Annotated in this window: 107 protein-coding genes and 2 tRNA genes (2 of these 109 only partly in view); 59 read left to right on the forward strand and 50 right to left on the reverse strand. The window is 70.2% G+C overall.

Translation table 11 applies throughout. The features are described from left to right. Together ACFO60_RS05575 and ACFO60_RS05580 are read left to right on the forward strand one after the other, a co-directional pair. On the forward strand, positions 1-695 hold the 3' portion of the coding sequence (locus tag ACFO60_RS05575) for a MurT ligase domain-containing protein (RefSeq protein WP_380837785.1). The gene continues 535 nt to the left of window position 1, outside the view; the window shows 695 of its 1230 coding nt (coding positions 536-1230); its start codon lies beyond the left edge, outside the window; its stop codon occupies positions 693-695. Then, a complete protein-coding gene (locus ACFO60_RS05580) occupies positions 685-1398 on the forward strand; it encodes a type 1 glutamine amidotransferase (RefSeq protein ID WP_380837787.1) in 714 nt (237 codons plus the stop codon). The genes ACFO60_RS05575 and ACFO60_RS05580 overlap by 11 nt, the downstream gene beginning before the upstream one ends. Before the next feature lie 31 nt (positions 1399-1429). On the opposite strand, the gene ACFO60_RS05585 is transcribed toward ACFO60_RS05580, so the two are convergent. Then, on the reverse strand, positions 1430-1792 hold the full coding sequence (locus ACFO60_RS05585) for a DsrE family protein (RefSeq protein ID WP_380837789.1): 363 nt from the start codon (positions 1790-1792) through the stop codon (positions 1430-1432). 100 nt (positions 1793-1892) lie between these two features. On the opposite strand from ACFO60_RS05585, the gene ACFO60_RS05590 reads away from it, so the two are divergent. From ACFO60_RS05590 to ygfZ, 3 genes are all read left to right on the forward strand, one after another. Further along, positions 1893-2381, forward strand: coding sequence for a heme-binding beta-barrel domain-containing protein (locus ACFO60_RS05590; RefSeq protein WP_380837791.1), 489 nt, complete (start codon positions 1893-1895; stop codon positions 2379-2381). A 415-nt stretch (positions 2382-2796) separates the two neighbouring features. Further along, on the forward strand, positions 2797-3210 hold the full coding sequence (locus ACFO60_RS05595) for a Fur family transcriptional regulator (RefSeq protein WP_380837794.1): 414 nt from the start codon (positions 2797-2799) through the stop codon (positions 3208-3210). 38 nt (positions 3211-3248) lie between these two features. Continuing rightward, on the forward strand, positions 3249-4307 hold the full coding sequence (ygfZ, locus tag ACFO60_RS05600; RefSeq protein ID WP_380837797.1) for a CAF17-like 4Fe-4S cluster assembly/insertion protein YgfZ: 1059 nt from the start codon (positions 3249-3251) through the stop codon (positions 4305-4307). A gap of 17 nt (positions 4308-4324) precedes the next feature. On the opposite strand, the gene dtd is transcribed toward ygfZ, so the two are convergent. After that, complete coding sequence (dtd, locus tag ACFO60_RS05605; RefSeq protein ID WP_380837800.1) at positions 4325-4750, reverse strand: D-aminoacyl-tRNA deacylase; 426 nt, start codon at positions 4748-4750, stop codon at positions 4325-4327. A 234-nt stretch (positions 4751-4984) separates the two neighbouring features. Here dtd and ACFO60_RS05610 point away from each other — a divergent pair, with 234 nt between their 5' ends. Beyond that, positions 4985-5941 carry an asparaginase gene (locus tag ACFO60_RS05610; RefSeq protein ID WP_380837803.1) on the forward strand — a complete coding sequence of 319 codons (957 nt, stop codon included), beginning with the start codon at positions 4985-4987 and terminating at the stop codon, positions 5939-5941. 130 nt (positions 5942-6071) lie between these two features. Here ACFO60_RS05610 and ACFO60_RS05615 read toward each other — a convergent pair whose 3' ends face one another. The 7 genes from ACFO60_RS05615 to ACFO60_RS05645 form a co-directional block, all read right to left on the reverse strand. Next, complete coding sequence (locus ACFO60_RS05615; RefSeq protein WP_380837806.1) at positions 6072-7736, reverse strand: DUF2207 domain-containing protein; 1665 nt, start codon at positions 7734-7736, stop codon at positions 6072-6074. A gap of 102 nt (positions 7737-7838) precedes the next feature. Then, positions 7839-8180 carry a DUF2516 family protein gene (locus ACFO60_RS05620; RefSeq protein ID WP_380837809.1) on the reverse strand — a complete coding sequence of 114 codons (342 nt, stop codon included), beginning with the start codon at positions 8178-8180 and terminating at the stop codon, positions 7839-7841. A gap of 305 nt (positions 8181-8485) precedes the next feature. Further along, entirely contained in the window at positions 8486-8929 is a 444-nt protein-coding gene (locus ACFO60_RS05625) for a hypothetical protein (RefSeq protein WP_380837811.1), read from the reverse strand. 3 nt (positions 8930-8932) lie between these two features. Next, positions 8933-9415, reverse strand: coding sequence for a helix-turn-helix domain-containing protein (locus ACFO60_RS05630; RefSeq protein WP_380837813.1), 483 nt, complete (start codon positions 9413-9415; stop codon positions 8933-8935). A 70-nt stretch (positions 9416-9485) separates the two neighbouring features. After that, entirely contained in the window at positions 9486-10415 is a 930-nt protein-coding gene (locus tag ACFO60_RS05635; protein ID WP_380837816.1) for a M56 family metallopeptidase, read from the reverse strand. Continuing rightward, positions 10412-10771 carry a BlaI/MecI/CopY family transcriptional regulator gene (locus ACFO60_RS05640; protein WP_380837818.1) on the reverse strand — a complete coding sequence of 120 codons (360 nt, stop codon included), beginning with the start codon at positions 10769-10771 and terminating at the stop codon, positions 10412-10414. Before ACFO60_RS05640 ends, ACFO60_RS05635 begins: the two co-directional genes overlap by 4 nt. A gap of 113 nt (positions 10772-10884) precedes the next feature. Then, complete coding sequence (locus ACFO60_RS05645; RefSeq protein WP_380837820.1) at positions 10885-13098, reverse strand: transglycosylase domain-containing protein; 2214 nt, start codon at positions 13096-13098, stop codon at positions 10885-10887. Between the two features lie 211 nt (positions 13099-13309). On the opposite strand from ACFO60_RS05645, the gene ACFO60_RS05650 reads away from it, so the two are divergent. Both ACFO60_RS05650 and ACFO60_RS05655 read left to right on the forward strand, forming a co-directional pair. Beyond that, the gene (locus tag ACFO60_RS05650; RefSeq protein ID WP_380837823.1) at positions 13310-13912 is read left to right on the forward strand and encodes a TetR/AcrR family transcriptional regulator; all 603 of its coding nucleotides are present in this window, start codon (positions 13310-13312) and stop codon (positions 13910-13912) included. A gap of 14 nt (positions 13913-13926) precedes the next feature. Then, on the forward strand, positions 13927-14445 hold the full coding sequence (locus ACFO60_RS05655; RefSeq protein ID WP_380837826.1) for an O-acetyl-ADP-ribose deacetylase: 519 nt from the start codon (positions 13927-13929) through the stop codon (positions 14443-14445). Positions 14446-14457: 12 nt separating this feature from the next. Here ACFO60_RS05655 and ACFO60_RS05660 read toward each other — a convergent pair whose 3' ends face one another. Then, a complete protein-coding gene (locus ACFO60_RS05660; RefSeq protein WP_380837829.1) occupies positions 14458-15375 on the reverse strand; it encodes a class I SAM-dependent methyltransferase in 918 nt (305 codons plus the stop codon). Positions 15376-15687: 312 nt separating this feature from the next. Next, positions 15688-16428 carry an SDR family oxidoreductase gene (locus ACFO60_RS05665; protein ID WP_380837832.1) on the reverse strand — a complete coding sequence of 247 codons (741 nt, stop codon included), beginning with the start codon at positions 16426-16428 and terminating at the stop codon, positions 15688-15690. Between the two features lie 204 nt (positions 16429-16632). Here ACFO60_RS05665 and mshA point away from each other — a divergent pair, with 204 nt between their 5' ends. From mshA to ACFO60_RS05680, 3 genes are all read left to right on the forward strand, one after another. After that, positions 16633-17922 carry a D-inositol-3-phosphate glycosyltransferase gene (mshA, locus tag ACFO60_RS05670; RefSeq protein WP_380837835.1) on the forward strand — a complete coding sequence of 430 codons (1290 nt, stop codon included), beginning with the start codon at positions 16633-16635 and terminating at the stop codon, positions 17920-17922. Between the two features lie 148 nt (positions 17923-18070). Then, positions 18071-18664, forward strand: coding sequence for a type III secretion system chaperone family protein (locus ACFO60_RS05675; protein ID WP_380837838.1), 594 nt, complete (start codon positions 18071-18073; stop codon positions 18662-18664). Positions 18665-18752: 88 nt separating this feature from the next. Further along, positions 18753-19502, forward strand: coding sequence for a phosphoglyceromutase (locus ACFO60_RS05680; protein ID WP_380837841.1), 750 nt, complete (start codon positions 18753-18755; stop codon positions 19500-19502). A gap of 122 nt (positions 19503-19624) precedes the next feature. On the opposite strand, the gene phoU is transcribed toward ACFO60_RS05680, so the two are convergent. After that, positions 19625-20284, reverse strand: a complete 660-nt coding sequence (gene phoU / locus ACFO60_RS05685; protein ID WP_380837844.1) for a phosphate signaling complex protein PhoU — start codon at positions 20282-20284, stop codon at positions 19625-19627. A gap of 175 nt (positions 20285-20459) precedes the next feature. Between phoU and ACFO60_RS05690 the strand changes: the two genes are divergently transcribed. Both ACFO60_RS05690 and ACFO60_RS05695 read left to right on the forward strand, forming a co-directional pair. Then, positions 20460-21572 carry a sensor histidine kinase gene (locus ACFO60_RS05690; protein WP_380838096.1) on the forward strand — a complete coding sequence of 371 codons (1113 nt, stop codon included), beginning with the start codon at positions 20460-20462 and terminating at the stop codon, positions 21570-21572. Then, complete coding sequence (locus ACFO60_RS05695) at positions 21569-22258, forward strand: response regulator (RefSeq protein ID WP_380837847.1); 690 nt, start codon at positions 21569-21571, stop codon at positions 22256-22258. Before ACFO60_RS05690 ends, ACFO60_RS05695 begins: the two co-directional genes overlap by 4 nt. A 122-nt stretch (positions 22259-22380) precedes the next feature. Here ACFO60_RS05695 and ACFO60_RS05700 read toward each other — a convergent pair whose 3' ends face one another. Continuing rightward, complete coding sequence (locus tag ACFO60_RS05700; RefSeq protein ID WP_380837850.1) at positions 22381-22995, reverse strand: copper chaperone PCu(A)C domain-containing protein; 615 nt, start codon at positions 22993-22995, stop codon at positions 22381-22383. Between the two features lie 263 nt (positions 22996-23258). On the opposite strand from ACFO60_RS05700, the gene ACFO60_RS05705 reads away from it, so the two are divergent. From ACFO60_RS05705 to ACFO60_RS05715, 3 genes are all read left to right on the forward strand, one after another. Beyond that, positions 23259-23741, forward strand: a complete 483-nt coding sequence (locus tag ACFO60_RS05705) for a CarD family transcriptional regulator (RefSeq protein WP_184978896.1) — start codon at positions 23259-23261, stop codon at positions 23739-23741. Between the two features lie 17 nt (positions 23742-23758). Then, positions 23759-24244: a 2-C-methyl-D-erythritol 2,4-cyclodiphosphate synthase gene (ispF, locus tag ACFO60_RS05710; protein WP_380837853.1), complete on the forward strand. Its 486-nt coding sequence runs from the start codon at positions 23759-23761 to the stop codon at positions 24242-24244. 183 nt (positions 24245-24427) lie between these two features. Further along, positions 24428-24697 (forward strand): GlsB/YeaQ/YmgE family stress response membrane protein, encoded by a 270-nt coding sequence (locus tag ACFO60_RS05715; protein ID WP_380837855.1) that lies wholly within the window; start codon positions 24428-24430, stop codon positions 24695-24697. A gap of 304 nt (positions 24698-25001) precedes the next feature. On the opposite strand, the gene ACFO60_RS05720 is transcribed toward ACFO60_RS05715, so the two are convergent. Beyond that, positions 25002-26552 carry a DUF2637 domain-containing protein gene (locus ACFO60_RS05720; protein WP_380837858.1) on the reverse strand — a complete coding sequence of 517 codons (1551 nt, stop codon included), beginning with the start codon at positions 26550-26552 and terminating at the stop codon, positions 25002-25004. A 365-nt stretch (positions 26553-26917) separates the two neighbouring features. Here ACFO60_RS05720 and cysS point away from each other — a divergent pair, with 365 nt between their 5' ends. The 3 genes from cysS to ACFO60_RS05735 all read left to right on the forward strand — a co-directional run bounded on the left by cysS (position 26918) and on the right by ACFO60_RS05735 (position 29565). Beyond that, on the forward strand, positions 26918-28315 hold the full coding sequence (gene cysS, locus ACFO60_RS05725; RefSeq protein WP_380837861.1) for a cysteine--tRNA ligase: 1398 nt from the start codon (positions 26918-26920) through the stop codon (positions 28313-28315). A gap of 21 nt (positions 28316-28336) precedes the next feature. Beyond that, entirely contained in the window at positions 28337-29308 is a 972-nt protein-coding gene (gene rlmB / locus ACFO60_RS05730; protein ID WP_380837863.1) for a 23S rRNA (guanosine(2251)-2'-O)-methyltransferase RlmB, read from the forward strand. Between the two features lie 184 nt (positions 29309-29492). Then, positions 29493-29565: transfer RNA gene (locus ACFO60_RS05735), tRNA-Thr, on the forward strand. A gap of 65 nt (positions 29566-29630) precedes the next feature. Here ACFO60_RS05735 and ACFO60_RS05740 read toward each other — a convergent pair. The 11 genes from ACFO60_RS05740 to ACFO60_RS05790 all read right to left on the reverse strand — a co-directional run bounded on the left by ACFO60_RS05740 (position 29631) and on the right by ACFO60_RS05790 (position 37312). Next, positions 29631-30887: a tyrosine-type recombinase/integrase gene (locus ACFO60_RS05740; protein WP_380837866.1), complete on the reverse strand. Its 1257-nt coding sequence runs from the start codon at positions 30885-30887 to the stop codon at positions 29631-29633. Then, positions 30884-31069, reverse strand: coding sequence for a helix-turn-helix domain-containing protein (locus tag ACFO60_RS05745; RefSeq protein ID WP_380837869.1), 186 nt, complete (start codon positions 31067-31069; stop codon positions 30884-30886). Before ACFO60_RS05745 ends, ACFO60_RS05740 begins: the two co-directional genes overlap by 4 nt. Beyond that, positions 31051-32448, reverse strand: a complete 1398-nt coding sequence (locus ACFO60_RS05750) for a replication initiator (RefSeq protein ID WP_380838098.1) — start codon at positions 32446-32448, stop codon at positions 31051-31053. The genes ACFO60_RS05745 and ACFO60_RS05750 overlap by 19 nt, the downstream gene beginning before the upstream one ends. 101 nt (positions 32449-32549) lie before the next feature. Then, complete coding sequence (locus tag ACFO60_RS05755) at positions 32550-32735, reverse strand: hypothetical protein (protein ID WP_380837872.1); 186 nt, start codon at positions 32733-32735, stop codon at positions 32550-32552. Between the two features lie 16 nt (positions 32736-32751). After that, entirely contained in the window at positions 32752-33108 is a 357-nt protein-coding gene (locus tag ACFO60_RS05760; RefSeq protein ID WP_380837875.1) for a hypothetical protein, read from the reverse strand. Positions 33109-33122: 14 nt separating this feature from the next. Next, positions 33123-33770, reverse strand: a complete 648-nt coding sequence (locus ACFO60_RS05765) for a DUF2637 domain-containing protein (protein WP_380837878.1) — start codon at positions 33768-33770, stop codon at positions 33123-33125. Between the two features lie 5 nt (positions 33771-33775). Next, positions 33776-34900, reverse strand: coding sequence for an FtsK/SpoIIIE domain-containing protein (locus tag ACFO60_RS05770; protein WP_380837881.1), 1125 nt, complete (start codon positions 34898-34900; stop codon positions 33776-33778). Positions 34901-34935: 35 nt separating this feature from the next. Further along, entirely contained in the window at positions 34936-35148 is a 213-nt protein-coding gene (locus ACFO60_RS05775) for a hypothetical protein (protein WP_380837884.1), read from the reverse strand. Beyond that, a complete protein-coding gene (locus ACFO60_RS05780; protein WP_380837887.1) occupies positions 35141-35479 on the reverse strand; it encodes an SCO3933 family regulatory protein in 339 nt (112 codons plus the stop codon). Before ACFO60_RS05780 ends, ACFO60_RS05775 begins: the two co-directional genes overlap by 8 nt. A gap of 325 nt (positions 35480-35804) precedes the next feature. Next, positions 35805-37007, reverse strand: a complete 1203-nt coding sequence (locus ACFO60_RS05785) for a helix-turn-helix domain-containing protein (protein ID WP_380837890.1) — start codon at positions 37005-37007, stop codon at positions 35805-35807. Continuing rightward, positions 37004-37312 (reverse strand): putative quinol monooxygenase, encoded by a 309-nt coding sequence (locus tag ACFO60_RS05790; RefSeq protein WP_380837893.1) that lies wholly within the window; start codon positions 37310-37312, stop codon positions 37004-37006. Before ACFO60_RS05790 ends, ACFO60_RS05785 begins: the two co-directional genes overlap by 4 nt. A gap of 153 nt (positions 37313-37465) precedes the next feature. On the opposite strand from ACFO60_RS05790, the gene ACFO60_RS05795 reads away from it, so the two are divergent. Then, positions 37466-37870: an ATP-binding protein gene (locus tag ACFO60_RS05795; protein ID WP_380837896.1), complete on the forward strand. Its 405-nt coding sequence runs from the start codon at positions 37466-37468 to the stop codon at positions 37868-37870. A gap of 731 nt (positions 37871-38601) precedes the next feature. On the opposite strand, the gene ACFO60_RS05800 is transcribed toward ACFO60_RS05795, so the two are convergent. After that, on the reverse strand, positions 38602-41961 hold the full coding sequence (locus ACFO60_RS05800; RefSeq protein WP_380837899.1) for a tetratricopeptide repeat protein: 3360 nt from the start codon (positions 41959-41961) through the stop codon (positions 38602-38604). A gap of 1113 nt (positions 41962-43074) precedes the next feature. Between ACFO60_RS05800 and ACFO60_RS05805 the strand changes: the two genes are divergently transcribed. The 7 genes from ACFO60_RS05805 to ACFO60_RS05835 all read left to right on the forward strand — a co-directional run bounded on the left by ACFO60_RS05805 (position 43075) and on the right by ACFO60_RS05835 (position 51605). Continuing rightward, positions 43075-45792, forward strand: coding sequence for an RICIN domain-containing protein (locus ACFO60_RS05805; protein ID WP_380837902.1), 2718 nt, complete (start codon positions 43075-43077; stop codon positions 45790-45792). A gap of 384 nt (positions 45793-46176) precedes the next feature. Beyond that, a tRNA-Ser gene (locus ACFO60_RS05810) sits at positions 46177-46254 on the forward strand. Positions 46255-46496: 242 nt separating this feature from the next. Beyond that, a complete protein-coding gene (locus ACFO60_RS05815) occupies positions 46497-47030 on the forward strand; it encodes a hypothetical protein (RefSeq protein WP_380837905.1) in 534 nt (177 codons plus the stop codon). Between the two features lie 26 nt (positions 47031-47056). Next, positions 47057-48073: a hypothetical protein gene (locus tag ACFO60_RS05820; protein WP_380837908.1), complete on the forward strand. Its 1017-nt coding sequence runs from the start codon at positions 47057-47059 to the stop codon at positions 48071-48073. A gap of 19 nt (positions 48074-48092) precedes the next feature. Next, positions 48093-49430 carry a Dyp-type peroxidase gene (locus tag ACFO60_RS05825; RefSeq protein ID WP_380837911.1) on the forward strand — a complete coding sequence of 446 codons (1338 nt, stop codon included), beginning with the start codon at positions 48093-48095 and terminating at the stop codon, positions 49428-49430. Between the two features lie 198 nt (positions 49431-49628). Next, positions 49629-50225, forward strand: a complete 597-nt coding sequence (locus ACFO60_RS05830) for a DUF3592 domain-containing protein (RefSeq protein ID WP_380837913.1) — start codon at positions 49629-49631, stop codon at positions 50223-50225. 345 nt (positions 50226-50570) lie between these two features. Continuing rightward, on the forward strand, positions 50571-51605 hold the full coding sequence (locus tag ACFO60_RS05835) for a cellulose binding domain-containing protein (protein ID WP_380837916.1): 1035 nt from the start codon (positions 50571-50573) through the stop codon (positions 51603-51605). A gap of 157 nt (positions 51606-51762) precedes the next feature. On the opposite strand, the gene ACFO60_RS05840 is transcribed toward ACFO60_RS05835, so the two are convergent. From ACFO60_RS05840 to ACFO60_RS05860, 5 genes are all read right to left on the reverse strand, one after another. Next, positions 51763-52752, reverse strand: a complete 990-nt coding sequence (locus tag ACFO60_RS05840; protein WP_380837919.1) for a S66 peptidase family protein — start codon at positions 52750-52752, stop codon at positions 51763-51765. A gap of 37 nt (positions 52753-52789) precedes the next feature. Further along, positions 52790-53701, reverse strand: coding sequence for a hypothetical protein (locus ACFO60_RS05845; protein ID WP_380837922.1), 912 nt, complete (start codon positions 53699-53701; stop codon positions 52790-52792). A gap of 67 nt (positions 53702-53768) precedes the next feature. Further along, entirely contained in the window at positions 53769-56501 is a 2733-nt protein-coding gene (locus tag ACFO60_RS05850; RefSeq protein ID WP_380837925.1) for a hypothetical protein, read from the reverse strand. Continuing rightward, complete coding sequence (locus ACFO60_RS05855; protein WP_380837928.1) at positions 56498-57478, reverse strand: hypothetical protein; 981 nt, start codon at positions 57476-57478, stop codon at positions 56498-56500. The genes ACFO60_RS05850 and ACFO60_RS05855 overlap by 4 nt, the downstream gene beginning before the upstream one ends. 2 nt (positions 57479-57480) lie before the next feature. Continuing rightward, positions 57481-58773: a KAP family P-loop NTPase fold protein gene (locus ACFO60_RS05860; RefSeq protein WP_380837930.1), complete on the reverse strand. Its 1293-nt coding sequence runs from the start codon at positions 58771-58773 to the stop codon at positions 57481-57483. A gap of 331 nt (positions 58774-59104) precedes the next feature. Between ACFO60_RS05860 and ACFO60_RS05865 the strand changes: the two genes are divergently transcribed. Both ACFO60_RS05865 and ACFO60_RS05870 read left to right on the forward strand, forming a co-directional pair. Next, positions 59105-60490, forward strand: a complete 1386-nt coding sequence (locus tag ACFO60_RS05865) for a DUF4407 domain-containing protein (RefSeq protein WP_380837933.1) — start codon at positions 59105-59107, stop codon at positions 60488-60490. A gap of 86 nt (positions 60491-60576) precedes the next feature. Then, entirely contained in the window at positions 60577-61368 is a 792-nt protein-coding gene (locus ACFO60_RS05870) for a maleylpyruvate isomerase family mycothiol-dependent enzyme (protein WP_380837935.1), read from the forward strand. A 4-nt stretch (positions 61369-61372) separates the two neighbouring features. On the opposite strand, the gene ACFO60_RS05875 is transcribed toward ACFO60_RS05870, so the two are convergent. Next, positions 61373-61747, reverse strand: coding sequence for an STAS domain-containing protein (locus ACFO60_RS05875; RefSeq protein ID WP_380837937.1), 375 nt, complete (start codon positions 61745-61747; stop codon positions 61373-61375). A 140-nt stretch (positions 61748-61887) separates the two neighbouring features. Between ACFO60_RS05875 and ACFO60_RS05880 the strand changes: the two genes are divergently transcribed. The 9 genes from ACFO60_RS05880 to ACFO60_RS05920 all read left to right on the forward strand — a co-directional run bounded on the left by ACFO60_RS05880 (position 61888) and on the right by ACFO60_RS05920 (position 70005). Further along, on the forward strand, positions 61888-63828 hold the full coding sequence (locus ACFO60_RS05880) for a glycosyltransferase family 2 protein (RefSeq protein WP_380837940.1): 1941 nt from the start codon (positions 61888-61890) through the stop codon (positions 63826-63828). 238 nt (positions 63829-64066) lie between these two features. Continuing rightward, positions 64067-65119, forward strand: coding sequence for an energy-coupling factor ABC transporter permease (locus ACFO60_RS05885; RefSeq protein WP_380837943.1), 1053 nt, complete (start codon positions 64067-64069; stop codon positions 65117-65119). Beyond that, positions 65120-65884 (forward strand): cobalt ECF transporter T component CbiQ, encoded by a 765-nt coding sequence (gene cbiQ / locus ACFO60_RS05890; RefSeq protein ID WP_380837946.1) that lies wholly within the window; start codon positions 65120-65122, stop codon positions 65882-65884. Positions 65885-65886: 2 nt separating this feature from the next. Then, positions 65887-66633: an energy-coupling factor ABC transporter ATP-binding protein gene (locus tag ACFO60_RS05895; RefSeq protein WP_380838099.1), complete on the forward strand. Its 747-nt coding sequence runs from the start codon at positions 65887-65889 to the stop codon at positions 66631-66633. 50 nt (positions 66634-66683) lie between these two features. Then, positions 66684-67025 carry an anti-sigma factor antagonist gene (locus ACFO60_RS05900; protein WP_380837950.1) on the forward strand — a complete coding sequence of 114 codons (342 nt, stop codon included), beginning with the start codon at positions 66684-66686 and terminating at the stop codon, positions 67023-67025. A gap of 48 nt (positions 67026-67073) precedes the next feature. Then, positions 67074-67847 carry an SDR family NAD(P)-dependent oxidoreductase gene (locus tag ACFO60_RS05905; protein WP_380837953.1) on the forward strand — a complete coding sequence of 258 codons (774 nt, stop codon included), beginning with the start codon at positions 67074-67076 and terminating at the stop codon, positions 67845-67847. A gap of 31 nt (positions 67848-67878) precedes the next feature. Beyond that, positions 67879-68643, forward strand: coding sequence for a crotonase/enoyl-CoA hydratase family protein (locus ACFO60_RS05910; RefSeq protein ID WP_380837956.1), 765 nt, complete (start codon positions 67879-67881; stop codon positions 68641-68643). A 187-nt stretch (positions 68644-68830) separates the two neighbouring features. Further along, positions 68831-69475 carry a rhomboid family intramembrane serine protease gene (locus tag ACFO60_RS05915; RefSeq protein WP_380837959.1) on the forward strand — a complete coding sequence of 215 codons (645 nt, stop codon included), beginning with the start codon at positions 68831-68833 and terminating at the stop codon, positions 69473-69475. A 137-nt stretch (positions 69476-69612) separates the two neighbouring features. Beyond that, positions 69613-70005 carry a BlaI/MecI/CopY family transcriptional regulator gene (locus ACFO60_RS05920; RefSeq protein ID WP_380837962.1) on the forward strand — a complete coding sequence of 131 codons (393 nt, stop codon included), beginning with the start codon at positions 69613-69615 and terminating at the stop codon, positions 70003-70005. Positions 70006-70236: 231 nt separating this feature from the next. On the opposite strand, the gene serC is transcribed toward ACFO60_RS05920, so the two are convergent. Next, complete coding sequence (gene serC, locus ACFO60_RS05925; protein ID WP_380837965.1) at positions 70237-71349, reverse strand: phosphoserine transaminase; 1113 nt, start codon at positions 71347-71349, stop codon at positions 70237-70239. 275 nt (positions 71350-71624) lie between these two features. Further along, positions 71625-72731 (reverse strand): citrate synthase 2, encoded by a 1107-nt coding sequence (locus tag ACFO60_RS05930; RefSeq protein ID WP_380837968.1) that lies wholly within the window; start codon positions 72729-72731, stop codon positions 71625-71627. 171 nt (positions 72732-72902) lie between these two features. On the opposite strand from ACFO60_RS05930, the gene pdxH reads away from it, so the two are divergent. The 4 genes from pdxH to ACFO60_RS05950 all read left to right on the forward strand — a co-directional run bounded on the left by pdxH (position 72903) and on the right by ACFO60_RS05950 (position 78368). Continuing rightward, the gene (pdxH, locus tag ACFO60_RS05935; RefSeq protein ID WP_380837970.1) at positions 72903-73559 is read left to right on the forward strand and encodes a pyridoxamine 5'-phosphate oxidase; all 657 of its coding nucleotides are present in this window, start codon (positions 72903-72905) and stop codon (positions 73557-73559) included. A 202-nt stretch (positions 73560-73761) separates the two neighbouring features. Then, positions 73762-75003, forward strand: coding sequence for an MFS transporter (locus ACFO60_RS05940; RefSeq protein ID WP_380837973.1), 1242 nt, complete (start codon positions 73762-73764; stop codon positions 75001-75003). A gap of 263 nt (positions 75004-75266) precedes the next feature. Continuing rightward, complete coding sequence (locus tag ACFO60_RS05945) at positions 75267-75971, forward strand: metal-dependent transcriptional regulator (RefSeq protein ID WP_380837975.1); 705 nt, start codon at positions 75267-75269, stop codon at positions 75969-75971. Positions 75972-76139: 168 nt separating this feature from the next. Beyond that, positions 76140-78368, forward strand: a complete 2229-nt coding sequence (locus ACFO60_RS05950; protein WP_380837978.1) for an ATP-binding SpoIIE family protein phosphatase — start codon at positions 76140-76142, stop codon at positions 78366-78368. A gap of 126 nt (positions 78369-78494) precedes the next feature. On the opposite strand, the gene ACFO60_RS05955 is transcribed toward ACFO60_RS05950, so the two are convergent. From ACFO60_RS05955 to ACFO60_RS05965, 3 genes are all read right to left on the reverse strand, one after another. Next, positions 78495-79391 carry a class I SAM-dependent methyltransferase gene (locus tag ACFO60_RS05955; protein WP_380837981.1) on the reverse strand — a complete coding sequence of 299 codons (897 nt, stop codon included), beginning with the start codon at positions 79389-79391 and terminating at the stop codon, positions 78495-78497. A gap of 192 nt (positions 79392-79583) precedes the next feature. Then, entirely contained in the window at positions 79584-80894 is a 1311-nt protein-coding gene (locus ACFO60_RS05960) for a mannosyltransferase family protein (protein WP_380837984.1), read from the reverse strand. Positions 80895-81410: 516 nt separating this feature from the next. Next, entirely contained in the window at positions 81411-82070 is a 660-nt protein-coding gene (locus tag ACFO60_RS05965; RefSeq protein ID WP_380837987.1) for a TMEM175 family protein, read from the reverse strand. A gap of 110 nt (positions 82071-82180) precedes the next feature. Here ACFO60_RS05965 and ACFO60_RS05970 point away from each other — a divergent pair, with 110 nt between their 5' ends. Beyond that, complete coding sequence (locus ACFO60_RS05970) at positions 82181-82411, forward strand: hypothetical protein (RefSeq protein ID WP_380837990.1); 231 nt, start codon at positions 82181-82183, stop codon at positions 82409-82411. A gap of 33 nt (positions 82412-82444) precedes the next feature. Here the strand turns inward: ACFO60_RS05970 and ACFO60_RS05975 are convergent, their stop codons facing one another. From ACFO60_RS05975 to ACFO60_RS05985, 3 genes are all read right to left on the reverse strand, one after another. Then, positions 82445-83113 (reverse strand): response regulator, encoded by a 669-nt coding sequence (locus ACFO60_RS05975; RefSeq protein ID WP_380837993.1) that lies wholly within the window; start codon positions 83111-83113, stop codon positions 82445-82447. Between the two features lie 118 nt (positions 83114-83231). Next, positions 83232-85838, reverse strand: a complete 2607-nt coding sequence (locus ACFO60_RS05980) for a sensor histidine kinase (protein WP_380837995.1) — start codon at positions 85836-85838, stop codon at positions 83232-83234. A 142-nt stretch (positions 85839-85980) separates the two neighbouring features. Then, entirely contained in the window at positions 85981-87126 is a 1146-nt protein-coding gene (locus ACFO60_RS05985; RefSeq protein WP_380837997.1) for an acyl-CoA dehydrogenase family protein, read from the reverse strand. A gap of 381 nt (positions 87127-87507) precedes the next feature. On the opposite strand from ACFO60_RS05985, the gene ACFO60_RS05990 reads away from it, so the two are divergent. After that, positions 87508-88713: a hypothetical protein gene (locus tag ACFO60_RS05990; protein WP_380837999.1), complete on the forward strand. Its 1206-nt coding sequence runs from the start codon at positions 87508-87510 to the stop codon at positions 88711-88713. Continuing rightward, on the forward strand, positions 88710-89633 hold the full coding sequence (locus tag ACFO60_RS05995) for a class F sortase (RefSeq protein ID WP_380838001.1): 924 nt from the start codon (positions 88710-88712) through the stop codon (positions 89631-89633). The genes ACFO60_RS05990 and ACFO60_RS05995 overlap by 4 nt, the downstream gene beginning before the upstream one ends. A gap of 44 nt (positions 89634-89677) precedes the next feature. On the opposite strand, the gene ACFO60_RS06000 is transcribed toward ACFO60_RS05995, so the two are convergent. Next, positions 89678-90052, reverse strand: coding sequence for a hypothetical protein (locus tag ACFO60_RS06000; protein ID WP_380838003.1), 375 nt, complete (start codon positions 90050-90052; stop codon positions 89678-89680). A 653-nt stretch (positions 90053-90705) separates the two neighbouring features. Between ACFO60_RS06000 and ACFO60_RS06005 the strand changes: the two genes are divergently transcribed. Both ACFO60_RS06005 and ACFO60_RS06010 read left to right on the forward strand, forming a co-directional pair. Beyond that, entirely contained in the window at positions 90706-91641 is a 936-nt protein-coding gene (locus ACFO60_RS06005) for a DUF4142 domain-containing protein (RefSeq protein ID WP_380838101.1), read from the forward strand. 84 nt (positions 91642-91725) lie between these two features. Then, positions 91726-92700, forward strand: a complete 975-nt coding sequence (locus ACFO60_RS06010) for an SDR family NAD(P)-dependent oxidoreductase (protein ID WP_380838005.1) — start codon at positions 91726-91728, stop codon at positions 92698-92700. A gap of 21 nt (positions 92701-92721) precedes the next feature. Here the strand turns inward: ACFO60_RS06010 and ACFO60_RS06015 are convergent, their stop codons facing one another. Next, entirely contained in the window at positions 92722-93648 is a 927-nt protein-coding gene (locus ACFO60_RS06015) for an alpha/beta fold hydrolase (protein WP_380838007.1), read from the reverse strand. 83 nt (positions 93649-93731) lie between these two features. On the opposite strand from ACFO60_RS06015, the gene ACFO60_RS06020 reads away from it, so the two are divergent. Then, positions 93732-94364, forward strand: coding sequence for a TetR/AcrR family transcriptional regulator (locus ACFO60_RS06020; protein WP_380838009.1), 633 nt, complete (start codon positions 93732-93734; stop codon positions 94362-94364). Between the two features lie 149 nt (positions 94365-94513). Here the strand turns inward: ACFO60_RS06020 and ACFO60_RS06025 are convergent, their stop codons facing one another. Further along, positions 94514-95002, reverse strand: a complete 489-nt coding sequence (locus ACFO60_RS06025) for a CAP family protein (RefSeq protein WP_380838011.1) — start codon at positions 95000-95002, stop codon at positions 94514-94516. 483 nt (positions 95003-95485) lie between these two features. Continuing rightward, complete coding sequence (locus ACFO60_RS06030) at positions 95486-95953, reverse strand: ATP-binding protein (RefSeq protein WP_380838013.1); 468 nt, start codon at positions 95951-95953, stop codon at positions 95486-95488. Positions 95954-96086: 133 nt separating this feature from the next. Here ACFO60_RS06030 and ACFO60_RS06035 point away from each other — a divergent pair, with 133 nt between their 5' ends. The 7 genes from ACFO60_RS06035 (at position 96087) to ACFO60_RS06065 (ending at position 104625) form a co-directional block, all read left to right on the forward strand. Further along, the gene (locus ACFO60_RS06035; protein ID WP_380838015.1) at positions 96087-96869 is read left to right on the forward strand and encodes a helix-turn-helix domain-containing protein; all 783 of its coding nucleotides are present in this window, start codon (positions 96087-96089) and stop codon (positions 96867-96869) included. Beyond that, complete coding sequence (locus ACFO60_RS06040) at positions 96860-97117, forward strand: DUF397 domain-containing protein (protein WP_380838017.1); 258 nt, start codon at positions 96860-96862, stop codon at positions 97115-97117. Before ACFO60_RS06035 ends, ACFO60_RS06040 begins: the two co-directional genes overlap by 10 nt. Positions 97118-98150: 1033 nt before the next feature. Next, positions 98151-98345: a hypothetical protein gene (locus ACFO60_RS06045; RefSeq protein WP_380838019.1), complete on the forward strand. Its 195-nt coding sequence runs from the start codon at positions 98151-98153 to the stop codon at positions 98343-98345. A gap of 21 nt (positions 98346-98366) precedes the next feature. Then, entirely contained in the window at positions 98367-99230 is an 864-nt protein-coding gene (locus ACFO60_RS06050) for a class F sortase (RefSeq protein ID WP_380838103.1), read from the forward strand. 146 nt (positions 99231-99376) lie between these two features. After that, positions 99377-100522 (forward strand): acetyl-CoA C-acetyltransferase, encoded by a 1146-nt coding sequence (locus ACFO60_RS06055; protein ID WP_380838021.1) that lies wholly within the window; start codon positions 99377-99379, stop codon positions 100520-100522. Positions 100523-100750: 228 nt separating this feature from the next. Then, entirely contained in the window at positions 100751-101077 is a 327-nt protein-coding gene (locus ACFO60_RS06060; protein ID WP_380838023.1) for a hypothetical protein, read from the forward strand. Further along, complete coding sequence (locus tag ACFO60_RS06065; RefSeq protein ID WP_380838025.1) at positions 101074-104625, forward strand: CHAT domain-containing protein; 3552 nt, start codon at positions 101074-101076, stop codon at positions 104623-104625. Before ACFO60_RS06060 ends, ACFO60_RS06065 begins: the two co-directional genes overlap by 4 nt. A gap of 171 nt (positions 104626-104796) precedes the next feature. Here the strand turns inward: ACFO60_RS06065 and ACFO60_RS06070 are convergent, their stop codons facing one another. From ACFO60_RS06070 to ACFO60_RS06090, 5 genes are all read right to left on the reverse strand, one after another. Further along, positions 104797-105120, reverse strand: coding sequence for a hypothetical protein (locus ACFO60_RS06070; protein ID WP_380838027.1), 324 nt, complete (start codon positions 105118-105120; stop codon positions 104797-104799). A 298-nt stretch (positions 105121-105418) separates the two neighbouring features. Beyond that, positions 105419-106825 carry a sensor histidine kinase gene (locus ACFO60_RS06075; protein ID WP_380838029.1) on the reverse strand — a complete coding sequence of 469 codons (1407 nt, stop codon included), beginning with the start codon at positions 106823-106825 and terminating at the stop codon, positions 105419-105421. A gap of 19 nt (positions 106826-106844) precedes the next feature. Beyond that, the gene (locus ACFO60_RS06080; protein WP_380838031.1) at positions 106845-107573 is read right to left on the reverse strand and encodes a response regulator transcription factor; all 729 of its coding nucleotides are present in this window, start codon (positions 107571-107573) and stop codon (positions 106845-106847) included. 11 nt (positions 107574-107584) lie between these two features. Beyond that, a complete protein-coding gene (locus tag ACFO60_RS06085) occupies positions 107585-108109 on the reverse strand; it encodes a hypothetical protein (protein WP_380838033.1) in 525 nt (174 codons plus the stop codon). A gap of 183 nt (positions 108110-108292) precedes the next feature. Then, complete coding sequence (locus ACFO60_RS06090) at positions 108293-109009, reverse strand: class I SAM-dependent methyltransferase (protein WP_380838035.1); 717 nt, start codon at positions 109007-109009, stop codon at positions 108293-108295. 292 nt (positions 109010-109301) lie between these two features. On the opposite strand from ACFO60_RS06090, the gene ACFO60_RS06095 reads away from it, so the two are divergent. Together ACFO60_RS06095 and ACFO60_RS06100 are read left to right on the forward strand one after the other, a co-directional pair. Next, complete coding sequence (locus ACFO60_RS06095) at positions 109302-109784, forward strand: RNA polymerase sigma factor (protein ID WP_380838037.1); 483 nt, start codon at positions 109302-109304, stop codon at positions 109782-109784. After that, positions 109771-110754: a hypothetical protein gene (locus tag ACFO60_RS06100; protein WP_380838039.1), complete on the forward strand. Its 984-nt coding sequence runs from the start codon at positions 109771-109773 to the stop codon at positions 110752-110754. The genes ACFO60_RS06095 and ACFO60_RS06100 overlap by 14 nt, the downstream gene beginning before the upstream one ends. A gap of 216 nt (positions 110755-110970) precedes the next feature. Here ACFO60_RS06100 and ACFO60_RS06105 read toward each other — a convergent pair whose 3' ends face one another. After that, positions 110971-111504, reverse strand: a complete 534-nt coding sequence (locus tag ACFO60_RS06105; protein ID WP_380838041.1) for a hypothetical protein — start codon at positions 111502-111504, stop codon at positions 110971-110973. 339 nt (positions 111505-111843) lie between these two features. Between ACFO60_RS06105 and ACFO60_RS06110 the strand changes: the two genes are divergently transcribed. After that, on the forward strand, positions 111844-113526 hold the full coding sequence (locus ACFO60_RS06110; RefSeq protein WP_380838043.1) for an RNA polymerase sigma factor: 1683 nt from the start codon (positions 111844-111846) through the stop codon (positions 113524-113526). 26 nt (positions 113527-113552) lie between these two features. After that, positions 113553-113717, forward strand: the 5' portion of a protein-coding gene (locus tag ACFO60_RS06115; protein WP_380838044.1) for a hypothetical protein. It continues 1527 nt past the right edge of the window; 165 of the gene's 1692 nt are visible here — the first part of the coding sequence; the start codon lies at positions 113553-113555; its stop codon lies off the right edge, out of view.

Below are 113717 nucleotides of genomic sequence, written 5' to 3' on the forward strand. Positions count from 1 at the left end.
CCCGGGTCACCTGGGTGTCGTGCGGGCAGCCATGGAAGGAAGACTCCTGGTGCTGCCCCGAATGCGGCGGCCCGCTCGACCGCAAGGGCGACGACTGGGCCTGCCGCGAGTGCACCTTCCGCCGCCCCGAGCCGACGTGGGTGCTCGACGACGACGCGGTGATCGACCCGCGCCGTCAGCGCTGGGTGCTCGACCTGCGGCTGCCGGGCCGGGCCAACCGCGCGAACGCCGCCGTCGCCCTGGCGGTCGCCGGGCTGTTCGGCCTGCCGGTCGAGCGCGCCCTGCCGAGACTGCGCGAGGTCACCTCGGTCGCCGGGCGCTACACCATGGTCGAGAAGGACGGGCGCTCGCTGCGGCTGCTGCTGGCCAAGAACCCCGCCGGCTGGCTGGAGGCCTTCGAGGTCTCCGACCCGGCTCTGCCGATCATCCTGTCGGTGAACGCCCAGGGCCCCGACGGCCGCGACACCTCGTGGCTGTGGGACGTGGACTACCGCATCCTGGTCGGCCGGCCGGTGTACGTGACCGGTGAGCGGCGGCTCGACCTGGCGCTCCGCCTGGACGTGGCGGGGGTGCCGTTCCAGCTCTGCGAGACCTTCGGCGACGCCGTGGCCGGGCAGGCGCCCGGCCGCGTCGACGTGATCGCCAACTACACAGCCTTCCAGCAGATTCGAGCGGAGTTCGGCCGTGCCGTCTGACAGCGCCCTGCGCATCGTGTGGATCTACCCCGACCTGCTGAGCACCTACGGAGACCAGGGCAACGTCCTGATCCTCGAGCAGCGGGCCCGCAAGCGGGGCATCCCCGTCGAGACCGTGTACGTCCGCTCCGCCGATCCCGTGCCCGACTCCGGGGACATCTACCTGATCGGCGGCGGGGAGGACCGGCCGCAGATCCTGGCGGCCGAGCGGCTGCGCAAGGACGACGGCCTCAAGCGGGCCGTCGACCGGGGCGCGTCCCTGCTGGCGGTCTGCGCCGGGTATCAGATCATGGGGTCGGTGTTCGGCGGCGAGGAAGGCCAGCCGGTGGCGGGCATCGGGCTGCTCGACATCGAGAGCTCCCGCGGCCCGGCCCGCGCCGTGGGCGAGCTGGCCGCCGAGGTGGACACCGGGCTCGGCGGTCACATGCTGACCGGCTTCGAGAACCACATGGGCGTCACCCGGCTCGGCCCGGGGGTGCGGCCGCTGTCGCGCACGGTCGTCGGCGTCGGCAACGGGGACGGCACCGAGGGCTGCCACGCCGGCAAGATCGTGGGCACCTACCTCCACGGTCCCGCGCTGGCGCGCAACCCCTGGCTCGCCGACGTGTTCCTGAGCTGGATGGCCGGTCCTCTGGCGCCGATCGACGACACCTGGTACGACCGCCTGCGGCAGGAGCGCCTCTCGACCGTGCTGCCCCGGTAGGCGCCTCGCTCAGTACCGGCAGGCGCCTCGCTCAGTAGACGAGCGCCTGGACGCCCTCGCCGAGGACCTCCTCCACGAAGGTCGACGCGCCCGCGATGCGGACGCCGGCGATCAGGTCCTCGGCGCCGATGTCCCGGCGTGCCGCGCACTGCGTGCAGACGGTGACCGTGCCGCCGGCCAGCACGACGTCGAGCAGGTCGGCCAGGGGCGTCGCGTGCGGCAGGACGAACTCCTTGGCCCGGCCCGGCAGTCCGTACCAGGCGGACTCCCCGGTCAGCCAGAGGGACACGGGCACTCCGCTCGCCACGGCCGCGGCCGCGACGGTGAACGCCTGATTGCACCTCTCGGGGGCATCTGGGCCAGCCGTCACCTTTATCACCATTGATCGTGCCATGATGCTGAGCCTATTCGCGGACGACGGCGCACCACCAGGCGATTCCCGCTTCCGGTGTCATGGCGCCGCTCCGGCGGGCGGGCATTTAGGCTCATGTGCCATGGACTCCCAGTCAATTCATCCCGCCCTCGAGCCGATCGCCTTCCTGCTGGGCAGGTGGGAGGGCGCCGGGGTGGGCGGCTATCCGACGATCGAGAGCTTCCGGTTCGGCCAGGAAATCGTCTTCGAGCACAACGGCAAGCCGTTCCTGAGCTACCAGAGCAAGACCTGGCTGCTGGACGACGAGGGCACCATCGTCCGGCCCCTCGCCACCGAGTCGGGCTACTGGCGCTCGCTGCCCGAGCGGCAGCTGGAGGTCGTGCTCTCCCACCCGACGGGCATCGTCGAGATCTACGTCGGCGAGGTCGTCTTCCACAAGATCGAGCTGCAGACGGACGTCGTCGCGCGCACGGCCACCGCCAAGGAGTACACCGCGGGGCAGCGCCTGTACGGCCTGGTCAACGGCAACCTGATGTACGCCTACGACATGGCCGCCGAAGGACAGCCGCTGACCTCGCACCTGTCGGCGGAGCTGAAGAAGGTCGGCTGAGCCCGCCGGACGCTCGCGAGCGGGCCGTGCGCCGGGCGCGGCGAACCGGGGAAGGCGGCGAAAAAAGAGAACCCCGGGCGCGCTCCGTCCCCATTGGGGTGACGGGCCGGCTGGACCAAGGGAGGAGCTTCTCCTCCCGCCGGCTGCCCGGGGTTCCGGTGTCTGCCTGGATTTCGCCGGACGTCGCCGGTGCCCTGGAGGGCACGACACATCTGGACGAAGGTCCCGATGGGCGATGTCCTAGCGGACAGCCACCTCGCTAGCCCAATAATGACTAACCATTGTTCGGACCACCTCCCTTCTGCGTGCTACGTACGGTATGCGAGCCCCTCTCGGCGGGGCAAGAGAATATTCGCGGCGGGCCGTGACCGGCCTGACCGGCCTTCCGTCCCCCCGCTGCTCGTAGACTCGTTCCATGACCGGGACATGGCACGAGGAGTTGCGCGCTCGCGGTTACCGGGTGACTCCGCAACGGCAACTGGTGCTGGAGGCGGTGACCCGGCTCGGCCACGCGACGCCCGAGGACATCTGCGGGCAGGTGCAAGAGACGGCCAGGGGAGTCAACATCTCCACCGTCTACCGCACGCTGGAGCTTCTCGAAGAGCTCGGCATGGTCACCCACACCCATCTGGGGCACGGCGCCCCCACCTACCACCTGGCGAGCAAGGCCGACCACGTCCACCTGGTCTGCCGCGGCTGCAGCCAGATCACCGAGGTCCGCCCCGAGATGGTCGACGGCCTGGTCACCACGCTGGAGGAGCAGCTCGGGTTCGAGACCGACGTCCACCATCTGACCGTCTTCGGCCGCTGCCGCGACTGCCGGTCATGACGTCATCGCGACCTCCCGCGGAGCAATAGCCTTGGGCCATGCGTAGCCTTCTGCTTGACATGCCAGGAGCGGTGGCCGCCGGGGCGCCCGACCACGCCGTTGCCGCCCACTACGGCGAGCCGTACGCCGAGCAACGCGCGCTGGTCGAGGGGCAGGCCCTCGTCGACCGGAGCAACCGCGAGGTCGTCCGCGTCTCCGGCCCCGATCGGCTCGGCTGGATCAACAGCCTCAGCTCGCAGAAACTCGACACGCTCACCCCCGGCACGCCGGCCCAGACGCTGTTGCTCGATCCGCAGGGCAGGCTGGAGCACCACCTGACCCTCGTCGACGACGGCGAGTCGCTCTGGGCCCACGTCGAGCCCGGCACCTCCACCGCGCTGATCGCCTTCCTTTCGAAGATGCGCTTCATGCTGCGCGTCGAGGTCACCGACATGACCTCCTCGTACGCCGTGGTCACCGTGCGGGCTCCGGGCGCGGCCGACGGCGACGTCTCCGCGCCAGAAGGGGCGATCGCCATCGGCGGCGACCTGCTGGTCCCCCGCGAGCGGCTGGCGGGGCTCCCCGCCGAGCTGGGCCTGCGGCCGGCCGGCCTGTGGGCGTACGAGGCGCTGCGCATCGAGGCCTACCTTCCCCGCGAGGGCTTCGAGACCGACCACAAGACGATCCCGCACGAGGTCGGATGGATCGGCTCGGCCGTCCACCTGTCCAAGGGGTGCTACCGGGGTCAGGAGACCGTCGCCCGCGTGCACAACCTCGGCCACCCGCCGCGCCGCCTGGTCTTCCTCCACCTCGACGGCAGCGCCGACACCCTCCCGCCGCACGGCGCGCCGGTGACGCTGGGCGTCGGCTCGCCGCGCGAGGCCGACCCGGAGGCCGCCTCCGAGGGCGCCGCCGAGCCGGGCCAGGTGGGCTTCGTCGGCACCTCCGCCCGCCACCACGAGCTCGGCCCGATCGCGCTGGCCGTGGTCAAGCGCACCGTGCCGGTGGACATCGAGCTGCTGGCCGGGGGAGTCGCCGCCACCCAGGAGGTCATCGTGCCGCCGGACGCCGGACGCAACGTGACCATCGACCCCGCGCTGCGCCGCCGCATCCGCTGACACCCGCGGCGGAGGCGTCAGATGTCGATGACGAGGGTGATGGGGCCGTCGTTGACGAGCGCGACCTTCATGTCGGCCCCGAACACGCCGGTCTCGACGCGGGCGCCCAGCGCGCGCAGCTCGGCCACCACGGCGTCGACGAGCGGTTCGGCCACCGGCCCCGGCGCCGCCGCCTGCCAGGTCGGACGGCGGCCCTTGCGCGCGTCTCCGTAGAGGGTGAACTGGCTGACCACCAGCAACGGCGCGCCGATGTCCGAGCAGGACTTCTCGCCGGACAGGATGCGCAGGCCCCACAGCTTGGCGGCCAGCTTGGCCGCCTGCGCCGGGCCGTCGTCGTGGGTCACGCCGGCCAGCACCAGCAGGCCCGGCTCGTCGATGGCCCCCACGACGCGTCCGTCGACGACCACGGACGCGGAACTCACCCTCTGGACGACCGCGCGCATGGCGCCGATTCTTCCACCGCCTGTGGACGCCCGCGAACGGCGCGCGCGAAGGCCCGCGAGAAACGGCGCCCGCACGAGCGCCGTTTCGCGGCGCACAGGCGGGGGAGTGATGGCGCGGACCTGCCGCCGTGCGCCGCCGTCGACCGGTGGTCGTCGTACGGCTCCGCGTCATCGGCCCGGGGCATGAACGGCGCTGATCGTCTGTCCGTAAACTCAGGTGCGAAGGGAGATGAAGTGTCCGTTGCGCCACTGATCGTGGAAGTAGTTCGTTCCGGGTTCGTCGAGTCGGTCCATCGCGCCTGGGTCTTCGCCATGGATGCCGAGGGCAAGCCCGCCGTGGTCCACGGCGACGTCGCCGCGGCGGCGTCGCCGCGTTCGTCCATGAAGCCCATCCAGGCGCTCGGCATGCTGCGCGCCGGCCTCGCGCTGGACGGCGAGCTGCTCGCACTCGCCTGCGCCAGCCATTCGGGCGAGCAGTTCCACCTGGAAGGGGTCGCGAAGATCCTGGCGGTCGCCGGGCTGGACGAGACCGCCCTCCAGTGTCCCGAGGACCTCCCGCTCGACGTCGCCACGGCCCACCGCGTGCTGCGTTCCGGCGGCGGCCCCGCACGCGTCACCATGAACTGCTCGGGCAAGCACGCCGCGATGTTGTCCACCTGCGTCGTCAACGGGTGGCAGACCTCCGGCTACCTCCAGCCCGCGCACCCGTTGCAGCGCGCCATCCGCGCCACGGCCGAGGAGCTGACCGGTGAGCGCGTCGCGGCCACCGGTGTGGACGGCTGCGGCGCGCCCCTGTTCTTCTCCTCCATGGCCGGCATCGCGCGGGCCTTCCGCACCTTGGCGCTGGCCGAGCCGGGCAGCCACGAACGGCGCGTCGCCGACGCGATGCGCGCCCACCCCGAGTGGACCTCGGGCACCACCCGGCCGGAGGCCACGCTGATGCGGGCCGTCCCCGGGCTCATGGTCAAGTCGGGCGCCGAGGGGTTCGACGCGTTCGCCTTCGAGGACGGCCACGCCGGCACCATCAAGATCGAGGACGGCAATCCGCGTGCCCGCGTGCCGGTGACGATCGCCACGCTGCGCGCGCTCGGCCTCGGCCTGGAGGCCGCCGAGCTGACCACGCTGGCCACCCCGCCGCAGTTCGGCGGCGGGCGCCCGGTGGGAGAGCTCCGCGTCCGCGGCCCGGTGTGACCGTACGACCGGCGGGCGCGGCGGGCGCGGCGCGACCGTCCCGGCGGACGGAACGGTGTGCCCGTCCCGGCGGCGGGTGTGCCACCGTCCCCGGCGGGGCTCACAAGGCGCGGCGGAACCGGCGGGGGCCTCAGAAGGCGCGGCGGAACTGGCGGGAGGTCGAGATCGCGCCCGAGGTGGTCAGCGTGAACGTGCGCATGGAGTCGGCGAACTTGGACAGGTCCCACTCGGCCGGGCCGTGGTACCAGTACAGGTGGTCGGCCTGCGCGCCGTTGCCGTTCATCGAGGCGACCACGCGCGCCCAGCGGTCGACGTTGTCGAAGACCACGGCGTAGGGAAGGTAGCGGGAGAACAGCTCGATGCGCTGGGCGGGGGGAACCTCGCCGATCTCGCCTGAGGCGAGGTAGTCGCGAAAGCCCAGGGTGTGGGCGAGGGCGGAGGAGCCGCGCGAGGTCTTGGCCGGCATGTACTGCCCGCCCACCGACAGGGCGGCTCCGGCGATGATCAACGCCAGGCCGAGCAGGCCGTAGGGGGTGAACCAGGCGAGCAGCACCGTGGCCAGCACGCCCAGCCCGGTGGTGATCACCCCTATGGTGGTCCAGCGGGTGCGCACAGAGTCGGGGCGCCGGGCGAACCAGCCCTGGGCGACGACGTCGCGGTAGAGCGCGTCGCGCACCTTGCCGAGCCTGGCGGCGAAGGAGCCGTGCAGCTCTGACAGCAGCACCGACTCGCGCCCGTCGAAGATCGCCATGTGCAGCGCCCGCTCGTAGTCGAGCAGGTCGTCCATGGGGGCGCCGGGCACCTTGACCAGCCGCCAGTCGGGGGCGTCGTAGGCGCCGCGGGGCTGCTCTTCGATGTGGACGTAACCGCGGACGGCGAGGTCGACGATGGTGGCCGTGACGTCGATCACGTCGGCCTGCTCGTCGATCAGCGTGCCGATCTGGCCGGGACGCACCCCGTCGGGCGGGGAGAAGTGGCCGTCGCGCAGCGTGGTGACCGGGGCGCCGGCCTCGTGGTCGATGACGCGGGCGTCCCTGCCGCGGGTCCAGTAGAGGAGCGCGACGCCGCCGAGCAGCAGCACCAGCAGCCCGGCGAGCGCTCCGCCGGTGACGGGGCTGAGGGTGAAGGCGTTGGAGAGCTCGAACCGCCGCTCGAGGATCGGCCTGCCGCCGCTGGTGCCCGGCGGGAAGCCGGCCACCACGGTGAGCGCCTGCCCGGGGCCGAGCCCTTGCTGCTCGAACTCGGCGCGCGTGCCGCTCTCGTCCATGGAGGCCGCGGTGCAGCCGGTCGCCGAGGTGAGGTCGCCGGCGAAGCACGAGAGATTCTGCAGGGGGGTGGGGCCGCTCAGCCTGACCAGGGCCTGCTGGACGGGCGCCGACCAGCCGTTGACGGCGTACCAGCGCAGTTCCTCGCCGCCGCCGACGGGGGTGACGGCGCCTGCCACGTCGTACTCGATGGTGGCCGTGCCCTTGCCGCCGAACGTGATGGTGTCATCGGCCAGGGTGGCGTCGCCCTTGAAGCCCGAGACGCGGTAGACGCGGTCGCTCGCGTCGTCGTACCGGGTGCGGGTGAGCAGCGTGCGCCGGACCTGACCGGTGTAGGTGATCTGCTCCTTGACGTGCAGGACGCCGCCGGGCCGCAGCTCGACGGTGATGTCGGCCTTGCTCACCCCGTCCGCCGCCTCGGCGTGGGCGGCCGGTGTGGCGAGGAGCGCGACCGGCGCGGCGGCGAGCGCGGCCAGCGCCGCCAGCGCGACCGCGACCGCGAGCGCGCGTCGACGAACGAGATCCACCATGGGGCGTCAGCCTAGCGGTCGGCGCCGACAGCCGTAGCGGGAACACCCATGCCTCATCAAGCCCCAACAAACCGGGACAAGCCTGGTGGGCGGGAGGGTGGTCTACCAGGGGCCGTACGGGCCGTTGTTCCCGCCGCGACCGCCGCGGCCGATCTCGCCGACGGCCGGCTTGACGTCCGCCAGATAGACGCCCGACGCGACGACCGAGATGATCGTGAAGAAGCTGATGGCCGTCAGCCCGGCGTACCCGACCACGGCGGCGAAGGTGAACAGGGTCGCGAGGCTCAGGAACAGCAGCCAGAGCTTCTTGCTGAGCTTCTGGGCCATGGCGAACGCGCGGGCCGGGGTCCTGATCGCGTGGAAGAGGGCCCACGCGCACATGCCGAAGGCCGCGACGGCGAGTACAAAGAAAATGAGATCCAAGAAGCTGTGAATCTCGAACATCGCCTCTCCCAGGGGTCATATTGACGGCCGGCTTCAGCCTAGCCCGATCGGGGGCCTGGCGGGCCCCGCGGCGGGCGCCGCCGGCCACCCTGCCGCCGGTCGACCGGACGGCGCCGCGAACGGCGGAGATGATCGGCGGACGGCGGGCAGCGGAGGAACGGCCGGCGGGTCGGCCGAGACGCCGGCCCGCACCTCCAACGCGCGAGGCCCGTCCCGGAGTTCCGGGACGGGCCAACGGCGTTCGGGCGTTGCGGGGCCGGGTGTGCGGCCCATCGCCCGCGCCGCGCGGAGCGGCGGCGGGTGGCTCAGGCCTTGCTGCCGGTGGTGCGGGTGCTCTTGCGCGGAGCGGTCGTCGTGCGGGAGGCGATCGCCGGCTCGGCGGAGGTCGAGACGTCCTCCAGCTCGAGGGCGGCCTCGCCGGTCACCCGGCTGACGACCTTGCGGCCGCGGTTGGCGAACTCGTCGTACAGCAGCGCGGCCCTGGCGCCGATGGTGTCGGCGTACTCCTTGGCCTTCTCGGGCAGGTCCTTGGCCACGGACTCGGCCTTGACCTGCACGTTGGCGGCGTACTTCTTGGCCAGCGTGGGCAGGTCGCGCGCGGCGGCGCCGACCTCGTCCCGGCGCGACTGCAGGCGGTGGAGCTGCTCGGGCAGCTCGCGGAGCTTCTCGACCGCGAAATCGCCGGCTCCGGCGACGGCGTAGAACGGCTTGGACTCGGCGAGCTTCTTGACCTCGTCGTTGAGAGGCATGGGTTAACCTTCCTTGGGTTCCGGTTGAATGCGGCCGTTCGGCGAGGAGGTGGCAGCCTCCTCGGCGGGAACCGCGTCGACCCCTTGGGGCTCCGGCTCGTACCGGGCGTTCTCGGCGGTCTGCTCGGCGCCGAGCGGAGCCTCGACTCGGTTCTCCTTGCGGAACGACTCGTATATGTCGATCAGCACCTGGCGTTGCCGCTCGGTGAGGGTGCGGTCGGCCACGATGGCGGCGAGCACGTCGCTGTCCGGTTCGCGGTCTTCGATGAGACCCGCCTGCACATAAAGCGCCTGCGAAGAGATGCGCAGGCCCTTGGCGATCTGGTTCAGGATCTCCGCGCTCGGCTTGCGCAGCCCGCGCTCGATCTGGCTCAGGTAGGGGTTGGACACCCCGGCCTGAGTGGCGAGCTGGCGCAGAGAGATCTTCGCCTGCTTCCGCTGATCGCGGATGTACTCGCCGATCGAGCCGACCTTCGGTAGTTCCATGACTCCAGTATGCGCCGCGGTGCTTGCAAATGCAAACACAAAGGCTAACGTCAGCTAGCGCTTGGCGGGGTCACCCCGGATACAGCCACAGCAGCGGCGCGGAGATCGTCAGCAGCACCGAGAAGGTCACCAGGCTGTAGCGGAACCGGCGCGGCAGCGCGGCGCCCGGCTTGACCAGGCGGTTCACCCGGGCCATCACGTGGTCGCTGCTGCCCGCGCCGAGCGCGCCGTCGGGCGCCGGCACCGCTCCGGCCGTGCCGAAACGCAGCAGCGCCGTGGCCAGGCGGCGCGGCGAGCAGTAGCGGCGGGCGCGGTCGTCGGCGGCCATCTCGACCAGCAGGGCGACCGACGAGTGCGCGTTGCGCACCACGCCCAGCCACGGCAGCGCCCAGCTGAGCGCGGTGAACGGCAGCAGCACCAGATCGTGCCGTTCGCGGACGTGGGCGGCCTCGTGGGCCAGCACCGCGGTGAGCTCGTCGTGGCTGAGCAGCGACAGCGTGCCCGCGCTGACCACGACCTCCGACCGCAGGCCCGGCAGGCAGTACGCGGCGGCGCCCGGATGGTCGAGGATGCGGACCCCGGGCACCCCGGGGTCGTCGTGGGCGATCAGGCACAGCAGCGCGCGGTGGCGCCGGCGGGCCCGCAGCGTCTGTGTGCCGGCCGCGAGCAGCACCACGACGAGCACGGCCAGCAGGGTCAGCCCGGCGGTGAGGGCGGCCACGCGCGGCAGGTCGTACGGGCCGAGCAGGCCGTGGCCAAGGCCTAAGGAGATCACGGAGTCGAGGAAGGTGTGCAGCCCGTACACCACGCCGCCGCCGTACGGCGCGAGCGCGTACGCCAGCAGAGCGCCGACGCTCGCCAGCCCCCACGTGACGCCGAGCGACTGCCAGAGCAGGATGGCCGACCGGGGGGCCCGCCACGGCCACCGGGCGAACGCCAGCCGCCATGCCCCGAGCGCGCACGCCGTGGCGAGCGCGGCAAGGACGGCGGCGGCGATCACTCTTCCTCTTCCAGCTCCGTTAGTGCTCTGCGGAGGATGTCGGCCTCGGACCCCGAGACCGTCTGGGCGAAGCGCGTGAGCGCCGCCGAGCGGTCACCGGTCATCTCGAGTGCTTCCAGCATAAGCTCAGCGATGTAGGCGTCGCGGCCGGCCGCCGGTGCGTAGCGCCAGGCGCGCCCGTCGCGGGTGCGGTTGAGGAAGCCTTTGCGGGTGAGCCGGTCGAGGACGGTCATCACCGTCGTGGGGGCGAGGTCGCGGTCGGCGATCAGACGGCCGACCTCCCTGGCGGTCAACGGGGCGTCGTGAGCCCACAGGATGTCCATGATGCTGCGTTCAAGCTCGCCCAGACCCTTCACGTGAGCAAGCCTACCTCGGGTAGTACTACGTCGTGTAGAGGCCAGACGGGGCGAGCCCCGCGGTCGCGGCGTGCCATCGGCTCGGATCCCGTGAGGCCGGGCGCGTCCATGGCTCAGCGGCGCTCGGTGACGCCGGGCGTGACGACCACGGCGTCGCCTCCGGGCTCGTCCTCCTGGTCCCCGGCGGGACGGTCGGGGACGCACGCGGCGCCGCAGCCGCCGAAGCGCGCGGTGTCGAGCGGCGGGAAGGGCGTCGGCTCCACGTTCTTCAGCGCGGCCAGGAAGGTGTCCTTCCAGATCGGGCCGGGGATGGTGGCCCCGAAGACCTGGCCGTAGTACCTGCCGCCGATCGTCACGCCGTTGAGCTTGTGCGCCACCGCGCCGCGGGGGTCGCCGAGGCTGACCGCGCCGGCGAGGTCGGGGGTGAAGCCGGCGAACCACGCGGTCGCCTGGTCGTCGGTGGTGCCGGTCTTGCCTGCGGCGTCGCGGCCGATGCCGCCCACGGCCCGCATCGTCCCCTTGGTCAGCACGCCCGACAGGATGTGCGCGGTGGCGTCGGCGACGCCGGGGTCCAGCGCCTGGCGGCACCGCGGCGAGTAGTCGGTCACCTTGCCGTTCTGGCCGGTGATCCGCGTGATCACCATGGGCGCGCAGTACTTCCCGCTCGCGGCGATGGCGGCGTAGGCGTTGGCGACGGTGACCGGGTCCATCTCGTTGATGCCGAGGGTGAAGGTCTCGTACTCCTGCAGCGGTGCGCCGTCGGCGCGCTTGACGCCGAGCGACCTGGCGGTCTGGACGGTGGGGCACAGGCCGACGCGGCGCTCCAGTTCGAGGAAGAAGGTGTTGACCGAGTGCCAGGTGCCCGTCTGCAGCGTCTGGAACCCGCCCTCGCCCTCGTCGTTGGTGATGGTGTGGGTCGGGTCGCCGATGCGCCCGCCCGCGCAGTTCTTGAAGTCGCCGTATCCCGCGGCGCGGTAGCCGTTGCCGACGGTGAAGCCGTCATTGATCTTCATGCCCTGCTTCAGCGCCGTGATCAGCGTGAAGGTCTTGAAGGTGGAGCCCGCCTGGAAGCCGCCGATGCCGCCGTGCGCCTTGTCGGCCACGATGTTGTACGACATCTCGCCCTGCCGCGCGGAGGTGCCGTACGGCCGGCTGGCCGCCATCGCCTTGATCGCTCCGGTGCCCGGCTGGATCAGCGCCTCCGAGGCGACCGGTGCGTCCGTGGCGTGCACGTGGTTCTCGATGGCCTTCTCGGCGGCCTTCTGCGTGCGGGGATCCAGGGTCGACCTGATCGTCAGGCCGCCGCGGTAGAGGAGCCGGGCGCGCTCCTCCTCGGTCTTGCCGAAGGCGGGGTTGCGCAGGAACTCCTCGCGCAGGTACACGCAGAAGTACGGGTAAGGGCTGGCCGTGCAGTTGCCGGGCAGCGGGGTGCCCTTGTACCCCAGTTTCCTGGCCTTGGCCTCCGCGGCCTGCTCTTTTGTGATCTTGCCGAGCTGGGCCATGCGGTCGAGGACGGTGTCGCGCCGATCGAGCAGGCGCCGGCGGTTCTTCTTGCCGCCCTCGGGGTCGGTGGCGGTGGGCAGCTGGACGGCGCCGGCCAGGGTCGCCGCCTGCCACAGGTTGAGCTGGGAGGCGTGTACGCCGAAGAACCGTTTGGCCGCGGCCTCGACGCCGTTGGCGCCTGCCCCGAAATAGGCGATGTTCAGGTACTTCTCGAGGATCTGGTCCTTGGTGTACTTCTGCTCGACGGCCATCGCGAAACGCAGCTCGTTCAGCTTGCGCGCGTAGCTCGCCTCCAGCGCCCGCTTCTTCTCCTTCTCTGTGACGGCCGCGTTGAGCAGGACCTGCTTGACGTACTGCTGGGTGATGCTGGAGCCGCCCTGGCTCACCCCGCCGGACTGCAGGTTGCGGGCCAGCGCCCGGGCCGTGCCCTCGAGGTCGATCGCGCCGTGCTCGTAGAAGCGGAAGTCCTCGATGGAGATGATCGCGGTCTTCATCACGTCGGAGACCTGGGTGAGCGGCACGACCTCGCGGTAGACGTCCCAGAACTGGGCGATCTGGCGGCCGTTGGCGTCCAGTACGGTTGTCTTCTCCGCCAGCGGCGGCTCCACCAGGTCGGCCGGCTTGAGGTTCAGCTCGTCCGACGCCTCCATCACGGCGGCGCCCCCGCCGCCCACGACGGGCAGCGCCAGGCCCGCCACCAGCACGCCCGCGGCCACCGCGGCGGTGGCCAGGCGCGCGATGTTCGACAGGGCGCGCCGCGCGGGCGGGCCGTCGTAACGCTCGCCGAGCTCGTGGTCCGGGCCCTGCTCCCCGAGGCTGAACATCAAACCCTCCCCTATTGACATTAGGGTTTAACCTAAACCTTATAGGAAAGAATGAGTGCTCACGGTCCCGGCCGTCCATTCGAAGATCATCGCCGGCGTTCGGCGCGGCCCTGCGACGGTGAGCGGCGACGTTCACCGGGCCGCATGGGGGGAAACGACAGTCTCAGAGGCGGCGAGAATGCCCGTGGAGCCGGTAGGCGAGGGAACGACGATGCGCAAGAGGCTCACCCGGCAGGCGATCATCGAGGCCGCCACCGCCTACGCCGACCAGCACGGCCTTGACGCTCTGACCCTGAGCGCGCTGGCCCGCCACCTCGACGTGGCCGCCCCGAGCCTGTACGTCCACCTGCCCGGCGGCCTGCGCGAACTGCGCGCCTCGCTGTGCGTCAGGGGCCATCGGGACATCGCCGAGCGCTGCCGCCGCGCCGCCACCGGCCGCTCAGGGGCCGAGGCCCTGCACGCCCTCGCCCACGCCCAGCGCCGGTACGCCCACGAGCATCCAGGCCTCTACGCCGCCACGAGCCTCGTCGTGGACGGTTACCGGGACGACGAGGTCCGCCGCGCCGCCGACGAGGCCGCGGCCGTCGTCGCCGACGTTCTGGCCGCCGGCCCGGACGGCGGCGAGGCGCTGGTGCACGCCGTGCGCGGCCTCCGCAGCGCCGTCCAGGGCTTCTGCGCCCTGGAGGCCTCCGGGGTGTTCGCGCTGGACGTCTCCGCCGACGAGAGTTTCGCCTGGCTGGTCGAGGCGGTGGTGGCCCGCGTCGTGCGGGCGTGGCAGGCGGCGCCGGAGTCCACCGGCGGCCCCCGATCATGAAAGGTGGGAGATCCATGGAGGTGACCCTTGTCCAGGGCGACATCACCGAGCAGCGCGTGGACGCGGTCGTGAACGCCGCGAACTCCTCGCTGCTCGGCGGGGGAGGAGTGGACGGAGCCATCCACCGGCGCGGCGGCCCCGACATCCTTCGCGAGTGCCGCGCCCTGCGGGCGTCCCGTTACGGGAAGGGGCTGCCCACGGGCCAGGCCGTCGCCACCACGGCCGGCCGGCTGCCGGCCCGATGGGTGATCCACACGGTCGGGCCCGTGTACGCCAAGTCGCAGGACCGCTCTCACCTGCTCGCCTCCTGCTACGTCGAGTCCCTGCGGGTCGCCGACGAGCTGGAGGCGAAGGTCGTCGCCTTTCCCGCCGTGTCGGCGGGCATCTACGGCTGGCCGATGGACGACGCCGCCCACATCGCCCTGTCCACGGTGCTGAAGGCCTCCACCGAGGTGGTGGAGGCCCGGTTCGTGCTGTTCGGGGCCGAGGCGCACACGGCGTTCGAGGCGGCTCTCGCGCGCCTTCGGGCGTAGGCGGCCCCGGTTTCAGCCGGGCGGAGGGGCGCCGGGGGCCAGGGCCGACCAGGGGAGGGTCACCTCGCCGAGGCGCCAGCGGCGCCGGCCGCCGAGCGGCGGTGTGGTGGCGACCGGCCACGTGGCGGCCAGCCGCTCGACGGCGGCCGTCCACCGCGGGCGCGCGCCGTAGGCGCCGTACGGCGCTGAGAGCGCCCAGGCATGGTCGAAGTCGCGCAGGAAGGCGTGGACGCGCTCGCCGGGCACGTTGCGGTGGATGAGCGCCTTGGGCAGCCGTTCGGCCAGATCTGACGGGTGTTCGAAGCCCGCGAGTCGGGCCGAGAGCGTGACCGTCCGGGGCCCCTGCGCGTCGAGCGCCACCCAGGCGGCCCGGTGGCCGATCTCCGAGCAGGTGCCCTCGACGATCACCCCGCCGGCGGCCAGGCGGGAGCGCAGCAGGTCCCACGCCTCCCACGCCTGGGCCTCCCCGTACTGCCTGAGCACGTTGAACGCGCGGACGATCAGCGGCCGGCGGCCCACGGGCAGTTCGAACCCGCCCCGGACGAAGCTCAGCCCCGGCCGCTCGTACGGCTTGGCGGCGGCGACGCGCGCCGGGTCGATCTCGACGCCCACGACCTCCACGTCGGGGCGGACGCGGCGCAGGCGGTCGAACAGCTCGGAGGTGGTGACGTGCGACGCCCCGTACCCGAGGTCGACCACGAGAGGGCGATCGGCGGACACCAGCAGCCGGCCGTAGACGGCGGCGGTCCAGCGGTCGGCCCGGCGCAGGCGGTTGTGCCCCGTCGTGCCCCGGGTGATCTCGCCGACCGGCCTGCCCGGCACCGGCCTGCCCTGCGTCGACCTGCCCGGCATCGGTCTGCCCGGCGTGGACCTGCCCGGCGTGGACCCGTCCGGCACCGGCCCGCCGCCGCGCGGACGGCCGGCGTTCACCGGGCGCCCTCCGAGCGCGGGAAGGCGCTGAGCAGCGGGTGAGCCGGACGCGGCGACGCCGAGAAGAGGGACGATATCGGCACGATGGGCGCCCCGCCCACCATGGAAATCGTGATGAGCCCGAGCAGTGCGGATCTTAACGACATCATGGACAAGACGGGCGAGCTAGACGTTGTGCACGACACAGGCACAATAGGGAGCGCGGGGACGCCGGCGGGCGTCCCTGAGAAGGAACGCCCCCGCATCTGGACATGTCCATACACGGCAGGCCGCGCGCGACCGGATGCCGCCATGCTCAGCGGATCGTCACGTTCAGGAGACCCGGTGCACCTTGTGCTGCGCGGCCTGCGCGCGCGGACGGATGACCAGCCGGTCGACGTTGACGTGCGCGGGCCTGGTGACGCACCACGCGATCGCGTCGGCCACGTCGTCCGCCGTCAGAGGGTCGGGCACCCCCTGGTAGACCTTCTGGGCACGCTCGGCGTCGCCGCGGAAGCGGGTGAGCGCGAACTCCTCGGTCTGGACCATGCCGGGGGCGACCTCGACGACGCGCACCGGCTCGCCGCACAGCTCCAGGCGGAGCGTCTCGGTCATGGAGGTCTGGCCGTGCTTGGCCGCGGTGTAGCCGCCGCCGCCCTCGTAGGAGGTGAAGCCGGCCGTCGAGGTCAGCATCAGCAGGACTCCGTCGCCCGACTCGATCAGCTTGGGAAGCAGCGCCTTGGTCACGCGCAGCGAACCGAGCACGTTCACCTCGTACATCTGGCGCCAGTCGTCGACCAGCCCTCCGGAGACCGGCTCGAGGCCGACGGCCCCGCCGGCGTTGTTGACCAGCACGTCGCAGCGGTCAAGCGAGGCGGCGAGCTCGGCCACCGACTCGTCGGAGGTCACGTCCAGCGTCGCCGGCCGGATGGCGGGGATCTCCGCCGCCAGCTTGTCCAGCCGCTCACGGCGCCGGGCGGCCGCCACGACGTCGTAGCCCTCGGCCGCGAGCCGGCGCGCGGTCGCCTCACCGATGCCGCTGCTCGCCCCCGTCACCACAGCAGTTCGCCTCATGTGCAGTCCTCAAGGTCGGATTCGGTATTTCCTCGCCCGGCGCTCCCAGCGCTCCCGGCGGGCCCGCGCGCCGCCTGCTGGTTCTCGCGCGCCCCCCGACCGTCATTTTGCCAGCGCACATCGGTCCGGACGCGCGCGGGACCGGCAGCTGCCGGGAATCTCAGGAAGTTTCCGACAGTTATTAACCCTCTGGAGGTGGTATCGGTGCCGCGAGTGCCGGTCGCACGCCGGATCAACCGGATCGCGACGATCAGCATGCACACGTCCCCGCTCGACCAGCCGGGCACCGGCGACGCGGGAGGGATGAACGTCTACATCGTCGAAGTCGCCAAGCGGCTCGCGGCCCGGGGAGTCGAGGTCGAGATCTTCACGCGCCAGACGGCCCGGGACCTGCCCCCCGCCGTCGAGCTCGTGCCGGGCGTGACGGTGCGTCACGTGACCGCCGGGCCCTACCAGGAACTGGACAAGTCCGACCTCCCCGGTCAGCTCTGCTCCTTCCTGTCCGGTGTCCTGCGCACCGAGGCGACGTTCGAGCCGGGGCACTACGACGTCATCCACTCCCACTACTGGCTGTCCGGCCAGGTCGGCTGGCTGGCCAAGGAACGCTGGGGCGTGCCCCTGGTGCACACCATGCACACCATGGCCAAGGTCAAGAACCTCCTGCTCGCCGACGGCGACAAGCCCGAGCCCGTGGCGCGCGTGCTCGGCGAGGAGCAGGTCGTGGAGATCGCCGACCGCCTGATCGCCAACACCGACGCCGAGGCGCGGGAGCTGATGGACCTGTACCAGGCGCCCAGGGACCGTGTGGCGGTGGTGAACCCCGGCGTCAACCTCCAGGTGTTCAGGCCCGCCTCCAAGGAAGCGGCGCGAGGCCGGCTCGGCCTGCCGCGAGACGCCCACATCATGCTCTTCGTCGGCCGCATCCAGCCGCTCAAGGCCCCCGACGTCCTGCTCAGGGCCGCCGCCCGGATGCTCGCCGATGATCCCTCCCTGCGCTCGCGGCTGGTCGTCGCCTGCGTCGGCGGTCCGAGCGGCAACGGGCTCGCCCGCCCCTCCTACCTCACCGAACTGGCGGCGGAGCTCGGCATCTCCGACGTCGTGCGGCTCGCGCCGCCCGCGCCGCAGCAGGAATTGGCCGACTGGTACCGCGCCGCCGACGTCACCGTCGTCCCCTCCCACAACGAGTCGTTCGGCCTGGTCGCGCTGGAGTCGCAGGCATGCGGCACGCCGGTCGCCGCCGCGTCGGTGGGCGGCCTGCGCACGGCCGTGCGTGACGGGGTGTCCGGGCTGCTGATCGACGGGCACGACGCGCACGCCTGGGCCAAGGCGCTGCGCAGTTTCGTCGAACGCCCGCTGTGGCGCGACACGCTGGGCGCCGGCGCCAGAGATCACGCGGCCGCCTTCGGCTGGTCGGCCACGGCCTCGCACCTGCTGGACGTGTACTCGGGCGCGATGGCCCGGCTGCGCCGCACGCCCGTGGGCGTTCACCTTTAGATCATCCCCTGCCAGATGGGCCGATGTCGTCGCGCCCCGGGGCCGCGGTGTCATGTCCGCGCGGTGACGGGGCAGTACTGTCGACGCCGGCCGTGACCGGCCGGTGAGGCCGGCGCCCGGCACGACGAACGCGGGAGTGTGCACTGTGATGGATCACGAGGCGGTCGTCGAGTCCGCGCTCAAGGCGGCGGAGATCTCCTACGAGCGGCCGCAGCCCGGGGCCTTCCTGGTGCGCCTGCCAGGGCAGCACAAACTGGCGACGATGACCTGGCTCACCATCTCCGACCAGGCCCTGCACGTCGAGGCCTTCTTCTGCCGCCGCCCCGACGAGAACCACCTGGAGTTCTACCGCTGGCTGCTCACCAAGAACGGCTCCATGTACGGGGTGCACTTCGCCCTGGACCAGATCGGGGACGTCCACCTCGTCGGGCGGGTGCCGCTCGACGCGGTGTCGGACCAGGAGATCGACCGCCTGCTCGGCTGCGTGCTCACCTACGCCGACGAGTGGTTCGACCGCGCCCTTGAGCTGGGGTTCGCCTCCTCCATCCGCCGTGAGTGGGACTGGCGGGTCAGGCGCGGCGAGTCGCTCGCCAACCTGCGGGCCTTCGAGGGCATCGTCGAGCGCGGCCGCCGCCAGGACGGGCCGGGCCCGGCCGGGGAGAGCCGCCCGCCGGAGACCGGGGGGAGCCGCCCACAGGAGGCCGGTGAGGGCCGTCCGCCGGAGGCCGGTGAGGGCCGCTGATCACGGGCAGCCGGAGGAGGTCGCCCGGGGGAGGTCACCTGGGGTGGCGCGGCTCTGGGTAAAGCGGTCACGGCCTAAGCTTGGGCCCATGGCTACTTTGGTGCTATTGCGGCATGGCGAGAGCGAGTGGAACGCGAAGGGCCTGTTCACGGGCTGGGTCGACGTCACGCTCTCGCCCGTGGGCGAGGAAGAGGCGCGGCGCGGCGGCAGGCTGCTGGTCGAGGCGCAGGTGCGTCCCGACGTGGTGCACACCTCGGTGCTGACCCGGGCCATCCACACCGCCAACCTCGCGCTCGGCGCGGCCGACCTGCTCTGGCTGCCGGTCACGCGCTCGTGGAGGCTCAACGAGCGGCACTACGGCGCGCTGCAGGGCAAGAACAAGGCGCAGACCCGCGAGGAGTTCGGCGACGAGCAGTTCATGCTCTGGCGCCGCTCCTACGATGTGCCGCCGCCGCCCATCGCCGACGACGACGAGTACTCTCAGGCCGGCGACGCGCGGTACGGCACGCTGCCCTCTGAGCTGCTGCCGCGCACCGAGTGCCTGAAGGACGTCGTCCACCGCATGCTGCCCTACTGGTACGACAACATCGTGCCCGACCTGGCGGCCGGGCGCACCACCCTCGTGGTCGCCCACGGCAACTCGCTGCGCGCCCTGGTCAAGCACCTCGACGGCGTCGGCGACGACGAGATCGCCGGCCTCAACATCCCGACCGGCATCCCGCTGCGCTACGAGCTGGACGACGACTTCCGGCCGATCAAGCCCGGCGGCGAGTACCTCGACCCCGAGGCCGCCAAGGCCGCCATCGAGGCCGTCGCCAACCAGGGCAAGTCCAAGTAGTCCCCGCCGGGGCGCGCCCGCGCGGCCGTCCGGTCCCCATCCATGGTCAAGCCCCGGACCCTTCAAGGGCCCGGGGCTTTCTCATCGTGCTCAAAAGGACGCGGCGCCCGTGCGTCGCGCGCTCAGGAGGCCGAGGAGCTCTCCGGCCGTGAACCGGTCACCAGGTACACCACGTCCCGGGCCACGCGCACGGCGTGGTCGGCGTACCGCTCGTAATAGCGGCCGGTGAGCGTGATGTCGATCGCCGGCTCGATGCCGTGCGCCCAATCCTTGGACAGCAGCACGCGGAACAGGCGGCGGTGCAGCCGGTCCATCGCGTCATCGTCGTCGTCCAGCTCCTTGGCCATCTCGACGTCCTGGTTGGCGATGCAGCTGCCGGTCTTGGTGATCAGGCGCTCGGCGATCTGACCCATCTCGAGGATGGTGTCGCGCACCTCCACGGGGATCGCCGACTCGGGGTGGCGCATGCGCGCGATCTTCGCCACGTGCTCGGCCAGGTCGCCCATGCGCTCCAGGTCGCCGCCCATGCGCAGGGCCGTGATGGCCATGCGCAGGTCCACGGCCACCGGCTGCTGGGTGGCCATCAGCTCGAAGATGGAGGTCTCGATCTCTTTGTGAAGGCGGTTGACCTCGGCATCCTGGGAGATGACGCTCTCGGCCAGCTGCAGGTCGGCGTCCAGCAACGCCGTGGTGGCCCGCGAGATGGCCGAGCGGACCAGATGGGTCATCTGCACCAGACGGTCGGTGAGAGCGTTGAGTTCTTGATGGAAGGCGTCGCGCATGCGGCTCACGCTACGCGCGCGACCGTGAACGAACCTCGTCCAAAAGATGAACTCTCCAGGAAACAGGGCCAATAGGGTGCCTGGCCAGCGATGGGAGCCGCCTACCATCGGAGGCGTGAGTGAGATCGTGGCAAGCCTGGCCGCTCTGGCGGGTTTTGTCGTCGGGGCGATCGCGATGGTGGCGGTGCGTCCCCGGGACAAGAAACGCCCTGATCCTGTTGAGAACCCCGACACCGTCCTGCCGCAGGGGGTGGCGTCAGTGCTGGCCGTGCTGCCGTCCTCCGCCGTCGTGCTCGGCCGGGACGATCGGGTCCTGCGCGCCAGCTCGGCCGCACGGGCCTTCGGACTGGTCAAGGGCGATCACCTCATGGCCGCCGAACTGCTCGCCCTCGCACGGCAGGTGCGCAGGGACGGCGAGATCCGTGAGAGCGAGTTCGAGGTGGCCCGGCACAAGTTCGGCATGGAGGTCACCACCTTCGCCGTGCGGGTCGCTCCGCTCGGCACCCACGGCCAGGTGCTGGTGCTCGCCGAGGACCAGACCGAGCGGCGGCGCGTCGAGGCCGTGCGCCGCGACTTCGTCGCCAACGTCAGCCACGAGCTCAAGACCCCCGTGGGCGCGCTCAGCCTGCTGGCCGAGACCATCCAGGACGCCTCGGACGACCCCGTCGCGGTCGACCGCTTCGCCGGGCGCATGCAGCACGAGGCGGCCCGGCTCACCTACCTCGTCCAAGATCTCATCACCCTCTCGCGCATCCAGGGCGGGGAGCCGATCCCCACCCCCGGCTGCGTCCCGGTCGACGAGGTCCTCCACGAGGCCATGGACCGCTGCAACACCAAGGCCTCGGCCAAGGACATCGCCCTGGTCATGGGGGGCACCGAGGGCCTGCGCGTCTGGGGCGACGACGAGCTTCTCGTCACCGCCCTGCGCAACCTGATCGACAACGCCGTCGCCTACAGCCCTGAGAACACCCGTGTCGTCGTCAGCGCCCGGCCGGCCGGCGACACGGTCGAGGTCAGCGTCAGCGACCAGGGCATCGGCATCCCCGAAAGCTCCCAAGAGCGCATCTTCGAGAGGTTCTTCCGCGTCGACCCCGCCCGGTCGCGGGCGACCGGCGGCACCGGACTCGGCCTGGCCATCGTCAAACACGTCGCCGTCGCGCACGGCGGCGAGGTGACGGTATGGAGCAAAGAAGGCTCGGGCTCCACGTTCACGCTTCGTCTGCCGGCCTTCGGCGGCACGGCGATAGCCGTACCAAGCACATCGAACTCTCTGGAGGCCGCGAAGTGACCCGCGTGCTCGTCGTCGAGGACGAGGAGTCGTTCTCCGACGCCCTGTCCTACATGCTGCGCAAGGAAGGGTTCGAGGTCGCGGTGGCGGCCACCGGCCCGGAGGCGCTCGACGCTTTCGACCGGAACGGCGCCGACCTGGTGCTGCTCGACCTCATGCTCCCAGGCCTGCCGGGCACCGAGGTGTGCCGCTCGCTGCGCCAGCGCTCCAAGGTGCCGGTGATCATGCTCACGGCCAAGGACAGCGAGATCGACAAGGTGGTGGGCCTGGAACTCGGGGCCGACGACTACGTCACCAAGCCGTTCTCCTCGCGCGAGCTGGTCGCGCGCATCCGCGCCGTGCTGCGCAGGCAGGGCGACACCGAAGAGATCGAGCAGGCCGTCCTGGCCGCCGGGCCGGTGCGCATGGACGTCGACCGCCACATCGTCGCGGTACGAGGCCGGCAGGTCCAGCTCCCGCTGAAGGAGTTCGAGCTGCTGGAGGTGCTGCTGCGCAACGCCGGCCGGGTGCTGACCCGCGGGCAGCTGATCGACCGGGTGTGGGGCGCCGACTACGTGGGCGACACCAAGACCCTCGACGTGCACGTCAAGCGCCTGCGGGCGAAGGTCGAGGCCGACCCCTCCGACCCGCGCTGCATCCTCACCGTCCGCGGCCTGGGCTACAAGTTCGACCCCGCCGAGGGGTGAGACGCGAGAAGGCCCGGTCGCAGGCGTTCCTGCGACCGGGCCTTCGGCGTGTCCTACCGCGTGCGTTCCGCGGGGCTTCCGTGGCCGTCAGCCGTCAGCCGTCAGCCGTCAGCCGTCAGCCGTCAGCTGTCGGCCGACGGGTCCGGCGCCGGGGTGGCGCTCTCGGACGTCGTGGGGGCCGGCGTGGCGGAGGCCGCCGGCGCGGCCGGCAGGGTGCTGTACTCGCGGCTGTGCGTGACCACAGGGACGTTCATCTGGATGTCGCCCGCCTTGGCGAACTTGAGGGTCAGCCGGAGGCTCTCGCCGCCGTACAGGGGCTTCTTGGTGCCTTCCAGGATGACCTGCGAGGGCCGGCCGGTGTTGACCAGCTGGCCGGGGGGCACGGAGATGGCTCCGGACGCCTTGACCGACGTGGCCACCTCGGGGGACACGGCGACGCCTTCGAGCTGGTCGGCCGCCGTGCCGTAGTTCACCATCGACAGGTAGAGCGGGACCGAGCCGCCCGCCGCGATCTGGGCGCCGGACGCGGGGCCGAGCAGGAACGCCTGGGCGACCTTGATGCCGTTACGGCCGTAGATCTTGGCGGAGCCGCCGCCGTCGATGAGCACGTTCGCCTCGGTGGGCGCGTAGGCATCGCTGGTGTTGGCATCGACGCCCGCGCCACACGCGGCCAGCGCCGGAGCGGCTGCGAGCAGCGCGGTGATCATCATCACCCTGCGACGGCTGGTGCTGGTCACAGTTCGAGGTCTCCTTGGTACACATGGACAGGGCCAGTCGCAACCTTATCCGTGCTCAGCGGCCCTCGCTCAGGGGGGCCGGTGACGGCGCGGAGGCGGCCAGCATCGCAGGTCACCGGGCATGTCAGGACGACAAATTCACACCGTGGAAAGGTTGTCAAGTCCCAAATCGAGGCTTTGACCTGCAGTTATGTTGATTTCACTGTTCCGGGAGGGGACTGACGCGTGGTATCCTGGAGTACAGCGGAAGGGGTACTTGTCACATGACTTTCCAGGTCGGCGACACTGTCGTCTACCCCCACCACGGGGCTGCTCGGATCGAAGCCATCACGACCCGCACGATTAAGGGCGAGGACAGAACCTATCTGGTGCTGAAGGTCGACAAGGGCGACCTTACCGTACAGGTGCCGGCGGACAACGCCGAGCTCGTCGGTGTGCGTGACGTCGTGGGCCAAGAGGGCCTAGAGCGCGTTTTCGACGTCCTGCGCATGCCACACACCGAAGAGCCCACCAACTGGTCCCGTCGTTACAAGGCGAACCTTGAGAAGCTGGCATCCGGCGACGTCAACAAGGTTGCCGAGGTGGTACGAGACCTTTGGCGGCGCGACAAGGAGCGCGGTCTGTCCGCGGGTGAGAAGCGCATGCTCGCCAAGGCCAGGCAGATACTGGTCAGCGAACTCGCACTCGCCGAGAAGACCAACGAGGACAAGGCCGAGGCGCTTCTCGACGAGGTTCTCAACTCCTGAACACGACACAGCCAAGGGTGGGCGTCGGAGTCGACGTCCACCCTTTCGCATCCGGCCGCGAGTTGCATCTGGCGGGCCTCCACTGGCCCGGCGAGACCGGGCTCGCGGGTCATTCCGACGGTGACGCCGCCGCGCACGCCTGCTGCGACGCGTTGCTGTCCGCCGCGGGCCTGGGCGATCTCGGCGGCCTGTTCGGCACCTCAGACCCGCGCTGGGCGGGCGCGTCCGGCGTGACCCTCCTCCAGGAGGCCGCACGCCACCTGCGGGCGTCCGGGTTCGAGATCGGCAACATCGCGGTGCAGGTCATCGGCAACCGTCCCAAGCTGGCGCCGCGCCGCGCCGAAGCCGAGAAGGTCCTCGGAGACGTCGTGTCGGCGCCGGTCAGCGTCAGCGCCACCACGACCGACGGCCTCGGCCTCACCGGCCGCGGTGAAGGCATAGCCGCCATCGCCACCGCCCTGGTCTTCGCCTCCATCACCTCCACCACCCCCATCACTTCCTGACCGTCCGCCACCTCCTGACCGTCCACCGGCCCCCCGCACGGGGCCTCCCAGCGGTACGGGAAGAGTCTCATTGCCTCTATGTGGCGCTCCGACCAGGCTTTTCTTACTTTCTAGGATTAGCGGCCCATGTGGGGGTAGCCACCTTGTCAGCGTGAAGGTGCGACCCTCAATGGGAGGCTCAATATGTCCATTCAGACCATCCTCGGCGCGATCGTCATCGGTGCGATCATCGGCGCGCTCGGTCGGCTCGTGCTTCCGGGCCGGCAGCCCATCGGGTGGATCCTGACCATCATCGTCGGCATCGTCGCCGCGCTGATCGGTACGGCCATCGCCCAGTACGTCGGTGTCGCGACCACTGACGGCATCGACTGGATCGAACTGGTCCTCCAGGTGGTCGTCGCGGTGATCGGTGTCGCCGCCGTCGCCGCGATCCGCGGCCGGGAAAGGGTTTGATCTGAGGCGGAGTTCGCCACCTCCGGTGACCTTCGCCTGATCTACGCCGACGCTCCGATCGTCGGCGGCGGACTCTCGGCCTTCGGGCCATAGGGGCGCCGCGGTTCCGGACAACGGTGTCGCGACTCCGCCGGCACCTTCGAGATCCGCCTGGTCCACCACGGACCAGGCGGATCTTTGCCGTTCAACAGCACATTCCCCCGCACCCGCCCACCCCGTAGCCCGCACCGCCGCTCGCCCGCCCACTCAGCCGGCCGCGTCCCTGTGACCGCACACCCTTGTGACCGTGTGGCTGTTCGCCGGATTACTCCTCGGGGGGCAAGGGCGTGCTGCGCATCCGCCCGGACGGCGGCGCCGGGGCCTCGGAGACAGGCGGCTGCCGCCGGCCGTGGGAGGCTGCCTCCTCCTCGTCGGCGCTGCCGGCGTCGTGCGCCGGGTCCGGCCCCGGATCAACTGCGTCGTGGACCGCGTGCTTCCCCAGAGGCGCGTCCTGCGGCGCCTCGTAGACCCCCGGCCCCCCATCGGCGGCGGAGGCTGCATGCGCGGCCGAGGACTCCCTGGGCGCCGGCGGCGCGGCGGAGGGCAGCGGGCTGGCCTCCTCGCGCAGATGGGGGTAGGGCTGGGTGTCAGGCTCGGCCGCTTCGTCGGCGGCGCCGGCGGATGCCTGCTCGGGCGCGCGGTCGCTGACGCTCGGGTACGGCTGGGTGTCGCCCTGCTCGCGTTGCCGCCCGGGCTTGGGCAGCGGGTGGACCAGCACGTCACCGGCGCTGGGGCGCACAAGGTCGCCCCAGCGGAGCGGCCGGTCCGCATCTCTCTGCGGCCGGTCGGGAGCCGTTTCCGCCCGCGCTGCCGCGGAAGCCTGCTCGCGCGGCTTGGGCACCAGCCGCTGCTCGACCTCTGGCGCGGGCACGTGGTGCTCGGGCGTCGTGTGCTCGGCCTCCGGTACGGCGTGCTCCGCCCGGGGCGGCGCGGCGGCGGCCGCCTCGGCCTCGCCGGTCACCGCGTGCGCGGTCGTGTCAGGCGCGCCGTCCCGGGAAGCGGCGGCCGGGATGGCCTCACCCTTGTGGGCAGGCCGGGAGATCGTCTCGGTGCGCAGCGGAGGGGGCGTCTCGCTCCGCAGCGGCGGCAGTTCGTCCACGGTGGGCGTCTCGGGCGCCGGAGTGGGCGGCACCACCCGGACCACGTCGGGCTCCAGGTCGTCCGGTGAGCCGAGGTGGGGGACGATCTCGTGGTCGTGGACGGTCGCGTGGACGGCGGTCTCCAGCGGGGGAGCAAGGCCGGGGTCGCGCTCTTCCCGTCCGAACGGGACGAGGTCGGACCCTGTCCCCCCTCCGACGGGGCTCTCGGCGAGCTCGTCATCGGAGGCCTCGCCCTGCGGGCGCCCGGCCGGCAGCAGGAACAGCCACAGGCCGATCAGGAGCATCACCCAGGGCGCCACGGCGATGCCCACCGCGAGCTGCGGGCCTCCAACAGTGGCGTGCGTCGTGGCCATGACGTTCGCGGCGCCCGCGGCGACGATGAGAACGGCCAGGATCACCCAGGCCTGGAGCAGCACGAGCAGCCGGGCGGACCGCAGCAGCAGTACGGCGATCAGGGCGATGAGCAGCAGCGCGTCGAAGCCCGCCGGGTAGAGATAGGCGAGGTCGGCGCGCGCACCGCCGGCGAGGGCGATGGCGCGGATCGCGTCGAAGGACAGCACGCAGGCGACGCCGACCAGCGCCACCACGGCCAGACCTGCGACGGCGGTCGCGAGGCGGCGGAGCACCAGTGCCGCGCGGGACGGGCGAGGGCGAGCGGGCGGGGAACCGGGCCGGCGGGAGGACTGACCTGCCGCCAAGGGGGGTGTGACGTCCATGGCGCCTCGAGCCTACAGAATCGGCGTTGCCGTGACGGGGATGGAGCACGACGCCACGCGGACCCGTCCGCCTGCCCGGCCGGAGCCGAGGCCGTCCGGTCAGGCCGCGGTGACCGGTCACCCGCCATCGGTCTCATCGCCGATCCTCAGCATCGGGATACGCGGGCCGTCTTCCAAGACAGGAGATTCGACCACAAGTCAGGTCCTACCGGACAAACCGCCAGGGACAAGTAGCTACAAATTGGAAGGAGCCGGTCAAGCGTGTGTCGAGAGAGGAAAGGCCATCGGATTCACATTGCTTTTGCCGACGTGTGAGGTCGGGCATCCAGTCCTGCCACGGCCTGCGAGGCATTAGCCTTGCGTTCGTGAGTCTGCGCCTATATGACACCAGCACCCGTGCGGTCCGCGACTTCGTCCCCGTCCAGCCGGGCCGGGTCTCGATTTACCTGTGCGGGGCCACTGTGCAGGCTCCGCCGCATATCGGGCACATCCGGTCGGGCGTCAACTTCGACGTCATGCGCCGCTGGCTGACCCGGTCGGGGTACGAGGTGTCGTTCTGCCGCAACGTCACCGATCTCGACGACAAGATCATCCGTGTCGCCGCCGAAGAGGGCGTGCCCTGGTTCGTGATCGCCGAGCGCAACCAGCGCGCGTTCACGTGGGCCTATGACGCCCTCGGCTGCATTCCGCCCACCGTCGAGCCGAGGGCGATGGGCCACATCCCCGAGATGATCGAGCTGATCCAGCGGCTGATCGACAAGGGCCACGCCTACGCCGCGGGCGGCGACGTCTATTTCGACGTCATGTCCTACGCCGAGCGTTACGGCAGGCTCTCCAACCAGCGTCCCGAGAACATGCGGGCGGCCGGTGACACCGACACCGACTCCGCCAAGCACGACGGGCGCGACTTCGCCCTGTGGAAGGGCGCGAAGCCCGGCGAGCCGACCTGGCAGACCCCGTGGGGGCCCGGCCGTCCCGGCTGGCATCTCGAATGCTCCGCGATGGCCACCAAATACCTCGGCGAGACGTTCGACATCCACGGCGGCGGCGTCGACCTGATCTTCCCGCACCACGAGAACGAGGTGGCGCAGTCGCAGGCGGCCGGCGACGGGTTCGCCCGCTACTGGCTGCACAACGGCATGCTCAAGATCGGCGCCGAGAAGATGAGCAAGTCGCTCGGCAACTCCCTTCTGGTCCCGTCCATGCTGACCAAGGTGCGCGCCGTCGAACTGCGCTACTACCTGGTCGCGGCGCATTACCGTTCGGCGATCGACTACTCCGAGGAGGCCCTCGCCGAGGCCGCCGTCGGTTACCAGCGCATCGAGGGCTTCGTCACCCGCGCGGCCGAGGTCATCCACGACGTCGACGCGGCGGCGCCGCTGCCGCAGGCCTTCGTGGAAGCCATGGACGACGACCTCGGCGTCCCCCAGGCTCTCGCCGTGGTCCACGAGGTCGTCCGCGAGGGCAACGTCGCGCTCGCCAACGGCAACAAAGAGCAGGTCGCACGCCTTCTCGCCGAGACGCAGAACATGCTCGACGTGCTCGGCCTCGACCCCCGCTCGCCGCAGTGGCGCGAGTCCGGCGCCGAGAGCGGCCTGCACGACACGGTGGACGCTCTGGTCAAGGTCGCCCTCGAGCAGCGCCAGGCCGCCCGCGCCCGCAAGGACTACGCCGCCGCCGACGCCATCCGCGACCAGCTCGCCGCGGCCGGCGTAGTGGTCGAGGACACCCCAAAGGGCCCTCGATGGGAACTGGCCCGCTGATCGCGCCGGTAGGCTGGCAGCATGGCAGGTGGGGGTAAAGGGTCGGGCAGGCCCGCGAAGCGTAAGGGCGCCACGCGTGGCACCGGTGGCCAGGGCCGCAAGACCCTTCAGGGCAAGGGCGCGACTCCGCCCGCCCACGAGCGGCACTGGTACAAGGACAAGCAGCGGGCCTCCGCCGCCTCCGCCCCGGCGGGCGCCACGCCGAGGTCCGCGGAGCAGCCGGCCAGGCCGGCTCGCGGCGGCAGGCGCGAGGACGGGCCTGAGTACATCGGCGGGCGCAACCCGGTGGTCGAGGCGCTGCGCGCCGAGGTGCCCGCCAACGCGCTCTACGTGGCTCAGCGCATCGAGAACGACGACCGCGTCCGCGAGGCCATCAAGATCGCCTCCAACCGCGGCATCGCCCTGCTCGAGGCCGGCCGCGACAAGCTCGACAGGCTGACCGAGGGCGCGGTCCACCAGGGCCTCGTCCTCCAGCTCCCGCCCTACGAGTACGCCCACCCCGAAGACCTGGTCGAGCGGGCCAACGACGCGGCCGAGATCCCGCTGATCGTCGCTCTCGACGGGGTGACCGACCCGCGCAACCTTGGCGCCATCGCGCGCTCCGCCACGGCCTTCGGCGCCCACGGCATCCTGGTGCCCTCGCGCCGTTCCGCGGGCGTGACGGCCGGCGCGTGGAAGACCTCGGCGGGCACCCTGGCCCACCTGCGCGTCGCCCGCGCGGCCAACCTCACCAGCACCCTGCGCGAATACCGCGAGCAGGGCCTGTTCGTGATCGGCCTGGACGGCGAGTCCTCCACCGACATCGGCGACGTCGAGCTGTCCACCGAGCCCCTGGTCGTCGTGGTCGGCTCAGAGGGCAAGGGCCTGTCACGGCTGGTCCGCGAGTCGTGCGACGTGGTGGCCCGCATCCCCATGAACGCCGCCGCCGAGTCCCTCAACGCCGGCGTGGCCGCGGGCATAGCCCTCTACGAGATCTCCCGCCACCGCCGCTGACCTCTTCCACCTCCCCCGGCCGCCCTCCCCACACCCACGGCCACCCTCTCCGCGTCCCCGGTCACCGGCCGGCGGTCGGGCCGCCGAGAGACCCCCGCCTCCCGCGTGCGGACGACGTCCCACGCGTTCCAACATCGGTGACGGTGCCCGCGCCATACGACTAAACTCGTAGGGCGCAGCACGCGCCGACGTAGCTCAATCGGCAGAGCAACGGTCTTGTAAACCGTAGGTCAGGGGTTCGATTCCCCTCGTCGGCTCCCACGTCAAAGGCCCCTTGCGATCACCACAAGGGGCCTTTTGCTAACACCTTTGCTAACAGCAGCTATGCGGCGGCGTCCTTGACGGCGCTCGCGAAGACGTCGGCCGCCATCGCCATCTGCTCATTGATCACATGTGCGTACACCCGCAGAGTGATCGCGGGGTCGGCGTGGCCGAGCCGAGCGGCAACCACATGGACCGGCACGCCGGCCAGCAGGAGCGTCGTCGCGTGGATGTGCCGGAGGTCATGGAGCCTCGCGTGGGGGAGCGGCTTCTTCGGTCGAGGGCGGTCCTTGGGCGCGTTGTAGGCGGCGATGAGCTTCGGGACCAACGAGGTAACGGTGTCCGGGTAGATCGGCTCACCCCAACCGGTCGTGAACACGTAGTCGTCCGTGCCCTTCCATTCCTCGCCGGCCACCAGCTTCTCGCCGGCTTGCCGGGCGCGGTGCTCCCGGAGGATCTGCGCCGTCTCCTCGTCCAGGCTCACCACGCGCGACCGGCCGCTCTTGGTGGTGCCTTCCACCCGCTTGCCGTCGATCACGGACGAGCTTCCCTTGATCCGGACCTCCGGTGTGTCGAGGTCGATGTCTCGCCATCGCAGGTTGAGCAGCTCTCCGCGCCGGGCACCGGTGTACGCGGCGAGCCGGTAGAACGCGAACAGCCGATGCTCTTCGGCGACCTTGAGGAACTCCCGGAGCTGCGTCGGAGTCCAGACGGTTCCGGGTTCGGCACGTTGGTTGCGCGGCAGCTTGGCGCGTTCGGCGGGGTTGTTCGGCAAGATCTCGTCAATGGCCACCGCATCCCGCAGCGCTTTGCGGACCACGGTGTGGACGTGCGCGATCGTCGTAGGCGACAGCGGCTTGCCGTTCCTCCCGCCGCCATTCAGCAAGTCCCGGTACAGCTTCGTGATCGTCGCGGGCCGAACCGCTTGGAGCCGGAGATTCCCGATCCGGGGCACGATATAAAGCCTGATCAGCATTCGGTAGCCGTGGAGCGTCTTGGGCTTGATCTCCACCGAGTGAGCTTCGATCCACTCTTCCAGGTAGTCACCCACGGTGATCGCGTTGCGGTTGACGTACTCGCCCCGCCGGGCGGCCACACGCGCCTCGTCCCGGGCGGCCTTGGCGTCGTCTTCGGTCGTGAAGCCACCGACCCATTTGGGCTTGCTGACCCCGGTTTCCGGGTCGGTGACCCGGATAACGTACGACCAGGTTGTGCCGCGCTTCATCACGCCGTCACGCAGCTTCGGACTGTTCCTCTTGGATGCATGCTTGCGGTTCGAGTCGTCCGGCTCCGGAGTCGCCACGAGAGTGTTCGTCACGCTGCGATCTCCTTCGCCAGTAGTTCGGCGATGTAGGTCTCAAGAGCCGAGAGCGGGATGCGTCGGGACCGGCCGATGTGGAGGTAGGGGATCGCGCCGGAGTCCATGAGGCGGTACAGCTGCGCGCGGGAGATCGACAGCGCGTTCACCGCTTCCGGCACGGTCAGCAGGAGCTTGGCCACGTGCTCACCTCCTCCGCCAGGACGAAGGGTCTGCCGGTGATGGCTGAGGCGATGATCTGTTCACCGGCGGACAGGCCCTTACCGGCGTACTCCCAGTGCGCGACGACAAGGACGGTGTCCTCGTCGAACAGGGGCAGGCGTCCGGTGCTGATCTCCTCGTCGCGCATGTGGTCGACGCGAGCGGCGCGGAGGGCGCCCAGGGTGGTGGAGTAGTGCCGTGACTTGGTGGAGAAGTGGCCGCGGAAGCCGAGCATGTGAGCCCATTGGGCAAGGCGTAGTTCGTTGAGCCGGTCGAGTTGAGCCAGGCGGAAGCACTCGGCGATGAGCCGCCGGGGGTGCTCACGCAGGCCCAGGCCGGTGACCTCGTCGGGGGTGTTGATGCGCCGGTCGATGGTGCCGACGCATTCGGCGGCTTTGGTGGCGTACTTGGCGATGTAGCCGGCGACCGCCTGCTCTGTCAGTTCTCCGTCGATGGTGATGGGCCGGACGTCGAGCTGTGCGCCCCAGCGCAGGACGCGGGCAGGCTCACCGGTCAGCGTGGGAGCGGGGACGCTGACCGCGCCGGCCGCATGGTGGACGGCTTGCGCCAGGGTGTCACGTTCGGCCCAGGCCGGAGGAGAAGCGTCAGGCCCGCCGGGTCCGTCGAGGCGGATGACCGCGTGGAAGTGGACGACGCCGCGGCGTTGGTACTCGGCGACTTTGGCGAAGGAGATGACCAGGTGTTCGCCCAGTTCCTTGACCGTCAGTCCGTGCAGTTTGGCGAGGTTGCGGCGTAGGGCGAGGGTGAAGCGGCGCCACAGTTCGGGGGCCAGGGCGTTGAACAGCACGCTTGAGCCGTAGTCGTAGCAGTCCGGGCACAGCGGTTCGCCAAGGCGTTCCTCGTCGGTGCCGTGTCGGGCAGTGCAGGACAGCGGACGCCCGTGCGGGCAGATTCCGGCATCGCGCCGGGGGTGGCAGGGCAGGACCTTGCCGTCGTGCTCGCGCCGGGTGTGAACCGCGCCGAACGAGGGGGCGGTGAGGGTCACGAACAGCGCCGGGTGAGCGGTGACCGTGTCGGGGACGCCCTTGCCGCCGGCCAGGCCCGCGCGGATGAGCTGGTAAGTATCAGCCCGGTAGATCTCGGCGCAGGCCGGGCAGCGCGAGGCGCGCCGGGTCTTGCACTGGACGCGCAGCACGCCGCCGGGTTCCCGGTTGGTGTTGTAGGCGTGCAGGACGTGACCGGTCGCGGCATCGATGTGCCGCACGCGCCCGCGTAGGTGGATCGGCTGGCGGCATCCGCCGGTCGCGCGGATCTGCGCGGCCCAGCGGTCGTATTGGGGGTCGTGGAGTCGGGCGATGATGCCGGTTACCGCGTGCTGAGCGCGGGGGTTGGGGATGATGGGGCGTGTCCCTTCCGGGTCTTTGCGGGTTCGGGTGGGGATGGCCCCCGACGTGGCGCGGAACTTGGCGGTTGTGTGGCCACGCCGGGGGCGCCGAGGCGTTAAGCCCCGTGGTTGTCTGCTCCGGTGCCGTCGCAGTCGCGGCAGGTGTCGGCCATGCTGTCGACGCCGGTCCCGCCGCAGGTCGCGCAGCGGTAGCGGACCACCGGAAGCGGTTCGGTCGTCGTCCGTTCTTGGGTCTGCTGAGCCGGGGCGTGCTGTGGGTGGTCGTCGAGATGGGCGCCCATGGTGGTGGTCCCTTGATCAGGCGGTGGAGACGGCCGTGTGGTCGGGGATGACGCAGCCGTGGTAGCTGCTGAATGCTTCGTGCCTGGCGCGGGCGTCGGCGAGGATCGCGAAGGCCTCGTAGCGGACCGGCCCGAAGTGCAGAGCGGTCATGTAGTGGTCGTGAGTCAGGGCGGCGAGGTTGATCTTCGTGCCGCACAACGCGGCGATCCGGTCGATCTCAGCGCACATCTCCGCATCGGCCGTGCGCTCCGCGCAGTAGCCGATGGTGGTGGAGTACCTGGGCACGGGGACTTCGGGATTGGCCTCCAGGAAGGTGGCCAGCCGTCGTAGTCCGGTGATGAAGGCCGTCCGGTGGTCGGGGTCGACAGACATGGATGGTGCTCCCTTCACGGTGTTTCCGGTGCGGTGCGCAGGTGGTGGAGTAGGTCGGTGGCGAGTTGGCTCGATACGCCTAGCCGGGCGCGCAGCAGGTCGGGGGTGATGGGCTTGCCGTGTTTGGCGCTGTGCTCTTCGACCACGCGCCGGGCGTAGTCGAGGAGTGCGGGAGAGGGTTCGGTGGCGTCGCCCTGGGCGCGGTCGGCGGCGGGTAGGAGGGTGGGGAGCACGGTGGCCGGCGTGGCGACGGCCGAGGTCGGGGAGGGTTCGGGGCGGGGGCCGGTCGCGCGTCGTTCCAGCATCGAGACGGCGACGAGGAATGCTGCCGCGGGTGTTGCTGCGGTCAGCCAGCCCCACACCGAGGGTTCGGCCTGGTGGAGGTTGGCGGCGAGGGACAGGATGATTCCGGCGACCAGGACGCAGGTGGGCCAGGAGAGCGGGCCGGTCCGGTGGCGGCCGGTCTTCTTGTCGCGTTGCCGTTCGCGGGCGGCCATGACGCAGGTCAGGTCGACGCACACGGCCACCGCCCAGGCCATCGGGCCCGTCTGCCCGTGCTCCACCGCTGTCTGTCGTACGTGGGAGAAGGAGCCAGCACCGGCGATAAGTGCCAGGACTATGACGGGGCCGGAGTCCAGCAGCCAGGAGGCGAGGCGTCGCATGCCGGTCAGCCCTCCAGGACGGCGGTTTCAGGGGCGAGGAACTCGGCGAGGTCGGCATCGCTCAACTCGGCGCAATGGGTACCGGCCATGACCTCGGCCCAGGAGGGGGTGAGACTGGCGTAGGTGCGGGTGGCGGCTTCGGCGGCTTGCTCGGAGACGTAGAAGGAGCGCGCCCGGTACCACTGGCCGTCTTGGCCGGCGACGATCGCGACGCCGGGGGTTTCGGAGGCGATGGCCCGTGCGGAGACCAGGGCCGCGGGGTCGAGGTCGCCGAGGGTCATGGTCGCGGTTTCGGGGTCGTTGACGCGATGGCAGATCCGCCCGGAGCACTGGGCACGCAGCGCGGTCACTCCGGGGCCGAGGTCGGAGCCGATGCGCTGGCCGCAGCAGAACAGGTAGATCCCGAACGCCCGTCCGAGCTGGGCGACCCGCAGCAGCGCTGTCGAGGTCTTGGCGATCTCGTCTTTCTCGGACTTGTCGGCCATCAGGTACAGCTCTGCCAGCTCATCGACCAGGACCACCACGGGGACCGGCCGCCGAGGGCCGGACAGTTGCCAGATGTTGCGTGCTCCGGCCGTGCGGCAGGCGGCCATCCGGTCCACCATCAGCGAGACCAGGTCATCGAGGAGCTGCACGCATTCGGCGCGGGAGGTGGCCAGGGCCGACAGGCGGGGTTCGTATGGCGTGAACTCCACGCCGCCTTTGAGGTCGAAGCCGACCATTGCCACCGGTTGCGGGGACAGTCCGATGATCAGGGCGTTGGCGAGGTTGGACTTGCCGGATTGGGTGGCGCCGGCGTTGAGCCAGTGCGGGACGGTGCGGAAGTCGATGACCCAGGGGGAGCCGGTCTCCAACCGGCCGACGGTGACCTTGAGCAGTTCGGTGGAGACGGGGAGCTGGTCGATTCTGACCAGCGGATCGCGGATGGTCGCGGCCAGGGTGACGCGACCGCGTTTGGTGGAGGAGACGCGTACGGCGTGGACGCGCCAGGAGTGCGCGAGCCGTTCGGCGACCTGGGCGTAGTCCTCCGGGATCTGACCTTCCAGGAGGCGGATGGTGACGCGCCAGCCGTGACGGGTCGGCATGGGCAGCCACATCCACGGCTTGGTGTCGACCGCGACCCGTTGCAACCGCCGTTTGACGCGGACCAGGCCGGTCGAGGAGATCAGCCCGGGACGGTGGTGAACCAGAAGCGCTGCCGCTTCTTGGTCAGGCCGCAGCCGAGGGCGACCTTGCGCCAGGTGAGGCGGACCGTGATGGCGGTCAGCGGGTAGCGCAGGCACAGCCAGAAGGACCGGTAGTGCCAGCGGCTCCAGGCCCAGAGCCCGGCCGCCGAGGCGGCCAGGACTCCGAGGGCGAGCAGCAGATGGTCAGACACCGCGAGCCTCCGCGGTGACGGTGGCCAGGAGTGAGGTGGCGCGGTAGGCGATGCCCCAGCGTCCCGACAGTTCCCATACGTAGCCGACCAGGCCGACAGGCTTGACCTCGTTGCCGGGGACGACCGAGGGCTCTCCGACGACGCCGATCTTGACCAGCTCGATCTTGCCGAAGGCGTCCTCCACGGAGAACAGCACCTCGTAGACGGTCTGGCCGGTGGTCTTGTCGGTCTTGAGTTCGCCGGTCTCCTTGTTCATGATGCGCGGGCACGGAGCCTTCACGCAGATGAACTGGAGCCGGGAGACGTCGACCGGGATGGGGATGTTGCGCATGCTGAACACACCTCTCGTCTGCCTGCTGAGCAGGCGTGGGGGACGAGGGAGATCACGCGCCGTCAGAATCCGGAGGCGATAGCATCGAAGCGCCAACTAGGGTGCTGACCGCATCCGGCCTGGGCGGGTCTCCCGCTCAGGCCACTTCCATGTGTGGCCTGTACCGCTCCGGGGTGAGCGGTCGTTCTGTTTCGGCCCTGAAACGCAGAAGAGCGTTTGTGTTGGGCTGTCACCTCCTGTCCAGGAGAGCTTCAGCGACAACACAAACGCTACCTCGCACCGCGAGTATCTGCTAGTACTTTTAGTATTAGTGCACGTACTTTTTCTACACGCCGATCCGGTCCGCGAGTTCCCGCAGCTCAGGAGAGGGCGGGTCTTGCATGGTCAGCAAATCGGACACCAACTGATAGGTAATCCGGTGGTTCCGAATCTGCTCCGGAGTGATCGTCTCGGCCTCCAGCAGCGCGGACACGGCCTCCTCGACCTGACGGCGCTGCGCATGAGCGCGAGCCAGGTCGACATGAAGCCGGGCACGCCGCTCAGGAGACAACACCGAAGTGTCCACCGCCGTCCCGACCCGAAGCGCGTGACCGGCATCGCCCAGCTCGACCCCCACGGCCACCTCATGCAGCGTGACATTGGCCGGCCCGAACTCGGTGTTGTAGTCGTTGCGCCCCTCTCCCAGCCGCTCCGCGACCTCACGAGCCCGCGCCAGATGCTGATAAGCGGTATCGGCCTCGTTCAACCGGGACGCGGCCACGGCCCGTTGCAGAGTAAGACCACCCCACAACGACATGGCCTCGGGCTTGCCCTCGTCGACCAGGAACCACAACGCCTCGGAAGCCGTTCGCGCGGTCTCCTCCACCTGGTCGAAGTGACGCGCGCCCAAGAAGACGAAACCGAGCCGGAACGCGCCGGCCGCCATCATCAGCGGGTCACCCGCTCGTTCCGCCGCCACGATCGCCCGGTCGGCGGCGATCCACGCCGCCTCGGGTTCACCGAGCTTGGCCAGCGCCGCCGAGCACGCCTGATAGGTCACCGCCAGCAGTTGGAACAGCTCCGCCCGCCGCTCCTCGGGAGCCGAGCGGGCGGCCGTCTCCAGCGCGGGCACCAGGCCCCGGAGCAGGTCGGCCAGCTCGACATATCGGCTCTCGTGCGTCAGCTCCCAAGCACGGTCGACTCGCGGCTTGATCTCCGATGTGGGCGGGACGGGCACCGAGTGCAGCATGGCCCGTAGCGAATGGGCCCCCGAGAGCACCAGACGCAGACTCGCCGTTCCCGGGATCTCTTCGGCGGAGGCCGCGACCACCGGCGCCTCCGCCGCCAGCTCCGACAACGGGATGTCCAGAGCTTCGGCGACCTTCTCCAGGACCGACATGCGGTCGACCTTGCGAACACCACGCTCCACCTGGGAGATCCACGCCACCGACCGGTCGACCAGCCGCGCCAGCTCAGGTTGCGACAGACCCCGCCGTTTGCGTTCCTGGGCGATCCGCCGGCCTAGTGCTCGTTGGTATTCGGTGCTCACCCTGCCGTTCCCTTACCCGTCTGGAGCGACAGCCAGTCGACCTCGACCGAGGCCAGCAGCTCATCCCGCGCCCCGAGGAACCGTCGAGTGTGCTCCTGCTCCTCGTGGGTGTCGAAGGCCGCCCGGTCCCGGTACAGCTCATAGAAGATCCGCTGGAGCGGCTGGCCCTCCACCAGGTGGGACGCGTACACCAGCGTCCCGGGCTCTTCCGCGCGGATCTTCTCGATGGTCTCGGCGACCAGTTGATCGAACGCCGCCGCGCTCGCCTCGTCCTTACAGGTGAATCGGACCACCAGACCGAACATGAACTCCTCCTTCGTCGCAGCCTCTACCAGAGCAGTACTTATTGTGCGTGGCAAGTACTGCAAGTGGCTTGCACTCTAAGTACTGTACTCGTACTTTAAGTATCAGGCATAGATGGAGTGCCCCTGACCTGCTTGATCGCGAGGTGAGCCCACGTGACCGCACCCACAAACAGCCGCAAAGGCACCGGAGAATGGCAACAAACCTTCCTCGGACGAGTGGAGCAGGTGCGCGCGGTCCGCCGCTTCGTCAAGACCCACCTCCCCGACCACGCCGACGCCGATCTCATCGCCAGCGAACTCGCCACCAACGCCGTCGAGCACACCCACACCGGACAACCCGGCGGAACCCTCACCGCCACCGTCAAGCACCACCCCGACGGCACCGCCTACATCGAGATCGCCGACCAAGGCGGCCCCATCGCCTTCGGCGCCCGCACCCCCACCCGCGAAGGCGGACGAGGACTCCACCTCGTCACCGCCCTCACCACAACCTGGGGAGTCAAAGGCGACGCCGGCGGCCGCATCGTCTGGGCCGAGCTACCCCCGCCCACCCCATGAACGACACGCCATCGGCCTTAAGCGCCCTCCGCGAACGCTTCCCCCACTGGGCTTTCCTCTACAACCCCTTCGCCTACCGCTGGTACGCCCTCCACGGCCGCACCACCACCCTCACCGCCGACACCCCACAAGAACTCGCCGAACGCATCGTCCGCCACCAAGTACGCCAACGCCTGACCAGACCTCCCAGACGACCGACATCGATCACCCAGAAACGCAGGTCAGCCGAAGAGGTGTAAAGCATCAGCCGGAGGCACACCGTCAAGCATCAACCGAAGTAGGACAAAAGCCTGCGTTCTTCCGGATGAGGACTTTCTCTACGTCTTTAAAGGCGGACCGCTACGCGGCCCGCCGCGCGCCTGGCGGTCGCCGACCGCGCTGCGGCTCTTCGGCCGGTCGCGGCCGGCACCGCCCAGCGCGCAATCGACCACGAGGCGAGCGCCTTCACCACGAAAGTCCGTTCAAATCGCTCAACTCAGCCGCGCTTGCAGCGTCACGGCCTCCGTCTCACCCTCGTGGAGGGTCGATCACAAGGGGCGTCTCCGGCCCGTAGTCGGTGAGGTGGGACGATCGGCAGACTTCGGCTCTGGCCGTGAGGGGTCGGGGCCGATCGCTGCCGCGCCGCCCCGGTGCTCGGCCCTGGCGGGCCTGCGCTCCAGGCCGGCTTGCCACCGGCTATCTTTCCCATCCCGATGGTGGATCTTGAGCGACGCCTTGAGGACGTGACCTGCTCAGGAGCCGCCCGCTTTCTCCTCTGTGAGCATTCTCAGTAGATCAATCGACTCTTCATGCTCCGGCCCGAATCGTTGTGCGTCAAGGTCAGCCAGACTCCGCCACAGGTCCACGCTTTCTCGGACAAGGGATAAGCCTTCGTCCGAGCGCTCCAGTAGGGCGACGGTGACGCCGAGGACGGTCAGGGAGGCGGCGAGATCGGGGAGGTAGCGGTGGGGGTGGTGTTCGGCCAGTTCCCTGCGGATGGTGACGGCTTCCTCGGCAAGAGGGAGAGCCTCCGCTAGGCGGTCTAGCACTGAGTAGATGGCGCTGAGCTTGGTCAGGACGCTGGCGAGGCCGGGGAGGTAGCGGTCGGGGTGGTGTTCGGTTAGTTCCCGGTAGATGGTGACGGCTTCCTCGGCGAAATGGAAAGCTTCCGCTGGACGGTCGAGCTGTAAGTAGTAGGTGCCGAGGTTGGTCAGGGAGGAGGCGAGATCGGGGCGGTAGCGGTCGGGGTGGTGTTCGGTTAGTTCCCGGTAGATGGTGACGGCTTCCTCGGCAGGAGGGAGGGCCTCCGCTAAGTGGTCTAACTCCGAGTACCGGGTGCCGAGGTTGGTCAAGGAGGCGGCGAGATCGGGGAGGTAGCGGTCGGGGTGGTGTTCGGCCAGTTCCCTGCGGATGGTGACGGCTTCCTCGGCAAGAGGGAGAGCCTCCGCTAGGCGGTCTAGCACTGAGTAGATGGCGCTGAGGTTGGTCAGAACGCTGGGGAGGCCGGAGAGGTAGCGGTCGGGGTGGTGTTCGGTTAGTTCCCGGTAGATGGTGACGGCTTCCTCGGCGAAATGGAAAGCTTCCGCTGGACGGTCGAGCTGTAAGTAGTGGGCGCCGAGGTTGGTCAAGGAGGCGGCGAGATCGGGGAGGTAGCGGTCGGGGTGGTGTTCGGCCAGTTCCCGGTAGATGGTGACGGCTTCCTCGGCAGGAGGGAGGGCCTCCGCTAAGTGGTCTAACTCCGAGTACCGGGTGCCGAGGTTGGTCAAGGAGGCGGCGAGATCGGGGAGGTAGCGGTCGGGGTGGTGTTCGGCCAGTTCCCTGCGGATGGTGACGGCTTCCTCGGCAGGAGAGAGGGTTTCCGCTAAGCGGTCTAACTCCGAGTATCGGGTGCTGAGCTTGGCCAGGGAGGCGGCGAGGCCGGGGCGGTAGCGGTCGGGGTGGTGTTCGGTTAGTTCCCGGTAGATGGTGACGGCTTCCTCGGCGAGAGGGAGGGCCTCCGCTAAGCGGCCCAGCTTTGGGTATCGGTCGCTGAGGTTGGCCAGGGAGGCGGCGAGGCCGGGGAGGTAGCGGTCGGGGTGGTGTTCGGCTAGTTCCCGGTAGATGGTGACGGCTTCCTCGGCGAAATGGAAAGCTTCCGCTGGACGGTTCAGCGCTGAGTGGATGACGTTGAGGTTGGTCAAGGAGGCGGCGAGGTTGGGGCGGTAGCGGTCGGGGTGGTGTTCGGCCAGTCCTCGGTAGATGGTGACGGCTTCCTCGGCGAGAGGGAGGGCCTCGGCTTGGCGGCCCAGCTCTGAGAGCCAGATCCCGAGGTTAATCAGGGAGGCGGCGAGATCGGGGAGGTAGCGGTCGGGGTGGTGTTCGGCCAGTGCCCTGCGGATGGTGACGGCTTCCTCGGCAGGAGAGAGGGCCTCCCTCGAGCGGCCCAGCTCAGATAGCCAGATGCCGAGGGCGGTTAGAGAGTCGGCGAGATCGGAGCGGTAGCGGTCGGGGTGGTGTTCGGCTAGTTCCCGGTAGATGGTGACGGCTTCTTCGGCGGCAGCCAGAGCATCCGCTGGGCGGCCAAGCTGGGCGGTCGACCTTCCCACCTTCGACAACCAGTAGGCCCGTTCGTTACTACGCTCCCTAGCGGGAAAGCTGTCCAGCACCTTGCGGGCAAGGATCGCGTCCGCTTCGGCTAAGGACAACGACGGGTAGGGAATCGCCCCAGAAATCGCCGCCAAGGTCTCTCGTGGCGCCTCCAAATCCGCCGCCACCTGCGCCACCAACGGCAGGATCTGTTGCAGCAACTCCTGCGCCGGTTCGTAGTCCACCGACGCTCGTCCCAGGACGATCAACGCTTGATGTGACTGTGCGAGATCCAGATCACTTAAACACCTCTGCGCCAGCTCCGGCGAGGCTGCCAGCTCCCGTGTCACGTGCAGTTCAGCCAACCTGTCCGGTCGTAGCGAGCCCAACCATGCCGATCCGCCAGCGTCCGGCGGATACAACCCCCGTAACCACTCCGCCAACTTCCTGCTGCCCACCACACCTGGCACCCGTTCCGCCAGCGCCACTGCTTGTTCTTGACTCGCAGACCCGAGCAACGCCCCAGCCGCCACGATCTGTCGCAAAACTTCTAACGGCAATCCCGCCGGCCCCTCACGTAAGCCTGCCGCGTCCGCGCTGCCCTGCCAGTACCGCACCTCATGGGACAGCAAATCGACAAGCACGTCCGTCAACTCCACCCGAACCGTAGCGCTGGACTGCTCAGCCGACCGCAGCACGCCCACCAGTGCCGCCGCGTGTAGATCCAAGATCGGTACGGGCTCGTCCTCAGTCATGCCCGCCACTTCCACCTTCGGTGTCTGGTCCAGCTTGAACAGGTACGCGAACGCCTTAGCCGCCTCTGCCACCACCTGAGCGTTACTCGCCCGCTCGCTAACCCGCGCCGTCAGCTCCATCCGTTCGGCATCGGCCTGTATGAACAGCTCACGCACTACCCGTTCATCACCCTCCAAGCGTCGCCACCACTCACCCGCACTACGCCCAGCCAGCACCACTCGCACCTGTTCATCAGCCACCGTCGCACGCACCAGCTCCCGCAGGCCGGTTCGCGTCTCGGCGTAATCCACCACCAGCAGCACCCACCCCTTGCCCCGGGGTTCCTGCCGGTAGTTCTCCACTGCCGTAGCCTCTTGGCCCTCACGTACCCACAAGACACCCCACCGTCGCTCATACAAACGACGCTCCAACTCCACCAGCAGGCGCGTCTTACCGACACCACCACCCCCGGTTATCACCCGCAGCGGGCACGCTCCTGCATCGGAACACCAGTCCAGCAGACCGTCCAATTCCTTGGTGCGCCCCACGAAGTCCACCACCGCTCGCTCCGCCGTAAGCACACTGGCTGGCCCCCAGGTACCCGGACGTAACTCTGGTACCGAACGCGCCAGCTCCCGACCCTTGCGACGTGTCGCCACCAGTTCCACCACCGAGGGTGCGAAGCCACCCACCACGGCCGCGACCGCGGCCCAAACCGCCACCGAAACAGGTTTGCCGTCGACCAACGCGGCCACCAGCCCCACCACGCCGGCCACCGCTACCACCAACGACACACGCCACCACATCGCCATATTTCATATGTAGAACACCCTCACGGCCTGCGTCCGCCTCGTTACCCAACCGCAAGCCCTCGACGCAGCAGCTTGCTAACGCAGGTGCTAACAGCACCCCGAGACACAGATGGACGACGATAAAAAACGATCTCGGCGCTAGGCCCCTGGGCAGCGTGCATGAGATAGCGAAAGACGTCCCTGGATGACCGTGTCCTGGCTTGTAAACCGTAGGTCAGGGGTTCGATTCCCCTCGTCGGCTCCCAGCTCAAAGGCCCCCCGCGAAGATCGCGAGGGGCCTTTTGCCAACACCTTCGCCAACACGAGCTACGCGGGAGCTCGTGACGACCAGGCAATGGTCACCCGCGCCCCCAGCGCCTGCTCCGTCGGCAACGACAAGATCACCAATCATCGGATCTACTGCGACCGGCTGAGCTGTACAGCCGGCTTGGTGGCGAACTCGTCTTCGGCGGTCCCTCACCGGCATAGCCCGGCGCGCGGTCGAAATCCGCATGCCGTAGGCAGGAGCCCTGCCTGGCAGGCGAGCAGGAGAACTGGTCGCCGACGTCTCGTGGAGGCAACGGTCGCCCGAGTTCGGCGGTGAAGACGCAACCGCTGTCGCCGCTGTTGTAGCGGTGCAGGAAGTCTCCGAGGGCATCGGCGCGTTCGTCATTGCCGGCGTAGGGCCGTAGGTGGCCCATTCCTCTACCAGGCGCCCGACGGCATCGAATCGATTCGTGCAACTGTGAAGGTTCGACACAGGTCTGGATGGTCCTGAGCATGCCGATTCGATCTTGGAGCCGTGTTCGAGGCGTCCAACGCAGCCTGAAAATTACACGACGTCCAGGACCGCGTGATCTCATCGGGCGTGATGGGAGCCAGACGGCCGAAGTGATCCGATCTATGTGGAGCCCTGAGCATTGACAGGTGGGGGCCTGGGCCTTAAATGTGATGTCCGGCCATGCCGTCGAACCGATACGACGCTCCCATTACGAGGAGACCGGATGCCCCCTCAAGCCGTCGGCTTTCGCCGACGAACGGCGACGGCCTGAACGGCCGGGCGGTGGTGCCCGCGGAGCGGCGGCCGGACCCGGGAAGTGCCTCACACACGGGATTCACCCGAAAGGATTGCCGATGAAGCGGAGCGACCCCTCCTCCCGTCCTCGACGCACGGCGAGCAGGTGGCCGGCTGTGGTGGCGGCCTTGCTGGTCGCGACGATCGGGGCTCAGCCGGCTGTCGCGGCACAGCGGTCCGCGCCGTCGGAGTCCACCGCGTCGGAGTCCACCGCGACGGCTGCCGCCGCCGCTGGGGACATCGACGGCTTCACCGCGGGCAATGCCGCGGTCGCTTCGGTCGATCTCGCCGGGACGTGGAGTTTCACCCCGGCGGGCCGGGCGACGACGTCGATCAAGGTGCCCGGAGGCGGCTGGTACAAGCAGGGGTTCACCGATGTGTCCCAGGCGGTGTACTCGCGTACGGTGACGGTGCCGGACTCGGGGCAGCCGCAGTCGGCGTGGATCGAGTTCGGCGCCGTGAACCACCAGGCGACGTTGTCGGTGGACGGCCGGGTGGTCGCGACGCAGACCACGGCCTTCACTCCGTCGAAGTTCGACATCAGCGCCTACGCCGCCCCGGGCACCACTCATACGATCAGCGTCGACGTGAAGGGCCGCGGCGCGTTGAAGGCGTCCAATGGCCGGTACCTGGTGCCCGACGCCGCCGAGTGGTCCGAGGCGGTCCCCCAGGGGATCTACCGCTCCGCGTTCCTGCGGGTGTATCCGGCGGTGTACGTCAGTGACACGTTCGTCCGCACGTCGGTGGCGAATCAGACCCTCGGCTACGACATGTGGGTGACCAACACCTCGACCAGCGCTCGATCGGTGACGGTGACCGGCGAGCTCTCCTCGGACGGCGGCGGGACGTTCTCCTACCCGGCGCTGCCGTCGCGCACCGTGACCGTGGGGGCGCGGTCGACGGCCAAGGTGACGGTCGATTCCGTCGCGTGGAACCTCGGCAGCGCCTCGTACTGGTGGCCGAACGTCCCCTACCGGTCGGGCTACCGAGCCCAGCTTCACCGTCTCAAGGTTCACGCCGCGACCGACGACGGCCGCACGAGTGACGCGACGTACCGGTTCGGGTTCCGGGAGGCCACCCAGAACGGGGAGTACTACTACATCAACGGCGTGCGCGCGAACTTCCGCGGCGACAACCTCCAGGGTGCCGACTACGACCGGATCAACAACGGCGGCAAGGGCGACGCCTTCGACACGCTGCCCGGATTCCTGCCCCCGTCGTCCGGCAACGGCGGCTGGCCGCAGGCCGTGGACAACTACCAGCGGCTCAACTACAACGTGGTGCGCATCCACCAGGAGCCCGCCAGCCCGTACATGTTGGATGTCGCCGACGAGATGGGCCTGATGGTGATCGACGAGGTCGCGATCCGCGGCTCCCAGTCCGGGCAGGATTGGATCACCGGGCACGACAACATGGTCAACCACGCCCGTGCGCTGGTCCTGCGCGACCGCAACCACCCCGCGGTCATCCGCTGGAGTCAGAACAACGAGCCGAACCAGAGCGGCCAGGATTCCGAACAGTTCGAGAAGGACCTGTACGCGGCGATGAACGGCGCCGACGGCACCCGGCCGATCATTGTCGAGCTGGGCGTCGGCGCGAATCTCAACATGTATCCCGGGATGACGTACGCCAACTTCGCGGTGATCTCGCACTACGTCGACGGCTTCGGCAGGTACGGGGAGGGCCTGATCACCGTGAACGGGCGGCCCGAGGGCGAGGGCGAGTACATCTGGCCGGCATGCAACAACAAGCAGGGCTTCGAGTGGTTCGCCACGGCGACCCTGGCCAAGCGCGGCAAGGGCGCCGCCGACCTGCGTCCGTACACGCTGCTGTCCGCCTGGGCCAGCGTCGTGCCCGGCGTGCGTTCCACCGACTTCACCCCCGAGGAGGGCGGTCACCCCATCTACGGCGCGGACAACCTCCCGGACCCCTGGAGCAACCCGCAGATCCAGCGCGTGCAGGCGGCGTTCAACCCGGTGGCAGCGGTCGACCTCCCGTACTGGTCCGCCTCCGGCGCCTCGGACTCCAACGGCACCTTCCCTCTGCCGCAGGCCGTGCCCACCTACGCCCGCAACGCCACGGTCACCCGTAACATCACCGTCTTCAACGACGACTTCGCCGACACTTCGGTGGGCTTCACCTGGACGGCGCGGCTCGACGCGCCGAACGGCGCGGTCGTGGCGTCCGGAAGCACGACCCTGACCGTCCCGCTCGGCTCGCGGGTCACCCAGCCGGTGTCCTTCACCACCCCGGCCAGCGGCAGCCGCGTGTACCTGCAGCTGTCGACCACGAAGTCCGGTAGCCCCGTCTTCACCGACGCGGTGGAGTACTTCAACCTCAGCGGAGGCGGCGGAAGCGGACCCGCACCGGGCACCTACCGCATCGTCAACCGCAACAGCGGTAAGCCGCTCGCTGTCGCGGGCAACTCCACCGCCGACGGTGCCAAGGTGGTCCAGCAGAGCGGCAGCGCCACCTGGACCATCGCCACGACCTCCGACGGCTCCTACACCCTCAAGTACGTCCCGACTGGAAAGATGCTCGACGTCAACGCCGGCAGCAGCACGGCCGGGCTGCAACTGCAGCAGTGGACGGCCAACGGCGGCACCAACCAGATGTGGTATCTGCGATCCACCGGCAGCGGCTACTACACCATCGTCAGCCGCAACAGCGGACTGGTGGCGGACGTCTCCGGTGCTTCGACGAGCGACGGAGCGCAGGTCGTGCAGTGGGCCGCCAACGGCGGGAACAACCAGCAGTGGCAACTGACCCAGAGTTGACCGGACGACCTGGTTCGCGCCTGCTGCCGCGGCGTTGACCGTTACCCCTGGCCGCTCGGCCCTGCGGCCAGGGGTAACGGCGAGATGTCGACTCCGAACGTCGGCAGGCGACCACCACCGAGCACCTTGTCTCCGCTCCCATCGGTACGGGCCGGCAGACCACCGCGGTGAACGCGTCGAACCGCCTCGCTCGCGAGCGGTAGGCGCTCGTCATTGATCGAACCCCCATGGGGGTTCGATCAATGACGGCTCAAAGGACCCCCACGCTGGGGGAGGTTCCGCAACCGTCGGCCGGCTCCTACAACCATGGGGAGATCCCCATGGCTTGTTCGCACAGCTCGGGGGGGCCGCAGCGTTCGACGGTCCATGGTGATGGGCGCTACGGCCGTCGTGTTGGTTCAATCACCGCCGCCATCCCTATGAGGGGCGTTTAGGTCAGGGGTTCGATTCCCCTCGTCGGCTCCCCTCAGAAAGGCCCCTCGCGACAACCGCCGGGGGCCTTTGCCTTCGCGTGCGCGTGCGCGTGCGCGTGCGCGTGGGCGGTGCGGTCGTGCTGGGGCTGGTGGCTGGACGGTGTGGGGGCGGTCGACGGCCGGGAGCTTCTTTGTCGGCCCCGGCTCGCTGAGGGGGCAGGGACGGCGTGATTTCATGGCAGGTAGGTAGCGATGGTCCGTTCCCCCTGATCATGTGAGGGAGGGACAGGCATGGAGATCACGCCCCAGGCGGTCGTCATTCCCAAGGAGACCGGCCATCTGGAACAGGGGAAGTACGGCCCCGTCTTCCCCAAGACCCCGGCGTGTTACGGGTTCACCATCATCGCGAAGGTCAAGCCCGGCCGTGCGGAGGCGATCCGCGACCACGGCCACATGCTGGCCAAGGCGCTGGAGGCGAACCCGCATCTGCTCGCGCCGCTCAAGCTGCACTATCTGCGCTGGGTGCTGTTCGACGACGACACGCGGTTCATGTACCAGGGGATCTTCGACACCGACTTCGACAAGTACACCGAAGACGCCGTCGACCTTTTCAGCAGGTCAGGGGTGAGTACGGCTTTCGAGAACCTTGAGGGGTTTCCTGAGGACTGGAAGACCGACCCGGAGGCGTTCGTCCGGTTCGTTCGTGCGCACCACTGCCCGAGTTTCATCGAGTACGGGGAGTATCCGTACGTCACTGCCGACGAGATCAAGAAAGCTCTGCGGATCAAGAGCGCTCTGTCGGAGATGCTCGACCAGCTGCAGTGACATCCGCACGGGTCACGGGGGGCGAGATGAGCGAGTTCAGGACCGCGCGCACCTACAACCAGCACCATGTGCCGCGCCGGTACACGGCAGGTCGGCGGCGGCTGAGCATCTACGTCGCGTGGAGCTACCCGGCGGAGGCGGGCCGGAACACGTCCGAGCTGGACGACCGGTTCTCCACGATGACCGAGGTGCGCCGGGTGGCGTGGCCGGCCTACGAGGACCCGCGATGGTCGGATCCGCTGCGGTTCCAGCAGGGCATCTCGGGCGGGCTGGAGCTGTTCTTCCGGGGCTGGCTTCCGTTCCAGCAGTTCATCGAGGAGACCACCGGCCACGCCGTTCCGGTGTACCAGCGCGTCGATCAGGCGGGCTTCCACACCCCACTGGATGGGCGCGTCCTGGCGGACTCCGACACCCTGTTCGTGTGGGGGCTGGATCACATGATCACCGGGCAGGAGGCCGCGCCCGAGGAGATCGAGGCCGTACGGGACTTCCTCACCCGGGAGGGAACCTGTCTGGCCCTGGGGCCGCATCACGACGTCGGGGCATCGGACGACATGGCCGTGCGGGACATCGAGTACCGCCATCACGGTGACCCCTTGGTGCCCCGCCGGCAACGCTTCGGCAGATACACCAGATCGTTGATGGCGGGTCTTGGAGTGCCCGTGGAGAACCGATATGGGCTGCGGCCCGCGGTGAGGGACGGCAACAAGATCGCCCCGTTGTCCATCGCGAGGGATCTCGACACCAGGGGATGGCTGGAGGGAGTGTCCAGCTTCAACTTCCACCAGCACCTGCCGCACTATGCCGTGGTCACCGACGACCCGGACGTCATCCACGTGCTGGGCAGGCAGCCCATCGACACCGCCCGGCCGCACCCCTTCACCGAGGCGGGCAACACCGAGTTCAACATGTTCCTGTGGATGCCGCCCGGCGGCGATCGGGCCGGTGATGTGATCATGGCGGATTCGACGATCTTCAGCACGTTGTTCGGCGCCGACGAGAGCCTGCGCGCCTTCTGGGGAAATCTCGCCTCGGCGAAGTAGCGCCATAGGGAGGCGAGCCGTGGTCGGCGACCGAACGCGGGGCGCGCTGGAACTCCACGACATCCAGCGCGGCGTGCTCAGCCCTCGGCCGACGCCGTACGCGGCGACGTACGTCCTGTTGCGGATCGACGACCCCGCGCATGGCAGGGAACTCATGCGGCGCGCGAGCGCGGTGGTGACCTCGGCCGCCGACTCGGCGACCCCCTTGGGCGAGACCTGGGTGAGCGTGGCCGTCACCTACCACGGCCTCAGAGCACTCGGCGTGCCGCAGGACTCGCTGGACACCTTCGCCTGGGAGTTCCGCCAAGGGATGGCGGCACGGGCCAAGGCGCTCGGCGACATCGGCGAGAACGGTCCCGGCAACTGGGAACCACCACTCGGCACACCCGACGTCCACGTGGTGCTGGTGGCGCTCGCTCCCGACAGCGCACGACTCGAGACCGCCCTCGCGCGCGCCCGTCCGGCCTTGGACGCCCTTCCGGGCGTCACAGCCATCTGGCGGCAGAACTGCCACGCGCTGCCCACCCAGACCGAACCGTTCGGCTACCGCGACGGCATCGGCAACCCGGCCGTCGAGGGCAGCGGCGTACCCGGATCGAACCGGCTGGAGCCACCGCTCAAGGCCGGCGAATTCGTGCTCGGATACCCCGACGAGATGGGCGGCACCCAAACACTCCGCCCCGAGGTGCTCGGCCGTAACGGCACCTACCTGGCCTTCCGCAAGCTCCACCAACGCGTCGGCGCCTTCCGGCGCTACCTGAGGGACAACTCCACCAGCCCCCAAGACGAAGAACTGCTGGCAGCCAAGATCATGGGACGCTGGCGCAGCGGCGCACCACTGGCCCTGACCCCATTGCGCGATGCCCCCGACCTTGGCGCCGACCCGAGCCGCAACAACACTTTCCTGTACGAGCGCGACGATCCGTCGGGCTACACGACCCCCGGCGGTTGCCACATCCGCCGGGGCAATCCCCGCGACGCGTCGGTGGCCGGATCGCCCAGGCTGCACCGCATGATCAGACGTGGCACCGCGTACGGCCCGCCGCTGCCCGAAGGCGTCATGGAAGACGACGGGGTCGACCGCGGACTCATGTTCGCCTTCATCGGAGCACACCTCGGCAGGCAGTTCGAATTCGTCCAGTCCGAGTGGATGAACAGCGGCGTCTTCTTCGGCGGCGGCGACGAGCGGGATCCCATCATCGGCTCCGATCACGGCCGCCGTGACTTCACGATCCCCCGGCGGCCCGTACGCCGGCGCCTGCACGCGCTGCCCCGGTTCGTCGTCACGCGTGGCGGCGAATACTGCTTCATGCCCGGACTTCGCGCGCTGCGCTGGCTCGGAGATCTCCGAGACTGAAGCTGAGGACTGTCCCGTCCGCGGTGACCGCCCACTCGTTGTGTTCGCTTCCCTCGTCTGCTCCAGCTCGAAGGCTCCTTGCGATCATCGCAGGGTGCGCCTGTCTTCGTCCGAGGCGCGGCTCGGCTTTTTTCTGCCGGTGGGAACCGTGCGCGGTGACACATCGTTGATCTGCGGTATAAGCGGAATAGGAGTGCGATGGGCCGCGGTAAGACCGCCCGCAGGAAGCGTAGCCGTCGACAACTTCATCAGCCCGGCACGCTGGATGGTTCTGCGTCGAGCGACTCTTCTTCTTATTCTCAACTGTCGACGCGCGATCGGCTGTCCTCGATGCATGGAGATATCGCGATCCTGCTCATGGTGGCGGCCGTCGTCGTCGCGATCGCGACAGTGGACGACTACCGGGGACTGCGGCGACTGCAGGAACACGGTATCCCGGCTACGGCCACGGTCGTCGACGTCCATTATCGAAAGAATTTTCCCAATGAGCCGGAAGTCAGATTCACCACGCGGGACGGCGTCGCGATTGAAGCGAGAGTTGGTGTCCATCGTTGGGACGGCCCTCCCGAGATAGATGATTCTCGGCAGGTGCTCTACGATCCACTGGACCCGGTGGGTGGAGTGCTGGACAGGAGGGCGAAGTTCGTCCACGCGACGCATTGGCTGAGCGCCGCTGTAGTCCTCCTGCTCGTTCCTCTGGCGATCGCGACGTGGCGCCTAGGTCCCCGCCTGTTCGGCTGGAGTCGCATGGAATCGTGGCGACGCAGGCGCATGGGACGACGATTGGCGTCGTGACCGGACGACGAGGTGCCGCCTGCGGCGCCGGCAGCGGGGAGCGGTGCGGCTGAGCGAGTCGGCGTGACCGACTTGGACCTGTCGATGCAGGTCACCGGGGGCGGACCGGAGCGCGACCCTGCATCGGATCAAGGCCGGAGGGCGTACAGTAGGCGCTCCCTGACCGGGGATCGCCTCCGTAGGCCGCTGCGCTGAAACTTCCAGGCGCGACCTGGCGTTTTCACGGGCCGCCCGGTCGCGGTCTCGACATGGGGCGCTGTAGGCGTCTACCGTCCGCACACCGCGTTGAAGACAGCGTGGACCGAACGTGCCGGCGCTCTCGTCCCCGCCCGTCAGGGAGTCATCATGCAACGGCGACTTGTGTACGCCATCGTTGTCGCACTCACCGCGTTGGCCGGACTCGTGGTGACCACGCCCGCGGTCCCCGCCGCGGCCGCGCCGACCTCCGCCCTCGTGGGCGGCACGCTCACCGACACCACCCCGCCGACGGTCCCGACCGGGCTGAGGGTCTTGGTCAGCTGCACCCTGACGGTGACGCTGAACTGGACCGCCTCCACCGACGACGTCGGGGTCACCGGCTACGACGTCTACCGCGCGCCCAACAATGGCTCGTTCACCTCGGTCGGCACGACCACGACCACCTCGTTCACCGAACCCATGAACGGGGCGTCCCGGTACGAGGTCCGGGCGCGTGACGCCGCGGGCAACACCTCGGCCTTCACCGCGCCGGTCCTCGCCGTGCCGCCGCCGTGCCCGACCAGCCCGCCGCCGCCGGACACGCAGCCGCCCACCACGCCGGGGACGCCGGCCGCGAGCGTCACCTGTGGCTCCGTGACGCTGACCTGGACCGCCTCGACGGACAACAGGGGTGTCACGGGGTATGAGATCTGGCGTGCGTCCGGCAGCGACGGTGGCACGTTCGTCTCCGCCGGTACCTCGACGACCACGTCGTTCACGCAGTCCGGTCCGGGCATCTTCCGCTTCCAGGTCCGGGCGCGTGACGCGGCCGGGAACACGTCCTCCTTCACCGCTCCCATCCTCGTCACCGTCCCCGCGTGCCCGAATCTTGACCCGTGCGCGGCCGTGTACAGCTCGATGGTCAGCTGGTCCGGCGGGTTCCAGGGGCAGGTGACCGTGACCAACACCGGAAACACCGCGACCACCGGATGGATGGTGACGCTCACCTTCGCCGCCGGCCATCGGATCACGCAGATCTGGGGCGGCCGCACCGACGACACCGCCAGCCCGTACAGGATCAGGAACGAGAGCTACAACGGAGTGCTGAGCCCCGGTGCCTCCACCACGTTCGGCTTCCTGGCGACCTCGAACGGCACCGGCTACTCGGCCACGGTCACCTGCACCCGAACATCGTCGAGCTAGCCCGCTCTTCGAGTTCCGGCCGGGGCGGCCTGCGGCATGCCGCAGGCCGGTAACGCCCCGGCCGGACGGCTGCCCCGCGACATCCAGTGATCATATTCGAACCTGTGTACGAGTCTGTGGATACTGTGGATAACTCCGCGGCGCCCGCCGTCGGGGTCTAGCCGTTGTGCAGGGTCAAGGTCGCCTTGCCGGCGATGACGTCGAGTTCGGCTCGGCCGCCGATCGGGAAGGTGGCGAGGGGAGCGGTGTGGCCGACGTCGACGTTGGCGAGCACCGGCACGCCCCTCAGGGACGGCTGAGTGTCGATGATCTGCTCCAGCAGCGGCCGCGTCATGCGGCTGTCCTTCTGGAAGCGCCCGATCGCCAGTCCTCGCACGCCCGCGGCGCCGGGAAGCTGGAGGAGCGAGGTCAGGTCGCGCGCGAAGGTCGCCGGGTGCGATTCGAAGTCGTCCTCGAGGATCAACAGCGCGCCGTCGAGCGATGGCATGTACGGGGTGCCCTGCAGCAGGTTCAGGGTGCAGAGGTTGCCGCCCACGATGCGTCCCTCGGCGGTGCCAGGCCGGAGCGTCCACCACCCCTCGTTGGGGATCGGCTCGCGCCCGTCCTGGTCCTGGAACCAGAGGTCGTCGCTCCAGTGTCGCGAGGGGGTGAGGCTGATGGGGCCGGCGCCGAACGTCGCCGCGGTGAACCAGCGCATGATCGGTTCGAAGTGGTCGCGCATCCCGAACGTCGCCCAGTGGGGGCCCGAGTAGGTCACCAGGCCGGTACGGGCCAGGATGGCGTTCTGCAGGGCCGTGATGTCGGAGAAGCCGCAGAGGATCTTCGGATTGTCGCGGATCAGCGCCCAGTCGAGGAAAGGCAGCAGTTCGTTGCAGTTGTACCCGCCGATGACCGTCAGGATCGCGGACACCGAGGGGTCGGCGAAGGCGTCGTGGAGGTCGGCGACCCGTGAGGCGACGCTGGAGGAGTCGAACGGGTCGCGCTCGTCGACGTGGCGGCCGTAGGTCAGCGTCAGGCCGAGTTCGGCGAAGCGGGCCTCGATGAGGGCGGTGTGGTCGTGCTCCGTCACCATGGCGCGGGACGCTGCGGGCGCCACCACCCGTACGACGTCGCCTTCGCTCAGCCGGGGAGGGAAGATCGGGTCCATTTCCGGAGGGTAGCGCGGCGGGTCCCCGGCTCGAATCTCATTTTCCGTGGTCACGGGTTCCCGGCGACATGTGCCGGGCGAGCCAGGTCACCGGTTCCATGACGTTGACGGGGTAGAGACTGCCCCGGATCCGCGGCGCGCGGCCGGCCTGGTCCCCCCAGGGTTCCGACGTGTCGGGGACGAGGTTCTGGAAGTCGTCCCGGTCGAACGTCCCCGTCCTGGGGTCGACATAGAAGCCGATCGAGGACGAGACGAAGAACTTGATGCGCTCTGGCCTGAAGAACTGCTTCAGCGCGGGCAGCATCAACTTCGCGTCACCGCTGGCCGACACCTGGCACAACTGCGCGAACAGCTCCTCGGCGTCCTCGGGGGCAACCTGGGGAAAACCGGGCGACTCGTCGGAGTCCGCGGTGAGCAGCCCCAGTCGGTCGGCCATGGTCACGACCTTGAACTCGTCGAACTTGGTGACGCAGATGGCGACGTGGTGGGGGAGCATGCCGTCCTGGAGGCCCGCCGAGGCGAGCATCCGCTCGGCCAGCTCGGTCAGCGCTCCATGCAGGTAGGCGAAGGTGTCGCCGGTTCTGTACTCCCGGAGCGGGTCGTAGAAGATGATGATCCCCTGGCTGCCGGCCAGGGCGTCCACCGCCTCGTTCCGCCCCGAGGGGTGTCCGCGGTGGTAGAAGCCTCCCGGGGCGTCGGCCATTTCCAGCTGGATCGTCACCGGAACCGCGCGCCGCCGGCGCCACAGGCGCAAGCCCTTGCCGGGCGGGGTCTCATGGCCGACCAGCGACCACCGGTAGTAGGCGAGGCTCTGGGTCGCTTCGGGGAACCTGCGGCCTTCGAGCAGGTCGGCCGTGTGTGCGATCAGGAGGTCGCTCGACGGGCCGTCGTCTCCCACGAGCCGCCACGGGCCGGCGTGCCGGATGAAGGCGACGTTGAGCGCGGCCATGAACGTGGTCTTCCCGCTTCCGGGCGGTCCCCACAAGACGATCCGCGCGGGTGCGGCCGGCTTCGGGCTAGGTGACACGACTTGCCTCGCTCAGGGTGGGCGGGTGACTCGGGGGCACGCCGTCGATCATCGGGAAGGGGATGCGCCGCGCCGAGGAGAGGGGAAGGCCGACATCGGCCACCAGACGCCGGACGTCGACGGTGTCCAGGGACGCGGCCGGGCGCCCGCCGTTGAGGCGGGTCCAGACGGCGTCGGCCTGGTCCGGCGGGCGGTCGCAGATCGCGGCCAGCGCGATGCCCGGGTGCGGGTCGAGCCGGCTCAGCAGCGCCTCCCAGTCGTACCGTCGCGGGCAGGGCAGGATCTCCGAGCGGTGCACGCGCGGCGGGTGCGGTGGCCGATCGCCCACCGTCAGCAGCACGCTGCGGCCCTCGGCGTCGAGGGAGAGGCGGCTGACCACCGTGTCCAGCATGTCCTCCACCTGGGCGGCATAGGGATAGCCGCCCGGACGCCGTTCGAGCCGCAGGTCGCCGAGCGCCCTCAGGGCCTCTTCCAGAGTCGTGCGCCAGGCGGCGACCACGACCGGCTGGTCGGCGGCGTCCCGATCGTAGGAGTGCTCCCCGTAGACGACCAGGGAGACCTCCAGCATGCCCAGCAGCGCCTCGGCGGCGACCGTGATCACCTGGCGGACGCGCAGCAGCCGTTCTCGGACGGTGCCGAGCGGGCCACTGATCTCGACCGCGCAGATGACGTGCACCGACTCCCACGACCCGTCGAGCTTGTCCGGCACCGCGGCGACCAGTTCCTCCCAGCCGCGGTCCTCCTTCACCGGGCCGCCGAGCCCGCGGAGCCCGGCGAACCGGACGCGGCCCGGGCGCAGCAGCTCGGCGGTGAAGGTACGGCGTCCCGGCACGAGCGTGGCGGAGTGCACCGACACCAGCGTCGGCGCGTCACCCCGCCATGCCACGATCGCGAACGCGGTGCCCCGCTCGTCGGCGGGGGGACAGTGGACGGTCACCTCCGCCGACTCGCCGCCGCGGGCGCCGGCGGGGAACAGCGGCAGCGTGTCCAGCAGCAGCCGGCCGCTGTCCGGATCGGCTCTCAACGCCACCAGTTCGTAGGGCAGGCGCAGGGGATCGGCGGCGATGGTGCGGCGCAGGAGTTCCACGACGTCGGCGCCCGGTTCGGTGAAGCAGGCCGCTTCGGGGTGCGCGGCGCTCAGCCAGTCCATCGCCTGGCTCGCCTGCGGGCTCTCCGGCGAGGTGCACACGAGCACCACGTCGGCCGTGACGGGCACGCCGGCCGCGCGCAGAACGGCCGCACGGGCGTCCTCCGGGAGGTGTTCGCGGGCGGCGGCCCGGTGGTCGGCCCGTCCGTCCGGCGGCCCGGGCCACGGCATCATCGGCCGGCTCCGGCCGTGGGGGGTGCCGGCCGCGTCGCGGTGCAGGTCGAAGGCGATCAGCCCTTCGCCGCCGAGTTCGACGACGGTCAGGCGCTCGGACTCTTCGAGGCGGGCCACGACCTCGCCGAGGGTCGTCGGGCCGGGCGGCGCGGCCCGCGACGACGGCTGCTCCCCGTCCAAGGCGCGTTCGACCATGGCGCGGGTGATCGGCGCGCGGTCCGGCGCCGCGCGTTCGTAGGCGAGCCAGGCGAGCTGGAGCAGCCGCCGGGCGTTCCCCTCGCTCTGGGCGAGCAGGGCGCGGACGCCGCTGAGCCGGAACGGGCGGATCTCGTCTTCGGCGCCGGAGACCTCGCGCAGGTAGACCTGGAGCAGCCGCACCGCCTGATCGAGGTTCATCGCGGAGGAGGCGACGACGTTGTGCCCGAACCGCTGTTTGAGGTCGCGGCGCATCCTGTCCCAGGCCTGCTCGTTGCCGATCAGGACGAGCATCCCGTTCTCCTGGGGGACGCGTTCGGCCAGCGAGTGCAGCAGGCCCTCGTTCCGCCGCCCGGTCTCCTCCACCTCGCCGAGCATCAGGCGCTCACACTGGTCGATGACCACGACGACCGGCCGCCCGCTCCGCGAGCACATGGCCACCATGAGCTGGATGCCGTAACGGCACAGCTCATGGTCGGTGATCGATCCGGAGACGCCGAGGCGGCTCGCGTCCACCGGGTCGATCTCACGGCCGACGAGCCAGTCGTAGGCGGCCGCCTCCAGGAGGGGGTCGAGCAGGGAGGTGAGGGCGCGCTGGAAGTCCTCCTGGTCGCCGGTGATCTCGCTCAGCTCGCGCGCCTGGGACTGCAGCACGGCGCCCGGTTCCACCATCATGTCGCGGATCATGGCGTAGAGGTGGTCGGGCTCCTCGCGCAGCGCCTCGGTCGCGGACGCCTCGGTCTCGGCGCCGTACGCGCGGCCGGCCTCGACGCCCGCGATGGCGCCGAGGAAGCGGAGGCTGAGGTCGCGGAGCACGGGAGGGTCGATCTGGCTCATCAACCGCCGGTAACAGGACAGGAAGTCGTCGTCCTGCGCCTTGACGTAGAGCCGGTAAGGCGCCGGGCCCGGCGACCGCGGCCGTGCGGAGAGGCGGCTGAGCATGTGCCGGACCGCGTGGGTCTTGCCGGTCCCGTGATCGCCGTGGAGGAACGCGACCTGCCCCTGCCCTCTCAGGCCGGTCGCGAAGCCGCTCATGTAGCGCTGGGCGATCGACCACAGCAGCTCGACGGCGGGCAGCTCGGCCGTGGGGGCGTCCAGCTCCCAGGTGCTCAGCGCCGAGTCCAGGACGCGTTCCTCCATGCTCGTCGTGCCGCGCGGGGGGAACGGGTTGCGCGCGGGAAAGACGAGGCTGCGCTCCTCGCTCATCGGGGCCAGCCGTCCATCGCGGACACGGTCTCGACCAGCCACTGCCGGGACATGGCGAGCTCCTGGTTGTCCGGCCAGGGCGTCTCGCCGGACGCCAGGCTCAGCTTGTAGTCCAGCAGCTTGGCGAGCCTGGTCAGGGCGGCCTTGATCGGCACGGGCGCGTTGCGGAAGATCTCGGCGATGCCGTCGAGGTCGAAGGGGCACGGGGATTCGGGCTTGGACGCCTGCTCCCAGCGGTGGTGGGCGAGCAGCTGGATCTGCGACTCGACGAGCGGCAGCAGCCGGACCAGGTGGATCTCCTCGGAGAACATGTCCGCTCGCAGCAGGTCGGCCGAAGGCGTCTGGGCGTGCTCGTAGTCACGATGGGTGAAGACGACCAGCGACGAGGTGTGCCGGAAGATCGTCTGCGCTCTGTTGATCAGGCTCGCCGTGTGCAGGCCCTCGAACAGCGCGCCGAACGCGTACGGGGATTTCTGCCTGCTCAGTTCGGAGCCGAGCATCCGCGCGGCCGCCTGGAACTTCTGCGGATAGATGGACTCGGGGATGTTCCCGATGCGGTCGAACGCGCCGACCAGCGGGTCGCTGAGCGACAGCTCGGCCATCTCGAACTCGTTCTGCAACTGGGCCATCATCTGCTGGAACCACTCGAAGTCGCGGTGGTGGGTGACCTCGACCCGGCTGACCAGGAAGCGGTCGCCGACATCGCGCAGTTCCCGGTACAGGTCGAGCACGCAGTTGGCCATGGAGGTGCGGCCGGTGAAGTCGCGGCCGCTGATGACGACGAACGCCGGCCGCTCGGCCGCGATCGCCTCCCGCAGATAGGTGTAGATGGGCTCGACCTGGCAGTAGCCGCCGAGTGACAGGCGCAGGTCGCGGTCCTGCGCCCGGACGATCGGGTCGAGGACGCGGGGGGCGTAGGGATTGCGCCCGGGGAGTCCGTAGAGCTCGTAGCGCTGGGAGTGACCGTTCAATGTCACGCTCAGCCGCCCAGCATCGTGAGATAGAGCCGTAGGTCTCCCGCCACCTCGGCGAAGCCGGCGCCCTCGAACAGGTTCCGCAGGTGATCTTGCGAGTCGTGGAAGCGTCTCACGGCGGCCTGCATGGACTGCGCGTCCTGCGCGCCGAAGCGGTTGACGAACCCCTCGGTCCGCTCGATGTTCAGGCTCCCTTCGTAGGCCGCTTCCAGCGCCACCAGCAGATCGGGCCGCTTGGTCGCGGCGGCGTGCAGGGCGGGGCTCTGCACGCGCAGGACGACCAGCCGGACGAGCACGTCGAAACGCAGGTCTTCGAGCCGGTCGTGGCGCCGCGAAATGGCGTGCGTGACCGCGCAGATGTTCAGCACGCGCTTTATGCGCCGCGGATTGGGCGTGACGACGCGCCGCAGGAGTTCGGTCTGCGCGGCGATCGGCGCAGGCAGGTCGAGAGCGTCGAGAAAACGGCCGACCGCGACCGCGTCGAGGGGCAGCAGATACACCGGAAGCTGGATGATCTTGTCGAGGTATTCGTCGCCGATCTCGACGACCTGCTCGGCGGAGAATCCGAACTCGCGATATCTGGCCGCGACGCCGCGGTCGACGATCTCTTTGGCGATCGCGACGACGATGAAGACGTTGCGCAGATCGAGGAAGAGCTTGAGGGATTCCAGCACGTCGACGATCTCGGCGGGTTCGCACCGGTCGAGGTCGTCGACGAAGATGACCAGGCGTGCGCCCTTGGCGGCGATCGCGTCGGCCTGCCGCTGGAGCGTCGAGCGGAGTTTGCGGATCTCGCTCTCCACCTGCCCGCGCCGCTCGGCGTAGCGCTCGGAGAGCTGCTCGACGCGGTCGATGGTGACCGCGCCTTCGGTGGCCTTGCGCAGCAGCACGTCCATGCTCAGCGTGGTGATCAGCGACCCGATGCGCTTGACGGCGGCCGCGAACCGCCCCCGCCCGTCCTCGGCCAGGGTGTCCTGGACGGTGTGCAGCAGCGGCAGGAGCATCGTGGGCTCCTTGCGGTGGATCCAAGGATTGAAATGGACCCGGACGAAGGCCTCTCCGTGGTCCGCCGCCAGCCTCTGGTCGATCATTTTGATGAGGCTGGACTTGCCGCTGCCCCAGGCGCCGAAAACGCCGATGGTGAAGGGGGTCTCGGTCGCGTCGTTCGTCAGCACCTCGACGAGGGGATCCACGTACCTGTCGAATTCGAGCCGGTCGAGTGAGCCGCCCACCGGCGAGTCGGAGAGCACCGGCGAGGAGGGCGCCGGCAGGGAGGAGGGCGCCGGCGGTTCGATCATCGGCGCCCGCCCGTCATCGGGAACCGTCCGCGCATGCGGTGTAACGCCTTGCCCACCCGCTCGCCGCCTCCTTCCGCATGGACGCCACCGCCGTTCGGCCCGGAGAACGTCCCGCGTTCCGGGGGGACGTCGCCGCCCGCGCCTCGCGCCCGGCGGACAAGGAGGGCCGCCGTTCGCGTGTACCGCGATGATTATCCACCCCTGACCCGAGCGGCGTAATATCAATCGACTCGTCATATACGCAGATAGGCCGGGTCACCCCCTGTTCGGGCGGGCGGGCATCGGGAAAACCGGCATGGAATGCTCGGACGGCGCGCCGGAAAGGGGCGGGATGAAGCAGGCTTTGATCGCCCTGTCCGGGGCCCGGCCCGATATCCTCGAACGCTGCCCGACCGAGCGCGGAAAGTTCCTCAGGCTCGGGGGAGCGGTCCTCGTCTCCGGCATGATCGCCGGTCTCTGCGCGTTTATCACGGCCGTCGGCCTCTTTGGCGCGAATATAGTGCCCGCTGTCCTGATCGCCGTCCCGTGCGGCCTGTTGGTGCTCGGCCTCGATCGCCGGTTGGTCTCGGTCATGAAGACGGAGGGGAAAAGTCGCTGGTGGTACGCCTTCCTCCGGCTGGCGTTCGCGGTTCCGCTCAGCGCGCTCGTCGCCCTGGCGCTGACGCTGCAGGTGTTCGGGGCCGAGATCGGCGCGCGGGCCGCCGAGATCGAGCGCGACCTCACCGCCGTCCGCGTCTCGAAGGCGCGCACCGACCAGGAGGCCCTCTACCTTCGCGCGAGCGTCGCCGAGCTCGAGGTGGTCGTCGCCTCGCGGGGCGCCGCGCCGCTCGACCGTGACAACGACGCCACGTTCCGGAGACTGGCGGCGGAACGCGACCGGCAGCGATCGCTCGTCCTGAAGTACTACGTCGAGTGGCAGTGCCGGCTGCACGGCGGCCCTGGCTGCAGGAAGGCCGGGCAGGGTCCCCTGGCCCGGCAGAGCAAGGCGGCGTACGACACGGCCCGTGACCGGGCCGGCGAGCTTGAGCGGCGACTGGAGGAACGTGCCTGGACGCTGGCCAGGTCCGGCGAAGCCGCGCAGAGGGCCCGCCTCGCGTCCGCGACCGAGCAGCTGGCGGCCGACGAGCCGCGACTGCATGTGGTCCTGCGCCGCCAGGCCGATCAGCAGACGGCGTTGGAGGCCGGCGCGGGCGGCGGAACGCTGTTGCGGCTGCGCGTCCTGATGGACCTGCCGGCCACCGGCCTCTCCCCGAACGTCATCCTCGTGCTGCTGTTCATACTCGTCATGTCGATCGAGTCCCTGCCGGTCGCCGCGCGGCTGACGCGGCGGCCGGGCGACTACGAGAAGGTCCTCGCGCAGGCGAGCCGGAACGAGCGATCGGATGTCACCCGCGTCCCCTTGCTGAGCGCGGAGGCGGGTGCAGGGACTTCGCCGCTGTACAGCATCTGGTCCCGTAGCGCCGAGCAGACGCCGCGCCCCGTCTCGAGCGGGCGAGCCCCGGCTCAAGGCACGCCCCGGCCCCCGCGGGAAACTCGTCGGGCCGCCGGACCGTACGACCCCGTCGGCGAAGCGGACGTCGTGGACGTCGTGGACGGCTCCCTGCGGGACATGGCCCTGAGGAAGATGGCAAGCCCGCGGTTCGCCCATGCGGCCGCACAGCCCGGCGGCAGCGGTGAGCTCCACCCGGGATACGACCTGTTCCCCGACGACGACTGACAGCGCCGGCGCGGGGGCGGAGGAAGATTTTCCCGGGCGGTGGTGTTCGCTCGTTCGGACCATCGCGAAACGTGACAGGAGAGACGATGACCGACCGGGCGGATGAGATCATCAAGGCACTGCGATCCGGGCTCGACGATCTGACGGCGCTGGTGCGCGGCTTCACCGCCGACGACCTCGCCCGCCGGTCCGGAGCGAGCGAGTGGGACGTCTCGCAGGTGCTCAGCCACCTCGGCAGCGGCGCCGAGATCTTCCTCGCCGCCATCGACGGCGCCGTGGAGGGCACCGGGACGCCCGAGATGGACGTCATCAAGGGCATCTGGGCCCGCTGGGACGCGATGTCGCGGTCCGAGCGCGCCGAGCACTTCGTCACCGCGAACGAGGCGCTGGTGCGCCGTTTCGAGGAGCTCGACCGGTCGGCCAAGGACGACCTGCGCATCGAGCTCTGGTTCCCCGCTCCGCCGGTGGACGTGGCCGGCCTGGCCGGCATGCGGCTCAGCGAGTTCGCCTACCACACCTGGGACATCGAGGTCGTCTCCGACCCGGCGGCGACGCTGACCCCGCAGGCCGTCGCGCTGCTGCTCGACCAGGCGGGCGGGCTCATCGGCTTCACCGGCAGGGCCGGCGGGCTGGACGGCCAGGCGACCCTCGCCGTGCGGGTCACCTCCCCTGAGCGGTCCTTCGGGCTCGACGTCCGTGACTCGGTGTCCCTCACCGACGCCCCCGGCACGCCGGACGGGGTTCTGACCGCGCCCGCCGAGTGGTGGCTGCGCCTGATCGCCGGCCGTCACGCCCCTGAGCACACGCCCGCCGAGGTGAGCCTGGAGTCCGGCACGGTCACGCTGGACGACCTGCGCCGCGTCTTCCCAGGCTTCTGATCGCTCAGGCCGCCTGCACCATCGCCACCGCGTCCGCGGTGGTCGGGTGGGTCTCGAAATGGTGGTCGAGGTTGGTGATCGTGAGCAACCTTGAGATCATCATGCCGGGCGTCACCGCCAGCGCGAGCCTGCCGCCCATCTCGCGCACCCGGTTGTAGGTGCTGACCAGCAGTCCCAGTCCGAGTGAGTCGCAGAAGCTGGTGCCTGTGAGGTCGAGCACCAGACAGGGGGGTTGCGACTCCTCGATGGCGTGGTCGAGTTCCGCGCGCAAGCGCGGGACCGCGTTCATGTCGAGCTCCCCCTGGATCTCCACGATCACACAACGACCGTCCTGTCGCTCGCAGATGTGCAATGCCGTTTCTCGCGCCGGGTAGGCCATCTCCCTCACCTCCGTTCACGGCTGGCTACCCCGACAAATAGGTAATAAGCGCCCGTTGGCAAATAGGCGGGAAGGTCGGCTGACGTCAACGCGGTGATTGCGCCGCGTGGCGAGGGTCAGCGGTTACATAATGAATCGCAATGAAGACGGAAAGTAGTCGGCATGTCGACGTCAGCATCGTGGTGCCCGTCCACAACTGCCGCCCCTACCTCGATCGATGCCTCACCTCGCTGCTCACGCAGCGGGTGAGCAAAGAGATCGTCATCGTGGACGACGGCTCCACCGACGGCAGCCGCGACCTCCTGGCCGACTATGCCGACAAGTTCCCCGAGATACGGGTGTGGCACCAGCCGGCGTCCGGCGGCGCCGCGGGGCCGCGCAACCGCGCCATCGCGCACTCCACGGGCCGCTACGTCTTCTTCTGTGACGCTGACGACCATCTCGGCCCCGAGGCGCTCCAGCGCATGCTCGCCATGGCCGAGCGCAACGGCTCCGACATCGTGCTCGGCAAGATGGTCGGCCACGGCCGCAAGGTGCCCACGTCCATGTTCCGTGAGAACCGCGACCGCGCGCCGCTCGGCGAGACCACCGTCTACAACACCCTCACCTGCTTCAAGCTCTTCCGCCGCGAGCTGCTCACCCGCCATCAGATCCGCTTCGACGAGTCGCTGCGCGTCGGCGAGGACATCGTCTTCTCCGTGCACGCCTACTGCCACGCGCGGACGATCTCCGTGGTCGCCGACCACGACTGCTACCACGTGGTAGCCCGGCCGGACGGCAGCAGCGTCATGCAGGAGCCGGGCAGCCGCGACCCGCTCGCCTGGCTGCGCATGATCCGCACGCCGATCGAGCTGATGACGCGCCACATCCCCGAGGGGCCGCTGCGCGACCACCTCATGCGGCGGCACTTCCGCTTCGACATCCTCGGCCAGCTCGGCGCGCCGTTCCTCGCCGCGGCCGCCGCCGAGCGCGGCGCCATCGCCCGCGAGGTGGCCGACATGTGCGCGGTGTGGCTGACCGACGGGGTGCTCGACCGGCTGCGCCCGATCGACCGGCTCCGGGCCGCCTCGCTCGGGGACGCGGGCAGGCTCGTCCGGCTCGCCCGGGTCGAGACCGCCCCCCTGCGCCGCCGCCTGACCCGGCTCGAATGGACCGGCGACCACCTGGAGATCTCCGGCCGGGCCTCGCTCTCCGACTCCTGGAACGGGGTGGCGGTCGGCCTGCTCCTGCGGGAACGTTCCACCGGCGCCGAGCGGCGGGTGCCGGTGACCTCGGTGGCCGACGTCTTCGCCGGCGGCGTCGAGGTCTCGCGCCTGCCGCCCGGGGTGTGGGACGTGTACGTCGTGCTGGCCTGCGAGGGAGTGCGCCGCGTGGCGAGGTTCGGCGCCGACCGCGACGCCGGGGTGGCCTGTCCCGCGGCGAGGCTGGCCGGCGCGGTCGCGGTGCCGTACTTCACCCGCCCGGGCAACCTCAGCATCGACATCGGCGGCCACGTGGCCGCGGTCCCTGGGGCGGCGCGGCTGACGCGCGCCGCGTGGGGCGGCAAGGGGACGCTCACCATCGAGGGGGCGGTGACCGTCGGGGACGGCCGCCCGGCCGCCCGGTGCGCGCGCCATGTGGTCTGGCGCGAGCGCTCCTCCGGCAGCGAGCGGCGGGTTCCCGCGGCGGCGGTCGGCGGCGCGGGGTTCACCGCCACGGCGACGCTCGACGCGCCGGGCGTCTGGGAGGCCGAACTGGAGGTCGACCTCGGCGGGCCGCCGCTGCGCTACCCGGTCCAGGTCGGCGGGGCCGACCCGGCGGAGCAGGCGAGCGTCGCCGGCCAGTCGGGCCTTGCCGGACAGCCGGACCTCGCCGGACAGCCGGGTCTTGCGGGGCAAGCAGGCCTTGCCGGGCAGGCGGGGGGCGCCGGGCAGGCGGGGCTCGCGCTCGCCGATCTCGGGCCGGGCATGGTCTGGTGGCGCGGGCACCGGCGCTGGACGGCCACGGCGCGGGCGTCCAAGATCAGGCGCAGGCTCGTGGTCACCGTCCTCGTCCGGGGGCCGCGGGCGGTCGTCCGCCGCACCATCCGCATCGGCCGCTGACCAAGGCGAGCCTGTCCTCCGCCGCACCGGCCGCCGACCTGGGCCGAGCCTGCACCCGGTTAGGGGCTGGACCTGGGGTGGCCACGGTTATATACCCCTGGGGCCACGCCTGGGGTGGCGCGCGGCCCCTACCAGTGCATGGGCGCCGCCCCAGCGTTCTTATCGTTATTGCCAGTCTCTTGCACCTACAAGCCCATGGCCTAGAGTTGGCACGACTCGAATTCCCTCGGAGGCTCTGGTGCACGTACCAGATGGTTTCTTCAACGCGGCGGTTTCCATCGGCGCAGGTGCCTTCGCCGCCGCCGGCGTGGCGGTATGCCTGCGCGGCGCTCGCCGCGAGCTGGACGACCGGACGGCCCCTATGGCGGGCCTCGTGGCGGCGTTCATCTTCGCCGTCCAGATGCTCAACTTCCCCGTGGCGGCGGGCACGAGCGGCCACCTGCTCGGCGGCACGCTGGCCGCGGTGCTGGTAGGGCCGTATACAGCCGTGTTGTGCGTGGCCGTGGTGCTCCTCGTCCAGGGCTTCTTCTTCGCCGACGGCGGCCTCACCGCGCTCGGCGTCAACATCACGTTGATGGCCATCGTCACCTCCGTCGTCGGCTGGATGGTGTTCCGCCTGATCGTGCGCGCCGCGCCCCGCAACCGCGCGCTCGTCCCCGTCGCGGCCTTCGTCGGCGCGGCCGTCTCGGTGCCGGTCGCGGCGATGGGCTTCACCGTGCTGTTCTGGCTCGGCGGCACGGCGCCGATCGACGTGTCGTCGGTGGCGATCGCCATGGGCGGCGTGCACGTCCTCATCGGCCTCGGCGAGGGCCTGATCACCGCCCTCACCGTGAGCAGCGTCCTCGCCGTGCGGCCCGACCTGGTGTACGGCGCCCGCGGCCTGGCCTCCAAGCTGGTGCTGCGCACGGCCGACGGCGGCAGCACCGAGGTGGCCGGCGAGCCCGCTCCGGCGCCGTCCCGCAGCCTGCGGCCGCTGCTGATCGGCGGCGCGCTGGTCTCGGTCCTGCTGGCCGGCGTGGTCTCCTTCTACGCCTCCAGCAGCCCCGACGGGCTCGAGAAGGTCGCCGGGGACAAGGGCCTCAACGCCAACGAGCGTGATCACACGCTCGTCGACGGGCCGCTGTCCGACTACGGCGTCAAGGGGGTCGAGGACGAGCGGCTGTCGGTGGGCGTCGCCGGTGTCGTCGGTGTCGGCATCACGCTGGTGGCCGGCGGGGTGATCTTCTACGCCGTGCGCCGCCGTCAGAGCGCGCGCGACGGCGAGCACGACGGTGACAAGGTGGCCGCGTAAATGGGCGCCGGGCACACCCACCAGCTCTACCGGCCGGGCGACACGGTGATCCACCGCCTGCCGCCCCAGTGCAAGCTCGTGGCCGTGGCGGCGTTCGCCGTGGTCGTGGTCGCCACGCCCCGGGAGGCGTTCTGGGCCTTCGGGGTCTACGTCCTGCTCCTGGCGGCGGTGGCGGCGACGGCGAGGGTGCCTGCCCGGTTCCTGCTGCGGCGCATGGTGATCGAGGTGCCGTTCGTGATCTTCGCGGTGGCGTTGCCGATCATCGGGCTGGGCGAGCGGGTCGAGGTGCTCGGCCTGTCGCTCAGCGCCGAGGGGCTGTGGGCGGCCTGGAACATCCTGGCCAAGGCCACCCTCGGCGTCGTGGCGAGCATCCTGCTGGCCGCCACCACCGAGCCGCGCACGATGCTGCTGGGCGCCCAGCGGCTGCGGCTGCCCCAGACGCTCGTCCAGATCGCGATGTTCATGCTGCGCTACATGGACGTGATCCTGGACGAGATGCGCCGCATGCGCGTCGCCCGCGAGTCGCGCGGCTTCGTGGCCCGTGACGTGCGGCACCTGCCGGTGCTCGCCAAGTCGGCGGGCGCGTTGTTCATCCGTTCCTACGAGCGTGGCGAGCGGGTGCATCTGGCGATGCTGAGCAGGGGATACACAGGTTCCATGCCCGTCATCGACGATCTGCGCGCCTCGGCCCGCACCTGGGCGACGGCCGCGCTGCTTCCCATGGCCGCGCTGGCGACCGCCGTACTCTCCTGGAGCCTCTCGTGAGCATGCCGTCTCCTTCCCTGCAGGTCAGCCGGCTGGCCTATGCCTACCCCGACGGCACCCAGGCCCTGTACGGCGTCGACCTGACCATCCAGCGAGGCGAGCGGGTCGCGCTGCTCGGCCCCAACGGCGCGGGCAAGACCACCCTGGTCATGCACCTCAACGGCATCCTCTCGGCCGGGCACGGCGAGGTCGAGGTGGCCGGCCTGCCCGTGCGCAAGGACACCCTGGGCGAGATCCGCCGCCGGGTCGGCCTGGTCTTCCAGGACCCCGACGACCAGCTCTTCATGCCCACGGTCCGCGAGGACGTCGCGTTCGGCCCGGCCAACCTGGGCCTGCGCGGGTTCGAGCTGGAGCTTCGGGTGAACGAGGCGCTGGCCCAGGTCGGGCTGCCGGACGTCGCCGACCGGCCGCCGCACCACCTGTCGTTCGGGCAGCGCCGCAGAGTCGCGGTCGCCACGGTCCTGGCCATGCGGCCGGAGATCCTGGTGCTGGACGAGCCGTCGTCCAACCTCGACCCGGCCTCGCGGCGCGAGCTGGCCGAGATCCTGCGGTCCCTGGACGTCACCGTGCTGATGGTCACCCACGACCTGCCCTACGCCCTCGAGCTGTGCGAGCGCTCGCTGATCCTCTCCGGCGGCGTCATCGCGGCCGACGGGCCGACCCGTGACATCCTGGCCGATCCCGACCTGCTGGCCGCCCATCGCCTGGAGCTGCCGTTCGGGTTCGCGGTGGCCCCCCAGTCGTACTGAGCCCGTCGCCGCGCCACCCCGGCTAAAGTGGCTCCGCAAGGAGGTTCCACATGAAGCTGCGGCTCGCGCGGCGAGCATTCGGAGACGCCGTCGTCGTGGCGGTCGAGGGAGAGCTCGACCTGTTCACGGCACCCTTCCTCCGTGATGAGGTGCGCGATGCCATCAAACAGGACAGCAGCCGCCTGGTGCTCGACCTCGGCTCGCTGTCCTTCATGGACTCCAGCGGCCTGTCGGTGCTCATCGAGGCGTGGCGCCTGGCGACGGGCGAGGGCGGCGGGGTCTCGCTGGCGGCCCCGCAGGCGCCGGTGGCGCGCATCCTCCGCACGACCGGCCTCGACCGGCGCATCAAGGTCTATCCCGACGTCGACACCGCGATCTCGGCCGAGATTTGAGCCACCCCCAGTAGAACTTCATTCGGTTGCCACGTTAGGGTCCGGGATATGGACCTGAACGGAGCAGCAGCAATCATCTCAGGCGGCGCCAGCGGCCTCGGCGAGGCCACCGCGCGCGAGCTCGCGGCGGCGGGCGCGACCGTCGTCATCGCCGACCTGAACGCCGAGCGCGGCAAGGCGATCGCCGACGAACTCGGCGGAGTCTTCGTCCAGACCGACGTCTCCGACGAGGCGTCGGTCCAGGCGGCCGTGGACGCGGCCGTGGCCACCGGCAAGCCCTTGCGCGCGGTGGTCAACAGCGCGGGCATCGGCTGGGCGTCCCGCACCGTGGGCAGGGACGGCTCGCCGCACGACCTGGCCAGCTACCGCAAGGTGATCGACATCAACCTGATCGGCACCTTCAACCTCATGCGCATCGGCGCCGCGGCGATGGCCAAGACCGACCCCGCCGACGCCGACGGCGCGCGCGGCGTCGTCATCAACACCGCGTCGGTCGCCGGCATCGAGGGCCAGACCGGCCAGGTGGCCTACTCGGCGTCCAAGGGCGGCATCATCGGCATGACCCTGCCCGCCGCGCGCGACCTCGCCGCGATCGGCGTGCGGGTGCTGACGATCTGCCCCGGCATCATCGACACGCCCATCTACGGGTCGGGCCCGGAGGCCGAGGCGTTCAAGGCCAAGCTGTCGGCGCCGGTGCCCTTCCCCAAGCGCATGGGCCAGGCCTCGGAGTTCGCCCACCTGGTGCGCGCCCTGGTCGAGAACGACTACATGAACGGCGAGGTCATCCGCTTCGACGGCGGCATCCGCTTCCAGCCCAAGTGAGCCCGATCGAGTCCGCGAACCGGAGGTAAGGGTGTCTGACGAGGTACTCGTCGAGGTCGACGGCGGCATCGCCGTCATCACGATCAACAGGCCGCAGGCCAGGAACGCGATCAACGGCGCCGTCGCACGCGGCGTCGTGGCCGCACTGGACGAGCTGGAGGAGCGCAAGGACGTCTCGGTGTACGTCCTGACCGGCGCGGGCGGCAACTTCTCCGCCGGCATGGACCTCAAGGGGTTCCTCACCGGCGACTTCCCCGCGGTCGAGGGGCGCGGGTTCGGCGGCATCACCGAGGCGCCGCCGAAGAAGCCGATCATCGCCGCCGTGGAGGGCTACGCGCTCGCCGGAGGCTTCGAGCTGGTGCTGTCCTGCGACATCGTCGTCGCCTCGCAGGAGGCGAAGTTCGGCCTGCCGGAGCCCAAGCGCGGCCTGGTGGCCGGCGCGGGAGGCGTGATGCGCCTGCCGCGCCGCATCCCGTACCACATCGCCATGGAGATCGCGCTCACCGGCGACTTCTACCCGGCCGCGCGGCTGGCCGAGCTGGGCCTGGTGAACCAGGTGACGCCGGCGGGCGGAGCGCTCGCCGCGGCCAAGGAGTTCGCCGCCAAGATCGCCGCCAACGCCCCGCTGTCGCTGCTGGCGACCAAGCGCCTCCTGGTCGAGTCGGCCGACTGGTCCCTCGACGAGATGTTCTCCCGGCAGGCGGCGATCATGAACCCGGTGTTCGGGTCCAAGGACGCCATGGAGGGGGCCGCCGCCTTCGCCGAGAAGCGCGCGCCCAACTGGTCGGGGGAGTGAGCGAGCCCGCTCGATGATCCATGCCGGCGCCGGCCGATCTTCACGGCGCCGGCGCCCGGAAGGACGCGTGTTCCCGCACGGGAACATGCGTCCTTTTCGTGTCCACGTTAAATCGCGGGTTAAACACCATGCGCGTACGGTAAAGGGAGGACAAAAAGCGTTCCATGGCCGCTTTGCAAGGAGACCGATGAGCGACTACGCGACCAGAGTGAGAACGCCGGGCGGCACCTCGGGCGAGATGGTGCGGCGGCGCGTCGTCGACCTGGTCACAGGGGCGCTCGGCGCCGCCATAGTCGTCACCCTCCTGGTGGGGGTCGAGTGGGCCGTCGAGATCGCCGACTACGTCATGCCCGAGAACTTCGACCAGTACGGCATCCGCCCCCACGACGTCGACGGCCTGAGCGGCATCCTGTTCGCGCCGTTCCTGCACGCCGGGTTCGGGCACCTCATGGCGAACACCGTGCCGCTGGCCATCCTCGGCTTCCTCGCCGCGCTGCGCGGCATCGGGCGGTTCCTGCTGGCCAGCCTGCTCATCATCGTCGTGAGCGGGCTCGGGGTGTGGGTGGTCAGTCCTCCGGGGGTGACGCTGGGCGCGAGCGGGCTGGTCTTCGGCTACTTCGGATACGTGGTGACGCGGGGCCTGTTCGACCGGCACCTGCTCGACATCGCGCTCGGCATCGGCGTCGCCGTCCTGTACTACTCGCTCATCTGGGGCGTGCTGCCGGGCCAGCCCGGCATCTCCTGGCAGGCCCACCTGTTCGGGCTCGTCGGCGGGGTGATCGCGGCCTGGACGCTGCGCCGCCGCAAGAGGCGCGCGGCGGTGCTCGCGTGAACGCGCCGGGCCATCGGGGGTCGAACGAGCCGTCGGACGACGGGACCGCACGGCACGGGAAAGGCGGCGGTAAATGATCTCAAGTGACATGGCGGGGGCGTGTGGCGCGAAATACCGGCGTGAATAGCCTTGGGTCGTTGGAGCGCGCCATCATGGAGGTGCTCTGGGATTCCACGCATTCCCTGCTCGTGCGCGAGGTGCAGGAGGCGCTCAACGCGGACGCCGGCAAGCCGCTCGCGTACACCACCGTGCAGACCGTGGCCGAGCGGCTCGTCCGCAAGGGCCTGCTGAGCCGCACCCTCGACCGCAAGGCGTTCCGCTACTCGGCGCGGCGCTCTCGCGACGAGCACGTCACGGCGGTCATGCTGGCCGCCCTCGCCGAGACCGACGATCGCGCGCCGGTGCTGTCGTGCTTCGCGCAGAGCGTCGAACTGGACGACGCCCTGCGCCTGCTGGAGGAGCTGGCCCGCCGCACCGGAGAGCGTCCCCGCGTCGCGGGGCCCGGCTGGGTGCCCCCGCCCTCGTCCTGACCCTCGACGACCCCTCCTCGCCGCCCCCGGCGGCGCCTTCCCGCGCCGCCCCCGGCGGCGCCTTCCCGCGCCGCCCCCGGCGGCGCCTTCCCGCGCCGCCCCCGGCGGCGCCTTCCCGCGCCGCCCCCGGCGGCGCCTTCCCGCGCCGCCCCTCGGCGGCTTTCAGACGCCCGCCTGGAGCCGACGGGGACGGGCCCGGCCGCCGGTGTCGCCCGGCGGCCTCCCGTGCCGCTAGAGCCGCTCGACGACGTAGTCGACGCAGGCGGTGAGCGCCTCGACGTCGGCCGGGTCGATGGCCGGGAACATCGCGACGCGCAGCTGGTTGCGGCCGAGCTTGCGGTAGGGCTCGGTGTCGACGATGCCGTTGGCCCGCAGCACCTTGGCGACCTCGGCGGCGTCCACCTCGGCGGCGAAGTCGATGGTGCCGACGACGTGGGAGCGCTGGGCGGGGTCGGCGACGAACGGCGTGGTGTAGGAGGTCTTCTCGGCCCAGGTGTAGAGCCTGCCGGCCGAGTCGGCGGTGCGCGCGGTGGTCCAGGCCAGGCCGCCGTTGCGGTTCATCCAGGCGATCTGGTCGGCGAGCAGGAACAGCGTGGCCACGGCCGGGGTGTTGTAGGTCTGGTCCTTGACCGAGTTGTCGATCGCGGTCGGCAGGCTGAAGAACTCGGGCACGAACCGGCCGCTCGCGGCGATCTCGTCCACCCGGGCCAGAGCGCGGGGGGAGAACAGGCCGATCCACAGCCCGCCGTCTGAGGCGAAGCTCTTCTGCGGCGCGAAGTAGTAGACGTCGAACTCGGAGGCGTCCACCGGCAGGCCGCCCGCTCCGGAGGTGGCGTCGACCAGCACCAGCGACTCGTCGTCGGTCACGCGCTTGATCGGCATGGCGACGCCGGTGGAGGTCTCGTTGTGGGTGAGCGCGTAGACGTCCACGCCGGCCTCGGGCCTGGCCTGCGGGTGGCTGCCCACCTCGGACTTGATCACGGTCGGCTCGGCCAGCCAGGGCGCCTTGGCCGCGACGGCCCCGAACTTCGACGAGAACTCGCCGAAGTGGAGGTGCTGGGACTTCTCCCTGATGAGCCCGAAGGCCGCGATGTCCCAGAACGCCGTCGTGCCTCCGTTGCCGAGCACCACCTCATATCCCTCGGGGAGCGAGAACAGGTCGGTGAGGCCCTCGCGCACCCGGCGGACGAGGTTCTTGACCGGCTTCTGGCGGTGGGAGGTGCCCATCACGCCCGCGCCGGCGGAGGCCAGGGCGGCGAGCTGCTCAGGGCGTACCTTGGAAGGCCCGCAGCCGAAACGACCGTCAGCGGGCTTCAGTTCAGCGGGAATCTCGATGTCAGCCACCTAACCAAGGGTAGTGAGCCGCGCAGGCGTTCACGCCGCGGGTCCGGATCCTGAGACGTGGCCCGCGTGTCGCTGAGACGGCCCCCGCGCGCCGGGACGCCGGCCGGGCGCCGCGCCGGTGCGCGAAGCCCGCGATCGGGGAGCCTCCCGGACGCCGCGCGGCACGCGAAAGGCCCGCAACCGGGGGCTGCGGGCCCTGCATGGGCGTTCGGCCGGGTGGCCGGTCTCGCCGGGCGGGACCGGTCGCCGTGCGGACGGCGGAGGCGGCCGGAAAGTCAGCTCGCCCGGACGACCTCGTCGGCTCCGGGGACGTCGCTGATCGAGCGCTGCGGGGGACCGACGTACTTGGCGCTTGGGCGGACCAGCCTGCCCGTGCGCTTCTGCTCCAGGATGTGCGCCGCCCATCCGGCGGTGCGGGCGCAGGTGAACATCGAGGTGAACATGTGCGGGGGAACCTCGGCGAAATCCAGCATGATCGCGGCCCAGAACTCCACGTTCGTGGCGAGCACGCGGTCGGGCTTGCGGGCGTGCAGCTCGGCCAGGGCGGCCTTCTCCAGCGCCACGGCGACCTCGTAGCGAGGGGCGTTGAGCTCCTGCGCCGTGCGGCGCAGCACGCGGGCGCGGGGGTCCTCGGCCCGGTACACGCGGTGGCCGAAGCCCATCAGGCGCTCGCCGCCGTCGAGTGCCTTCTTGACGTAGGTCTCGGCGCTGCCGATGCGCTCGACCTCTTCGATCATGTGCAGCACGCGGGCGGGGGCCCCGCCGTGCAGCGGGCCGGACATGGCGCCCACCGCGCCCGACAGGGCGGCGGCGACGTCGGCGCCGGTGGAGGCGATGACGCGGGCGGTGAAGGTCGAGGCGTTCATGCCGTGCTCGGCGGCGGAGGTCCAGTAGGCGTCGATGGCCTTGACATGGTTCGGGTCGGGCTCACCGCGCCAGCGGATCATGAACCGCTCGACGATCGACTCGGCCTGGTCCACGCGCGCCTGCGGGACCATCGGCAGGCCCAGGCCGCGGGCCGACTGGGCGACGAACGACAGCGCGGTGACCGAGGCGCGGGCGAGGTCTTCGCGGGCCTGGTCTTCGTCGATGTCGAGGAGCTGGCGGAAGCCGTAGGCGGGGGCCAGCATGGCGAGGGCGCTCTGGACGTCGACGCGGATGTCACCGGAGTGGACGGGGATGGGGTACGGCTCGGCCGGAGGAAGGCCGGGCTTGAACTTGTTGTCGACCAGCAGGCCCCACACGTGGCCGTAGGAGACGCGACCGACCAGCTCTTCGATGTCGACGCCCCGGTAACGCAGGGCGCCCCCTTCTTTGTCCGGTTCCGCGATCTCGGTCTCGAACGCTACTACGCCCTCGAGCCCGGGTTTGAAGTCGGACATTCTCGGCCGCCTCCCTTTCTTGAAGTCAAAGCCTTGATGTCGAGATACCGGCGGGTCATATTCAACCCCCTCGGCTTGGGTGCTCTGCCGCAGGGTCCCGCCGAAACGCGATCCGCCCTGGTGGGGGGTGCCGCTTCGGCTGTGGCGCCGGACGCGGAAGAATACCGGTCTGTGGATGCCGCATCGAGCCCGCCGCCGCCGTTCGCGGCGCTGCGCCGCACATACGAGGGCCTGCCCCTCACTGAGGCCGACCTCGCCGCCGACCCGGTGACGCAGTTCGCGTCATGGTTCGCCGATGCCGTGGACGCGGGCTTCCCCGAGCCGAACGCCATGGTGCTCGCCACCTCCTCCGCCGGGGGCCGCCCGACCGCGAGAACCGTCCTTCTCAAGGGGTACGGCCATGAAGGCTTCGTCTTCTACACCAACTATGAGTCGCGCAAGGGCCGCGACCTGACGGAGAACCCCCGCGCCTGCCTGGTGTTCCCCTGGCACCCCATACGCCGTCAGGTGCGCGTGGAGGGCACCGTGGCGCGCCTGCCGCGAGAAGATTCCGCCGCTTACTTCCATTCTCGCCCGTACGGCTCCCGAATCGGGGCCTGGGCCTCCCGGCAGTCCGCGGTCGTGCGTTCCCGCGAGGAACTGGACGACCGTTACCGCGAGCTTGCCGAGCGCTGGCCCGAGGAGCCGCCCATGCCCGACTTCTGGGGAGGGTTCCGGGTGATCCCCGCGGAGGTCGAGTTCTGGCAGGGGCAGACCGACCGCATGCACGACCGGCTGCGCTACCGCCGCGCGGGGGACGCGTGGCTGGTGGAGCGCCTGGCCCCCTGACCCGCCGCGAACAGACCCCGAACAGGTCGATAACGGACCGCGAGCAGGCCACGGGCAGAGCATGAGCAGGCCGCGAGCAGGCCGCGGCCGGGTCCGTTGAGGGCTCCCCCCGGCTCGTCGCCCCTCGCCACCTGGGTAAAGTGTCCGGAGATTCTCCGAATGTCCGGGTCGGCGGGGTGGGGTGGCGATCATTCTTCAGTCGGTGCTGAAGCGTGTCGCCGTCGACGCCCGCCCGCTGCGTGTCCCCGCCTACCGGCGGCTGCTGGTCGGTCAGGGCGTCTCGTTCATCGGCTTCCAGCTCACCTCCGTCGCGGTCAGCGCCCAGGTGTACGCCATCACCGGGTCCTCGCTGTGGGTCGGCCTGCTCGGGCCCGCCAACCTCATCCCGCTGGTGGTCTTCGGCCTGTGGGGCGGCGCCGTCGCCGACGCGGTCGACCGGCGCAAGCTGCTGCTCATGGGTTCGGTGGTCGCCTGGCTGGCGACCGTGGCCCTGCTGCTGCACGCCTGGGCGCGGCTGGACAACGTCTACCTGATCCTCGCCGTGGTCGCCGTCCAGTCGACCGGGTTCGCGGTCACCTCGCCGACGCGGGGCGCGATCATCCCGAGGCTGCTGCCCGTCGAACGCGTAGCGGCGGCCAACACGCTGAACTTCCTGGTCAGCAGCGTCGGCACCGTGCTCGGCCCTCTGCTGGCCGGCGTCGTGCTCGCCAAGTCCGGCTACGCCGCGGCCTATCTGATCGACGCGCTGCTGTTCGGCGTCGGGTTCTACGCGGCCGCCCGGCTGCCCCGCCTGGCGCCCACCGGCGAGGTGTCCCGGCCGGGCCTGCGGTCGGTCCTGGACGGGCTCAGGTACATCGCCACCCGGCCGGTCGTGATGATGTCCTTCGCCGTGGACATCATCGCCATGGCCTTCGCGCTGCCCCGGGCGCTCTACCCGGAGCTCACGGCCGAGCGCTTCGGCGGGTCGCCCGTCGCCTTCGGCTGGCTGTCGGCCAGCCTGGCCATCGGCGCCGTCGTCGCCGGGCTGTCCTCCGGCTGGGTCGGCCGGGTGCGGCGCCAGGGGCTCGCGCTGACCTTCGTGATCGCGCTGTGGGGCCTGACCGTCGCCGCGGCGGCGTTCGCCCAGCCGCTGTGGCTGATCGTCGCGCTGCTGGCCGTCGGCGGCGCCATCGACCTGGTCTCGGCGGTCTGGCGGCAGACCATCCTGCAGACCTACGCCCCCGACGAGATGCGCGGGCGCATGCAGGGCGTGTTCATGGTCGTGGTCGCCGGCGGGCCCCGGCTCGGGGACCTGCGGGCCGGCGCGACGGCCGGCGTCTTCGGGCTGGTGCCCGCGTGGGCGGGAGGCGGGCTGCTCTGCGCCGCGGCCGTCCTGGTCGCCGGGCTCGCCGTGCCGGCCTTCCGCGACTACGACGCGGTGCGCGACGGCGCCGGGCAGCGCTGAAAGGTGGCCCGGACCTGTCCTTCGCGATCAGGTTCCGTGAGTTCAGGCGACGCCGGTGGCGAAGGATGCGATCCTAGGGGAGGAGTCACGTGCTTCCGCTGCCGCGGTCGTCGTTCCCCGTCTCGCACCGTTGTGTCGGTGGGTCTGCGTAAGCTCTGTCAAGGCGTTCGTCCCTACGCCGGCCAGAGCGCCCTCAGCCTGCTCGCATACGGCTGTAGCCCCCGCGAGCCGGACGTAGCATCGATACTTGGAGGGGAGGAACCTTGACCGCACACGGCCTGATCGACACCACCGAGATGTACCTCCGCACCATCTTCGAGTTGGAGGAGGAGGGGATCACCCCTCTGCGCGCCCGCATCGCCGAGCGGCTGCAGCAGAGCGGTCCCACGGTCAGTCAGACGGTGGCCCGCATGGAGCGCGACGGTCTTGTCCGCGTCGAGGGCGACCGTCATCTGACCATGACCGATCTCGGGCGCACGCTGGCCATGCGGGTGATGCGCAAGCACCGCCTGGCCGAGTGCCTGCTCACCCAGGTCATCGGCCTTCCCTGGGAAGAGGTCCACGTCGAGGCCTGCCGCTGGGAGCACGTCATGTCCGAGTCGGTGGAGTCCCGCCTGGTCTCCCTGCTCGACAACCCGGTGGTCTGCCCGCACGGCAACCCCATCCCGGGCCTGGACGAACTGGGCGTGAAAGAGCCCGGCGCGTCCGTCGAGGAGGTGATCTCCGCCATGGTCGACCTCGCCGGCCCCAGGGGCATACCCGTAGTCGTGCGTCGAATTAGCGAACAAGTGCAAAGTGATCCTGCTGTGATGCTTAAACTCAAGCAAGTTGGGATACAACCCGGACGCGAGGTGACGCTCGCGGCGAGCGACGACGGTGTACGGGTGACAGGTGACGATGATGCGCTCAACACGCCCGCGGAGTTCCCGCGTGATGTCGCCGCGCACGTCTTCGTCTCCCGGCGCTGACCGATCAGAGCGTGATCGGTTGCATCCCAACGGGGGGTCTCCCTTTCCCTTGTCCCTCAGCCCCGCCTTCCCCAAGCCTCCGGGGGGCCGTCGCCTGACCGCCGAGGCTGTTGCAGGAGCGCACGTGGTCGCCTTTCCCCATGCCCCTCTCCGAGGGGCGGCCGCCCAATGAAGCGATGGGGGGACCTCTCGCAGGACGCGGCCGATCATCTGACGCCCGAGTCGGTCCTCGACCACGCCGAGATGGCCGTGGTCGTCACCGACCGCTTCAGCAACGTGCTCTATTGGAACCCGTTCGCCGAGCGGCTGTTCGGCAGCCCCGACCGGCCCGTGGGCGGCGACCAGAACGTCCTGTCCTTAGGCATCATGGAGAAGGACCACCCCCTGGCCGTCGAGCTGGCCAAGCACGTCCTCAAGGGCGGCGTCTGGGAGGGCACCTTCGACGTGGTGCGCGGCGACGGCACCGTCATCTACGTCCGCGCACAGGCCGTCCCCCTGCGGCACCCCTCCGGCTCGGTCACCGGCATCGTCATCACCGCCCGAGAGGCGATGCGCAGCAACGAGCGTGAGAAAGACCGCTTCGGCCTCCTCGAACGCATCGGCGAACGCCTCGCGGGCTCCCTGTACGTCGAAGAGACGCTCAACCGCGTCGCCGAGATGCTGGTGCCCCAGTTCGCCGACCACTGCTTCATCGAGCTGTCCGAGGGCGACCGGCTGGTCCGCAAGGTCTCGACCCACGTCAAGGGCTGGACTCCCCCCGCGGGCACCTGGCGGCCCGTCGGCTCCGAGATCCGCTACCCCGCCGGCCACTACGCCGAGATCGCGCTGCGCCGGCAGGAGACCATCATCGTCGAGGACTTCGCGACGATGAGTTACCCCTCGCCCAGCGAAGAGGCCAGCAGGCTCTGCGGCGAGATCGGCATGACCTCGGCCATCGTGGCGCCGCTGTGCGCGCGCGGCGAGACGCTCGGCCTGATGTACCTCGGCATGTCCAACCTCACCGACCGGCGCTCGCCGCACTACGACGCCTTCGACCGCGACTTCGTCGGCGCCATCGCCACCCGGGTCGCCATAGCCGTCGACAACGCGCTGCTGTTCGAAGAAGAGCGGCACACCGCCGAGTCCTTCCAGAAGTACCTGCTGCCGCGCGAGCTTCCGCAGCTCGACGGCCTTGAGATCGCGGTCCGCTACTACCCCGCCGCCCCGCTCGCCTCGCACGGCCAGGGCATCCAGACCCAGGTGGGCGGCGACTGGTACGACGTGATCCCGCTGTCGGCGGGCCGGGTCGGCATCGTGATCGGCGACGTCGAGGGCCGCGGAGCCAAGGCCGCGGCGGTCATGGGGCAGCTGCGGGCCGCGCTGCGCGCCTTCGCCCAGGACGACAAGTCCCCGGCCGACATCCTGGCCCGGCTCAACGAGTGGACGCGCATCATCGCCGCGCCCGAGCGCGACGACTACGGCACAGACGTCAGCACCCCGCCGATCGTCACCTGCCAATATCTGGTGTACGACGCCTGGTCGCGCCAGCTCTCGTTCGCCAACGCCGGCCACTCCCCGCCCCTGCTGATCGTCGACGGCCTGGTCACCGAGCTGGACATCGTGGAGGTCGGCCAGCCGCTCGGCGTCAACGCCAAGGGCATGCACGCCGACCTGGTGTACAAGGAGGAGACCCGGGTGCTGCCGCCCGGCGCCGCCCTCCTGCTCTACACCGACGGCCTGGTCGACCGCCGCCCGGCGCGTGAGTCGGGCGAGGCGCCGCTGGGCGACGAAGAGACCCTGCGCATCCTCAGCGAGGAGGTCGCCAAGGCCTCCACCGAGTCGGTCGAGCGCATCGCCGACGTCGCCACGGTCGCCGTCCCCGGCGAGATCGACGACGACATGGCCATCCTGGTCATCCGTTCCGCGGGCAAAGAGCTCAAGTTCGAAGAACGCACCTTCCCCGCACAGCCGATCATGGTGGGCGAGGCGCGGCGCATGGCGTCGGAGGCGTTCGCCAACTGGGGCGTCCCCGAAGAGCGCATCGAGCTCGCCTGCCTGCTCGTCTCCGAGGTCGTCACCAACGTGGTGCTGCACGCCGCGAGCGCCAGCGTCCCCCGCAGAGAGCTCGTCCTCGACGGTCCGCCGCTGCCGTTCGACGAGTCATGGGACGTCCCCGGCCTGGACAACGAGGTCGCCAACGAGAAGGAGTTCACCCTCCGGCTGCGCCGGGGCGAGGAGTCCATCTGGGTCGAGGTCTTCGACCAAGATCTGCGCCTGCCCCGCATCCGCAGCGCCGGCGAGAACGACGAGGGCGGCCGCGGCCTGTACCTCGTCGACCAGCTCGCCCGCCGCTGGGGCTCCCGCCCCACCAAGGAGGGCAAGGCCGTCTGGTTCGAAATCCCCACCCGGGGCCGCTGACAGGACGGCCGGCGTCCTCTGCGCGGACCGCCTTCCAGCGGCACGCCGAGCCCGGCACCGGTCCCGTCGCCTGTCACCGGTCGATCCGAGGCCTGCGGCCTGTATCCGGGCGAGCCGCGGGCGGGGTCAGCGGGCCAGCTGGAAGTGCCAGACGACCGTGACCGGTGTGTCGGCCAGTGCCGCGTTCGCGGCCTCCGGGCACCAGTACAGGATCTCCCGCGAGCCGTGTGGTGGCAGAGCGTCCGGCCGGGGAGCGCCGGGGGCCAGTGGCAGGGGTGGGCGGCGGGGCTCCTCGCAGTGGCGGACCTCGAAGCCCAGCGGCAGCGCCGCCGCCAGGTACTCGCTCAGGGGCCGATAGTGGTCGGCGATGAGTGCCGGGCGGCCGTCCGGGCCGGTGCGTGGTGTCCTCGCCTGCAGGTAGGCGGACACCGGGTGCGGATCCGAGATGACCAGGTGGCCGCCGGGCCGGAGCACGCGGGCGAACTCGGCCAGCACCGGCCCGAGGTCGGGCACGTGCACCAGGGCCAGCGCGCACACGACGGTGTCCACGGCGCTGCCGGGCAGCGGCAGGCGGTGCAGGTCGGCTTCGAAGAGAGGCGCGTGGGGCAGGCGCTTCCTGGCCTGAGCGAGCATCTCGGGGGAGCCGTCGACGCCGATGACCCGGTGGCCGAGCTCTGCCAGGTAGGCGGTGTGCCGGCCGGTGCCGCACGCCGCGTCCAGCGCGACGCCGGTGGGGAGGCCGTCGAGGATGCGGCGGACGACGGGCTGCTCGGCGTCGATCGTCTGGTTGCCGCCGGCGTCGTAGTGCGCCGCCCACGAGCGGTACACCTCGCCCGGCCCGATCGCGCCGGGCTCCGCCGTCACTCCATCGGCCTCCGCGAGCGCGGGATCGTCCAGCAGCGCGCGGACCTCGGCGATGCGGGCTTGGACGAACTCGCGGTCCGACCCGCCCTCCCGGAAGCCGCGCAGCAGGGCGACGCCTTCCAGGCCCAGCAGGTATCCCAGCCGGCTCAGGTAGATCATTGAACGACGGTAACCGGGCGATAAGGCGGTTATCGTCGTTTCGCGCTTATGGTGCGATCTGGTGCGCGGTCCTCCGCGCCCTCGCGCGCACGGCGACCGCGCCCGACACGCTCACCGCGACCGGACGCGACATAATCACCGCGACCGGACGCGACACGCGCACGGTGACCGCACGCGGTCCGCGTGGGGAGGTCACCCCGCCCAGGCTCCGCTGAGGAAGAGGGCGGTGTGGAGCAGCATGAGCGGGCCGAGGATCAGAGCGTAGAGCGCCATCACCCATGCCCTCCTGGTGGCGACCTTGGCCACCAGCACCCACAGCGGGAAGCAGAGCAGCAGCGAGCGCGGGACCGACAGGTAGTACGCCGACGTCAGCAGGGCCGCGGCCTGCGCCCCCGTGTAGACGGCCTCGCTCCACCTGCGCAGCACGAGCAGCCAGACCAGCACGCAGACGGTCACCACCGCCCCGGCGATCTCCATCCTGAACGCCACCGAGAAGTCGCCGGCGCCCATGGCCTCGCGCCAGGACGTCTCCCACGCCTCCCACGGCCAGGCGAAGTCGCGCCCCCAGCCGGCCTCCTGCGCGTGCTTCCAGGCAAGCCAGTCGCCCGACCTGCCGTACTGGTAGGCCGAGTACGCCACCAGCGGAGCCACCGGCAGCGCCAGCCACCCCGCCCGCCGCGGTGACTCCCCGCGCGCGAAGAACTCCACGATGAGCGCGAGCGCGAGGAACGCCCCCGTGATGCGCACGCAGGAGGCTCCGGCGGCCAGCATGGCGGCCTGTGGCCAGCGGCCCCGCTTGGCGGCGAGCCAGGCCGGGATCGCGAAGGCGAGGAAGAGCGACTCGGTGTAGCCCGCCGCCAGGAACACCGCCGTCGGGAAGAGCAGCAGCGCCAGTACCGCCATCCATCCATGGGCGCCCTCCGCTTCGGCCAGCCGGGCCAGCGCCATCATGGCCACCGCCCCGGCGACCAGGGAGATCAGCAGCCCGGCCGCCGTCCAGTCGGGGACGACGAGGTGGACCAGGCGCAGCAGGAGCGGCAGCCCGGGGAAGAAGGCGGGCAGTCCGGGGTCGTGGGGCTTGCCGGGATCGCCGTCGTAGCCGTGCTCGGCGATCGTGGCGAGCAATACGACATCCCACTCGCGCCACTTGTCCACATAGTCGGCGAGCGCCACCCCGAGCAGCGTGGACACCAGGATCCCCGCGCGTGAACCGCACCAGAGCAGCAGCGCGTCCCGCAGGGGGGAGCGAGTGATCGTCGAAGCAGGGGAGCCGGCGGGAACCCGGTCACGGGCGCCCTCGACGACGTCTTCTCCGCCGCCGTCATCAGGTCGGCGGCCGAAGCCCCGTCGAGCGCGTCCGGCGACTCGGCGGACCGCGCCTCGTTCCTCGGTGCCGGTCTGTCCACCCTGCGCCGGGTGAACGCCGACGCCACCGGCCCGCACACCGTCCAGATGTGGTCCGCCGGGCACAGCCCGGGCCTCGGCGTACGCGTTCCCTGCCAAGCGTCTCCCCGCGATTCGCTTGTCGTTCATCTGCTCATGCCTGTCCGTCGGCGACTTTCTTTCCCGGCAGGTCGCTGGTGACAGCTTTTGCCGCGGCGGACATTAGTGATGACGATAGTCGGCGCTCCGCGTACAAATTCACGTCCGCCATGTGATCAATGCCACATGCCGCAGGGAGCGGCGGATCCAGTGAAAATACACTTTCCATCAAGAGGGGCCTGCCAGGGACTATGCCTGATCCCTCCGATGTGGCGGCGGATTACAGGGCGGCATGCTCCGGCAGGGTGGAAATTCACTGGCAGGGTCGGCGGCTCTATGTTCGCCATTGCCGGCACGCAGGGGAATTCGCCGCCGAGAAGCCATTCTTCGCCGCGCTATGCATTGGAAAAAGCGCGCCCCGCAGGTCTTGTGGAGATTCACTGAACGCCTATGGCGCGTCCATGCCGTCCATGCCGTCCATGCCGTCCGGCACGGCTGGGCACGCGCCGGCTCGGCCGGGTGCTCAGGCGGTCGCGCTCAGGCGGCGCGGCGCCGGGAGAGATAGGTGGCGGCGCGGGAGGCGACGATCGTGAGCAGCCAGAAGTACTTCCCCCAGGACGGGCTGGCGAAGCTCACCGGGATCGACAGCAGGAACACCGCGGCCGCCGCGCCCGCGCCCACCAGCAGCCTCCGCATCGCGTGCGGGGGCGCCTGCGGGCGCAGCAGGTGCGCGCGCACCGCGTGGAGTGCCATGAACACCATCATCAGCGCGATCCCGCTGATGACGATGGCGTACAGCACCGGTCCCAGCGGGAAGTGCCCGTCCTGGCTGTTCACGCGGGTGGCGAACGGCACCACCACGATGAGGAACAGCCAGCCGAGGTTGTAGCGCCGCAGCGCGGCGTCCACCGCGTGGATGTGGCGGAAGTACTGGTGGTGGGCCGTCCAGAACGCGGCGATGACCCCGAAGCTGATCACGAAGTTGAGGTACTCCTCGGGGAGCAGCTCCAGGAACGAATGCCAGGCCTCGGCGGCCGTCCGCCCGTGCGGCACGGGCAGCTCCAGCGCCAGGAGCGTCATCGCGATGGCGATCACCGCGTCGGAGAAGAAGATCACTCGATCGCGGACGTGCCGCCGGTCCTCTTCGTCGGCGAAGTGGGGGCTCCGCTGGATTTCCGTCCCGTTCAGATCCGACACGGGTTGCAGTGTGCCATGGACGCGACACTCGCGGGAGTGGGAGGCAAGAGTGCCGCCGGGGGCGGGGTCTTCGCGGCTAGAGTGGCGTCCGGGCCCTTCCCACGGCGGTGGTGCGCGACGGGGCGACGCCGCCGGGCGAGGTCCGACGCGGGCGGGCCGATCCCGAGGGGGTGGCGATGAACAACGGCGGGCTGATCCTGCTGGTCTTCCTGGCGTTCCTTTTCGCCTGGGGGCTGAACCGCTTCCGTAAGATGCTGAGGCTCGGCCCGGTGGCCTACGCCGGGGTGATGATCACTTTCGTCATCGTGATCCTCGCGCTCTACACCCAGACCCAGGGCTGATCCGCGCCCTCCGCCTCTGGCCGCCGCTCCCGCTCAGGGGTTGAAGCGGTAGCCCATGCCGGGCTCGGTGATGAGGTGGACCGGGCGGGCGGGGTCGCGTTCGAGCTTCTTGCGCAGCTGGGCCATGTACTGGCGCAGGTAGTGGGTCTCCTTGGCGTACGCGGCGCCCCAGACCTGGTTGAGCATCTGTCGCTGGCTGACCAGCCTGCCGGGGTTGCGCAGCAGCAGCTCCAGCATGTGCCACTCGGTTGGCGTGAGCCGCACGCCGCCGGAGACGGTCTTGGTGGTCAGGTCGACGGTGTGGTCGCCGACGCTGATCTGCGCGGCCTCGGCCTCGTGCAGGGCCGAGCGGCGGGTGACGGCCCGGATGCGGGCGAACAGCTCTTCGATGTCGAACGGCTTGGTGACGTAGTCGTCGGCGCCCGCGTCCAGCGCGTCGATCTTGTCCTGGTTGCCTGATCTGCCGGACAGCACGACGATCGGCACGCGGGTCCAGCCGCGCAGGCCCTGGATGACCTCGACGCCGTCGATGTCGGGCAGCCCGAGATCGAGCAGGACCAGGTCGGGATGGAAATGGGCGGCCTCGCGCAGCGCGGTCCCGCCGTCGGCCGCCACGGCGACCTCGTAGTGCCGGGCGACCAGGTTGATGCGCATGGCGCGCAGCAGCTGCGGCTCGTCGTCGACGATGAGGACGCGGGTCACCCGTCCTCCCCGGCACGGGCGACGGCTCCCGGCGCGGGGCGGACGGGCGCGGAGGGGACAGGCGCGGGGCGGACGGGCACGGAGGGGACGGGGGCGGGGCGGATGGGCGCGGAGGCGGTCATGGCGAGCGCTCCGCGCCGTCGGGCGGGGCGTCACCGGCCCGCGAGACGGGCAGCGAGATGATCATGGTGAGTCCTCCACCGGGTGTCTCCTCGGGGATCAGGCTGCCGCTCATGGCTTCTGCGAGCCCCCGGGCGAGAGCGAGGCCCAGCCCGACGCCGGAGTGGCCGTCGCGGTCGCCCAGGCGCTGGAACGGCAGGAAGACCCGCTCGTGGGCCTGGCGCGGAATGCCCGGACCGCGGTCGATCACCCGGATCTCCACCCGGTCACCGTACCGGCTCGCGGTGACCAGGACCTTCTCGCCGGACGGGCTGTAGCGGACCGCGTTCGACAGCAGGTTGGCCAGGATGCGCTCCAGCAGAGCCGGATCGGCCATGATCTCGGGCAGGTCGACCGGAGTCTCGTCCTCGACGCGCCCGCCGTACGGCCTCACGTCGTCGATGGCGCGCGGCATGACGTCCTCCAGCGCCACGGGCTGCAGGGTGAGCCCGAGCGCGCCGGCCTGCAGCCGGCTCATGTCGAGCAGGTTCACCACCAGCCGGTCCAGCGTGCCCAGCGACTCGCCGGCGGTGGCCAGCAACTCGGCCCGGTCGCGCGCGGACCAGTCGATGGCGGTGTTGCGCAGGCTGTCCACGGCCGCCTTCGCGGAGGCCAGCGGCGTGCGCAGGTCGTGGCTGACCGCGGCGAGCAGGGCGGTGCGCATCTTGTCGGCCTCGGCCAGCGGCTTCGCGGCTTCGGCCTCACGGAGCAGACGCTCCTGGCGCAGGGCGACGGCCGCCTCGGCGGCGAACGCCTCCAGCAGCCGGCGGTCGGAGGCGTCCAGCAGGTGCCCGCGGGCCGCGAGCATCAGCCGGTCGTCGATCAGCACGTCGGTGTCGGAGTCGTCCGGGCTCGTGCAGGGCGGCCCGCCGGACACGGCGACGATCCGCCACGACTGCGGGGCGGAGAGCCGGTCGGGGCCGGGCGGCCCGGTCCGCTCCAGCAGCGTCACCGACGTCAGGGCGAAGGTCTCGCGCAGCCGGCCCAGCAGCGACGGCAGAGCGGCGTCCCCGCGCAGCACGTGCCCGGCCAGGGTGGACAGCACCTCCGCCTCGGCCCCGGCGCGGGCGGCCTCCCGGGTGCGCCGCGCCGCGAGGTCGACGACCGTGCTGACCGTGGCGGCGACCAGCACGAAGACGATCAGCGCGAGGAGGTTCTCCGGCCTGGCGACGCCCAGCGTGTGCAGCGGCGGGGTGAAGTACCAGTTGAGCAGCGCGAACCCGCCGACCGCCGCGGTCAGCGCCGGCCACCGGCCGCCGGCCAGGGCGACGCCGACGACCATCAGCAGGAACAGGAGGATCTCGCTGGACAGGGCGAGGCCGCCGCGCAGCGGGACGAGGGCGGCGGTCAGCGCCGGGAGGCCCGCCACCGCCAGCGCCCACCCGGCCCGCCGCCGGCTGCGGGTGAGCGCGGCGCCGGAGCGCGGCACCCCCTGCCGTCCCTTGCTGACCTCCTCGTGGGTGATCATGTGAACGTCGATGGACCCCGACCGCGCGGTCGTGGTGACCCCGACGCCCGGAGAGAAGAGCTGGGCGAACCGCCCGCGCCGGGAGGCGCCGAGCACGAGCTGGGTGGCGTTGACGCCCCGCGCGAAGTCCAGCAGGGCACGAGGGACGTCGTCTCCGACGACCTGGTGGTAGGTGCCGCCCATGCTCTCCACCAGCGAGCGCTGGCGGACCAGGTGGGCCGGGTCGGCGCCGGTGAGGCCGTCGGAGCGGGTGACGTGGACGGCGAGCAGATCGGCGCCCTGGGCGCGGGCCGCGATGCGCGCGGCCCGCCGCACGAGGGTGTCGCCTTCGGCGCCGCCGGTCAGCGCGACGACGACCCGCTCGCGGGTCTCCCAGGTGCCGGCGATGCCGTGGTCGGCCCGGTAGCGTTCGAGCTGCTCGTCGACCTTGCCCGCGACCCACAGCAGGGCCAGCTCGCGCAGCGCGGTCAGGTTGCCCTCGCGGAAGTAGTTGGACAGCGCCGCGTCGATCTTCTCGGCCGGGTAGACGTTGCCGTGGGCCAGCCGGCGCCGCAGCGCCTCCGGCGACATGTCGACCAGTTCGACCTGGTCGGCCCGCCGCACCACCTCGTCGGGGATGGTCTCGCGCTGCGGAACGCCCGCGATCTGCTCCACGACGTCGTTGAGGGACTCCAGGTGCTGGATGTTGACCGTCGAGATGACGTCGATGCCGGCGTCCAGGATCTCCTCGACGTCCTGCCAGCGCTTGGCGTTCTTCGAGCCCGGCACGTTGGTGTGCGCCAGCTCGTCGATCAGGACGATCTTCGGCTTGCGGGCCATGACGGCGTCGGCGTCCAGCTCGGTGAAGGTGGCGCCCCGGTAGGTGAGGGTCCTGCGGGGGAGCACTTCCAGCCCGTCGATCAGCTCGGCCGTACGGGCGCGGCCGTGCGTCTCCACCAGGCCGACCACCACGTCACGGTCGCGCGCCATGGCCCGCCGGCCCTGGCAGAGCATCGCGTAGGTCTTGCCGACACCGGGAGCGGCGCCGAGGTACACGCGCAGCCGCCCGCGTGCCCTGCGGGGCTCGTGCGCCGTGTCCCCCTCCCGTGCCGTGCTCACGCCCACCTTTCGTCACCCGCCGTCCGCGAGCCCCCGCCCGCCGTCCCCACACCTGCGGTCCGTGAGCACCCGCCGTCCACGCACCTGCCGTCCGCGAGCACCGCGATCGTCGGGGCCGCGAAGACCGCGCCGGCCGCTCGGCTCAGAAGCCGAAGGAGCGGCCGATGATCTCCTTCATGATCTCGGTCGTGCCGCCGTAGATGGTCTGCACGCGGCTGTCCAGCCATGCCTTGGCCACCGGATACTCCAGCATGTACCCATACCCGCCGTGAAGCTGGAGGCAACGGTCGATGACCTTGTGCTGCAGCTCGGTCGTCCACCATTTGGCCTTGGCGGCGTCCACGACCGTGAGCTGCTCGGCGTTCAGCGCGCGGATGCACTTGTCCACGTAGTGCCGGGCGATCTCCACCTCGGTCGACAGCTCGGCGATGACGAAACGGGTGTTCTGGAACTTGCCGATGTTGCGGCCGAACGCCTGACGGTTCTTGCAGTACTCGATGGTGGTCTCCAGCACCGACTCCGCCGCCGCCACGGCCGCCACCGCGATCGACAGGCGCTCCTGCGGGAGGTTCATCATCAGCTGGATGAAGCCCTGACCCTCCTCGTCGCCCAGACGGTTGGCCACCGGGACGCGGACGTTCTCGAAGAAGAGCTCGGCGGTGTCCTGGGCGTGCATGCCGATCTTCTCCAGGTTGCGTCCCCGGGAGAAGCCCTCCATGCCGCGCTCGACCACCATCAACGTGGTGCCGCGCGCCCCCGCCGCCGGGTCGGTCTTGGTGACGACGACGACCAGGTCGGAGTTGACGCCGTTCGTGATGAACGTCTTCTGGCCGTTGACGACGTAGTGGTCGCCGTCGCGGACGGCCGTCGTCTTGATGCCCTGCAGGTCGCTGCCGGCGCCGGGCTCGGTCATGCCGATGGCGGTGATCAGCTCGCCGGAGGCGAAGCCGGGGAGCCAGCGCTGCTTCTGCTCGTCGTTGGTGAGGTTCACCAGGTACGGCGCCATGATGTCGTTGTGCAGGCCGAACCCGATGCCGGTCGCACCGAACCTCATGATCTCTTCGACGATGACCGCGTTGAAGCGGAAGTCGGTGATCCCAGAGCCGCCGTACTCCTCGGGGACCGAGAAGCCGAACATGCCGAGCTCGCCGGCCTTCTTCCACACCTCGCGCGGGACGATGCCGTCCTTCTCCCACTGCTCGTGGTGGGGGACGACCTCGCGCGTCATGAACTCGCGCACGGTCTCGCGGAAGAGCAGGTGCTCCTCCTCGAAGAGGTCTCGCTGCATTCGCTTCCTCCTTGGGGTTACCGCACCAGAATACGATTCTGGTCGCCGCCGCATCCTGGGGCCCCGGCCTGTGGGCGAGGTCTCTTAACGTCACAAATCAGCCACGTTCAGCAGTCTCGCTCCGGCATAAGCCCGCTATAAGCATCCAGAGTCATACGATCTACCTCCGGCTGCCATAAGCCGTAGCGTGATCGGGAGGCGATCGTGAACGGGTGGGGTCCCAAGCTCGGCAGATCACTGGCGGCGGCGGCCCTCGGGACCTGTGCCACCACGGTCCTACTGCCGTCCGCGCCGAGTTCCGCGGACACCACCGATTACCGGTTCCAATACTTCTGTAGCGAGGGGGCCCTGCTTGCCAACCCTCGGCCGCAGAAAATCGAGGTGCAGGTTTCGATTCCCACCTCTGTGCGGGTTGGGGAGCGCATCCCCCTGGAATGGAAGGTCCTGACCGAATCGCCGCTTTTCTCGTCTGCCAAGTTCCCCGCAGGCGGTCGGCTGACGGTTACCGGGAAGGTCAACGTGACGGGTCTCTGGCAGGGAGACCTGGACTCGACGGGCAGCAAGGACGTGGGGGAACTGGCGCCGGGGGCCAGACTGGAACTGCCGGCCGGACTTTCCGGCTCGGTCGCCACCTCCAAAGAGGGCAAGCTGTCGATCACGCCCGGCGATCTGGTGTTCGACTTCACCCCGCCTGCGGAGAACGTCGTCGTCAACGACACGACGAACCTGAAACAGCCGACCAATGCCATTCAGGGGCCGACCACGTATGCCGGCACCGGCTGGGTGTACTCCGGTAAGGACGTTCGTGCGGGATGGGGAGATCTCGACGAAGACGTGCACGCCACAACCGCGGTCGGCGACACGGCAACGGTCGATTTCGTGGGCACGGGAATCGAGTTCCGATCCGAGCGATCTGAGGACACGGGCAACCTTGAGATCCATGTTGACCCTGCGTCGGGTGGCGCCCCGATCAAGGTGAACGCTCATGAGGCAGGTGTTCCGCGGACGCAACCTCTGGCGCAGGAGCTCTTGTGGTCGAAGCTCGATCTGGAATATGGCGCTCACCGGGTCACATTCAGGAAGTCCGCCGATGAGGGTGGGCAACGCTACATGGTCATGGACCGCCTGAATCTGATCACTCGTGCCTTGCCGGCTCCTCCGAAGTACTTCAGGACCACGTGTGAGTACCAGGGAACAGCCTTGCCGACCGTCGTTCAGGTGCTACCAGCGGCCTCCGGCGGGTCGAACGGTGGCAACGGGGGCAACGGGGGCAACGGGGGCGGGCAGGTCACGGATGGGGATGATTCGGCTCGGGGGGTGATCGTGCTTTCGGGGGGTGGTTATGGGCACGGGGCGCCTACCGAGACGGCCAGCCCGACCCCCAAGGCGTCCAAGACCCCGAAGGCCAGGACGACTCCCCAGGTGCGAGTGACGCCCAAGGGCGGAGCGCACACCGGTGAGGCTCCGCAGAACGACGTCGATGCCGGTGGCGCGCTCATCGGGTACGGCGTGCTGACGTTGGGAGCCGTCGCAGGCGGGTTCGCGCTGAGGCGCCGGAGAAGCCTCGGCCGGGGACGCGCGGGTTGAGCGGGGCGTCTCCGCCTGAGCCGGCGTTCGAGGACGAGAAGGCTCGGGGTGGACGTGGACGCTGGAAGGGCGCGCTGCTGCCCGTCCTGGTGACCGCCGGTTCGCTGGCGGGCGTCGCGGCCGTGATGGCCGGACTGCTCGCGTACCTCTCGCCCACGCAGGACACGACCTCCGGGACCGGCGCCGAACCGACACCGATGATCGCCCAGATGGCGCCCGCCGACTCCGCCGGGGGCACTTCCGCTCCCGGCACGGACCCCGCGAACGCGGGCGGCGCCGCGACGGCGGCCGAGGCCGGAGCGGCGGCGAGTACGGCGGAGGCAGGGGCATCGGGGGCGGGTGCGTCGGGGGTGGGCACGGCGACGGTCGGTCCCGGGGGCGTCAACGCGCCGCTGGTGGAGGCCGCGCCGGCCGCCTCGCCTCCGGCGCCGGTGGCCGTGTCCGTGAAGCCGCTCCGCAAGTCCGTGCCGACCCGTGTCCGCATCCCCGGCATCGGCGTGGACGCGGCGCTGACGTCCGTCGGGGTGGCGAAGAACGGCGAGATCGAGGTTCCGCCGCTCAGCCGCCCGAAGCTGGCCGGCTGGTACCGGCTCGGACCGGCCCCCGGCGAGATGGGGCCGGCGGTGATCCTCGGCCACGTGAACACCCGCAGCGGACCGGCGGTGTTCAGCCGTCTGCGCGAGCTGAGGCGCGGCGACGCGATCACGGTGGTCCGCGCGGACGGTTCGGCCGCCCGGTTCACGGTCGACGGGGCCGAGCAGGCGAGCAAGAACCGGTTCCCGACCAAGCGCGTCTACGGGCACGTCGACCGTCCCAGCCTGCGCCTGATCACCTGCGGCGGCGTCTTCAACTCCCGAACGCGCAGTTACACCGACAACATCATCGTCTACGCCACCCTCTCCGGCTCAGGCTCCCGATAGGGCTCCGGTCATGAATCCGAGCGGCCGCGTACCGAGGCCGACGGCTAGTTGAGCGTCACGGCCGTCGAACAGTTGCCGACTCCGGTACGGCAGATGCGGACCTGCGTGTTCTCGCCCACTCCGACCTGCTCTTGGGCGTATGTCTCTGTGGCGGTGCACACCCTGATGCCGGCCCACTGCCAGCTGCCTCCGGAAGCCCGCGTCTGCCACTGGGCGCAGTGTCCGTCGGTCAGCGGGTCGCGTGCGACGAGGGCCCACCCTGCCCGCTGCCAGACGTAGCGTCCCCAGGCGCCGGTGGTGCTCAGCGTGTCGGCGGCTGCCGAAGCGGGCGTTGTGGTGAAGAGCATCGCCGATGCCATGAGGGTCGGCACGGCTACCGCCACGAGCGAGGAACGTCGAACGATCTCCTTGAACTTCACGTTTTCTCCCTGAGAGTTGGGACGCCGAATGAGCGCCCTTCTGTTGCGGGTCCGCCATGATGGCCCAACGAGAAAGATGGCGGGAAGCGAATCGACGCAGAGCGCATTTCTTCTCGTGTTCGCCCTGACTTATCGCGTTGATCGGATGCGATCTGCGCTGTTGGGTACTACCACCGGCCGGCGGGTGCGGACGCCTTGGTCCCCGGCGTGCTCCTCGATTATCAGAAAACGTGGGGAAGAAGTCGTTGACTGTTCGCGACGTCCTATTGCCGATTCGCGTCGGCCGCGGTCCCGTTCTCATGGTTTCGCCGGTGACGGGAGGTGTCGTCGTCCCGGGCGCTGTGGACCCGCCGGTCGCCGATCGGCAAGGGATCGACCGGCGGTCGGCAGGGCGCCGCTCTCGCAGGCGAAGCGCCGAAGCGCCGAAGCCGCGAAGTGCCGAAGCCGAGACCAGGCCGGCGGTTGTGATGGGGGATCCGCGGGGCGGCGTCACAGGCGACCACTCGTTCGCGGCTGAGTAGAAACTCGTTCCAATCGCATCGAACCGGTCACGTGAACTGCCCGTAGCTCTGAATGAACGGCCATCGTGCAGCGACGATGGGTTCGCGATTCCCCAGGGGAGAAGGGATCGGGTACAGATGCGACGCGGACGTATGGCCTCGGTCGCCACCGTGGTTCTCAGCCTCATCGTGCTACAGACGACCACGGCCTGCTCCGGAGCCTCTGACGAGCCGAACGCGGCCGCCACGGGGCCCGTGCCGAGCGCCTTGCCGGCAGAGGAGCTGGTGGACGGGATCGTCGCGTCGATTCGGGCTTCCAAGGCCGCCCCGGAGGCTTCCGACTCTTCTGCGCAGGACCCCGAGGACGGAGCGGCCCCAGCGGATGGCGCGGCCCCAGCGGACGGGGCCGCGCCGGCGGACGGGGCCGCACCGACAGAAGGGGCCGCGCCGACAGAAGGGGCGGCGCAGGGCGAAGCAGCGCAGGACGAAGCGGCGCCGGGGACGGTGTCGACTCCGTGGGGTCCGCTGAGTGCGGCGGACCGTGATCTGGTGGTCAAGGTACGTCTGGCCGGCCTCTGGGAGATCCCGACGGGAAGGCAGGCCGCGCGACGTGCCTTCCGGGCCGTCACCAGGAAGAACCTGGGAGAGATCGCCCGGCAGCACGAACTTCTGGACGCCGAGGTCCGGGAGGTGGCGGCGGAGCTGCGCGTGCCGCTGCCCGACGAGCCCAACGACGACCAGAAGGGGTGGATGGCCGAGATCTCCGCCAAGAAGGGACTCGCCTACGACCAGGTGGCCGTCATGCGTCTGCGGTTGGCCCACGGGAAGATCTTTCCGGCCATCGGCGCGGTCCGGGCCTCCACCCGCAACACGCTGATCCGCGGCTTCGCCGAGAGCGCGGCGAAGTTCGTGAACACCCACATGGGGCTGCTGGAGGGCACGGGCCTGGCCGGAGACCACGCCCTGCCTCCCGCCCCGACGGTGAGCGCGGTTCCTTCGACGGTTCCTTCGGGAGAGCCCGTGCCGAGCGCGCCGCCCGCGACCTCGCTGCTCGACGGCGGGAGCCACCATTCCAGCGACGGCCAATGACGCCCGCGCAGAAAGCAGCCGTCCGAACGATGCCGAACATGGCTCGTTGACCTAGACCTCGGTCTAGCACCTAACGTCCGCGGCATGACCAGACACGCGTTCACCGACGCGGAACTCGGCGCATCAGGCGCGGCCGACACCGCTGACGACGTTCTCTCCGGGATCGACCTGACCGGCAGGACGGCGGTGGTCACGGGCGGGTACTCCGGTCTGGGGCTCGTGGCCGCCCGCGCGCTTGCGGGCGCCGGGGCCAAGGTCGTGGTCCCGGCCCGTCGGCCCGATCAGGCACGGCAGGCACTCACCGGCGTGGAGAACGTCGTGATCGACCAGCTCGATCTCGCCGATCTCGCCTCCGTCCGGACGTTCGCGGAACGGTTCCGACGCGGCCACGACACCCTGGACATCCTGATCGCCAACGCCGGGATCATGGCCTGTCCGGAGACCCGGGTGGGACCTGGCTGGGAGGCGCAGTTCGCCACCAACCACCTGGGCCATTACGCGCTGGCGAACCTGCTGTGGCCCGCCCTCGAAGCAGGAACCGGTGCGGCCCGGAGCGGTACGGCCCGCGTCGTCGCGGTCTCCTCCGGATACCACCCGGACTGGCGCATCCGCTGGGAGGACGTGCACTTCGCGCACGGCTACGACAAGTGGGCCGCGTACGCCCAGTCCAAGCTCGCGAACATCTTGTTCGCCCGCCACCTCGATCGGCTGGGCGGACCACACGGCGTCCGGGCCTTCTCGGTGAACCCGGGATGGATCCTCACCTCCCTGCAACGGCATCTCACGGTCGACGAGATGGTCGCCGCCGGCTGGATCGACGCCGGCGGTACTCCGGCGCCGGGCCTGTTCAGCACACCCGGGCAAGGCGCCGCGACCATGGTCTGGGCCGCCACGTCACCCGAGCTCGACGCGCACGGCGGCGCCTACTGCGCCGGCTGCCGCATCGTCGAAGGCGGACCGGCGGACGGTGACGAGGCGGCCCGTCTCTGGGCGCTCTCGGCCCACCTCACCGGCCTGGAGGGGGTCGGCCAGGTTGCCGCCGGCCGGGTGCGGCCGTGACGTCGCCCCTCTCCAGAATGATCAGTTATCGATCACGTGGTCGGCGTCGTGCGCCATGGCGAGGGCCCGAATGTGCCCGAGCATGGACGGCCAGAGTTGCCTGGGCAGGTCATGGCCCATGCCGGGGTAGGTCACCAGGCGCGCGCCGGGGATGGCCGCCGCGGTCGCCTGGCCGGCCTTGAGCCGGATGACCGGGTCGTCCTCGCCGTGCAGCACGAGGGTGGGGACGCGCAGCGCCGCCAGTGCCTTGCGCCGGTCGCCGGAGGCGGTGACCGCGGCGCGCTGGCGCGCGTCGCCGTCGGGGCTGCCGGGATGGCGCTCGTAGGAGCGGCGGCCGATGTCGGCCGCCTCCTTCTCGTCGAAGGGGTAGCGCGGGGAGCCGATGAGCTTTTTCATCTCGACCGCCTCCTGTGCCGCCTGGTCAGGGCTGGTGACCGGCATGTGGGCGAGCTTCATGATCGCTCTTAAGGTGGCGATCTTGGGCATGGTGCCGATCCGGGCCCCGGGGGTCGACATGATCGAGGTGAGGGTGCGCACGCGGGCAGGGTGCCGGATGGCGAGGGTCTGGGCGATCATCCCGCCCAGCGAGGTGCCGACCAGGTGCGCGGACCGCCATCCGAGGGCGTCCAGCACCGCGAGGGCGTCCTCGGCCATGTCCTCCAGCCGGTACGGCGCCGAAGAGGGGCGGATCATGGTCTTGAGCCAGCCGGGCGCCGGCACGCCGGTCAGGTGGGTGGACAGGCCGGTGTCGCGGTTGTCGAACCTGGCGACCGTGAAGCCGAGGTCGACCAGCGCGTCGCAGAGGTCGTCAGGGAAGATCAGCATCTGCACCCCGGTACCGCTGATCAGCAGCAGCGGCTCCCCGTCCGTCGCGCCGAAGGTCTCGTAGGCGAGTTCGATGTCGCCGTTGCGCGCCATGCCCATGGTTCCGCCCTCCAGGTAGGCCATACTGTCTGTGAACGCGATCTCAGTGAACTGTGATTCACTGAATTCAGATTCACTCAAGTTCGCCCGTTCGTCAAGGGGGCCATGTGTCCGCATCCGCGCCGACGCCCGCGAGCCGCAAGGAGAAGGCCGCGCAGACCGAGACCTCCCTCAAGGAGGCCGCTCGCCGGGTGTTCGCCCGCGACGGCTATCTCAACGCCAAGATCACCGACATCACGACCGAGGCGGGACGCTCCGCGGGCTCCTTCTACAAGCACTTCGCGGGCAAGCAGGAAGTGCTCCAGGCGCTGCTGTCCGACTGGCTCGCCCAAGCCGGCGAAGATCTCTCCGTCCACGAGGCGGGCGACGACCTGTCGAGCGAGCCCGCCCTGCGCGCCCGGGTGGCCGCGTACTGGCACACCTACAAGGCGCACCTGCCCGAGATCCAGGCGCTCGGCCAAGCCGCACTGGTCGACCCGGAGTTCGCCGAGCGCGTCGCCCAGATCCGGCACGCCCAACTGCGGACCATGCGCGAACACCTCCAGCGGCTCCAGGCCGCCGGCTTCGACCTGCCCGGCGACCCCGCCGTCCTGGCATCGGCGTTCAACGCCCTGCTCGAAGGGTTCTGCGCGGTCTGGCTCACCGGCGGCGAGCCCATCGGCCGCTCACTGGGGGACGACGAGGCGATCGACACCCTCACCGGCCTGCTGCGCCACGGCCTCACCGGCCCCCGGACATAGCGGCCGGCCGAGGCGCCGCCCCGTCGACGAGCACCAGGACGACGCCGCCGGCCGCCGGCGGAGGTACCCGCGCGGCTCGATGCGCGGGCCGGCGCGAACAGAGGTTCCGCGGGCGTGCCGGATAGGAGAAAAATGAACTGATCAGCCGGTCAGGCGGGCAGCACGTTGTCCGCGAACGCGCCCTGCATGTTTCCTCGCTCCTCGAAGACGAACACGATGTACGTCTCGAAGTACTCACCTGGCTGGCCCGCGACGCGCGCGATGCCGACCTTGGTGCTGGCCTTCCAGACCAGCTGCGTGAAGTGGCCGGCGCCGGACGAGAACTGGGCGGCGGCGAAGTCGTAGGCGGCGATCTCGTCGTACCACTTCTTGACCGCGACCGATCCGGGCAGGGCCTCGGCGTCGCCGCCCCAGAAGATGTTCTCGCCCGTCTGCGCGCGCAGGCCGGTGTGACCGGCCCTGAGTCCCTCCTGCTCGGAGCGGGAGGAGGCCCGCTCCAACGCGTAGGCGTTGAGCTCCGGGTCCAGGACCATGGGCGGCGCGTGGTGCTTGGCGCGGTAGGCGTTGGCTTCGGCGAGTGCTTCGGCCTGGAACTCCGGGGTGGTGGCGTTGGGCAGGGCGGGACGGGTTCCTGTCATGCGACATCCTTCGAACAGCGCTGGGGGACGCCGGGCCGGATCACGATCGCTATACGTCGCGGCCTCATATCGGCGGTGGGCGGCCTTTCCGTGGCCGCTCTGCTCATCTTCCGCCGTCTGCACGAATCCGCTAGATACAGTGCGTGTCCGACATCGGACACTAAGCCACCACATCAAGATGCTTCAAAGGTGACGCTCGCCAGCGAGCTTCTCGCACAGCGCCCAAATGGCGTCGCGGTTGCGTTGGTCGAGGATCGCGGCGGGCCACGGGGTGCGCTGCGGCAGATCGATGTGTACGCGTGGCCGGGGTAGGCCACGTTGAGGGTCACGCCGGTGCCGGTCAGACGTTCGGCGAACGTGTGGCTCATCGCCATCAGGGCCAGCGTCGTCGTTTCCGGTGTCGCGCCGACGACCGGGCCGCGCTACTGGATCGCGCCTTCGGCCTCCTGCGCCCGGCGCCGCCCATGGTGGAAGGACGCGGCGTCACGTGACCGGCCAGGCGGCGAGCTGGAACCAGACGGACTTGCCGTACGGGTGCAGGTTCCAGCCCCATTTGTGCGACAGGCTCTCCACGATCGCGAGCCCCCGGCCGGACGTCTCCATGGAGTCGGCGCTTCTCAGTTCCGGAATCTCGACGCACGAGTCGTACACGTCCACGGTCATCAGGTCGCCGTCCCGGCCGACGGCGATTCGCACGGTGGTCGTGGCGGCGAGATTCACCGCGCCGTGCGTGAGCGCGTTCGTGACGACCTCGGACGCCAGCAGTTCCGCGATTTCCGAAGTCTCTTCCGTCGCGCACCAGTCGAGGGCGACGTCCCGGACGAACCGTCGTGCGGACGCGACGCATTTGAGGTCGCGCGGGATCCATTTCTGCCCCAGCAGGGCGATGGGAGCACCCGGCCCGTAGGCGTATTCACATGACGTCCTGGAAGCCTCGACCGCCCCTGACATGATCTTTCTCCTCGCTGCGGAATTCGTATGCCAAGGGTGCCGAATGGTGACTACGCTCGGTAGGCGAACGGTTACCAGACCGCCGGTTTGAAGGTCGGCTTCCGTTCCTTGAATCTCCGTGATTGGGGGCACGATGGTGGATCGGTACACACCTCAGGCCATCTGGGGCAGAGAACTACGGCACTACCGTCAGGCGGCCGGGTTCACCCAGGCCCAGCTCTCTCAGAAGATCCATTTCAGCGAGTCGCTCATCAGCGGCATCGAGACCGGCCAGCTCCCCGCCAGCCCCGAGTTCGCCCAGTCCTGCGACACAACCCTCAACACCGACGGCGCCCTCCACCGCCTCCTCGACTGGAGGCGAGGGCAGGTCTTCCCCGCCTGGTTCGGAAGGTGGAGGGACAAGGAGCAGGCCGCGACGGCTCTCCGCGCTTACGAGCCGATCCTGATCCCTGGCCTTCTTCAGACTCCCGAGTACGCCTTTGAAGTGCTCTGCGGAGACGAGGCCGCCGTGCAGGCTCGCATTGAGCGTCAGGAGATTCTGAGACGTGAGGATCCGGCTCCGCCCCTCTATCGGTGCATCATCGACGAGGCGGTGCTACACCGGCTGATTGGTTCGACCAAGCTCATGCACGACCAACTTCAGTACCTAGCCTCAATGGTTACATCCCGTATCAGTGTCCAGGTCGTGCCGCTTGGTGGTATGAATTCGGGACTGCTGGCAGGTTTCGTGCTCGCTACATTGCCGGGCGGAGACGAGGTAGTTTATTTGGACACCGCTGTGCGTGGAGTGGTGACCGCCGATCAGGAAGACGTCGCGGCTGCCGTCGTGAAGTTCGAGGCCATTCGGATCGAAGCGCTGCCGCTGCAGATGTCGATAGATCTCATCAAGAGAGCAGCGGAGGAACGATGGGCCTAGATGACGTCAAATGGCAGAAGTCCAGCTACACGGGCAACAACGGCGGCAACTGCGTCGAGGTGGCTCACTGGCAGAAGTCCAGCTACACGGGGAGTAACGGAGGGAACTGCGTTGAAGTGGGGCAGCTCCAGCGCCTGATCGCGGTGCGCGACTCCAAGCGTCCAGACGGGCCCAAGCTGTTCTTCGCCCCTGGCGAGTGGGGTGCCTTCCTGGGCGGGATCAAGGCCGGACGGTTCGATCAGCCGTAGTCGGCGGCTTCTTGGTCGCTCGGGCGCTGTGCTCGGGCGGCCAAGATCCTTTCTAGCCTCCGGCGCATCAGTCTCTTTGGTCACAAAAGCAACACCGTCATGTGCGGAGAGTGATGAAATGATTGGCTTGATCGCGGGTCTGACAGCTGAAAGTTAACTGGCAATGAGGCTCCTGACCTGGGGCGACGGGTGAACGGTGCGAGAAGACCAGTCAAACCGCAACACGTCGGTACGAACCCTCCGTAGGATCAGTACCGAACTGTGATCCCAGACTGGAATCCTGATACGCCCTGGTAGACCGGTCGCCGCCGCTGGAATGGAGAAGTACGTGCTGAAGTCGCAAGCACGCCGCCGCATCGCCACCAAGGCAGCCATAGCCGGAACAGCCAGCATGGGTGTCCTGCTAGTCGGCATTCCACAGATGGCGGCTACTGCGGCTAATCCTGTGATCTATAGCTGCACCAGTACGGATGGCGCTACGGGGAATGTGTCGGTCAATCTGCTCGCGACGAGGCCGACCCCGACTCCCAGTGAACCGGTCGGCATCACAGTCAGCGTCGGCAACGGTGCTACTCCCCTGAAAGCGGGAGCCTCTGGCATTCCCATCGGAGAGTACGTCTGGGTGGAAGGCGAGGTTGTGGCGACGCCAGTAGCTGGCGGCACTCCGCTGACTGCGCAGACCGCAACGGCGACTTCCTCCGTCTCGATCTCTCCATCAGTGTCTCCGAGTGCCACTCTTCCCCTACCGCTTACGGGCGGAGTGGTAACAGTGACGCCTACGGCCAGTGGGACGGTGGGCGTCGTGGCGGAGACGGTTTTGGTGAAGATCGGGCCCACCGCAGGGACCGTCCCTTCTCCTAGCCCGACTGCCACGTTCACCTGTACGGTTCCGGCGGCCGCAACACCCGCGCGGCTTTCGCTGGTGGTGCGGTCGAGCAGTCCTACAGCTTCGCCGAGTTACTCGGACCCCTACGACACTCCGACCCCCACTCCGACGCCGACTTTGAGTCCTACTCCTCGGCAGACGCATACCGTGTTCGAGACGGTGACGCATAAGCCGCGTAACACGCAGCAGGTCACGCGGAAGCCGGTGGCCGGGGCGGCTACGGGCGGTGGTGGGGACGCGGGGCCTGACGGACGGATGTTCGTGCTCGTCGGCACGCTGCTGGTCGGCGGTGCCGCCGTGGGTGGGTTGTTCCTGCGGCGGCGTCGGCCGCAGCAGCACTGATCGGAGGCGCTCGGGGTGACTATGCCTCCGGAATACCCGTACCAGGACGGTCAGGGCGTTCCGCAGCCAGGCCAGCCGTACGGTCCGCAGGTCTACTACCAGTACGCCGCGCCCGCCGGTCAGTGGCAGGGGCAGGAGCGGGCCGACCGCGGGCAGATCATGCGCGCGGTGCTCATCCTGGCCGCGGTGGCCGGGGTGGTCACCGTCGTGGTCGGGCTGCTGTTCATGATCAACGCGCCGGAGGAGTACGGCCTGACGGACGCGCGCACGCCGATGAAGCTTCAGGCGCAGCCGCCGGCCGGAGGGTTCGCGGCCTCGGTCGGTCCGGGCGGCCTCGGGCAGCCGCTGACGCAGGCGGACCCGACGGCGCCGCCGCCCGCGCCGCCGCTCCCGGCGGCTCCGGCGATGCAGCCGTCCACGCCCAAGCGGCTCATCGTCAAGAAGCTCGGCATCAACGCGCCCATCCAGTCGGTCGGCCTGGACAAGAAGGGCGCCATCCAGACGCCGTCGATCAACAACCCGAACCTGGTGGGCTGGTACCGGTACGGCCCGACGGCCGGGCAGGCCGGCCCGGCGGTGATGCTCGGCCACAAGGACACGGTGACGCGCAGCGCCGTGTTCGCCCGGCTGCGTGAGCTCCAGTACGGGGACACGGTCGAGGTCGTCCGCATGGACGGCACGGTGGCGGTCTTCACCGTCGGCGGCGTCGAGCAGGCGGCCAAGGAGACCTTCCCCACCAACCGGGTGTACGGGAACGCCGACGCGGCGGAACTGCGGCTGATCACCTGTGGCGGAAGCTACAACCACATCACCGGGCACTACGTGGACAACGTCATCGTCTACGCGAGGATGACGAGCACGCGCAAGGCGTCCTCGGGACGCTGACCTGCGCGTCCATGCCCCCGGCGGAGGTGTTCCGCGACGGGGGACGTGAGTGCACCCTGCCCTCCGCGGAGGATTATTCTGTTATAACCTCGGATAGACCGAACATTGCTCGGTTTCATGTGGTGGGACGGAACCCAGGAGGCACTGTGGCAGAGGCGTACATCGTCGGGGCGGTCCGTACCCCGGTTGGCAAGAAGAAGGGCGGCCTGTCCGCCGTCCACCCCACCGACCTGGCCGCCCACACCCTCAAGGCCCTGGTCGAGCGCACGGGCGTCGACCCCGCGGCCGTCGAGGACGTCATCATGGGCTGCGTCATGCAGTTCGGCCCGCAGAGCCTGGACATCGCGCGCAACGCGTGGCTGTCGGCGGGCCTGCCGGAGACGGTGGCCGGCGTCACCATCGACCGGCAGTGCGGCTCGTCGCAGCAGTCCATCCACTTCGCCGCCCAGGGCGTCATGTCCGGCACGCAGGACCTGGTGGTCGCCGCCGGCGTCGAGTCGATGAGCATCGTGCCCATGGGCTCCAGCATCACCGCCGCGCTGGAGAAGGGCATGCCCTTCCCGTTCGGCGAGATGTGGGTCGAGCGGTACGGCAAGCAGGAGATCTCGCAGTTCCGCGGCGCCGAGCTGATGTGCGAGAAGTGGGGCCTCAGCCGCGACGAGCTTGAGCGGTACGCCTACGAGAGCCACCAGCGCGCCGCCAAGGCCATCGCCAACGGCTACTTCAAGGACCAGATCGCCCCGATCAACGGCGTCGAGGACGACGAGGGTCCCCGGGCCGACACGACCCTGGAGAAGATGGCCGGGCTGAAGACGCTGCGCGACGGCGGCCGGATCACCGCGGCCACCTCCTCGCAGATCTCCGACGGCTCGGGCGCCCTGCTGATCGCCTCCGAGCAGGCGGTGAGGGACCACGGCCTGACCCCGAGGGCGCGCATCACCACGCTGGCGCTCACCGGCGACGACCCGGTGTACATGCTGACCGCGCCGATCCCGGCCACGCAGCGGGCGCTGAAGAGGTCCGGGCTGTCGATCGACGACATTGACGTCATCGAGATCAACGAGGCGTTCGCCCCCGTGCCGCTGGCCTGGCTCAAGGAGATCGGCGCCGACCCGGCCAAGACGAACCCGAACGGCGGCGCCATCGCGCTCGGCCACCCGCTCGGCGGCACCGGCGCCATCCTGATGACCAAGCTGCTGCACGAGCTGGAGCGCACCGGCGGGCGTTACGGCCTGCAGACCATGTGCGAGGGCGGCGGCCAGGCCAACGTCACCATCATCGAGCGTCTCTGACCGCTCACGCGTTGAGAAACGGCGGTGTTCCGCTCCCCGGAAGCATGAGCGGGCACCGCCGTTTCCTTTTTTCTTTCTGCGGACGCGTCCCAGTCCGGCGGATTCACGTCCAGCGGGATAAGCGTATTACAACCCGGCGGGGCCTCGGGACGTTTCACTTTCGCGGAGACGCCCCGCTAGTATGCTGACCTGGGTTCCAGGCCGATCTACCGAGGATGTGCGAGCCACTTGGACGTGCTACTGGCCGTCTCCGGTGATTTCGATGTCACCGCCGCCGAGATTATTCATTCCTGGAACATGAGCGACGATCACACCAGGGTCGCCGTGGCCCGCCCGTACGGGGGCAGGCTCGACCACTTCGACGCGGCGGAATTTCTCGGGTCCGTCCTGGTGGTGATGGGTTCGCTCGCCTCGGGTGTGGCGGGGAACGCGCTCTACGATTTGCTGAAGGCCATCCTGCTGCCGAAGGCGCGCGGTCGCGAGATCACCTATAAAGAGATCGACAGGCCGGACGGCACCAAGATCATAGAAGTGCATCTGTCCGAGAACGAATGACCGGGTTAGAGGTCGAGCACCTCGGAGGGCGACGCGTTCGGATCGCTCTCGACGGGGCCGCCGTCCCGGTCGAATTCGACGATCCGTTCACCGCCGAGGCCGCCGAAACGCTGCGCTGGCTGCTGGAAGACTGCCCTGACCTGCCGTTCGGCCCTGAACGGCAGCGCTGGAAGGACGCGCTGAACACGGTCGAGGAGATGGGCGAAGCGCTGTGGAACGCGCTGACGCCGACGGAAGACTCCCAGGCCGTCATGCGGACTCTGGCCGAACGCCACTCCGATATCACCCGAGTTAGGGTTATATCGGACGATCCGCGCTTTCTGGGAATACCGTGGGAGCTCATTCGCCTGCCGGGCACCGGGGACTACCCATTGGTGCTGGTCCGCGAGTTCACCCGCTGCCGCCGCACTCGTGACGGAGCCCATGCGGCGACCGTCCCTCGGCAGGCCGAGTCCTTGAGAATTCTCCTGGTCTCTCCCCGGCCTTACGGAAACCAGGATGTCAGGCCCCGAACGGTCCGCGGCCCGATTCTCGAGGCGGCGGCCAGGTCCCAGGGCGTCGTGCGCGTCGACCTGTTGCGCCCGCCCACCCTGCGCCGGTTCAAAGAGGTCATGGCGTCGTCGTCGGAATATGACATCGTCCATTTCGACGGGCACGGCTTTTTCGAGGAAGGCGCGACCGGAATCAGCAGCGGCGTCCTGTTCGAGAGGGAGGACGGCGGGCCCGACCGGGTGCTTTCGACCGAATTCGCGGGCGCCGTGCCCGCCGGGACCGTTCCCATGATCGTGCTGAACGCGTGCCGTTCCGCGAAGGCGGCGCCCGGCACCACCGTCGGCTCCGTGGCGATGGCCCTGCTCGACCGCGGAGTCCCCGCCGTCCTCGGGATGACGCACAACGTGGGCGCCTCCCAGGTGTCGTCGTTCTCGCGCGCCTTCTACGACGCGATGGCCGAAGGGCGGAGCGTCGCCGTGGCGGCCTCGATCGCGCGGCGGGTGCTGCTGCGCGAGGCGGACGGCGAGGAGGGGGATGACAGGGACAAGGAGGAGAAGGCGCGCGTCCGGCGTCCGTTCCACGCCCTCCCCGTCCTGTACAGCGTCGACACCTGGACGCCCGCCTTCCCGCACGTGATCCCCGACGCCCCGGCGACGGTCTTGGAGGGGGACGACGGCGAGGACCTGCGGGCGCTGATGTACCGGGACGACGAGCTGACCACGCTCGACCGGCTGCTCATGGAGCCGGATCCCGTGGTCGTCCACGGTGTCGTCGGCGGCGGGAAGACGCGCTTCCTGCACACGTACCGCAGGTACAACGAACTGATCAACGCCTTCGACGAGATCCGCCCGATCTGGAGCGAGGACCTCGCCCGCGACCCGTCGCTCCCGCTGAGGGCCGCCCAGGCCGCCCGGGCACGGCCGGAGCGCTCCGTCCTCCACGTCTGGGACGGCGTCGACGGGGCCTCCTTCGCCAAGGTGGAGGAGGCCGCCCGCATGCTTCCGGGCGGCCACAGGGTCCTCATCGCCACACGGCACGACGCGTTCACGTCCAGGCACCGCTCGCACGCCCTGGGGGACATGGGCACCGAGGTCACCGGCTGGCTCATCGGCCGGATGTTGCAGGACCGGCCGGAGATCCGGCGGCCCGACCCGTACATCGCGGGGTTGCCGAGCTGGCTGCCGCGGGCGTCCGGCTGGCACGCGGCGAGCGTGCGCGCGATGGGTCGCGCGCTCGAAGGCCGGGCCATCGACGAGGTCTGCTGGAGCATGGAGATCGGCTTCCCGGCGGGTGAGGACGACCCGCTGCTCGACCCAGAGGTGGTCCGCTGCCTGGAAGGCGCGCAGGGGGCCGGGGAGGTGGAACGGCGGCGGCTCGAACTGATCCCGTTCATCGGGCTGTGCGGCCACACGGCCCTTCCCGGGCTACTGGGCCTGGTGACCGACCGAGGCCTCCAGCGCGATCCCTTCGCCGAGCTCATGGGGATCCGGGTGCCGAGGGCCGAGTGGGAGCAGGTGCTGCTGCTCGCCGAGACGATGGGCCTCATCCAGCGGTTCCACAAGAGCCCCGCGCTGGGCTTCAGCGTCCCTCCCGCGGTCTCCTTCGCCCTGAGGGGAGCGCTGGCCCGCCGATTCTCCCGCGACGAGCTCGGTTCCCTGCGGCTCGCCGTCGCCGAGGCCACGTACGGGATGATGGTGACCATCGTGCCCGAGCCGGAGAAGGCCGACACCAACGGCTACGCCTGGCGGCGGCAGCGCAACTTCTTCATGGACATGCTGGAGAGCAGTGTCTGGGTCGCCCTGCTCAACGCGCTGGACCTCGGCGAGTACGAGGTCGCCGCGAAGATCGCGGCCGAGTACGCGCGGGAGCCGCCCGGGTCGTTCGGCTGGTGGCGCGCGTGGGGCATGCTCGACGATCTATGCGACTACACGCGGCCGGCGCACGGCGGCCGCGTGGAGGCCGCCGCCTTCTTCGGCGCCGCCGACGACATCCTCAGCTGGGCGGCCGCGCAACGGCGCGACTGGCCCACCGCCAAGACCCATCTCGAACGGCTGATCGGCCCGCCTCCCACCGCGTACACCGAACCGCGGCTCCTGCCCCTCCTGCTCAGGGGCGCCCGCGTCATGCTCCACACCGACGGCGTGGCGGAGGCCAGGCGGCTGCTGACGCTGGCCGTCGACCGAGCCCGGGCGCAGGGGACGCCGGGCGCCGTCGCCGAGTGCCGGTCGACGTGGCAGCAGCTCGTCGACGACATGGCGCTCGCCCCCACCGAGGCGGGCCGGCTGGCGGCCGAGGTCGGCCTGCCCCCGCCGAACGCCGACGAAGAGCGCCCGGTGACGTACAGCCAGATGTCACGGGCTGAACTGCTGACGGAGCTGCGCGAGGCCGAGCTCCAGGACAGCCCGGCCCGCATCGTCGGCCTGCGCCGCTACCTGGGGGAACGGGCCAGGAACGCCGGAGATCTGGACGAGGCGCGCGGATGGCTGCGCTCCGCCCTGGCCCTCGGGATGAGGAACCCGCTGGTCGGCGAGGTCGCGTGGACGGCCCACGAGCTGTCCATGGTCGAGGAGCAGGACGACAACCTCGACGACGCCGCCCACTGGTGCCTGTTCGCCATCGAACGCGCCCGGGAGCGGGGAGCGGGCCGCACCGAGGCGGACGCCCACCACGAGCTCGGCATCATCGAGATGAAGCGAGAACGCCACGCCGAGGCGGCCGCGGCCTTCGAGGTCGCGCTCCGCTACTACCGGCGCAACCACATGCCGGACTACGCCGACGACACCGAGTTCCTCATGGCGGTGATCGACGTCCAGCGGGGCGAGCGCGAGGAAGGCGTCCGCGCGTGCCGGCGGCTGGTCGAACGCTTCGACCGGGCCGGCTCCCACGCCATGCTGGTGCGGGCCTGCCTTTTCATCAGCGAAGACGCGCTCGGCCATGACGAGAACGAGATCGCCGCGGAGTACCTCGGCCGCGCCAGGCGGGCGATGGAACACGTCGACGCGCCGGACCGCGAGGACATGCGGGAGGCCGTCTCCGCGATGGAGCAGGAACTGTGAGACGGCGGCCTCGTCTCCGGGCAGCGGGAGCGGGAGCTGTGAGGCGGCGGTTCCGTCCCCGGGAAGGCGCGCGGGAGTGGTGAGACGGCGGTGTCCCGCTCCCGGGAAGGTGGGAGCGGGACGCCGCCGTTCGCGGATCCCCGAACGAGGAAGGGCGGGAACCCGGGCCTGTCAGCGGCCCTTCGGCTGGCGCCGGGGCGGCGTCACGCGTCGTACCGGCGCGGGCGGCACCGGAATGCGGCGCGGGGCCGCGGGCAGTCGCCGCTCGGGCTGTGACGAGCCCTGCGCGGCGTCCGGCTGGAGCGCCGGCAGCGCGATCTCGGGCCGCAGCCCCGGGAGGGCAGAGCCCGGCACGGAGAGCCCATGCTCGGGCGGGAGCGAAAGCTCCAGCTCCAGCAGGGACGCCGTGCTGGTGGACGCCTTGATCGCCGGAAGAGGGCTCTGCTGAGCCTTGGCGGTCTTGCCGCCGTTCTTGTGGCCGTTATGGGCACGCATACACGTCTCCTTACAGATGGCGACGCGGCAGGGAACTCATGCCGGTCGAAGCGTCAGCCGCCGCGTCTGGATGGACGGGACCAGAGAGCTGAGCGCGGACGGATCGGTCAGCGTGACCGATCGACGCCGTCAGTAAGGAAAAATGCGCATGCCCCGACAGTACGAGTCCCCCGCGAACGCCACAACCGATTTATCGGGCCCCGCACAGCCCGCGAACAGCCGCCAGGCCACCCCTCGCGAACGCCCGCGGGTCACTCCCCACGAACTGCCAGGTCGCTCCCCGCGAACGTCCGCCGGGTCACTCCAGGGGACGTCCGATGGAGGGGCCACGGCCGGGCGGCTCGAACCGGGCCGTCGGCGCGGCGGACAGGTCCGGGAGCTCGACGCGTACGAGGGTGCCCTGGCCGGGCAGGGATCGCAGGTCCGCACGGCCGCCGTGGGCGGTGGCGATGGCCTGGACGATGGCCAGGCCGAGCCCGCTGCCCTCGCTGAGCGCGGAGTGATGGAACCGGTCGAAGGCCCGCGCGGCGTTCTCGGGGGACATGCCCGGCCCGTCGTCGCCCACCTCCAGCACCGCGGGGGGCCTCAACCGCACCGTGGCGGCCGTCCCCGGCGGGGTGTGCGCGCGGACGTTGGCCAGCAGATTGACCAGCACCTGGCGGATCCTGGCCTCGTCGACGACGGCGACCAGCCGTCCGGGCGCCTCGACGGTCACCGGGTGGTCGGGGTCCAGCGCGGTGAAGTCGTCGGCGACCTCCCCGGCGACCGCCGTCAGGTCCACCGGCGCGACGGCGAGCGGCGCCCCCTTGTCCAGCCGGGCCAGCTCCAGCAGCTCGGAGACCAGCCGCGTCATGCGTGTCGCCTCGTCCTCGATGCGGCGCATGACCTGCGGGACCTCCTCGTCCGGGATGGCCCCCTGGCGGTACAGCTCGGCGTACCCGTGGATGGTGGTCAGCGGGTTGCGCAGCTCGTGCGAGGCGTCGGCGGCGAAGCGGCGCACGCGTTCCTCCGACGCCCAGCGCGCGGCGAACGCGTCCTGGATGCGGGTGAGCATGACGTTGATCGTCGAGCCGAGCCGCCCGGCCTCCGACTTCCCCTCGGGCATGCGGGCCGACAGGTCTCCGCCCTCGGTGACGAGCTGGGCGGTCCTCGCCATGCGGGACAGCGGCGCGAGGCCCTTGCCGATCAGGAACCTGCCCAGCAGGGCGAGCAGCGCGATCAGCACGGCCCCCGTGACCAGCTCGGTGATCACCAGGCGGCGGATCGCGTCACGCACCTCGTCCAGCGGCACGGCGACGACCACGATGCGGTCGCCGACCGTCATCCGCGCCGCCGCGGCCCGCAGCCGCTCGCTGAGGGCGAACGGCCTGCCGCTGTCGGCCAGCTCCTGCAGCCGGGCCTCGCTCATCCGCTCCAGCATCTCGGGGACGTGCACGGCATCCGGGTCGTCGCCGCCCAGCAGCCGGCCCCGGTTGGTGGAAAGGTTCAGCAGAGCCACGGCGGACGTCGGGCTGGCGTTGACCAGGGCGATGTTCGACGCCCGCACCAGCCGGGCGGCGGACGCCTTCGCGGCGGTGGCGAGCGTCGCGTCCGTGCGGTCGAGCATGTGGCCGCGCAGCACCAGGACGCTGACGACCGACAGCGCGGCAAGGCCGACCGCCGTCACGGAGAGCAGCCCCGCCAGCAGGCGTCCCCTGAGCGTCACGCCGGACCACCGCACCGGGCTAGCCGTCGGTCGCGGGACGAAGGGCGTAGCCGACGCCGCGCTGAGTGTGGATCAGCGGCGGGCCGAGCGGGTCGAGCTTGCGCCGCAGATACGAGATGTAGGTCTCGACCACCTGCGACTGGGTGCCGAACCCCCACACGTGCTCCAGCAGCTGCGCCTTGGTCAGCACCTGTCCGGGGTGGCGCATCAGGAAGGCGAGGAGACGGAACTCGGTGGGGGAGAGGTCGACCGGGGTGCCGCCCCGGCGCACCTCCCAGCGGGCCTCGTCCAGCTCCAGATCGGCCACGGCCAAGAACGCCTGGTCGGCGGGCGGCACTGCCGGATCGGACCCGGCCGCGCCCCGTCGGCCGCCTCGCCTCAGCACCGCCCTCGCCCGGGCCACCAGAGCCTCCACCGAGAACGGCTTGGTGACGTAGTCGTCCCCGCCCAGGGTGAGGCCGTGGACGGTGTCCGCCGGGGCGTCGCGCGCCGTCAGGAAGATGACCGGGACGTCATCCCCGTCGGCGCGCAACCGCCGGCACAGCTCGAACCCATCCAGATCGGGCAGCATCACGTCCAGCACGAGCAGGTCCGGCATCCCGGAGCGGGCGATCTCCAGCGCCTCGTACCCGCGCGCCGCGCTCACCACCTCGAACCCGTGGAAGCGCAGCGCCATGCCCACCAGGTCGCGGATGTTGCGCTCGTCGTCGACGACGAGGACCTTGGGCTTGTTCGTCTGGTCGCTCATCCGTCCTTCGGTCAATCCTTGGTCTTCTTCGGCACCACCACTCCCTGCGCCGTCCGGGCGTCACCGTTGGGCGTGCCCAGGACGAAGACGCCGTCACCGGACGTCAGCGCAGAAGAAGCGGACTTGGCGCCATTCTTGCGGACTTTAGTATCCGTGTTCAGCGCCCAGGTCCAGTTCGCGCCGTCGGCGCTCTTGACGGTGATCGAGCCGCCGGACACCGCGGTGACGTCGCCGCGCTGCCAGGTGTAGGTGGCGAAGCCCCCGCCGCGCGCCCGGACGGTGGCCTCGCCGTGCAGGCCGATGAGGCCGCGGCGCAGGGCGAGACGCAGCCGGGGACGGTCGCCCGGAGCGTTGGTCAGAGCGACGGCTTCGCTCGCGGCGGCCTCGCTCGCGGCGGAGTCCGCCGACAGCAGCTCGTAGGGGACGCCCGCCTGCTCGCCGCCCGCCTGCCGCGCGACGGCGACGCCGCCCAGCGCTCCGAGGGCCAGGGCACCCGCCACCGCCCCGGCGACCAGCGTTCTAGAAAGGTTTCTCATGCTCCCAGCCGACCGGAGACGGCTAGGAGAAGAGCGAGGAATTCCTGTGATATCCCGAAGAACGCCACCGTCGCGCCGCGCCCGGCGCGAACTCCCACCGGACCGCCACGCCGGAACGCGACGGCCGGTCGTCACCGTCGCTCCGGAACGCGGCGGTTCGTCGTCACCGTCGAGGTCTGCGCGTCACCGCTGCGGGACGCGGGCCACGCAGAAGACCGTCTGGCCGAAGGGCGGACGGATGAAGCGCTCGATGAAACGGGTCGTCGGCACGACGGTGCGGTCGTAGATCTTGACCAGCCGGGGGTCGGGGTAACCGACGCCGCCGCGGCGCACGGCCGCCCACCAGGCCAGGCCGCCCAGGAAGTTGATCGGCTTGAGCACCTCGGCCTTCAGCCCGGCCTCCGCGACGGTCTTGCCCAGCGTCGAGGGGGTGTACCGGGTGACGTGACCGACCTTGCGGTCGAAGTCCCCGTAGAGCTGCATGTAGCCGGGCACCCAGATGACGATGCGGCCGCCGGGCTGGGTGACCCTGGCCAGGGACCGCAGCGCCTCGACGTCCTCCTCGATGTGCTCGAGGACGTTCATCAGGACGACGGTGTCCACCGGATCGGCGAGCGGGATCTCGGTGGGCAGGCCGAACTGCAGCACCTGGATGTCGTCGCGGCCCTCGAACCGCTTGCCGAGCTGCTCGACGCAGTAGGGGTCGAAGTCGCTGACGACGAGGCGGTCGAGGCGGGGGAGGAATTGCTCGGCGAAATGGCCGAGGCCCGAACCGATCTCGAGCATGGACCTGCCGACATGCGGGGCGACCATATCGAACTCGTACTGCCGGTAGTTCTTGGCCTCGTCGCCACCGAGGTGGTTCTCCAAGGCCTCGTCACCGGCCGCAGGTTGCACCACGCGGTCATACCCAGACATGCGTCCCCGCCCAGTTTCGTTCACTCAAAAACCGCAGCCCCGAACAGGGCCACGGCCACGGATGGGCAACGAGTCTAGCCGCCCTGGTCCGCGCCGGTCCCAACTTCCCGGGGAGCATGCCCGGAAACGCACTGAACGCGAGTCTTGCCATGCCTTTGCGCGAAGAGCTCCAAAGAAACTACCTTTTGTCGCTCAAGGATCTTCCAAGGAGCCCGCGACGGACGACGACGAGGCGATAACCCGCTCCCTGGCGGGTGATCTCGCCGCCTACGAGGTGCTGGTCGCGCGCTACAGCGCGGTGGCGCATCGTACGGCCGCGCTCCTCGGCGCCGGGCACGAGGCCGAGGACGTCGTCCAGGAGGCCTTCGTCAAGGCGTTCCGGCATCTGGCGGGCTTCCGCCGCGACGCGGCGTTCAAGCCGTGGCTGCTGCGCATCGTGGCCAACGAGACCCACACGATGACCCGGTCGAGGGGGCGCCGCGCCGAGCTGGTGCTCAAGGCCGGCGCGGAGCCCGACCTGCGCGTCCCCGAGGACCCCGAGGGCGCGGCCATCGCGACCGACCGCCGGGCCAGGCTGCTTGCGGCCGTGCGGGCACTGCCCGACCGGGAACGCCGAGCGGTGGTCTGCCGGTACTTCCTACAGCTCTCCGAAGCCGAGACGGCGGAGGTCCTGGGCTGGCCGGTCGGGTCGGTGAAGTCGCGTACCTTCCGAGGGCTGGCACGGTTGCGGAAGGAGGTGGGCGGTGAACTCTCCTGAAGACGCGAACCACGACGCGGACGCGAACGACGGCACGAACGCGAACGACGACGCGAACGCGAACGACGACGCGAACGCGAACGACGACGCGAACGCGAACGACGACGCGAACGCGAACGACGACGCGGACGTGAACGCGAGTGCGGGCGACGGCGTGAGCGCGGACGACGGTGCGCGCCGCCCGGGCCTCCTGGAAGCCGAACTCCTCGCGCTCGGCGAGGCGCTGGACACCCCCGGCCCGCCTTCCTCCGACGTCGCACGCGCCGTCCGCGCCCGTCTCGAAGGGCTCACTCCGGCGGACCTGTCTTCCACACCCGCGTCGACGCCGCGACGCGGCCGGCGGCCGCGGTGGCGGTGGGTGGCCACCGGCGTCGCGGTGATCGCGGCGGCGCTGCTCGGGCTGACGCCGCAGGGGCAGGCCGCCGTGGCCCACGTGTTGCGGCTCGCCGGCGTGGAGATCCATGTCGGCGAACCGGGCTCGCTCCCGTCGGGGGTTTCGGACCCGCTCCCATCCGGGGTTGCGGACCCGTTGCCGTCAGGGGTTTCGGGCACGCTGCCCGGTGAGAGGCGCGTGAGCCTGGATCAAGCCCGCGAGATGGTGGAATTCCCGGTCAAGGTGCCGGCCGCGCTCGGCGACCCCGACGACGTTCGCGTGAGCGACAAGGGCCGGGTGCTCTCGCTGTTCTGGCCGGGAACGCGGCTGGACCTCTATGACGGCACGCTGGAGGCCGTCTGGCGCAAGGAACTCGGCGAACCGTTCCCCCGCCAGGTCGCCGTCGGCTCGGCCCCGGGCTGGTGGATCTCCGGCCCGCACGGCCTCTCCTACCTTCCCCGCACCCAGGGGAGCGCCGAGCCGATCGAGCGCCGCGCGGCCGCCACCCTGATCTGGCAACAGGGTCAGACCGGCTACCGCCTGGAGGGCCCCGCCGATCTCTCGCGGGCTCTGGAGATCGCCCGCTCCCTGCGCTGACGCCGCCGGACCTCAGTAACCGGGCGGCCGGACCCCAGGAACCGGGCGGGCCAGGCCTCAGGAGCCTGACGGCCGGGCCTCAGGAGCCTGACGGCCGGGCCTCAGGAACCTGACGGCCGGGCCTCAGGAACCTGACGGCCGGGCCTCAGGAGCCTGACGGCCGGGCCTCAGGAACCGGGTGGCCGGGAAGTCAGGAGCGGGGTGGCCGGACGGACGTCAGGAGCCGGGAGGCGGCGGGGGAAGGGTCGGGCCGGTGTCGGGGGCTTGGGAGGGGTTGGCGGTCCGCGACGAGGGCGGGGGCGGAGGAGCCGTGGGGCCCGTCTGCGAGGGCGGTGTGCTCGGCTTGGCGGACCGGGTCGGCTTGGACGTGCGGGTCGGCTTGGCGGTCGGCGTGCGGGGCTGCGAGGTCGCCGGCGGCGGGGGTGGCTCGGTGCGCCGCGCGGTGGGGGGCGCCGTCGTCCGTTTGCGGGCCGGGGTGCGCTGAGCGGCCGAGGTGCGCTCCGCGGCCGGCGGCGGCGGGGGCGACTCCACTCCCGTGGGCGGCGCGGACGTGGACGACCTGGCGGTGGGCGACCCGGAGGCCGTCTGGATCGCGGCCGGTGCGCCGGACCCGTCGCCGGAGGACTCAGGCCAGGCGAACCAGATGCCGGACACGGCCGCCACCAGCAGCATCAGCCCGATCACGATGGGGCCGCGCCGGTCGGTGCCCAGCCATCGGCGGATCGGTCCTTCATCGTCGTCCAGGTCCATCGAGGTCTCCCACGTGCGCCATCGGTCCGCACGGGGACCGCTTCCGGTGGAATTCTTGGCATACGGCGGACGACGGCGCGATGAAGCAGGTTCATCCCAGTTGTCTGGCACGATGCTCGTCTCCGAGGGATCCACGTTGGTTGCCCGATGCACATCGCGGCTGTCGTCCCTCCGTGTGCATTCAGGTGTGGGTTAAGACCGCAACGCAGTCAACAGAGTATAGAAGTTTGTTATGTGATGAAAGTGATATGAGCAGCTGGGGCGTCCTCCCGTATATTTCTGACTGCTTTGCCAGTTCCGGATTTTCCCATTTGCATCGAGTCAGGAGAGCTGATCCCCGTGCTGAGGAGGGATGACCCCGCTGCGCTGGAGCGCCTCTGCCGTGAGTATGGAGATCATCTCTACGACTACTGCCAGTCGTTGCTCGACGATGAGGACGCCCTGTCGGCGACCGTCGGGGCACTGTACGGGGCGGTCGCCCATACCGATCGGCTATACGACGCGACCCGGCTGCGCGCGTGGCTCTACTCGCTGGCCCGCGCCGAGTGCCAGGCCCGCCTCGCCGGAGTGGCCCACAAGGGCTCCTACGCCCGGCAGGGTCGCGGCGGTTCGCCCGAACTGGGCGTGGAGGTGCTGGCCTGCCTGGAGCCGCGCGAGCGCGAGATCCTCGACCTGACCTTGCGCCACGGGCTGAAGTCCGACGAGGTGGCCCGGGTGCTGGACATCTCGGTGGACGCCGTGGAGTCCGCGGCCCGTCTTGGGCGTCGCCACGCCGAGCAGTGGCTGGCCGCGGTGATGGACGCCCGCGGCCCCGAGCCGCGTTGCTCGGTGCTCCCCGGCCTGGTGAAGTCGTGGGCCGAGTCGCCGACGCGGCTGCTGCGCGCGCACATCACCCGGCACGTCCGGTCGTGCAAGCAGTGCGAGTCGGCCACGTCGGGCGTCACGATGACCGCGCTGATGACCCGCATGCCGATCCTGGCGAGCCCGGCTCCCTCCGAGCGGCTGTTCGCCGGCGCCGACGCCTCGTTCACCGCGGCCGAGACCCGCACCGAGAGCTGGCACCCCGACGGCTTCCCCGTGCAGCCCGACGCCCTGGAGGACCCCCCGGCACCCGAGGCGCCGCTGAGCGTCGAAGAGGGCTTCACCCCCGACCGGCCCGAGGGCGCCAAGCCGCCGCCCGAGTTCTGGGAGCCCGACCCCGAGGCCGACGACCCCGAGAGCCGCATCCGCTGGGGTCGCGTCGCGCTGGTGACGGTGGTGTCGGTGGCCTCGGCCGGGGTGCTGTGGTCGCTGCTGTTCAACCCCACCGGCACCAACGGGCCGGTGGACGTCGAGGCCGCGGGCGGCACGATCGTCGTCACCCCGGGTGAGTCCCTGCCGCCGCTGGTCGACTCGCCGCCGCCCCCGCCCCCCGCCGGCACGGCCGGCCCCGTGGCCAGCCCCGGGGCGACCGGGGCCGCCGCCACCCGTCCAGGCGTGGGCGCGCCCACAGCGTCGGTGCCGGTCGTGCCCCCGCCGACCAGCTCGAAGCCCACCGCCACCCCCAAGGGCAAGAAGTCCTCCGCCCCGACCACCAACGACGGACCCAACAACCCGCCACCGCCGCCGAAGACCACCTCGACGCCCAAGCCGTCCCAGAAGTCCACGCCGCAGCAGAGCTCGCAGCCGCAGACCAAGCAGACCACCTCGGCTCCCCCTCCACCGCCGCCCCCTCCGCCGCCGGCCTTCACCGCCTCCACCACCTCGCTGGACGTCGGCGTCAACCGTGACGGCACGGTGACCCTCAGGTCCCAGGTCGGCTCGATCACCTGGGACGCCGTCGGCCGAGACATCCTGGTCTCTCCAGGCTCGGGCAGCACCGGCAGCGGGCAGACGGCCTCGATCGGATTCAGCGTCCGCTCCTCCGCGCCCTGTGGGCAGCAGCAGACGGCCTACATGTCCATATCGTGGTCCGGCGACAACCAGGGGACAAAAGGCTCCGGGACCATCGGCGTGAACATCGCGTACACGAAGCCCTGCTGAACCGACTGAGCACGAGGAGACCGCGCATGCCCCGACTCCGCAAACGCGAGTGGATCATCGCCCTCGTCGCGGTGATCTTCACGCTGACGATAGGCATCCCGACCGGTATGGCCCTCGCCGATCCGGGCGCGAGCACCGATCCCGCGGTCAACAACGAGTGCGACGACATCCTGGGAACCGGTACCCCTGAG

It is taken from the genome of Sphaerisporangium dianthi (assembly GCF_042654065.1).
Taxonomy (GTDB): Bacteria; Actinomycetota; Actinomycetes; order Streptosporangiales; family Streptosporangiaceae; genus Sphaerisporangium; species Sphaerisporangium dianthi.

Excerpts from the sequence above, each read along its gene's own strand:
- ACFO60_RS05585 (WP_380837789.1), bottom strand. The coding sequence starts at position 1,792 with ATGGCACGATCAATGGTGATAAAGGTGACGGCTGGCCCAGATGCCCCC.
- ACFO60_RS05590 (WP_380837791.1), top strand. The coding sequence starts at position 1,893 with ATGGACTCCCAGTCAATTCATCCCGCCCTCGAGCCGATCGCCTTCCTG.
- ACFO60_RS05595 (WP_380837794.1), top strand. The coding sequence starts at position 2,797 with ATGACCGGGACATGGCACGAGGAGTTGCGCGCTCGCGGTTACCGGGTG.
- ygfZ (WP_380837797.1), top strand. The coding sequence starts at position 3,249 with ATGCGTAGCCTTCTGCTTGACATGCCAGGAGCGGTGGCCGCCGGGGCG.
- dtd (WP_380837800.1), bottom strand. The coding sequence starts at position 4,750 with ATGCGCGCGGTCGTCCAGAGGGTGAGTTCCGCGTCCGTGGTCGTCGAC.
- ACFO60_RS05615 (WP_380837806.1), bottom strand. The coding sequence starts at position 7,736 with ATGGTGGATCTCGTTCGTCGACGCGCGCTCGCGGTCGCGGTCGCGCTG.
- ACFO60_RS05620 (WP_380837809.1), bottom strand. The coding sequence starts at position 8,180 with ATGTTCGAGATTCACAGCTTCTTGGATCTCATTTTCTTTGTACTCGCC.
- ACFO60_RS05625 (WP_380837811.1), bottom strand. The coding sequence starts at position 8,929 with ATGCCTCTCAACGACGAGGTCAAGAAGCTCGCCGAGTCCAAGCCGTTC.
- ACFO60_RS05630 (WP_380837813.1), bottom strand. The coding sequence starts at position 9,415 with ATGGAACTACCGAAGGTCGGCTCGATCGGCGAGTACATCCGCGATCAG.
- ACFO60_RS05645 (WP_380837820.1), bottom strand. The coding sequence starts at position 13,098 with ATGTTCAGCCTCGGGGAGCAGGGCCCGGACCACGAGCTCGGCGAGCGT.
- ACFO60_RS05650 (WP_380837823.1), top strand. The coding sequence starts at position 13,310 with ATGCGCAAGAGGCTCACCCGGCAGGCGATCATCGAGGCCGCCACCGCC.
- ACFO60_RS05655 (WP_380837826.1), top strand. The coding sequence starts at position 13,927 with ATGGAGGTGACCCTTGTCCAGGGCGACATCACCGAGCAGCGCGTGGAC.
- ACFO60_RS05665 (WP_380837832.1), bottom strand. The coding sequence starts at position 16,428 with ATGAGGCGAACTGCTGTGGTGACGGGGGCGAGCAGCGGCATCGGTGAG.
- ACFO60_RS05675 (WP_380837838.1), top strand. The coding sequence starts at position 18,071 with ATGGATCACGAGGCGGTCGTCGAGTCCGCGCTCAAGGCGGCGGAGATC.
- ACFO60_RS05680 (WP_380837841.1), top strand. The coding sequence starts at position 18,753 with ATGGCTACTTTGGTGCTATTGCGGCATGGCGAGAGCGAGTGGAACGCG.
- phoU (WP_380837844.1), bottom strand. The coding sequence starts at position 20,284 with ATGCGCGACGCCTTCCATCAAGAACTCAACGCTCTCACCGACCGTCTG.
- ACFO60_RS05690 (WP_380838096.1), top strand. The coding sequence starts at position 20,460 with ATGGTGGCGGTGCGTCCCCGGGACAAGAAACGCCCTGATCCTGTTGAG.
- ACFO60_RS05705 (WP_184978896.1), top strand. The coding sequence starts at position 23,259 with ATGACTTTCCAGGTCGGCGACACTGTCGTCTACCCCCACCACGGGGCT.
- ACFO60_RS05715 (WP_380837855.1), top strand. The coding sequence starts at position 24,428 with ATGTCCATTCAGACCATCCTCGGCGCGATCGTCATCGGTGCGATCATC.
- ACFO60_RS05720 (WP_380837858.1), bottom strand. The coding sequence starts at position 26,552 with ATGGACGTCACACCCCCCTTGGCGGCAGGTCAGTCCTCCCGCCGGCCC.
- rlmB (WP_380837863.1), top strand. The coding sequence starts at position 28,337 with ATGGCAGGTGGGGGTAAAGGGTCGGGCAGGCCCGCGAAGCGTAAGGGC.
- ACFO60_RS05755 (WP_380837872.1), bottom strand. The coding sequence starts at position 32,735 with ATGGGCGCCCATCTCGACGACCACCCACAGCACGCCCCGGCTCAGCAG.
- ACFO60_RS05760 (WP_380837875.1), bottom strand. The coding sequence starts at position 33,108 with ATGTCTGTCGACCCCGACCACCGGACGGCCTTCATCACCGGACTACGA.
- ACFO60_RS05765 (WP_380837878.1), bottom strand. The coding sequence starts at position 33,770 with ATGCGACGCCTCGCCTCCTGGCTGCTGGACTCCGGCCCCGTCATAGTC.
- ACFO60_RS05780 (WP_380837887.1), bottom strand. The coding sequence starts at position 35,479 with ATGCGCAACATCCCCATCCCGGTCGACGTCTCCCGGCTCCAGTTCATC.
- ACFO60_RS05790 (WP_380837893.1), bottom strand. The coding sequence starts at position 37,312 with ATGTTCGGTCTGGTGGTCCGATTCACCTGTAAGGACGAGGCGAGCGCG.
- ACFO60_RS05800 (WP_380837899.1), bottom strand. The coding sequence starts at position 41,961 with ATGGCGATGTGGTGGCGTGTGTCGTTGGTGGTAGCGGTGGCCGGCGTG.
- ACFO60_RS05805 (WP_380837902.1), top strand. The coding sequence starts at position 43,075 with ATGAAGCGGAGCGACCCCTCCTCCCGTCCTCGACGCACGGCGAGCAGG.
- ACFO60_RS05815 (WP_380837905.1), top strand. The coding sequence starts at position 46,497 with ATGGAGATCACGCCCCAGGCGGTCGTCATTCCCAAGGAGACCGGCCAT.
- ACFO60_RS05820 (WP_380837908.1), top strand. The coding sequence starts at position 47,057 with ATGAGCGAGTTCAGGACCGCGCGCACCTACAACCAGCACCATGTGCCG.
- ACFO60_RS05830 (WP_380837913.1), top strand. The coding sequence starts at position 49,629 with ATGGGCCGCGGTAAGACCGCCCGCAGGAAGCGTAGCCGTCGACAACTT.
- ACFO60_RS05835 (WP_380837916.1), top strand. The coding sequence starts at position 50,571 with ATGCAACGGCGACTTGTGTACGCCATCGTTGTCGCACTCACCGCGTTG.
- ACFO60_RS05840 (WP_380837919.1), bottom strand. The coding sequence starts at position 52,752 with ATGGACCCGATCTTCCCTCCCCGGCTGAGCGAAGGCGACGTCGTACGG.
- ACFO60_RS05845 (WP_380837922.1), bottom strand. The coding sequence starts at position 53,701 with ATGGCCGCGCTCAACGTCGCCTTCATCCGGCACGCCGGCCCGTGGCGG.
- ACFO60_RS05850 (WP_380837925.1), bottom strand. The coding sequence starts at position 56,501 with ATGAGCGAGGAGCGCAGCCTCGTCTTTCCCGCGCGCAACCCGTTCCCC.
- ACFO60_RS05860 (WP_380837930.1), bottom strand. The coding sequence starts at position 58,773 with ATGATCGAACCGCCGGCGCCCTCCTCCCTGCCGGCGCCCTCCTCGCCG.
- ACFO60_RS05865 (WP_380837933.1), top strand. The coding sequence starts at position 59,105 with ATGAAGCAGGCTTTGATCGCCCTGTCCGGGGCCCGGCCCGATATCCTC.
- ACFO60_RS05870 (WP_380837935.1), top strand. The coding sequence starts at position 60,577 with ATGACCGACCGGGCGGATGAGATCATCAAGGCACTGCGATCCGGGCTC.
- ACFO60_RS05875 (WP_380837937.1), bottom strand. The coding sequence starts at position 61,747 with ATGGCCTACCCGGCGCGAGAAACGGCATTGCACATCTGCGAGCGACAG.
- ACFO60_RS05880 (WP_380837940.1), top strand. The coding sequence starts at position 61,888 with ATGAAGACGGAAAGTAGTCGGCATGTCGACGTCAGCATCGTGGTGCCC.
- cbiQ (WP_380837946.1), top strand. The coding sequence starts at position 65,120 with ATGGGCGCCGGGCACACCCACCAGCTCTACCGGCCGGGCGACACGGTG.
- ACFO60_RS05895 (WP_380838099.1), top strand. The coding sequence starts at position 65,887 with ATGCCGTCTCCTTCCCTGCAGGTCAGCCGGCTGGCCTATGCCTACCCC.
- ACFO60_RS05900 (WP_380837950.1), top strand. The coding sequence starts at position 66,684 with ATGAAGCTGCGGCTCGCGCGGCGAGCATTCGGAGACGCCGTCGTCGTG.
- ACFO60_RS05905 (WP_380837953.1), top strand. The coding sequence starts at position 67,074 with ATGGACCTGAACGGAGCAGCAGCAATCATCTCAGGCGGCGCCAGCGGC.
- ACFO60_RS05915 (WP_380837959.1), top strand. The coding sequence starts at position 68,831 with ATGAGCGACTACGCGACCAGAGTGAGAACGCCGGGCGGCACCTCGGGC.
- ACFO60_RS05930 (WP_380837968.1), bottom strand. The coding sequence starts at position 72,731 with ATGTCCGACTTCAAACCCGGGCTCGAGGGCGTAGTAGCGTTCGAGACC.
- ACFO60_RS05950 (WP_380837978.1), top strand. The coding sequence starts at position 76,140 with ATGAAGCGATGGGGGGACCTCTCGCAGGACGCGGCCGATCATCTGACG.
- ACFO60_RS05955 (WP_380837981.1), bottom strand. The coding sequence starts at position 79,391 with ATGATCTACCTGAGCCGGCTGGGATACCTGCTGGGCCTGGAAGGCGTC.
- ACFO60_RS05985 (WP_380837997.1), bottom strand. The coding sequence starts at position 87,126 with ATGCAGCGAGACCTCTTCGAGGAGGAGCACCTGCTCTTCCGCGAGACC.
- ACFO60_RS06005 (WP_380838101.1), top strand. The coding sequence starts at position 90,706 with ATGGCCTCGGTCGCCACCGTGGTTCTCAGCCTCATCGTGCTACAGACG.
- ACFO60_RS06010 (WP_380838005.1), top strand. The coding sequence starts at position 91,726 with ATGACCAGACACGCGTTCACCGACGCGGAACTCGGCGCATCAGGCGCG.
- ACFO60_RS06015 (WP_380838007.1), bottom strand. The coding sequence starts at position 93,648 with ATGGCCTACCTGGAGGGCGGAACCATGGGCATGGCGCGCAACGGCGAC.
- ACFO60_RS06025 (WP_380838011.1), bottom strand. The coding sequence starts at position 95,002 with ATGACAGGAACCCGTCCCGCCCTGCCCAACGCCACCACCCCGGAGTTC.
- ACFO60_RS06030 (WP_380838013.1), bottom strand. The coding sequence starts at position 95,953 with ATGTCAGGGGCGGTCGAGGCTTCCAGGACGTCATGTGAATACGCCTAC.
- ACFO60_RS06035 (WP_380838015.1), top strand. The coding sequence starts at position 96,087 with ATGGTGGATCGGTACACACCTCAGGCCATCTGGGGCAGAGAACTACGG.
- ACFO60_RS06040 (WP_380838017.1), top strand. The coding sequence starts at position 96,860 with ATGGGCCTAGATGACGTCAAATGGCAGAAGTCCAGCTACACGGGCAAC.
- ACFO60_RS06050 (WP_380838103.1), top strand. The coding sequence starts at position 98,367 with ATGCCTCCGGAATACCCGTACCAGGACGGTCAGGGCGTTCCGCAGCCA.
- ACFO60_RS06065 (WP_380838025.1), top strand. The coding sequence starts at position 101,074 with ATGACCGGGTTAGAGGTCGAGCACCTCGGAGGGCGACGCGTTCGGATC.
- ACFO60_RS06070 (WP_380838027.1), bottom strand. The coding sequence starts at position 105,120 with ATGCGTGCCCATAACGGCCACAAGAACGGCGGCAAGACCGCCAAGGCT.
- ACFO60_RS06080 (WP_380838031.1), bottom strand. The coding sequence starts at position 107,573 with ATGAGCGACCAGACGAACAAGCCCAAGGTCCTCGTCGTCGACGACGAG.
- ACFO60_RS06085 (WP_380838033.1), bottom strand. The coding sequence starts at position 108,109 with ATGAGAAACCTTTCTAGAACGCTGGTCGCCGGGGCGGTGGCGGGTGCC.
- ACFO60_RS06105 (WP_380838041.1), bottom strand. The coding sequence starts at position 111,504 with ATGGACCTGGACGACGATGAAGGACCGATCCGCCGATGGCTGGGCACC.